This is a genomic window from Chryseobacterium sp. (genome assembly GCF_029240215.1).
Lineage (GTDB): Bacteria > Bacteroidota > Bacteroidia > Flavobacteriales > Weeksellaceae > Chryseobacterium.
Genome location: NZ_JARBTK010000002.1, coordinates 401,696 through 517,038 on the forward strand (window position 1 = coordinate 401,696; position 115,343 = coordinate 517,038).

General features: G+C 34.8%; 103 protein-coding genes (2 of these 103 running past the window's edge). 40 read left to right on the plus strand and 63 right to left on the minus strand.

What is annotated here, in order from left to right; all coding sequences use genetic code 11:
• From K0R77_RS05910 to K0R77_RS05935, 6 genes are all read right to left on the minus strand, one after another.
• Positions 1–1,241 carry the 5' portion of a DUF6080 domain-containing protein gene (locus tag K0R77_RS05910; protein ID WP_300349788.1) on the minus strand. The gene continues 34 nt to the left of window position 1, outside the view, so the window shows 1,241 of its 1,275 coding nt (coding positions 1–1,241); it begins with the start codon at positions 1,239–1,241; its stop codon lies beyond the left edge, outside the window.
• A gap of 76 nt (positions 1,242–1,317) precedes the next feature.
• Complete coding sequence (locus tag K0R77_RS05915; protein ID WP_300349791.1) at positions 1,318–2,247, minus strand: choice-of-anchor J domain-containing protein; 930 nt, start codon at positions 2,245–2,247, stop codon at positions 1,318–1,320.
• A 63-nt stretch (positions 2,248–2,310) separates the two neighbouring features.
• On the minus strand, positions 2,311–3,852 hold the full coding sequence (locus K0R77_RS05920) for a protein adenylyltransferase SelO family protein (RefSeq protein WP_300349794.1): 1,542 nt from the start codon (positions 3,850–3,852) through the stop codon (positions 2,311–2,313).
• Between the two features lie 75 nt (positions 3,853–3,927).
• On the minus strand, positions 3,928–6,309 hold the full coding sequence (locus tag K0R77_RS05925) for a transglycosylase domain-containing protein (protein ID WP_300349797.1): 2,382 nt from the start codon (positions 6,307–6,309) through the stop codon (positions 3,928–3,930).
• A gap of 6 nt (positions 6,310–6,315) precedes the next feature.
• Positions 6,316–6,777, minus strand: coding sequence for a gliding motility lipoprotein GldH (locus tag K0R77_RS05930; protein WP_300349799.1), 462 nt, complete (start codon positions 6,775–6,777; stop codon positions 6,316–6,318).
• On the minus strand, positions 6,770–8,227 hold the full coding sequence (locus tag K0R77_RS05935) for a regulatory iron-sulfur-containing complex subunit RicT (RefSeq protein WP_300349802.1): 1,458 nt from the start codon (positions 8,225–8,227) through the stop codon (positions 6,770–6,772). The genes K0R77_RS05930 and K0R77_RS05935 overlap by 8 nt, the downstream gene beginning before the upstream one ends.
• A 279-nt stretch (positions 8,228–8,506) precedes the next feature.
• Between K0R77_RS05935 and K0R77_RS05940 the strand changes: the two genes are divergently transcribed.
• The 5 genes from K0R77_RS05940 to K0R77_RS05960 all read left to right on the plus strand — a co-directional run bounded on the left by K0R77_RS05940 (position 8,507) and on the right by K0R77_RS05960 (position 14,449).
• Positions 8,507–9,745, plus strand: a complete 1,239-nt coding sequence (locus tag K0R77_RS05940; protein WP_300349804.1) for an OmpP1/FadL family transporter — start codon at positions 8,507–8,509, stop codon at positions 9,743–9,745.
• A 10-nt stretch (positions 9,746–9,755) separates the two neighbouring features.
• The gene (locus K0R77_RS05945; RefSeq protein WP_300349806.1) at positions 9,756–11,288 is read left to right on the plus strand and encodes a G-D-S-L family lipolytic protein; all 1,533 of its coding nucleotides are present in this window, start codon (positions 9,756–9,758) and stop codon (positions 11,286–11,288) included.
• 85 nt (positions 11,289–11,373) lie between these two features.
• Positions 11,374–12,312: a ribose-phosphate pyrophosphokinase gene (locus K0R77_RS05950; protein WP_300349808.1), complete on the plus strand. Its 939-nt coding sequence runs from the start codon at positions 11,374–11,376 to the stop codon at positions 12,310–12,312.
• A gap of 55 nt (positions 12,313–12,367) precedes the next feature.
• Positions 12,368–13,015, plus strand: a complete 648-nt coding sequence (locus K0R77_RS05955) for a 50S ribosomal protein L25/general stress protein Ctc (protein ID WP_300349810.1) — start codon at positions 12,368–12,370, stop codon at positions 13,013–13,015.
• Positions 13,016–13,228: 213 nt separating this feature from the next.
• Entirely contained in the window at positions 13,229–14,449 is a 1,221-nt protein-coding gene (locus K0R77_RS05960) for an aminotransferase class V-fold PLP-dependent enzyme (RefSeq protein WP_300349812.1), read from the plus strand.
• Between the two features lie 216 nt (positions 14,450–14,665).
• Here the strand turns inward: K0R77_RS05960 and hemE are convergent, their stop codons facing one another.
• From hemE to hemA, 6 genes are all read right to left on the minus strand, one after another.
• Entirely contained in the window at positions 14,666–15,697 is a 1,032-nt protein-coding gene (gene hemE / locus K0R77_RS05965) for a uroporphyrinogen decarboxylase (RefSeq protein WP_300349815.1), read from the minus strand.
• Between the two features lie 7 nt (positions 15,698–15,704).
• Positions 15,705–16,376, minus strand: coding sequence for a uroporphyrinogen-III synthase (locus tag K0R77_RS05970; protein WP_300349818.1), 672 nt, complete (start codon positions 16,374–16,376; stop codon positions 15,705–15,707).
• A 116-nt stretch (positions 16,377–16,492) separates the two neighbouring features.
• Positions 16,493–17,155: a peptidoglycan recognition family protein gene (locus K0R77_RS05975; protein ID WP_300349821.1), complete on the minus strand. Its 663-nt coding sequence runs from the start codon at positions 17,153–17,155 to the stop codon at positions 16,493–16,495.
• 6 nt (positions 17,156–17,161) lie between these two features.
• The gene (locus tag K0R77_RS05980) at positions 17,162–17,743 is read right to left on the minus strand and encodes a DUF1287 domain-containing protein (protein ID WP_300349824.1); all 582 of its coding nucleotides are present in this window, start codon (positions 17,741–17,743) and stop codon (positions 17,162–17,164) included.
• Between the two features lie 195 nt (positions 17,744–17,938).
• The gene (gene hemC, locus K0R77_RS05985) at positions 17,939–18,847 is read right to left on the minus strand and encodes a hydroxymethylbilane synthase (RefSeq protein WP_300349827.1); all 909 of its coding nucleotides are present in this window, start codon (positions 18,845–18,847) and stop codon (positions 17,939–17,941) included.
• Entirely contained in the window at positions 18,834–20,108 is a 1,275-nt protein-coding gene (gene hemA / locus K0R77_RS05990; protein ID WP_300349830.1) for a glutamyl-tRNA reductase, read from the minus strand. The genes hemC and hemA overlap by 14 nt, the downstream gene beginning before the upstream one ends.
• Before the next feature lie 227 nt (positions 20,109–20,335).
• Here hemA and K0R77_RS05995 point away from each other — a divergent pair, with 227 nt between their 5' ends.
• The 6 genes from K0R77_RS05995 (at position 20,336) to K0R77_RS06020 (ending at position 26,684) form a co-directional block, all read left to right on the plus strand.
• Positions 20,336–21,361 (plus strand): rod shape-determining protein, encoded by a 1,026-nt coding sequence (locus tag K0R77_RS05995; RefSeq protein WP_050378070.1) that lies wholly within the window; start codon positions 20,336–20,338, stop codon positions 21,359–21,361.
• 27 nt (positions 21,362–21,388) lie between these two features.
• Positions 21,389–22,243 carry a rod shape-determining protein MreC gene (gene mreC / locus K0R77_RS06000; protein ID WP_300349835.1) on the plus strand — a complete coding sequence of 285 codons (855 nt, stop codon included), beginning with the start codon at positions 21,389–21,391 and terminating at the stop codon, positions 22,241–22,243.
• Positions 22,236–22,742 (plus strand): rod shape-determining protein MreD, encoded by a 507-nt coding sequence (locus K0R77_RS06005; RefSeq protein ID WP_263003126.1) that lies wholly within the window; start codon positions 22,236–22,238, stop codon positions 22,740–22,742. The genes mreC and K0R77_RS06005 overlap by 8 nt, the downstream gene beginning before the upstream one ends.
• Entirely contained in the window at positions 22,739–24,766 is a 2,028-nt protein-coding gene (locus K0R77_RS06010; RefSeq protein ID WP_300349840.1) for a penicillin-binding protein 2, read from the plus strand. Before K0R77_RS06005 ends, K0R77_RS06010 begins: the two co-directional genes overlap by 4 nt.
• Entirely contained in the window at positions 24,763–25,992 is a 1,230-nt protein-coding gene (rodA, locus tag K0R77_RS06015) for a rod shape-determining protein RodA (RefSeq protein WP_300349843.1), read from the plus strand. The genes K0R77_RS06010 and rodA overlap by 4 nt, the downstream gene beginning before the upstream one ends.
• A gap of 110 nt (positions 25,993–26,102) precedes the next feature.
• Positions 26,103–26,684: a pentapeptide repeat-containing protein gene (locus tag K0R77_RS06020; protein ID WP_300349846.1), complete on the plus strand. Its 582-nt coding sequence runs from the start codon at positions 26,103–26,105 to the stop codon at positions 26,682–26,684.
• 193 nt (positions 26,685–26,877) lie between these two features.
• Here the strand turns inward: K0R77_RS06020 and K0R77_RS06025 are convergent, their stop codons facing one another.
• Positions 26,878–27,567 (minus strand): NlpC/P60 family protein, encoded by a 690-nt coding sequence (locus K0R77_RS06025; RefSeq protein WP_300349848.1) that lies wholly within the window; start codon positions 27,565–27,567, stop codon positions 26,878–26,880.
• A 340-nt stretch (positions 27,568–27,907) separates the two neighbouring features.
• Positions 27,908–30,103 carry a glutamine synthetase III gene (locus K0R77_RS06030; RefSeq protein ID WP_300349851.1) on the minus strand — a complete coding sequence of 732 codons (2,196 nt, stop codon included), beginning with the start codon at positions 30,101–30,103 and terminating at the stop codon, positions 27,908–27,910.
• 560 nt (positions 30,104–30,663) lie between these two features.
• On the opposite strand from K0R77_RS06030, the gene K0R77_RS06035 reads away from it, so the two are divergent.
• On the plus strand, positions 30,664–32,352 hold the full coding sequence (locus K0R77_RS06035; RefSeq protein ID WP_300349854.1) for a hypothetical protein: 1,689 nt from the start codon (positions 30,664–30,666) through the stop codon (positions 32,350–32,352).
• A 194-nt stretch (positions 32,353–32,546) separates the two neighbouring features.
• Positions 32,547–33,023 (plus strand): DinB family protein, encoded by a 477-nt coding sequence (locus K0R77_RS06040; protein WP_300349857.1) that lies wholly within the window; start codon positions 32,547–32,549, stop codon positions 33,021–33,023.
• 14 nt (positions 33,024–33,037) lie between these two features.
• On the opposite strand, the gene K0R77_RS06045 is transcribed toward K0R77_RS06040, so the two are convergent.
• On the minus strand, positions 33,038–33,682 hold the full coding sequence (locus K0R77_RS06045) for a GldM family protein (RefSeq protein ID WP_300349860.1): 645 nt from the start codon (positions 33,680–33,682) through the stop codon (positions 33,038–33,040).
• 105 nt (positions 33,683–33,787) lie between these two features.
• On the opposite strand from K0R77_RS06045, the gene K0R77_RS06050 reads away from it, so the two are divergent.
• Entirely contained in the window at positions 33,788–35,629 is a 1,842-nt protein-coding gene (locus tag K0R77_RS06050; RefSeq protein ID WP_300349863.1) for a M1 family metallopeptidase, read from the plus strand.
• A gap of 165 nt (positions 35,630–35,794) precedes the next feature.
• Positions 35,795–36,214, plus strand: coding sequence for a hypothetical protein (locus K0R77_RS06055; protein WP_300349865.1), 420 nt, complete (start codon positions 35,795–35,797; stop codon positions 36,212–36,214).
• Between the two features lie 54 nt (positions 36,215–36,268).
• On the opposite strand, the gene K0R77_RS06060 is transcribed toward K0R77_RS06055, so the two are convergent.
• Positions 36,269–37,102, minus strand: a complete 834-nt coding sequence (locus tag K0R77_RS06060) for a M23 family metallopeptidase (RefSeq protein WP_300349867.1) — start codon at positions 37,100–37,102, stop codon at positions 36,269–36,271.
• 109 nt (positions 37,103–37,211) lie between these two features.
• Between K0R77_RS06060 and K0R77_RS06065 the strand changes: the two genes are divergently transcribed.
• A complete protein-coding gene (locus tag K0R77_RS06065) occupies positions 37,212–37,970 on the plus strand; it encodes a type III pantothenate kinase (protein WP_300349870.1) in 759 nt (252 codons plus the stop codon).
• A 36-nt stretch (positions 37,971–38,006) separates the two neighbouring features.
• Here K0R77_RS06065 and K0R77_RS06070 read toward each other — a convergent pair whose 3' ends face one another.
• From K0R77_RS06070 to K0R77_RS06135, 14 genes are all read right to left on the minus strand, one after another.
• Positions 38,007–38,186 (minus strand): hypothetical protein, encoded by a 180-nt coding sequence (locus K0R77_RS06070; RefSeq protein ID WP_300349872.1) that lies wholly within the window; start codon positions 38,184–38,186, stop codon positions 38,007–38,009.
• A gap of 156 nt (positions 38,187–38,342) precedes the next feature.
• Positions 38,343–38,774 (minus strand): nucleoside deaminase, encoded by a 432-nt coding sequence (locus K0R77_RS06075; RefSeq protein WP_300349874.1) that lies wholly within the window; start codon positions 38,772–38,774, stop codon positions 38,343–38,345.
• A complete protein-coding gene (locus K0R77_RS06080) occupies positions 38,774–39,403 on the minus strand; it encodes a hypothetical protein (RefSeq protein ID WP_300349877.1) in 630 nt (209 codons plus the stop codon). The genes K0R77_RS06075 and K0R77_RS06080 overlap by 1 nt, the downstream gene beginning before the upstream one ends.
• A gap of 48 nt (positions 39,404–39,451) precedes the next feature.
• Positions 39,452–40,372: a WYL domain-containing protein gene (locus tag K0R77_RS06085; protein WP_300349879.1), complete on the minus strand. Its 921-nt coding sequence runs from the start codon at positions 40,370–40,372 to the stop codon at positions 39,452–39,454.
• Between the two features lie 849 nt (positions 40,373–41,221).
• Entirely contained in the window at positions 41,222–41,788 is a 567-nt protein-coding gene (locus tag K0R77_RS06090; protein ID WP_300349881.1) for a transposase, read from the minus strand.
• Positions 41,789–42,338: 550 nt separating this feature from the next.
• On the minus strand, positions 42,339–42,719 hold the full coding sequence (locus tag K0R77_RS06095) for a hypothetical protein (RefSeq protein ID WP_300349884.1): 381 nt from the start codon (positions 42,717–42,719) through the stop codon (positions 42,339–42,341).
• Positions 42,720–42,726: 7 nt separating this feature from the next.
• Positions 42,727–45,021 carry a hypothetical protein gene (locus K0R77_RS06100; RefSeq protein WP_300349886.1) on the minus strand — a complete coding sequence of 765 codons (2,295 nt, stop codon included), beginning with the start codon at positions 45,019–45,021 and terminating at the stop codon, positions 42,727–42,729.
• Positions 45,005–45,376 carry a hypothetical protein gene (locus tag K0R77_RS06105; RefSeq protein ID WP_300349888.1) on the minus strand — a complete coding sequence of 124 codons (372 nt, stop codon included), beginning with the start codon at positions 45,374–45,376 and terminating at the stop codon, positions 45,005–45,007. Before K0R77_RS06105 ends, K0R77_RS06100 begins: the two co-directional genes overlap by 17 nt.
• 23 nt (positions 45,377–45,399) lie before the next feature.
• Entirely contained in the window at positions 45,400–49,515 is a 4,116-nt protein-coding gene (locus K0R77_RS06110) for a hypothetical protein (protein ID WP_300349890.1), read from the minus strand.
• Between the two features lie 219 nt (positions 49,516–49,734).
• The gene (locus tag K0R77_RS06115; RefSeq protein ID WP_300349892.1) at positions 49,735–52,824 is read right to left on the minus strand and encodes a hypothetical protein; all 3,090 of its coding nucleotides are present in this window, start codon (positions 52,822–52,824) and stop codon (positions 49,735–49,737) included.
• A 299-nt stretch (positions 52,825–53,123) separates the two neighbouring features.
• Complete coding sequence (locus tag K0R77_RS06120; protein WP_300349894.1) at positions 53,124–53,381, minus strand: hypothetical protein; 258 nt, start codon at positions 53,379–53,381, stop codon at positions 53,124–53,126.
• A 171-nt stretch (positions 53,382–53,552) separates the two neighbouring features.
• Positions 53,553–54,590 carry a patatin-like phospholipase family protein gene (locus tag K0R77_RS06125; protein WP_300349897.1) on the minus strand — a complete coding sequence of 346 codons (1,038 nt, stop codon included), beginning with the start codon at positions 54,588–54,590 and terminating at the stop codon, positions 53,553–53,555.
• An 85-nt stretch (positions 54,591–54,675) separates the two neighbouring features.
• A complete protein-coding gene (locus tag K0R77_RS06130) occupies positions 54,676–55,176 on the minus strand; it encodes a M15 family metallopeptidase (RefSeq protein ID WP_300349900.1) in 501 nt (166 codons plus the stop codon).
• A 333-nt stretch (positions 55,177–55,509) separates the two neighbouring features.
• Positions 55,510–58,263, minus strand: a complete 2,754-nt coding sequence (locus tag K0R77_RS06135) for a fibronectin type III domain-containing protein (RefSeq protein WP_300349902.1) — start codon at positions 58,261–58,263, stop codon at positions 55,510–55,512.
• Positions 58,264–58,631: 368 nt separating this feature from the next.
• Here K0R77_RS06135 and K0R77_RS06140 point away from each other — a divergent pair, with 368 nt between their 5' ends.
• A complete protein-coding gene (locus K0R77_RS06140; RefSeq protein WP_300349904.1) occupies positions 58,632–59,936 on the plus strand; it encodes a Y-family DNA polymerase in 1,305 nt (434 codons plus the stop codon).
• 4 nt (positions 59,937–59,940) lie between these two features.
• Here the strand turns inward: K0R77_RS06140 and K0R77_RS06145 are convergent, their stop codons facing one another.
• From K0R77_RS06145 to K0R77_RS06165, 5 genes are all read right to left on the minus strand, one after another.
• Positions 59,941–60,591: a YdeI family protein gene (locus K0R77_RS06145; RefSeq protein WP_300349908.1), complete on the minus strand. Its 651-nt coding sequence runs from the start codon at positions 60,589–60,591 to the stop codon at positions 59,941–59,943.
• Positions 60,566–61,699, minus strand: coding sequence for a serine hydrolase (locus tag K0R77_RS06150; protein ID WP_300349910.1), 1,134 nt, complete (start codon positions 61,697–61,699; stop codon positions 60,566–60,568). Before K0R77_RS06150 ends, K0R77_RS06145 begins: the two co-directional genes overlap by 26 nt.
• Before the next feature lie 219 nt (positions 61,700–61,918).
• Positions 61,919–63,049 carry a serine hydrolase gene (locus tag K0R77_RS06155; RefSeq protein ID WP_300349912.1) on the minus strand — a complete coding sequence of 377 codons (1,131 nt, stop codon included), beginning with the start codon at positions 63,047–63,049 and terminating at the stop codon, positions 61,919–61,921.
• 97 nt (positions 63,050–63,146) lie between these two features.
• Positions 63,147–64,688, minus strand: coding sequence for a glycine--tRNA ligase (locus K0R77_RS06160; protein WP_300349914.1), 1,542 nt, complete (start codon positions 64,686–64,688; stop codon positions 63,147–63,149).
• On the minus strand, positions 64,655–64,969 hold the full coding sequence (locus K0R77_RS06165) for a hypothetical protein (RefSeq protein WP_300349917.1): 315 nt from the start codon (positions 64,967–64,969) through the stop codon (positions 64,655–64,657). Before K0R77_RS06165 ends, K0R77_RS06160 begins: the two co-directional genes overlap by 34 nt.
• A 55-nt stretch (positions 64,970–65,024) precedes the next feature.
• Between K0R77_RS06165 and K0R77_RS06170 the strand changes: the two genes are divergently transcribed.
• From K0R77_RS06170 to K0R77_RS06180, 3 genes are all read left to right on the plus strand, one after another.
• Positions 65,025–65,219, plus strand: a complete 195-nt coding sequence (locus tag K0R77_RS06170; protein WP_300349919.1) for a DUF4177 domain-containing protein — start codon at positions 65,025–65,027, stop codon at positions 65,217–65,219.
• 43 nt (positions 65,220–65,262) lie between these two features.
• The gene (locus tag K0R77_RS06175) at positions 65,263–65,958 is read left to right on the plus strand and encodes a pseudouridine synthase (RefSeq protein ID WP_300349922.1); all 696 of its coding nucleotides are present in this window, start codon (positions 65,263–65,265) and stop codon (positions 65,956–65,958) included.
• 255 nt (positions 65,959–66,213) lie between these two features.
• The gene (locus tag K0R77_RS06180; protein ID WP_300349925.1) at positions 66,214–67,254 is read left to right on the plus strand and encodes a quinone-dependent dihydroorotate dehydrogenase; all 1,041 of its coding nucleotides are present in this window, start codon (positions 66,214–66,216) and stop codon (positions 67,252–67,254) included.
• 82 nt (positions 67,255–67,336) lie between these two features.
• Here the strand turns inward: K0R77_RS06180 and K0R77_RS06185 are convergent, their stop codons facing one another.
• Positions 67,337–68,581: a DUF445 domain-containing protein gene (locus K0R77_RS06185; RefSeq protein WP_300349928.1), complete on the minus strand. Its 1,245-nt coding sequence runs from the start codon at positions 68,579–68,581 to the stop codon at positions 67,337–67,339.
• Between the two features lie 143 nt (positions 68,582–68,724).
• Between K0R77_RS06185 and msrB the strand changes: the two genes are divergently transcribed.
• The 3 genes from msrB to K0R77_RS06200 all read left to right on the plus strand — a co-directional run bounded on the left by msrB (position 68,725) and on the right by K0R77_RS06200 (position 70,488).
• Positions 68,725–69,210 (plus strand): peptide-methionine (R)-S-oxide reductase MsrB, encoded by a 486-nt coding sequence (gene msrB, locus K0R77_RS06190; protein ID WP_300350443.1) that lies wholly within the window; start codon positions 68,725–68,727, stop codon positions 69,208–69,210.
• Positions 69,211–69,336: 126 nt separating this feature from the next.
• The gene (locus K0R77_RS06195; RefSeq protein WP_300349930.1) at positions 69,337–70,092 is read left to right on the plus strand and encodes a murein L,D-transpeptidase catalytic domain family protein; all 756 of its coding nucleotides are present in this window, start codon (positions 69,337–69,339) and stop codon (positions 70,090–70,092) included.
• Positions 70,093–70,110: 18 nt separating this feature from the next.
• Entirely contained in the window at positions 70,111–70,488 is a 378-nt protein-coding gene (locus K0R77_RS06200; protein WP_300349933.1) for a hypothetical protein, read from the plus strand.
• A gap of 77 nt (positions 70,489–70,565) precedes the next feature.
• Here K0R77_RS06200 and fabF read toward each other — a convergent pair whose 3' ends face one another.
• The 10 genes from fabF to K0R77_RS06250 all read right to left on the minus strand — a co-directional run bounded on the left by fabF (position 70,566) and on the right by K0R77_RS06250 (position 80,863).
• Positions 70,566–71,807, minus strand: a complete 1,242-nt coding sequence (gene fabF / locus K0R77_RS06205; protein WP_300349936.1) for a beta-ketoacyl-ACP synthase II — start codon at positions 71,805–71,807, stop codon at positions 70,566–70,568.
• A gap of 66 nt (positions 71,808–71,873) precedes the next feature.
• A complete protein-coding gene (locus tag K0R77_RS06210) occupies positions 71,874–72,299 on the minus strand; it encodes a PaaI family thioesterase (protein ID WP_300349938.1) in 426 nt (141 codons plus the stop codon).
• 8 nt (positions 72,300–72,307) lie between these two features.
• Positions 72,308–72,910, minus strand: a complete 603-nt coding sequence (locus K0R77_RS06215; RefSeq protein WP_300349940.1) for a TetR/AcrR family transcriptional regulator — start codon at positions 72,908–72,910, stop codon at positions 72,308–72,310.
• Positions 72,911–73,148: 238 nt separating this feature from the next.
• Positions 73,149–73,565 carry an OsmC family protein gene (locus tag K0R77_RS06220; RefSeq protein WP_047443176.1) on the minus strand — a complete coding sequence of 139 codons (417 nt, stop codon included), beginning with the start codon at positions 73,563–73,565 and terminating at the stop codon, positions 73,149–73,151.
• 91 nt (positions 73,566–73,656) lie between these two features.
• Positions 73,657–74,529: an AraC family transcriptional regulator gene (locus K0R77_RS06225; protein WP_300349946.1), complete on the minus strand. Its 873-nt coding sequence runs from the start codon at positions 74,527–74,529 to the stop codon at positions 73,657–73,659.
• 129 nt (positions 74,530–74,658) lie between these two features.
• Positions 74,659–77,343: a TonB-dependent receptor gene (locus K0R77_RS06230; RefSeq protein ID WP_300349949.1), complete on the minus strand. Its 2,685-nt coding sequence runs from the start codon at positions 77,341–77,343 to the stop codon at positions 74,659–74,661.
• A gap of 65 nt (positions 77,344–77,408) precedes the next feature.
• Positions 77,409–77,780 carry a hypothetical protein gene (locus K0R77_RS06235; RefSeq protein ID WP_300349952.1) on the minus strand — a complete coding sequence of 124 codons (372 nt, stop codon included), beginning with the start codon at positions 77,778–77,780 and terminating at the stop codon, positions 77,409–77,411.
• Positions 77,781–77,801: 21 nt separating this feature from the next.
• Entirely contained in the window at positions 77,802–78,455 is a 654-nt protein-coding gene (locus K0R77_RS06240) for a hypothetical protein (RefSeq protein WP_300349955.1), read from the minus strand.
• An 88-nt stretch (positions 78,456–78,543) separates the two neighbouring features.
• Positions 78,544–79,230 (minus strand): response regulator transcription factor, encoded by a 687-nt coding sequence (locus tag K0R77_RS06245; RefSeq protein WP_047443171.1) that lies wholly within the window; start codon positions 79,228–79,230, stop codon positions 78,544–78,546.
• Between the two features lie 85 nt (positions 79,231–79,315).
• Positions 79,316–80,863: a HAMP domain-containing sensor histidine kinase gene (locus K0R77_RS06250; protein ID WP_300349961.1), complete on the minus strand. Its 1,548-nt coding sequence runs from the start codon at positions 80,861–80,863 to the stop codon at positions 79,316–79,318.
• A 190-nt stretch (positions 80,864–81,053) separates the two neighbouring features.
• Between K0R77_RS06250 and K0R77_RS06255 the strand changes: the two genes are divergently transcribed.
• Complete coding sequence (locus tag K0R77_RS06255; protein ID WP_300349964.1) at positions 81,054–81,542, plus strand: SRPBCC domain-containing protein; 489 nt, start codon at positions 81,054–81,056, stop codon at positions 81,540–81,542.
• A gap of 37 nt (positions 81,543–81,579) precedes the next feature.
• Here K0R77_RS06255 and K0R77_RS06260 read toward each other — a convergent pair whose 3' ends face one another.
• From K0R77_RS06260 to K0R77_RS06275, 4 genes are all read right to left on the minus strand, one after another.
• Positions 81,580–81,921 carry a hypothetical protein gene (locus tag K0R77_RS06260; protein ID WP_300349967.1) on the minus strand — a complete coding sequence of 114 codons (342 nt, stop codon included), beginning with the start codon at positions 81,919–81,921 and terminating at the stop codon, positions 81,580–81,582.
• A gap of 54 nt (positions 81,922–81,975) precedes the next feature.
• The gene (locus K0R77_RS06265) at positions 81,976–84,021 is read right to left on the minus strand and encodes a S9 family peptidase (protein ID WP_300349970.1); all 2,046 of its coding nucleotides are present in this window, start codon (positions 84,019–84,021) and stop codon (positions 81,976–81,978) included.
• Between the two features lie 154 nt (positions 84,022–84,175).
• Positions 84,176–84,916, minus strand: coding sequence for a uroporphyrinogen-III synthase (locus tag K0R77_RS06270; protein WP_300350446.1), 741 nt, complete (start codon positions 84,914–84,916; stop codon positions 84,176–84,178).
• A gap of 11 nt (positions 84,917–84,927) precedes the next feature.
• On the minus strand, positions 84,928–85,596 hold the full coding sequence (locus K0R77_RS06275) for a DUF4271 domain-containing protein (protein WP_300349973.1): 669 nt from the start codon (positions 85,594–85,596) through the stop codon (positions 84,928–84,930).
• A 76-nt stretch (positions 85,597–85,672) separates the two neighbouring features.
• Between K0R77_RS06275 and K0R77_RS06280 the strand changes: the two genes are divergently transcribed.
• The 4 genes from K0R77_RS06280 to K0R77_RS06295 are packed head-to-tail and all read left to right on the plus strand — an operon-like array spanning position 85,673 to position 89,013.
• Positions 85,673–86,389: a polyprenol monophosphomannose synthase gene (locus K0R77_RS06280; RefSeq protein ID WP_300349976.1), complete on the plus strand. Its 717-nt coding sequence runs from the start codon at positions 85,673–85,675 to the stop codon at positions 86,387–86,389.
• Positions 86,386–86,754 (plus strand): DUF4296 domain-containing protein, encoded by a 369-nt coding sequence (locus K0R77_RS06285; protein WP_300349979.1) that lies wholly within the window; start codon positions 86,386–86,388, stop codon positions 86,752–86,754. Before K0R77_RS06280 ends, K0R77_RS06285 begins: the two co-directional genes overlap by 4 nt.
• Positions 86,755–86,757: 3 nt before the next feature.
• A complete protein-coding gene (gene tgt / locus K0R77_RS06290; protein WP_300349981.1) occupies positions 86,758–87,891 on the plus strand; it encodes a tRNA guanosine(34) transglycosylase Tgt in 1,134 nt (377 codons plus the stop codon).
• Between the two features lie 9 nt (positions 87,892–87,900).
• Positions 87,901–89,013 carry an LptF/LptG family permease gene (locus K0R77_RS06295; RefSeq protein ID WP_300349982.1) on the plus strand — a complete coding sequence of 371 codons (1,113 nt, stop codon included), beginning with the start codon at positions 87,901–87,903 and terminating at the stop codon, positions 89,011–89,013.
• On the opposite strand, the gene K0R77_RS06300 is transcribed toward K0R77_RS06295, so the two are convergent.
• Positions 89,007–89,720 (minus strand): biotin--[acetyl-CoA-carboxylase] ligase, encoded by a 714-nt coding sequence (locus tag K0R77_RS06300; protein WP_300349983.1) that lies wholly within the window; start codon positions 89,718–89,720, stop codon positions 89,007–89,009. The genes K0R77_RS06295 and K0R77_RS06300 overlap by 7 nt on opposite strands.
• 87 nt (positions 89,721–89,807) lie before the next feature.
• Between K0R77_RS06300 and rsfS the strand changes: the two genes are divergently transcribed.
• The 6 genes from rsfS (at position 89,808) to K0R77_RS06330 (ending at position 96,144) form a co-directional block, all read left to right on the plus strand.
• Positions 89,808–90,176 (plus strand): ribosome silencing factor, encoded by a 369-nt coding sequence (gene rsfS, locus K0R77_RS06305; protein ID WP_129535260.1) that lies wholly within the window; start codon positions 89,808–89,810, stop codon positions 90,174–90,176.
• Between the two features lie 16 nt (positions 90,177–90,192).
• Entirely contained in the window at positions 90,193–92,175 is a 1,983-nt protein-coding gene (gene ftsH, locus K0R77_RS06310; protein ID WP_300349988.1) for an ATP-dependent zinc metalloprotease FtsH, read from the plus strand.
• 133 nt (positions 92,176–92,308) lie between these two features.
• Entirely contained in the window at positions 92,309–92,890 is a 582-nt protein-coding gene (locus K0R77_RS06315; protein WP_300349989.1) for an LUD domain-containing protein, read from the plus strand.
• A 23-nt stretch (positions 92,891–92,913) separates the two neighbouring features.
• Entirely contained in the window at positions 92,914–93,786 is an 873-nt protein-coding gene (locus tag K0R77_RS06320) for a phosphatidate cytidylyltransferase (RefSeq protein WP_300349991.1), read from the plus strand.
• Positions 93,787–93,862: 76 nt separating this feature from the next.
• Positions 93,863–94,516, plus strand: coding sequence for a phosphatidylserine decarboxylase family protein (locus tag K0R77_RS06325; RefSeq protein WP_300349994.1), 654 nt, complete (start codon positions 93,863–93,865; stop codon positions 94,514–94,516).
• A 302-nt stretch (positions 94,517–94,818) separates the two neighbouring features.
• Positions 94,819–96,144, plus strand: coding sequence for a peptide-N-glycosidase F-related protein (locus tag K0R77_RS06330; protein ID WP_300349997.1), 1,326 nt, complete (start codon positions 94,819–94,821; stop codon positions 96,142–96,144).
• 245 nt (positions 96,145–96,389) lie between these two features.
• Here K0R77_RS06330 and K0R77_RS06335 read toward each other — a convergent pair whose 3' ends face one another.
• From K0R77_RS06335 to K0R77_RS06350, 4 genes are all read right to left on the minus strand, one after another.
• Positions 96,390–96,740, minus strand: coding sequence for a DUF1801 domain-containing protein (locus K0R77_RS06335; protein WP_300349999.1), 351 nt, complete (start codon positions 96,738–96,740; stop codon positions 96,390–96,392).
• A gap of 27 nt (positions 96,741–96,767) precedes the next feature.
• Positions 96,768–98,606, minus strand: coding sequence for an ABC transporter ATP-binding protein (locus K0R77_RS06340; RefSeq protein WP_300350002.1), 1,839 nt, complete (start codon positions 98,604–98,606; stop codon positions 96,768–96,770).
• Positions 98,607–98,656: 50 nt separating this feature from the next.
• Complete coding sequence (locus K0R77_RS06345; protein ID WP_300350004.1) at positions 98,657–99,583, minus strand: M28 family peptidase; 927 nt, start codon at positions 99,581–99,583, stop codon at positions 98,657–98,659.
• Between the two features lie 181 nt (positions 99,584–99,764).
• On the minus strand, positions 99,765–100,154 hold the full coding sequence (locus K0R77_RS06350) for a DUF4293 domain-containing protein (RefSeq protein WP_300350007.1): 390 nt from the start codon (positions 100,152–100,154) through the stop codon (positions 99,765–99,767).
• A gap of 145 nt (positions 100,155–100,299) precedes the next feature.
• On the opposite strand from K0R77_RS06350, the gene rho reads away from it, so the two are divergent.
• Both rho and K0R77_RS06360 read left to right on the plus strand, forming a co-directional pair.
• Positions 100,300–102,180: a transcription termination factor Rho gene (gene rho, locus K0R77_RS06355; protein ID WP_300350009.1), complete on the plus strand. Its 1,881-nt coding sequence runs from the start codon at positions 100,300–100,302 to the stop codon at positions 102,178–102,180.
• A gap of 176 nt (positions 102,181–102,356) precedes the next feature.
• Complete coding sequence (locus K0R77_RS06360; protein ID WP_300350012.1) at positions 102,357–102,953, plus strand: superoxide dismutase; 597 nt, start codon at positions 102,357–102,359, stop codon at positions 102,951–102,953.
• A gap of 54 nt (positions 102,954–103,007) precedes the next feature.
• Here K0R77_RS06360 and K0R77_RS06365 read toward each other — a convergent pair whose 3' ends face one another.
• Positions 103,008–103,427 carry a DUF6146 family protein gene (locus tag K0R77_RS06365; protein WP_300350015.1) on the minus strand — a complete coding sequence of 140 codons (420 nt, stop codon included), beginning with the start codon at positions 103,425–103,427 and terminating at the stop codon, positions 103,008–103,010.
• Between the two features lie 50 nt (positions 103,428–103,477).
• The gene (locus K0R77_RS06370; protein ID WP_300350018.1) at positions 103,478–104,677 is read right to left on the minus strand and encodes an endonuclease; all 1,200 of its coding nucleotides are present in this window, start codon (positions 104,675–104,677) and stop codon (positions 103,478–103,480) included.
• A 240-nt stretch (positions 104,678–104,917) separates the two neighbouring features.
• On the opposite strand from K0R77_RS06370, the gene K0R77_RS06375 reads away from it, so the two are divergent.
• Positions 104,918–107,662 (plus strand): carboxypeptidase-like regulatory domain-containing protein, encoded by a 2,745-nt coding sequence (locus tag K0R77_RS06375; protein WP_300350020.1) that lies wholly within the window; start codon positions 104,918–104,920, stop codon positions 107,660–107,662.
• Between the two features lie 10 nt (positions 107,663–107,672).
• The gene (locus K0R77_RS06380) at positions 107,673–109,736 is read left to right on the plus strand and encodes a DUF5689 domain-containing protein (protein ID WP_300350022.1); all 2,064 of its coding nucleotides are present in this window, start codon (positions 107,673–107,675) and stop codon (positions 109,734–109,736) included.
• Between the two features lie 164 nt (positions 109,737–109,900).
• On the opposite strand, the gene K0R77_RS06385 is transcribed toward K0R77_RS06380, so the two are convergent.
• The 5 genes from K0R77_RS06385 to K0R77_RS06405 all read right to left on the minus strand — a co-directional run bounded on the left by K0R77_RS06385 (position 109,901) and on the right by K0R77_RS06405 (position 113,591).
• Entirely contained in the window at positions 109,901–110,371 is a 471-nt protein-coding gene (locus K0R77_RS06385; RefSeq protein ID WP_300350025.1) for a DUF6702 family protein, read from the minus strand.
• 57 nt (positions 110,372–110,428) lie between these two features.
• Complete coding sequence (locus K0R77_RS06390) at positions 110,429–111,181, minus strand: TIGR00730 family Rossman fold protein (RefSeq protein ID WP_300350028.1); 753 nt, start codon at positions 111,179–111,181, stop codon at positions 110,429–110,431.
• Between the two features lie 6 nt (positions 111,182–111,187).
• Positions 111,188–111,901 (minus strand): nucleotidyltransferase family protein, encoded by a 714-nt coding sequence (locus K0R77_RS06395; RefSeq protein WP_300350031.1) that lies wholly within the window; start codon positions 111,899–111,901, stop codon positions 111,188–111,190.
• An 82-nt stretch (positions 111,902–111,983) separates the two neighbouring features.
• Entirely contained in the window at positions 111,984–112,394 is a 411-nt protein-coding gene (locus K0R77_RS06400) for an RNase adapter RapZ (RefSeq protein ID WP_300350033.1), read from the minus strand.
• A gap of 177 nt (positions 112,395–112,571) precedes the next feature.
• Positions 112,572–113,591, minus strand: a complete 1,020-nt coding sequence (locus K0R77_RS06405) for a phosphotransferase (protein WP_300350036.1) — start codon at positions 113,589–113,591, stop codon at positions 112,572–112,574.
• Between the two features lie 50 nt (positions 113,592–113,641).
• Between K0R77_RS06405 and xrtF the strand changes: the two genes are divergently transcribed.
• A complete protein-coding gene (xrtF, locus tag K0R77_RS06410) occupies positions 113,642–114,172 on the plus strand; it encodes an exosortase family protein XrtF (protein WP_300350038.1) in 531 nt (176 codons plus the stop codon).
• Complete coding sequence (locus tag K0R77_RS06415) at positions 114,159–114,596, plus strand: exosortase F system-associated protein (RefSeq protein ID WP_300350041.1); 438 nt, start codon at positions 114,159–114,161, stop codon at positions 114,594–114,596. The genes xrtF and K0R77_RS06415 overlap by 14 nt, the downstream gene beginning before the upstream one ends.
• Positions 114,597–114,935: 339 nt before the next feature.
• On the opposite strand, the gene K0R77_RS06420 is transcribed toward K0R77_RS06415, so the two are convergent.
• A protein-coding gene (locus tag K0R77_RS06420) for a cation diffusion facilitator family transporter (RefSeq protein WP_300350044.1) crosses the window boundary here: on the minus strand, positions 114,936–115,343 show its final stretch. The gene runs 603 nt beyond the window's last position; the window shows 408 of its 1,011 coding nt (coding positions 604–1,011); the start codon falls outside the window, past its right edge — the gene reads right to left on this strand; the stop codon is at positions 114,936–114,938.

Consider the following 115,343-nt stretch of genomic DNA (forward strand, 5'->3'; position numbering starts at 1 on the left):
TCAATCATTCTATGATAATTGTTGAGCAGTAAATAAACTATCAGAATGCCTGTTGTTGTCGTAAGAAAAGAAAGGGTTTTCGGCGAATTGCTGTATGCGAAAAATAACCAACCCAAAAGTAAAGGATAGATGAAAACGTAGTGTCCACCGTAGATATATGAGGTATGCAATCCAAATCTGAAGATGCAGTGAATTGTAATGTCTACTAAAAATGAAAGCATAAGAATCTGAACCAGTTTGTTTTTGAAATTTTTAAAATAACTCCACAAAACAACTCCTAAAATCAGTCCTATGAAAACGTATGCGAATACGGTAGAGTAGGTCTCCATGAAGATGGCTTCATAGTAAAAACCTTTCATATTGTGTTTTTCACGGATAAAAAAACTTGGAAAAAGTATATTTCCACCAAAAAAGTAGGAGTAAACCATATCCCAAATTGGAGTTGATTTCACGTTTGAAAACTTTTCGTATTGTTCGCCGGATTTTGAAAGAATGTTTTGGTATTTAAAATCAATTCTATTTAAATATAAGAGAACAAAAACTCCGATAGAAATGATCACTCTGATAGCTGCATTTCCAAATTTTTTCCAGCTTTTAAATAATCCTTTTTCGAAAGCAACCGGAATGAAAATTTTTACAATATTTGTCACGGTCAATCCACCAATGGTAACGCCAGCAAGAACCAATGCAGAACCTGCGATTTTCCCATCTTTTTGAAATTTTATTGCTGTGTAATAATTAAATAAAATTAAAAGAAATAAAGTGTAGGTATATGTTTCAGGAGTAAAGGAAAGTAAAATATTCGTTGAAAATAAACTGAAAAAGAAAACAATGAGGAGACTTAAGATTAAAGGAAGTCTGATGATGTTTTTCAAATATTTATACACCTGAACCAGACTTAAACTAATGATGAAATTGCTCAACCAAGCTAAAATCAATCTAAAATTGACATTCATTTTTCCGTCTGTAAAAAGTAAAATAGAATCCCGCATCCAGTTGAAAAAGTAATAGGAGAGTGGATGTCTTTCAAAGCTTCCCCCTGTCATCACGATTGCTTTGTTATCGAAACTGAAATATGCATCCCACGGAATTCTGCTGTCGAAAATGATCCTGTAATTGAGCGCAATATAAGATCCTAAAATTCCGTAAACTGTAAGGAAAAAGATGAAAATTCCTAACTCTGCAAAAGATGAAGGAAAAACAATCTTGAAAAAATGAATAAATTTTGATTTTATAGACACCGATTTAAATTTCTGCAAAAATAATAAAAAACTCACCGGTGAGGGTGAGTTTTTATATATTGATAAAATAATTGAATTAATCTTTAATTACTTTTTCAGTTTTAGTGCTTCCGTCAGCAAATTCAACTTTTAACAAATAAGTTCCTTTTGTAAAAGAATTGATATTTACTTTCTCAGAATTTGATTGTAACAATACTTTTCCAGAAAGATCAAATACTGTAGAAGATTTTATCTTTTTGTCAGTTTTGATGTTAATTTCTCCTTTTGTTGGGTTAGGATAGATACTTGTTTGAGATTTTGAAACTTCGTCTGTAGATAGAACAGTTCCGGTTGTTGTGATTTTTACATCATCAACCATAAACATATAGGTATCTTCTGATACACATTGGATACCTACACGTATAGGTTGTCCATTATAAGTTGAAGCTAAAGTATAACTTACTTGAACCCAATTTGGATAAGGTGCCGTTAATGAAGCAGTTCCCGAAATTATTGTGAAGTTAGCTGAAGTTGTTGGTGTTCCTGTGCCAGTGTATATTCCAACTTTGTATTTTTCTAAACCATATGAACTTGATAAAGACTTAACCCAAAATGTTAATACATTATTAGTGGACCCTAAAGTTACAACAGGAGAAACCAACCAATCATTGTTTGCTGTAGCACCTCCAGGTAATGTAGATGGAACACCCGCCCAACAAGCTGCATATTTCTGTCCACTGTGAGGATCAAAATTTCGAAGATCTGGAGCTACTGTATTATTTGTTACCATCGCTGTTGTAGGATTGAAGATTTGGAAAGCCATTGGGGCTCCAGCATTATCCCAGTCCGGATTGTCTGAACCGCCTGTATAAGTATTCAAAGCATCTAAATCCAGTGTTTGCCAATTTCCGAAACCTGTAATCACGAAATCTGTATATGAGTCAAAATTTTCGTCTAATAAAGTTGTCTGTGAGTGAGCAAAAGATCCTGCAAACAATAAACTCAAAGAAAGTAGTATTTTTTTCATAAAAATTTTTTTATAAAATTAGTAAAAAAAAGATAAATCCATTAATTTTAATTGTTAAATTTTCTAAGAACTACAAGAAAGCATAGAACACCCACTAATATCATCATAATTTGAGGGTCTTTTCACCGAAAATTCCGGAAAAAATTCTTCATAAGGATTTTCTAAAGCTTTAGTTAATTTTTCAAACATTTCGGTTTTTCCTTCGTTGATTTCTTCAATGCATTCAAAAAGAAGATAGTTTCTCAAAAGAAATTTCGGGTTTGTTTTTTTCATTGAATCTAAAGACTCGGTTCTGGAAATTTCGTTTTTCTCTAATCGAACTTTATATATTTGAAGAAAATTTTCTAGTTTTTTTAATTTAACCTCATCTAAAATCGTGTACGAAATTTTCTGAAAATCTGTCTTAAGATCAGTAATGGAATCTGTTTTTTCCAATAAATTAAAAAACAATGTATAATCAAGTTGAAGTTCCTGCATCAGACCCTGCCAATTGGTGAAAAATTCTTCATCAGTTTCTAATAACTGATCGAAACCAAATTTTTTGCAAAGCATCTTATCATGTGCTTCCCAAAAATAAGTTCCATAAGAATTTAAAGTCTCTTCCAAAAAGTTTTCCTCCTTAATTAAAGAAAATAGTGCATTGGCAAGTTGCCACAAATTCCATTGAGAAATTTGACCTTGTTTACCAAAAGCATACCTTCTTCCGGGAAGATCAGTAGTGTTTGGAGTGAAATTTAAATCATATTCATCCATCATTGAAAAAGGACCATAATCAATTGTCAATCCCAAAATCGACATATTATCAGTGTTCATGACGCCATGTACAAAACCAACTCTGAACCATTCGACCATTAAATCTGCTGTTTTTGTGCAAACTGATTGGAAAAAGTCTTTATATTTTTGTTCTCCTTCTGAAGTAATTTCAGGAAAATAGTTTTCAATAGTAAAATCTGTAAGCTTTTGTAAAGTGTCAATTTCTTTTTGCGCAGACATCAGTTCAAAATGCCCAAAGCGTAAAAAGCTTTCTGCGGTTCTTACTACAACGGCTCCATTTTCTTCCTGCGGATTTCCGCTATACATCATATCACGAACTACATTTTCTCCCGTAAAGCTTAAACTTAAACCTCGAGTTGTTGGAACTCCCAGATGATACATCGCTTCACTCATCAGATATTCTCTGACAGATGATCTTAGAACAGCTCGTCCATCTGCATGTCTGGAATATGGGGTCGAACCTGCGCCTTTCCATTGAAGTTCTGTTTTCTGTCCTTTTTTATTTTCTATTTCTCCGGCAAGAATGGCCCTTCCGTCACCTAGTTGTCCTGCCCAGTTTCCAAACTGATGACCCGCATAAGCAGTTGCGTACGTTTTGATGTTTTCCGGTAAATTGTTTCCGACAAGAAAATCAAGATCATGATCATCAAGTTTTCCAAGTCCTATTTCTTCGGAAAGTTTTTCATTAAAAACAATCAATTTTGGTTCATCAAACCCTACTGGATCAACGGTTGAAAACAATACTTTCGGGGTGTTTCTCTGAATGGGATTTTTAGAAAAATCTCCGGGAAAAGTTTCGATGAAAGGTTGTTTGATATTCTTAAGATTCATACATCAAATATATTAAAACAGAGACAAAAAAAGACCTTCCAATGATTGAAAGGTCTTATGGTAATTATTAAAAATTTATTTATTAAAATCTATATCTTCTCCGGTATTCAGATTTTCGTTGACGTTTTCATCTTTTTTACCTGAATTATTTTTCGGTGTAGGATCTGCAGAGCGTGGATTTTTGATTTCATCAATAGTCTGTAATCCCCCATCATCACCATAACCACTACTAAGACCTTGAAGATTGGTACAGCCGTCTTTCCAGTCACCAGGTTTTATAAACTTGTCTTCCATAGAAATGTTAAGCGTTTTGTCTGCCCAGACTTTTTTCATGTAAATAGCCCAAATCGGCAATGCCATTTTTGCACCTTGTCCTTCTCCGGTTCCGTAGAAGTGGGTAGCTCTGTCTTCCCATCCTACCCATGTTCCTGTTGCCAATTTTGGAGTAATCCCCATAAACCAACCGTCTGAGTTATTCTGCGTTGTGCCGGTTTTACCTGCAATTTCTACATCTTTAGATATTCCTTTTCTTCCAAGCTCTCCGGAAGCTGTACCGAATTGTGCAACACCTTTCATCAGTTCGATCATCGTGTAGGCATAATTAGGATTCATTACTTCTTTTGGTTCTGCATTTACTTCTTTTATTACCCGTCCGTTGGCGTCTTCAATTCTCCAAATCATTTCAGGCTTGTTGTAATTTCCATAATTGGCAAATGTACTATACGCTCCTACCATTTCATAAATAGTAATGTCTGATGAACCCAATGCCATTGGTAAACTGGTAGAAATTTCTTCAGTTACTCCCAGGTCTCTTGCAGTTTGTATTACGCTTTGCGTTCCTGTCATTTCAGCAAGTCTCAATGCTACAGGGTTTTGAGAGTGAGCTAAAGCATCTTTTAATGTAAGCATTCCGCCTCTTCCCGGAACGTGATAAGTTCCTTTGTTGAAGCTGGCGTTTGATATTGTAGAACATGGCGTTAAACCTAATTTCATAATAGCCGTAGCATATACAAATGGTTTAAACGTAGATCCTACCTGTCTTTTTCCTTGTTTGATGTGATCATACTGGAAATGCTGCCAGTCGATTCCACCAACCCAGGCTTTGATTTCTCCGGTTCCGGGAACGACAGACATCAATCCTGCCTGTGCGATCTGTTTGTGGTATCTGATAGAATCCCAAGGTGACATTTCTACTTCTTCTTCTCCTGCCCAAGTAAAACGTGAAGTTTTGATAGGTTTACGGAATTCCATCATAATTGAGTCTTCAGGTACGCCCGCTGCACTAAGTTGCTTATAACGTCCTGTTCTTTTTACCGCCTGCATCATTACATTGTTGACCTGTTGATCATTTAAGTAATAAAAAGGTCTGGCTTTTCTGCCTCTCTGCTCTGCATCAAATCTTTTCTGAAGATCCGTTAAGTGTTCTTTAATGGCTTCTTCAGCATATTTCTGCATTTTAGAATCAAGGGTCACATAGATTTTTAAACCATCTTTATAAAGGTTGAGTTCTTTACCTTTTTCTTTCTCATAATCCTCAAGATACTTGTCTATCTCTTTCTTTAAATAAAACTTATAGTAAGCAGAATGATTGTCATTAATGTTTTTAATGGGATGATAATCCAGAGCAATTGGCGTAGATACGGCTTTTTCAAATGTTGCCTCATCAATATATCCTGTTTTTAACATTTGGTCTAAAACTACGTCTCTTCTGGTTTTTGCCCTTTCAATATTCCTCATCGGATTATTTTTCACAGGGTTTTCCAGCATTGCTACAAACATTGCTGCTTCTGGTAACGTAAGCTCTTTTGTGGTTTTGTTAAAATAAATTTTCGCTGCCATTTCAATACCATTGGCATTGTATAGGAAGTCGAATTTATTGAAATACTGAGTGATAATTTCCTCTTTGGTATATCTTTTCTCAAGACTTACGGCAACGACCCATTCTTTAAGCTTCTGTATAACGGCTTTAATCTTATTGTCAGATCTCTTACCGGTAAATAACAGCTTTGCTAACTGTTGTGTGATCGTAGATCCCCCACCTCGTCCTCCTCCATAGACAACTGCTCTCGCAACAGACTGTAAATCAATACCGGAGTGTTCTTTAAAACGCTCATCTTCTTTGGCCTGTAAAGCATAAATAATGTAAGGTGGAAGATCCTGATAAGCAATTGGCTGTGTTTTTTCTTTTTCAAATTTACCTAAAAGGACACCATCAGAAGAGATAATTTCTGATGCTACATAAATATCAGGATTTTCAAGTTCTTTTACATCGGGCATATCACCAAGAAAACCTTGTGATACCGCAAAGAAAAGTCCTGAAATCCCTAAAACCACTGCAATAAAGCCAATCCAAATAAATTTGACCCATCTTTTCCAAGCAGTATTTTTGCCGTTCTTTTTAGGAGGAAGCGGAAAAGTTTTTCCCTTGTTTCCTGTATTTTGTCTGTTGTCTTCCATGTGTAATTACGGTTTAGCCGTTTCTACTTTTATACCCAAATCTTCAATTCCCGGAAGGTTGTCATTTCTCATTGCCTGCTGCACGCCAATTTCATAGATTCCTTTTTCCGGAAATGTATAATTTGTTTTGTATTGAAATAAAGTTTCTTTCGTTTCTCCAAATCCTGTTCCCAGCCATTTGCCGTTTGGTTTTGCCAAAATATAATTTAAGGTATCAACCTGAGCGATTTTGCTTTTTGGGTTTTTAAAATTAACAATAAATCTAATATTGCTGTAAGGATATTCATTATTATTCCTTACAACAAATATAATATTTTTAGGATTTTGCGGATCCGTAATTTCAAGTTTAAATTTTTGTTCGGCTTTCTTACTCCATTTATTATCAATAGGATTCATGATGACATTTTCATTTGAAGTGCCGCATCCTATTAAAAAAATAAGCATTAATATCCCTAAAACTCTATGCATTGTTATCTTTTTTGGGCGGAAATTTCTTTTTAAACTTCTTTTTTGGAGGTTGTGGTTTCTGCTCAGCATTTACATTGGCCTCAGCTTTTTCTAACTGAACCTTTGGCTGCTGTGGCTGTTGTTGCTTCGGCGGCCTTTGATTTGGGTTCTGGTTCGGATTAGGTTTTGCGTTGGGATTTGTATTTCTGGGTCTTTCAGAATTTACCGGTCTTTCAGTTGCAGGTCTTTCAGTTTTTTTGGGTCTGTCATTTCTGTCAGTCCTTTCCGGACGGTCTTTTCTTGGTCCCTGATTGTTATTCGGTCTGTTTTGATTGGGGTTTTGACCCTGATTTTGATTTCTGTTTTTGTTGAAACCTCCTCTGTTTTTCTTCTCGAATCTGTCTACACTGTTTTCTTGGATAAGATCTACGCTTGGCAAAGCAATATCCGGTACTTTCAGATCTTCAAGCGGAAGTATTCTTTCGCCTTTTTTGTTTTGAGCAATCAGTTTTTTAACTAAATCAATATCGAAATCATACCAAGCCATTGAACTGTCAACATAGGCAAACCACATTTTCTTTTTGAAAACATCAATTTTAATACAGAAAGCTCTTCCTTTTTCAGTATCCAACATCGTTGAAGAGGATGGGAAATGGCTTAAAGCATCCAGATAACTGTCTAATTCATAATTTAAACAACATTTCAGCTTTCCGCATTGTCCTGCCAATTTCTGAGGATTGATGCTTAATTGCTGATATCTTGCTACATTAGTGTTTACTGATCTGAAATCTGTCAACCAGGTTGAACAACATAATTCTCTTCCACATGAACCTATTCCACCGATTTTTGCGGCTTCCTGTCTGAAACCGATCTGTTTCATATCGATTTTGGTTCTGAACGTTCCTGCAAATTCTTTAATCAACATTCTAAAATCGACACGGTTATCTGCCGTGTAATAGAAAGTGACTTTTGATCCGTCGCCTTGATATTCCACATCAGTGATCTTCATTTCAAGACCTAATCTGTGAGATATTTTTCGGGCGTCAACCTTTACGGTTTCTTCTTTTTTTCTTGATTCCTGCCAGACTTCGATGTCTTTTTGGTTAGCCAGCCTGTATATTTTAAGTGGGTCTTCAGGTGAAAATCTTTTCTTTTTCATCTGAATTTTTACCAATTCTCCTGAGAGACTTACCACACCTACATCGTGTCCGGGGCTAGATTCTACTGTTACTACGCTACCTATATGTAAAGGAATATTGTTTACATTTTTATAAAACGATTTTCTGTCATTTTTAAACCTAACTTCCACAAAATCACATCGGTTAGATGCAGGGTTTTGTACGTTAGATAACCAATCGAAAACACTTAATTTATAACTATTACCACAGGTATTTACACTTTCACAGCCATTCGCGGATTTCGTTCCGCAAGAATGTGCAGAATCGCCGGATGTTTTGCATCCACAACTCATATATTATAATTTATTTAATCTTGCAAATTTATTGATTTTTATCTTTACACAATTCCAAAAATACTAAATCTTTATTTTGTTAAATGTTTAATCTTAAACGAAGACTTATCAAAAAGATTATTTATTCTCTAAAGTGTTTAAGGATAGCTCTTTAATGATTGAAATATTCAAAGTGTTATTTTAAACATAATTTTCTTTTGTGGTTATGTTTAAAATATTAAGATTTATTAACAGACGTAATCAAAATAATTTTATATTTGGATTATATAATAAATGTCTATGAAAAAAATATTAGTATCAACTGCTTTGTTGGCTGGGGTTCTATCTTATGCAGGAGGCTTCAGAGTTTCTTTGCAGGGGGTAAAGCAATTGGCGATGGCACATACCAGTGCTCATGCTGAAGATGCGAGTGTTGCATTCTTTAACCCTGCAGGTATGTCATTCATTCCTTCTAAACTAAGTATTGTTGCGGGAGGCTTTGGAGCGAGTAATAAAGTTACTTTTCAAAATTTAAATACTTTGCAGAGTACAGAGACCGATAACCCTATGGGTACACCAATTTATGCTGCGATTGCGTACAAGCCAATCGACAAATTATCTATTGGTTTTAGTTTTACAACGCCTTTCGGAAGTACAATTCAATATCCTTACGATTGGGAAGGTAAAGAAATGGTTCAGAAACTTGAATTGAAAAGTTTTTACTTCCAGCCGATGGTTTCTGTAAAAATGGCTGACTGGCTATCTTTCGGGGCGAGTTATATTTACGCTAAAGGACAGGTAAACTGGGATAAAGCAGTTACTCAGTTTGGTGGAATGGTTAATATTAATGATGAGAAAGCAAGCGGTCATGGCTACGGTTTTGGTTTTTATTTCAGACCAGATCCGAAGTTTGATATGAGTATTGCTTACCGTTCACCTGTTGATATGAAAGCTAAAAAAGGAACTGCTACATTTACTGTTCCTGCACAAAATACCGTTAACGGATTATTAGGATTAAACAGTGCCGGACAAGATGGTTTTACCGCAACTTTACCACTGGTTGAAGAATATACTATTGGTATGACGTACAAGGTTACTCCAAAATGGTTGATTTCAGCAGATTTTAATTATCATGGTTGGGAAAGATACAGCAGGCTGACTTTAGATTTTGCCAATGCACCGATCGGAAATCAGGCAGATCCTACAATTCTAGTTGCTCCTAAAAACTTTAGAAATTCTAAAACATTCAGGTTAGGAACTCAGTATATGTTTAATGAGATGGTTTTTGGTCGTTTGGGAGCTTACTATGACGAATCTCCTTACACGGATGAAAATTTCATTCCTGAGACACCTTCTTTTGATTCTTTTGTAGTTACCGGAGGTTTAGGATTTAAATTTAAGCAATTCGGAGTTGACGTTGCCGGTGGATATGTAATGCCACAGAGCAGAGACGTGAATAACAGTTACCTTGGCTTCTACGGTCAGGCAAAAGCAAAAGCATTTTATGTTGGTCTAGGTTTGTCCTATAACCCTTTTTAATTGAAAGAATATGAAAAAAATAATAATATCTACACTTGCTGTTTCTGCATTGTTTTTTACAACAAGCTGCGAAACGGATTTTGATACAGACGTAAAAGACATTGCCGTAACCAAAGGTGAAGCAGATTTTTCTAACTATGTGGCTTTAGGAAACTCGTTGACTTCAGGCTATAGAGACAATGCATTATATATTGATGGGCAAAATGAATCTTATCCGAATATTATTGCGGGACAAATGAGATTAGCTGGTGGAGGAAACTTCGTACAGCCGATGATGGCAGATAACAAAGGGGGATTACTACTTGGAACAACTCCTATTCAAGCTACAAAACTTTATATTCAGTCTTTTGTAAATGGTTCACCAAATATTACCAATGTTGCAGGAGCACCAACCACTAATATTACTAATAAAATAACAGGAGCGTTGAATAACTTCGGTGTTCCCGGAGCAAAATCATTTCATTTGATAGCACCGGGTTATGGCAATATAGCAGGAGTTTTAACAGGAACCGCAAATCCTTATTATGTAAGATTTTCTACAAGTACAACTTCAAGTGTTGTTGATGATGCGGTATTAAAAAAACCTACATTCTTTTCTTATTGGATTGGAAATAATGATGTTTTAAGCTATGCTACAAGCGGTGGAGTAGGTGTGAACCAAACGGGAAACACAAATCCTGCTACTTATGGTTCTAACGATATTTCTGATCCGAATGTTGTTGCTGCAGCAATAAAAGCAGGACTTGATAAATTAAAAGCAGGAGGAACTACAAAAGGAGTTATTGCCAATATTCCTTATGTTACTTCTATCCCTTATTTTACTACAGTACCTTATAATCCGCTTACGCCTGCTGCTTTAGGCTCGAATATTACAACTTTAAACGCAAGTTTATATGGACCTCTTAAACAAGCTTTAACAGCTTTTGGAGCAGGAACTAGAATTAATTTGCTTTCGGCTACTACTTCAAACCCTGTTTTGATTAAAGATACTTCTCTTCCTGATCTTAGTGCACAATTAACTGCTGCATTAACGCCGTCTTTAGGACTTGCTACAGCAACTGCTTTCGGACAGATCTATGGTCAGGCAAGACAGACAACATCCGAAGATTATATCATTCTTACTACAAGAGGGGTTATCGGAACTACAGCTTCTGGAGCTCCGGCTTCAATTAATGTTTACGGAGTTTCATATCCTTTACAAAATCAGCATGTACTTACCAAGGCAGAGGCAGCAGCTGTAAAAACAGCAGTTGATGCTTATAATGCATCCATTAAAACATTAGCAGATACTTACGGACTGGCTTTTGTTGATACAAATAAAAAAATGGTTGAGCTAAACGGTCAGTCAGGAATCTCATTTGACGGAGTAAAATATACAGCTAAATTTGTAACGGGCGGAACATTCTCATTAGACGGGGTTCACCTTACAGGTAGAGGTTATGCAATTGTTGCCAACGAATTTATTAAGGCAATCAATATGAAGTATAAATCAACATTACCACAGGTAGATCCTAATAAATATTCAGGAGTTACATTCCCTTAATTAATAGGAAAAATAAAAAAAGGAAACCACAAGACTTATTCTTGTGGTTTTTTTTTAAATTTGCAAAATCTTTTAAAAAGTAAAAATGGCCGATCAACAAAGTTATCTGTTTTGTACAAGGACTAGTAAGGACTTGGCAGAAAAAATTGCCCAATATTATGGGAAAGCATTAGGGAAAATCAACTTTCAGGAGTTTAGCGATGGGGAATTTGAGCCTGTTTTGGACGAGTCTGTAAGAGGAGGAAGAGTTTTCCTGATAGGATCTACATTTCCGCCGGCAGACAATCTTTTAGAGCTTCTTCTAATGATTGACGCAGCAAAAAGAGCTTCTGCGAAAAGTATTACTGTAGTGCTTCCGTATTTCGGGCTTGCAAGACAAGACAGAAAAGACAAGCCAAGAGCACCTATCGGAGCTAAATTGGTGGCAAATCTTTTAACTGCTGCCGGAGCAACAAGAATCATGACGATGGATCTGCACGCAGATCAGATTCAGGGATTCTTTGAAATTCCTGTAGATCATCTGTATGCATCTACAATATTTGTAGATTATATCAGAAATATGAATCTGGATAATCTTACCATTGCTTCTCCTGATATGGGAGGTGCAAAAAGAGCGAAAAACTACGCAGGTCACATTGGCGCTGACGTTGTGATTGCTTATAAAGAAAGGAAAAAGGCAAACGTTGTAGAAGAAATGTTCCTTATCGGTGATGTAGAAGGTAAAAACGTGATCCTGATTGATGATATGATCGATACAGCAGGTACACTTTGCAAAGCTGCTGATATCCTGATGGAAAAAGGAGCGTTGTCTGTAAGAGCAATGGCAACTCACGGAGTGCTTTCAGGAAAGGCTTATGAGAATATTGAGAACTCACAATTGCTGGAAGTTATTGTAACTGACTCAATTCCTGTGAAAACTAATTTGTCATCTAAAATAAAAGTGCTATCTTGCGCCCCATTATTTGCTGATGTTATGAAGATGGTGCACGAGCATCAATCAATTAGCAGTAAGTTTATTATTTAATTGATAATGAGCTGATTGCAAATTAAAATCAAAACAATTTTTTAAATTTTTATAAATGAAATCTATTACAATTCAAGGTACAAAAAGAGAAAGCGTGGGCAAAAAGTCTACAAAAGCTTTACGTGATGCTGAATTAGTTCCTTGTGTTGTTTACGGAGGTGGCGAGCCATTGAACTTCTCTGCTTTAGAGAAAGCGTTCAAAGGGTTGGTGTATACTCCTGAAGCACACACGGTATCTATTGAAGTTGACGGACAGGTAATTCCTGCGGTTCTTCAGGATATTCAGTTCCACCCGATTACAGACAAAATTCTTCACGCAGACTTCTACCAGTTATCAGAAGATAAGCCGGTTATTATGGAAGTTCCGGTAAGAGTTACAGGTCGTTCAAAAGGTGTTGTAGCTGGTGGTGTTTTACGTCAGTCTTTCAGAAAATTGAAAGTGAAAGCTATCCCTGCAAACTTGCCGGATGAGATCGTTGTTGATGTTACTCCATTGAAGATTGGTAACAAGCTTTATGTAGGTGGTATCAAAACTGAAGGATTCTCTTTCGTACATCCGGACAATGCAGTTGTTGTAGCTGTTAAGATGTCTAGAAATGCGATGAAAGGTGGTGCAGCAGCAATGGATGATGACGATGAAGAAGAAGTTGTAACTGAAGGTGAAGGAGCAACTCCTGCAACTGAAGAAGCAGCAGCTGAATAAGAAATTTCTTAATCACAATACAAAAAAACCTGTCAATTTATTTTGGCAGGTTTTTTTATTCGTGAATTTTAATTCAAACAGTCAAATATTTGGAAAGTGTAATCTCACTAAATATCAAACCAATTCCTGACAACAATCAATCATTAACCAAATTAAAAAGTCGTAAATTTGAGGTGTTCTAAATTAAGAACTTTAATAATAAAAATATAATAAATGTTTGACATTCAGGAAATAAGAAGTCAGTTTTCTATATTAAATCAGGAAGTGAACGGGAAGCCATTGGTTTACCTGGATAATGCAGCAACATCTCAAAAGCCAAATTCTGTTTTAGAAGTCTGGAATCAATATTACACAGAAATTAATGCCAATGTTCACAGAGGAATTCATACTTTGAGTCAGCTGGCAACCGAAGAAATGGAGCTTTCAAGGAGAAAAATCCAAAAATTCATCAATGCTGAAAATGATTTTGAAGTTATTTTCACAAAAGGAACTACAGAAGGAATCAACCTAATCTCTTATATTTTAACTCAAAAGCTTAAAAAAGACGATGAAATTATCATTTCTTACCTTGAGCATCACTCGAATATCGTTCCGTGGCAATTGCTTTGTGAAAGAACAGGAGCTAAACTTCGTGTTATCCCAATCGATCACAACGGAATTCTTCAGCTTGATTATCTGGATCAGTTTTTAAGCGAAAAAACAAAGGTCGTTTCTGTGAATCAGGTTTCTAATGCTTTGGGAATTGTCAACCCGATCGAAGAAATTATTGCAAAAACGAGAGCAAATTCAGATGCTTATATTATTATTGATGGTGCTCAATCTGCGCCACATTTTAAGATTGATGTTCAGGCTTTAGACTGTGATTTCTTTGTTTTCTCAGGGCACAAAATGTATGCTCCCATGGGAACCGGTATTTTGTACGGGAAACAGGCAATTTTGGAAGATTTGCCACCATTTCATGGAGGCGGAGAAATGATTGCGGTTTGTTCATTTGACAGAACTACTTACGCAGGTTTGCCATTTAAATACGAGGCAGGAACACCAAATGTAGGTGGAAATATTGCTCTTGGAGCCGCAGTTGATTTTATTAATAAAGTGGGTCACGAAAATATTCAACAGCACGAAAATGCTTTATTGGAATATGCTCAGAGACATCTTTTGGAAATAGATAGTTTAAAAGTATATGGCGAGAAAGCCAACAGGACGGGAGTTGTTTCTTTCAATCTTGAAGGTGTCGGAATTTCTTCTGATGTCGGAATGATCCTTGATAAAATGGGGGTTGCCGTAAGAACCGGACATCACTGTACACAACCGATTATGGATTTCTTTGATATTGCAGGAACGGTAAGAGCCAGTTTTGCAGTTTACAACACTTTTCAGGAGATTGATTTGTTGGTTGAAGGTGTGAAAAAGGCGCAGAGAATGTTAGCTTAATTTATAGAATTATTTTTAAACATAAAAAAATCCCTTTTAGCAAAACTGAAAGGGATTTTTTATTTATTAAACTTATAAAATTAAAGAAATTTCACATAAAGTTTGTCATTCCGGAGGAATCTCGGCAACAAATTTCACATAATATTTAATTCTAAATCTAGATTCTACGGAATGACAGAGATGCCGTGAAATCTATTATAGTTTATTACAATAAATTTAATTATTCGGCTTCCAATCTACCACCGCTCTGATAAATGCTTCCGCATTTTCCAAAGGAATATTCGGTAAAATTCCGTGACCTAGATTCGCAATATATCTGTCTTTTCCAAAACGGTTGATCATTTCATTGACCATCTTTTTTATAGTTTCCGGAGTCGAATGTAATCTCGCAGGATCAAAATTTCCTTGCAAAGTCATTGTATGATTCGTCAACGTTCTTGCCAATTCCGGCTTGATTGTCCAGTCAACGCCTAATGCAGAAACCGGCGACATCGTCATATCTTCCAACGCAAACCAACATCCTTTTCCGAAAACCACAACGTGCGTCAACGGACTTAAAGCTTCGACAATTTGGCTGATATATTGCCAAGAAAATTCCTGATAATCTTGTGGAGAAAGCATTCCGCCCCAAGAATCAAAAACCTGAACTGCAGAAACACCTTTCTCAACTTTTCTTTTCAGATAAGCAATCGTTGTATCTGTAATTTTCTGAAGCAACAAATGTGCGGCTTCCGGCTGTTGGAAACAGAAAGATTTAGCAATATCAAACGCTTTGCTGCCTTTTCCTTCTACACAGTAGCAAAGAAGCGTCCAAGGTGAACCTGCAAAACCGATTAACGGAATTTCGTTGTCCAATTTAATTAAAGTAAGTTCGATGGCATCAAAAACGTAGCCTAAAGTATCATTCACATCAGGAACGATCACATTCTGCACGTCTTCCATTGTTCTGATCGGATTATCTAGCCATGGACCGATGTTTTCTTTCATTTTAAAGTCAATTCCCATCGCCTGAGGAACCACCAAAATATCAGAAAACAAAATCGCAGCATCCAAAGGATATCTTCTGATGGGCTGAACGGTAATTTCAGAAGCCAGTTCCGGAGTCTGACATCTTGTGAAAAAGTCGTATTTGTCACGCAACGCAATGAATTCCGGCAAGTATCTTCCTGCCTGTCTCATCATCCAAACCGGCGGTCTTTCTACGGTTTCGCCACGAAGTGCTTTTAAATATAGGTCGTTTTTAATCATAATAATTTTATATTTTTCTTCTGATCAAATCGAATACAGATGCTAAAGTGTTGTCTTCAGACGTAAATATCGGGTTTGAACTGAATTTTCTCAGCTCTTTAGAAGTGGTTTCTCCGATTGAAAAGAGAACCGTGTTTTCTAAAGAATTATTTTTCGCAAAACTACGAACTCCACTTGGGCTAAAAAAAACTATTGCATGATATTTTTCAGGTATCGCAGGATTCAGCTCATCTGTTTTATAAATAGAGATTTTTTTATAGCTGATATTTTGAAGCGGAAGTTTTTGGTCTAAAACATCAATCGCCAGATTTCCGCAAAAATGAATGAATTTTTCGTGCTGACAGTGATCAATGATAAATTTTGAAAGCGTATCAGCATTTTTTAAAACTTTAAAAGTCCCGAAACCGTTTTTCCGAAGTTCTCTTTTAGTTTTTTCGCCGACGCAGTAGATTTTATTGTAATTTTTTGCAGCAAAATCTTCGTTTGGTTTAAACTGATTTTCAAAAAAAGATTTTACGCCATTTGAACTTGTGAAAATCAGCGAGTAATTTTTTAAATCAAATGGTTCTATGTGTAAATTTTCTATTTTAATGACCTCAACACATTCAGCCGAAATATCATTTCCCAATTCTTTGGAAAGTATTTCTGAATCGATGTTTTTGGTGAATAAAATTTTCATTTTATAATGTTGAGAATTTTAACGCAAAGGACGCAGAGATTTTTTTTAACAATTAACTGTTTTTAAGTTCGCAAAGGCGTTTCACTTAGCGAAGTCCACAAAGTTTTAAAAAGAGATTAATTACTTGGTTTTTCTTTTAATTTTAAATCACCGACCTGAAGTCTTACTTTGCTCATGAAGTCTTTTCCGGGATCTTCTTTTCCGGTGAAATATTTTGGGTCAGATTCTTTCCAGAGTTTAGAATTTCTGAAAACTCCGTACTCTGAATGACCGATGAGATATTCTATTTTATATTTTTGAGTTAAATATCTCACTAACTGTGCGTTTGCGGCAACTTGCTTTTCTGTGAGCGGTTGGTTTTTGCTTCCTATATTTTCAATTCCGATGGCACAATAATTGAGTCCGATTGTGTGTCTTGCAAATAGAGTCGGTTCCATCAATTGATAAATTGTTCCGTCCCGGTCAACGATGTATTGTGAAGAAACATTCAGTGTGCTTTGTTTTTTTAAAGTATTTCTTGCACTTTCTAAATAAGTTTTATTGAAGTATTTAAAATTGCTTTCCACAGTTCCTCCTGCTGTATAATGCAGAACAATCATTTTCGGAACAATTGTAGGTGTTTTTTGAGTCAAGCCGTGATGGTCTTTCAGATATTCTAAACTGAGACGAATTCTTTCTTCGGAATAATTGATCGGTTTATTAATTACCTTAAAATCAATTTTCTGCGCAGGAGAAAAATTTAAAATCAATAAAAATAAAATGCAGATAAGATTCTTCATGAGTAATTATTTCGGATATTGATAGTGTCCGGTAATCGTAAATTTAAACAAGCAATCTTCAATAACTTGTCCGCCTCCAATATTATGAACGATTAAATATCGTTTTCCATCCGCCGATTTTTTATTCACTACAATTCCGATGTGTGTCAAATTTCCGGGAAGTAGCCAAGTCACAATATCTCCGGGAACATAAAGTGAAGGGTTGTTTTCAATAGATTTTGACTTTCCAAATTTGGCAAAGAAAACCATCAGGTTTGGAACTCTTCTGTGATCAATATTCGTGTCTGGTTTTTTCAGACCAAACTTTTTAGGATATTTAGAAAAATTCTTCTTCATATCTTCATGCACTTCTTTCTGTAGATCAATTCCGAGTTTTCTGTAAGCTCTGATGATAACATCCGTACAAACTCCTTTATCCGCAGCAACATCACCATTTGGATATTTGATTGAGTAATAAGCGGGATCATAAGTCACCTTATCTTTGGTTAAACTCAATGCAGCATCAGAAAGCTTTTGAGCAACCTGATTTTGTGCATTTGCCGTAAAAACAAAAAACAGGAATAAGATTATAGAAAAGTACTTTCTCATCGGTTTGAAGATTTTGAATTGAAAACAGTTTTGTAAAGTTCAAAAATTTAATTTAAACATTAAGAATCTTTATACATAAAGAAATGTTAAGATTCAGATAAATCTGAATTCAGCGGTGTGCTAAATAAATTTCTTTAGAAATTCACTTAAATTATCTTTAAAACTTATAATCTTAATGGTAAAAATATTTAAAATTTACAGCTGACTTTTAATTTCAGCCATCAATTCTCTTCCACCATTTTCTAATACAATGTTTGCAAATTTCTCTCCGAAATTTTCTTCTTCATTATATTCAAAACTTTCGTCGATACCGATATAGTTTTTCCCGTCAAGCGAACAAAGCGCTCCTTTGAAACGGATCTGGTTTTCGATTTTTTCCGCAAATGCGCCAATCGGAGCCGTACAACCTCCTTCCAATGTGCTCAGGAAATTTCTTTCCATTTCTACGCAGATTTGGGTTTGCTTATGGTTGATTGATTTTAAAATTTCGTTGATTTCCGGTTTTTCAGAATGTCCGGCAATGGCGATTACACCTTGCGAAGCAGCAGGAATCATGACGGGAAGCATCTCGTAATTGATGTCCATATTCATCCTTTTAATTCCGGCCAAAGATAAAATGGTTGCATCGAAGTCTTGTTCTTCCAGTTTTTTTAATCTCGTCTGAATATTTCCACGGATGTCAAAAAATTCTGTATTCGGATAATGTTTTAACCAAAAAGCTCGTCTTCTCAAACTGCTGGTTGCCAATTTTAGTTCATGAAATTCTTTATCCTTCGCAGATTCTCTTCTGATCAGAACGTCTTGCGGGAAATCTCTTTCAAGATGAGCGATCAGTTCGATGTTCTGAGGAAGTTGAGTTGGTACGTCTTTCAAAGAGTGTACGGCAATATCAATTTCGTCATTTAATAAAGCGATATCCAGATCTCGCGTAAAAACACCCGTAATTCCTAAAGAATAAAGTGGTTGATTGAGATTTTTGTCTCCCGAAGAAACAATTGGTGTAATCTCTGTGAGATAATTATTGTTTTGTAAATGCCTTGCTACTTCTCTGGCTTGCCAAAGTGCGAGTGCCGAGTTTCTTGTTCCTATTCTAATGCTTTTCATTGAATTCGTTATTGGGTTGTTCAACTAATATTTCGTGCATTAATTTACTAATTTCTTCGGCTTTTAGAGGATTATCGATGATATATTTTGCAAAACGGTTGGTGATTTTCTGAATCATTTTCTCAGAAAGCTCCATGTCTGTGATGTTTATGTATTTATTTTTTCTATAAAAATTGTGCATTTCATTGCGTTCCATATTCTTTAGAACTGCTTTGAAGTGATGAATATTCGGTGCCAGTTTTCTCTTTTTTTCCCACTCAAGGAAGTCTTTGGTCATTTCCTTGATGATTTTTTCAGCTTTCGGGATTTCTTTTTCTCTCTGCTGAATGGTTTCCTGGATTTGTTTAGAAAGTTCATCAACATCGATCAGATGTACGTGACCGAGTTCAGAAACATTTTTGTCAACATTATGCGGAATCGAAAGATCAATCACCAGAGTTTCTCTTCCGTTCTGAAAATGTGATTGGTCTACAATCGGTTTTTTTGCTCCGGTCGCTACAATAAGAATGTCAGTTTTTTCCAGTTCTTTTTCAAAATCGGAATACTCGATGTGTGGAATTTTATATTTCTCAGAAATTTTCTCTGCGGTTTCCTGAGTTCGGTTGGCAATTTTTATTTGAGGCTGATAAATGTGTTTTACTAAATTTTCAACAGTGTTCTGTCCGATTTCCCCGACTCCCAAAAGTAAAATGTTTTTCTCGGTAAGTCTTTTCTGATTGTTGAGAATATAATGAACTGCCGCATAAGAAACTGAAGCCGCTCCGTTGGAAATTCCGGTTTCGTTTTTTATTCTTTTCGAAATCTGAATTGCAGAATTTATAGAGCGTTCCAGATAAGGATTGGAGTTTTGTCTCTCTTTTTTGAATCTTGCGTATGCTTTTTTAATCTGCCCGATAATTTCAAAATCACCGATGATCTGACTTTCCAGACCTGCAGCTACCCGGAATAAATGTTGAAGCGCTTCTTCTTTTGTTAGAATATTGGCAAACGGCAAAAAATCTGACAGGTTTACACCGATTGTTTTGCAGTACTCTTCTGCCACCAAAAGGTAATTGCTGGAAGTAGTATAAATTTCAGTTCTGTTACAGGTAGAAACTACAAAAGCATCTCCCAAATCTTCATTGTGAATTCGGGTGACAAAATTTTTGATATTTTCATCAAAGAATGCAAATTTCCCCCTCGTTTCTACATCAGCCTTCTCAAAGCTTACAGAAAGTACAGCGAAATTTGACGTCTGATGTATGTTGGAATACTGTATCATAAGCAATCGCAAAAATACGATATTTTTAATTAAGCATCCTCAGATAATGTATATGATAATTATCGTAAAAAGCTATGAATTAATGCCTGGAAATTGTGAATATTTCACAATCAAAAAGTTAAACGTATTTTTAAAATTTAATAAAATTTTAACCAAATTATATTTACTATGGTATTCATTAGTAGTCTTAAATTTATATCTTTGTAAACTTAAATCAAGGAGAAATTATGAGTTTATTCGATATGTTTACGCAAGAGATTGCGATAGACCTTGGAACCGCCAACACGCTTATTATCCATAATAATAAAATTGTTATAGACCAGCCTTCAATTGTTGCAATTGAGCGTTCTACGGGTAGGCCGATTGCTGTGGGAGAACAGGCAAAACATATGCAGGGTAAAACCCATGAAGACATAAAAACCATCCGCCCGCTGAAAGACGGAGTTATCGCAGACTTCCATGCTTCAGAGCACATGATCAAAGAATTTATCAAGAAAATTCCCGGGATCAAAGGCAGATTTATTCAGCCTGCTTTAAGAATTGTAATCTGTATTCCTTCCGGAATCACTGAAGTTGAAAAAAGAGCGGTAAGAGATTCTGCTCAGAAAGTAAATGCAAAAGAAGTACGATTGATTTATGAGCCAATGGCTGCTGCAATAGGAGTAGGTATTGATGTGCAAAAACCTGAAGGTAACATGATCATCGACATAGGTGGTGGTACTACGGAAATTGCTGTTGTTGCTTTAGGGGGTATTGTTTGTGACAAGTCTGTGAAAATTGCAGGTGATGTATTTACAAACGATATCGCATATTTCTTAAGAACACACCATAATCTTTACATTGGTGAAAGAACTGCTGAAAGAGTGAAAATTGAAGTTGGTTCTGCAGTTGAAGATCTTGATGTTGATATTGATGATATTCCGGTACAAGGTAGAGATCTTATTACGGGTAAGCCAAAAGAAATTATGGTTGGCTACAAAGAAATTGCTCGTGCTCTTGATAAATCGATCATCAGAATTGAAGATTCTGTAATGGAAACTCTTTCTCTTACACCTCCGGAATTGGCTGCCGATATTTACAAAACCGGCATTTATCTTGCTGGTGGTGGTGCTTTGTTAAGAGGTCTTGCAGACAGACTGCATAAGAAAACAGGTCTTCCTGTATTTGTGGCAGAAGATCCTTTGAGAGCTGTTGTAAGAGGAACGGGTATCGCACTTAAGAATATGGATAAATTCAATTTCTTAATTAAATAATTTTTAACTTTTTACGACTTTATCTGAATGGGATTTTTGCTGAGATTATTTTCTAAGAATGCGCTTTTTGTATTCTTTATTTTCCTGCAAATTATTGCTCTTGTTCTGATATTCTCTAAAAACGCAATGCAACAATCTTGGCTTGCGGGGCAAACTGCTGCATTTAATTCTTGGGTTTCCGGACATATTGATGAAGGGGTTACTTATTTTAAACTTAAACAAGTTAATGAAGACCTTGTTGCCCAAAACAAAGCTTTAATGCTCGAGCTATACGGTAAGCAAGGAGCTAAAAACCCTATATTCAGAAAAGTGCACGATACTTTGGGAGGCGGACAAATCTATACGTTCGTAGACGGTGAAATTGTTTTCAACAGCATCAACCGAAGAAATAATTACTTCACAATCAACCGTGGAAAACGAGACGGAGTTTTTCCTCAGATGGGCGTTATGGCTCCGAAAGGAATTGCCGGAATCGTGATCAATTCTACAGACAGTTATGCATTGGTACAATCTGTTCTGAGTGTCAATAAAATCAGAATCAATGCTGCTCTGAAAAAATCAGGCTATTTTGGTACTTTAACCTGGAGAGGTGACAACTCACGGGTGATGCACTTGGCAGATGTTCCTAAATATGTTTCTTTGAAAATTGGCGATACCATTATAACCGACGGAAAATCAGCTATTTTCCCAAAAGGTGTTATGATTGGAACGGTTGCAGGATATTCGGTTGATAGTCAAACGGGTTTCTGGGATATTTCTGTAGAACTAAGTGAAAAAATGGGTGCTTTAAATAAAGTTTTTGTTGTTAAAAACCTGAAGAAAGCTGAGGTTCAGAAAATAAGCGATACGATGCAAGCTGTAATAAAAAAAGAAAATGATTAGCAGGACGTTATTTACAGATCTTTTGATCATGATTTTTCTGGTTGCATTACAGATTTTTGTTTTGAACAGAATTACACTGTTCGGAAAATATACCCCAGTCTTGTACCCGGTTTTTGTGATGTTTTATCCTTTTTTTAGAAATAAATTTCAATTTCTGGCTTTAAGTTTTTTAATAGGTTTGTCTATCGATGCTTTCCTTTATTCGTGGGGAATCAATGCTTTGGCAACAACTGTAATTGCCTATTTTAGAACTTTAATATTCAGAACTTCTACAGATACTTCTACAGATTTCTTTTCATTTCAGTCACTGCAGTGGACTCAGTTTTTGCTGTTCCTATTCTCAAGCATATTTTTACATCAGCTTTTGGTACAGTATATCGAGTTTTTCAAATTCAGCAGAATTTTTGAAATCTTGCTTAATGTGTTGGTAACTAGTGTAATTTCTTTTATATTTATCATTGTTTACGCATTAATATTTAAAATCAAACAGAAAGTTTGAACACACGCCATATAAAAATTTTATCTGTACTTATTATTCTTGCTATCATTTTCGTGGCAAGACTTTCTTATTTACAGTTGTTTACAGACCGATATGCATTAAATGCAGCCAATACTTCTATTAAAACGGAATATGTAATTCCTCAACGTGGAGTTATTTTTGACCGTAATGGCAAAATCATGGTAGGAAACCAGCCTGCTTATGAAATTTCTTTCACACAGGCATTGATGAAACCTGATTTTGATACGTTGGGTTTCTGTAATTTAATGAAAATCGAAAAGAGAGATTTTATCAAAAGAATCAATCTTATAAAAAAAGAAAAATATTATTCTAAGCTGACTCCGATGACTTTCATCAAGGATCTGAGCAGGGAAGAAATTGCAAGAGTTCAGGAAATTATATTTAAATATCCTGCATTCAGTATTGTTCAGCGTCCTCAAAGACAGTACGAAGTTTCCACTTCTGGGAATCTTTTGGGTTACACAAGTGAAGTCAACGACAGGGAAATTAAAAAAGATTCTACCTATTATCTTCCGGGTGACCTCATCGGAAAAGCGGGAATTGAAAAATCGTACGAAAAAGAGCTTCGTGGTGTTAAAGGAATTAAATATATTCAGAAAGATATTAAGCTTCGGAATGTTGGCCCATACAAAAATGGAACATTAGACCGTGATGTTATCACAGGAAAAGATATTACTTTAACCATTGATTACGACCTTCAACGAATTGCTGAGGAAATGCTTGTCAACAAACATGGAGCTATTGTTGCCATCGATCCTAATAACGGGGAGGTTTTGGTAGCAGCTACCGGACCGGATATTGATCCCAATCTTTTCACAGGACCCAATAAATCTAAAAATTTATACGCACTTTCAAAAGATACGATTTACGAAAACAAACCTACGTTTGACCGATCTTTACAGGCGGGTTATCCACCGGGTTCTACATTCAAGTTGTTAACAGCTTTGGCGGCAATGCAAATGGGTGTGATGGACGAAAACACCATTTTCCCATGTGGCGGTGGTTTTTATTACAAAGGAAAAAGAATTAAGGGTCATGGTGGAGCAGATCCATTGATTCCGTCTATTCAGGTTTCAAGTAACTGTTTTTTCACTTATGCATTTATTGCGATCATTAAAAAATATCCCGGAAATCCATCAAAAGGCGTTGATGAATGGAAAAAGATCATGAGCAGTTTTGGAGTTGGAGAATTCTTAAATAATGATTTTGCTGTTGGTGCAAAAGGGAGAATTCCTTCCGGTGATTTTTACGAAAAAAGATTTAAAGCAATCATTAAAGCAAACGGTTCTAAGAAAGACAATTATAAAAACTGGGACGAAATGTCAACCGGGGCTATCTATAACGGAATGGGACAGGGTGACGTTTTAGTAACGCCGATACAGTTGGCAAATTATGTAAGCGCAATTGCCAATAGAGGATGGTATTATACTCCTCATATCGTAAAGTCAATTGACGGAAGACCAAATCCTGATCCGAGATTTAAGGTTAAACATCAAACTTTGGTTGATGCAAAACATTTTGGACCAGTTCTAAAAGGAATGGAAGCTGTAGTTTTGAGAGGAACAGCAAGAGGTCTGATGTCTAAAGATTTCACTCAATTGGCAAAAACAGGAACAGCACAGGTTCCGCAGGGAAAAGATAACTCTATTTTTGTTTTAATTGCTCCTGCCGATAAACCCAAAATCGTTGTCGTTGCTGTAATGGAACATGCAGGATTTGGTGCGACTTGGGCAGGTCCGGCTTGTACGGTGATTGCTGAGAAATATATTACCGGAGACCTTAAAAGAGAACATCTTTACAAAAAGATGATCACCTCGAGCTTTATGCCCGAATATAAGAGACAATGGATTGCCGATCTCAAAAGAAAAGGACTTTATAAAGAGCCAAAACCAGATTCTATCAAACTTAAAAGAATACAAGACAGCTTAAATCTTATTAAAAAGGCAAAAGAAAAATTAGAAGCTAAGAAGAAAGTTGAACCTAAAAAACCTGTGAAACAATGAAGTGGACAGAAGGAATAGACAAATTGGGTCTTGGACTGTATTTTTTGCTCTGCATTTTTGCGATTGCCAACATTTACAGTGTTGATGAAGGATTAGGTAAGAAACAATTGATATTTTTCGGTATTTCTTTATTTGTTGGATTGATTATATTTTTCAGCCGAAGTAAGTTTTTCGAAAATATGTCTGCTATCATTTATATTGGTGGTGTTCTTTTATTAATCGGACTTTTTCCTTTTGGAAAAGAAATTTTAGGTCAAAAAAACTGGTACAAATTCGGGAGTTTTACCATGCAGCCTGTAGAATTTGCAAAAATTGGTGTGGCATTAATGCTTGCCAATTACGTTTCCGGTCCAGAATATAATTTAAAAAACAGAAAATCACTTTTAACAACTCTTGCGATTGTAGGAATTCCTGCTGTGGTAGTTTTGGCAATTCCCGATGTTGGGTCTTTATTGGTTTTTACTGCGTTTTTTATTGCGCTATATCGCGAAGGTTTAAGCGGATTGCTATTTGGTATTGGATTTCTATTTGCTTCCGTATTTTTAGTTTCGTTGGCTGTTAATCCTATTTATGTAGTCATTGCAATCGTTTTGATCGCTGGAGCTCTTATATTTTTGAATTACTATAAAATGAGCTGGGATATTATTACGATTTCTAGTATTGCGGGCTCTATTATACTTTTGTGCGGATTGGCATTTGCAACTCCTTACGTTTTAGAAAAAATGCCAAAACACCAGAGAGAAAGAATAGAGGTCTTATACAAAGGCGAGAAAGCTTTCAGGGATACTTCGGGTTATAATTTATTATATTCAAAAACAGCCATCGGTTCCGGTGGAATGTGGGGGAAAGGTTATCGTCAAGGTTCCGTTACTCAAGGAAAATTTGTACCTGAACAGGAAACTGATTATATTTTTTGTACAGTAGGTGAAGAATGGGGCTTTGTTGGAAGTGCTGTTTTGGTATTGTGTTACATGATTTTCATTGGAAGAATCTATTATCTTGCCGAACAGCAGAAATCAACGTTTAACAGGGTTTTCGGATATTCTTTTGCTTCGATCTTGTTGATGCACTTTTCCATCAATTTAGGAATGGTTATGGGCTTGTTTCCCACGGTTGGAATTCCTTTGCCATACTTCAGTTACGGAGGAAGCTCATTGCTTGCCTTTTCTATGATGACTTTTATTTTCTTTAAACTCAATTACGCAGACAAAAACAGTTTAGTGTAGAGGAAGTTTATAATCATGCTTCAAATTTCCCAAAAATGAGTCTGAGCAATCTGCTAAATCAGCAAGATAAAATTTCTAATATCTTTCCTTAAATAAAATCGTAAAAGTTGATGAATGAAGCTTACGTCTTAGATCAAAATTACAATCAATTAAATTTTGCTGAATCACCTTTAGAAATGGGCGAATACGAAAACTGCACATTTCAAAACTGTAATTTTGAATATACTGATCTTTCTCAGTTTAAATTTACCGATTGCGAATTCAGCGACTGTAATTTAAGTATGACCAAACTAATAGGAACTGCTTTTCGCGATGTTATTTTTAAAGACTGCAAAATGTTCGGGATGCATTTCGACGATTGCAACGAGTTTGGAATGTCTTTCAGATTTGAAGGATGCGCTTTGAATAATTCTGTTTTTTATAAAACGACCATCAAAAGAACATTATTTAAAAACTGTAAACTGATTGAAGTCGATTTTGATGAATGTGATTTGACCAATTCTGTATTTTCACACTGCGATTTCAGCGGAGCTATATTCGAAAGAACAAACCTAGAAAAGGCAGATCTAAGAACATCATTCAATTATATTATCAATCCTGAATCTAACAGGCTAAAGAAGACCAAATTTTCACTTTCAGAAATTCATGGGCTCTTACGTCGCTTTGATATAGAAATTGATAAGAATAGCTGATTTTAATAAAGTTTTGGAAAATTATTTTTTAAAAGTTTAAATGTAAAGTTTGTCATTCCGCAGGAACTTACTTTTTATAATATTTGTTGAATGACAAAGACGATGTGTAATTTTTATAATTGAATTTGAATTAAACCAAAAATAAAAGCCATCAAATTTTGATGGCTTCATTTATATAAATCAATTATTTAAACTAAAAATTAGTAGAGGCTAAGTTGTTGTAGCTTTCTCCGTTCTCATTGATCACTCTTTTTGCAAACCTGTACTTTGGTCCCCAATAAGAATCATTCAGAGACGAGATCATTACTCCTTTTGAAGTGGCTGCGTGAATGAATTTTACTTCTCCTTCCTCAGTTACATCTTCTACAATTCCTACGTGGGAAATTCTTCTGCCGTGCGAAAAGAAAATCAAGTCACCTTTCTGAAGATTTTCTTTTTCAATAGTTTCTCCTTCCTGAGACTGAGATGCTGCAACTCTTGGTAAAGTAAGTCCTGCTGCGGCTCCGAAAACTGATAATACAAATGCTGAACAGTCGATTCCGTTTCTTGTTGTTCCTCCGTATCTGTAAGGAGTTCCTAAGTAAGTCTGAGCTTCTGTTAAGATATTATCAATGGTCTTATTGTGTTTGATCGCTTTTGCGATTTCAGAATTTTTTAAAGAATTTTTTGCGTTTGCGATGGCCACTGCTTTTTCAGAGATAAAAGAGTTGATTAGCAACTTTTTATCATTCTCCATCTTAGTATCTATTGCAGCTAGTTTGGCATCTGTTTTGTATTCTTTAGTGTAAGTTGCCGGTTTTGAAACTACGTAATTAGTAACGCATGATTGTAGTGATATTGTTGAAACAAAAGCAACTAAATAAAACAAAACTCTTTTCTTCATATTTTTTAATTTCCGGTTAAAAAAGAAATATTTATTTCTCTAAAGCCTTACAAAAGTAGATATTCCAGCCAAGACAGCCTCGATATGATTATTGTCATGTTCTTGTTTTAACAGATTTTAACATCTTGCTTAAGTATGTTAAAGAAAAACCTGCTGCTATGCGCCTGTTTTGGTGAATGTGCGGTTTTTTTTATTAAGATTTTTTAACATAATATATTCTCATTCCTTTATTAATCGAAGCTGTTCAAAATTGAGCTTGTAAAAATTAGCTGTTAAAAATGCATAAAAAAAGTTCCCTGAAAAACAGGGAACCATTCACTAATATGGAACTTTACAGATGTTATCTTGTAAATAACATTTCTCTATATTTCGTCATTGGCCAAAGCTCATCATCAACCATCATTTCAAGATCATCAGATGCCTCTCTGATTGGATCAAATAATGGAATTACGCTTGTGCAGTATACTTCTGCCTGCTTTTGGCTGTCAGACGTTGCTTTTGCAGCTTCTCGTGCTTTCATAAGATCTTCAACACCCAATTTAATTTTAGAAATGTTTCCGGAAATCTGAGTAATTAAACTCATCTGCTCTTTTGCAAGAGTTTTGAATTCTTTATCATCAAAAATTTCTTTAAGACCTCTTACGTTTTCAATCAGTCTGTTTTGGTAGTTTAGAGCAGAAGGAATAATGTGGTTTCTTGCAATATCACTCAATACTCTTGCTTCAATATCAATTACTGTTGAATATTTCTCTAATTTGATTTCGTTTCTTGCTTCAACTTCTCTGTGAGTGAAAATTCCCATCTCTTCATAAAGATTGACAAATTTCTCATCCATTTCCTGCTTAAGAGCTTCAGGAGTTGTTTTCAGGTTATTTAAACCTCTTTTTTCAGCTTCTACAGCCCAGTCATCAGAATATCCGTCACCTTCAAACATGATGTTTTTACATTGCTTGATGTATTCTCTCAATACGTTAAAGATTGCTTCGTCTTTCTTAAGACCTGTTTCAATTAAAGCATCAACTTCTTTTTTGAAGTCGCCTAATTGTTTTGCAGCAATTGTGTTCATTACAGTCATAGATTCTGCACAGTTTGCAGAAGATCCAACCGCTCTGATCTCAAATTTATTTCCTGTAAATGCAAACGGAGAAGTTCTGTTTCTGTCAGTGTTATCCAACAAAATTTCAGGAATTTTTCCAACAACATTTAGTTTTAGGTCTGTCTTTTCGTCCGGTGAAAGTTTTCCTTCCGTTACTTTTTCAAGCTCTTCCAAAACTCTGAACAATTGGCTTCCGATAAATACAGAAATAATTGCAGGTGGAGCTTCGTTGGCGCCCAATCTATGGTCGTTGCTTGCAGATGCGATACTTGCTCTTAAAAGGTCAGCATATTCATGAACCGCTTTGATTGTATTAACAAAGAAAGTTAAGAACTGTAAGTTTTTCTTAGGGTTTTTTCCTGGGCTTAAAAGATTTTCACCAGTGTCAGTCGCTAAAGACCAGTTGTTGTGCTTTCCGCTTCCGTTTACTCCTGCGAATGGTTTTTCGTGGAATAAAATGTGAAAATGGTGTCTGTGAGCAATTCTTGCCATAACATCCATCAACAATGAGTTGTGGTCAACGGCAACGTTTACTTCTTCAAACATCGGCGCAAGCTCAAACTGGTTTGGAGCTACCTCGTTGTGTCTTGTTGTTACAGGAATTCCCAATCTCATGCATTCAACTTCCAACTCTTTCATGAAATTCATTACTCTTGTAGGAATTGAACCGAAATAATGGTCGTCTAATTGTTGTCCTTTTGCAGGAGAATGTCCTAGTAAAGTTTTACCTGTTAAAACTAAATCTGGACGAGACTGATACAATGCTGAATCAACCAGAAAATATTCTTGCTCCCAACCTAAAGTAGGAGTTACTTTCGTTACATTTTTGTCGAAATACTGCATTACATTGGTTGCAGCTTCGTCTACAGCGTGCAAAGCTCTCAACAAAGGTGCTTTGTAATCTAAAGTTTCACCTGTGTAAGAGATGAAGATTGAAGGAATACATAAAGTAGTTCCCATGATAAATGCAGGAGAAGTAGGATCCCAAGCTGTATAACCTCTCGCTTCAAACGTGTTTCTGATTCCACCGTTCGGGAAAGAAGATGCATCCGGCTCTTGCTGGATCAGTAAGTTTCCGCTGAACCTTTCGATTGCTCTACCACCTTCGATAGGAGTAAAGAATGAATCGTGCTTTTCTGCAGTGCTTCCAGTCAATGGCTGAAACCAGTGCGTGTAGTGCGTAACGCCTTTGCTCATTGCCCAATCTTTCATCGCTACGGCTACCTGATCTGCAATCAGTCTTTGAATTTTACTTCCTTTTTTGATAGCATCCATAATAGATTGGAATGCTTCTTTTGTAAGGTATTCTCTCATTGTGTTCTCAGAGAATACGTTTTCACAAAATAATTCTGATAATTTAGCAGGAATTTCTACTGAATTATCTTTTCTAAAGTCCTTGAATGGTAAAGTTTCTAAAGCTTTAAATCTTAAAGTTGACATATAGTGTTGAATTTTTATGGGGCAAATTTACGAAAAAAATGAATTAAAAATATTTTTACCCTAAAATTTTAAGGGGTAATTTTAATTTTAAATAAATTTTAAACGATAGTTTGAGTTTTGAAAGGGGTGAAAAGCGTTTAATATCTAAAATTGAAGATTTAAAACTGTTGAGAATGCTTTGATCTATTAAGTCATTAAATATATGATACAATTTACAAATTTATCTATATACTTCTATATTATATTTATTTTCTTCTGTTATTCTGAATGAAGCCATATCGAGTAAAATAAAAAATATCCTATACCATCCAGTTTGTCATCCCGCAGGGATCTAGGCAAAGTTTTTTAGAATAGTATGGAAAGATTCGGGGTTTAGATCCCTACGGGATGACAAAGTTTATGGTGATTTCATCGTGTGAAATAATAGATTCTTTCTTCGTCAGAACGACAATAAAATTTAATTTAAGCGCAATCAAAAAACTATAATGTTAAACCGTTTGTTAAAAGATACTTAAAATAAGTTGAAAGGAGATTTTGTATATTTGCGTGAAATTTATTTTATGACAAATTCTAGAGCGAGAGAAACCACCGAGGCAATTGAAAGACTTTATATCTCTATGAGACACCTGTTTTACAGAGGATTTTTCAAGCCGGGAGGAGTTTCTGGAGAGAGCATCAGAAGCTTGTTGAAAATCATTAACCCGGAAATTTACGGTACCATGAATGTTCCAAGCAAATTGGAATTGAATGGTTTGATGTATGTTTTAGACAGACTTCCTGAAGGCATTGAGGAATGTGCTTTTATTCATTTGACTTCAGATGAGGGTTTTGATAAAGGAAGTTTCGAACCTATTGTTCCCAAAAAGAGAAGAAGAAACTGTTACAGAATCGACGAACATCAGATGAATATTGAAGTTCTTTTGGGACGTTCGGAAATCTATGATATTCTTACCCACTTAACCTTCTTATTTATAGAAGCAGATAAAATCAGAAATCTGGCTTTCATCCAAGATGAAAACTGGAAGCCGACACGCGCTTTCAAAATCATTGAAGAAGTGGTGAAAGGTGAAAAGAAATTCAGCAGAAAAGAAAAAGAAGTTGCATTGATTCATTTGTCTTCTTTAATAGGAAGAACTTTTGATGAAACTTTAAATGCTTACAATTCTTTCGGAGACGATGATAACCCGGATCGTCTATTCAAAATCATTTATAATCTCGGAAAAGCAAGTCTTGAAGATGCTAAACAAAGCAGAGAAAGAGAAATACATTTCAGTGCTATATTAAAGGAAAGAGTAGGGCATCATTATTTTGGTGAAAAATGGGCCAACAAGGTGAAAGAAGTTTTATTTGCAAACGATCTTCACATGCGTCCTCTTCACATTATTTCTGCCAATATGCATTCGGTGAAAAATATGTTGTATGCCAATGATGCACTGAAGAAAAAGCAAACGAAAGATGTAGATTATAAACTTTACCAGGAGATTTCAAATAAAAAAGATCTTCGTGATAAAGTTTTAAAATACGCTTTGGAAGAAGGTTTAATTTATATTGACGACAAAAGCGGAAGCAATATCGACGTTCAGATCATTGATTTAAGCAAAATTGACCTTAAAAATACACCATTTAGTGCAGCGAAGTTCAAAGGAGATGATGTAGTTCTGGTTTTTGATTATGCATTTGGTGAACAGGCTTTTGAAGTGATGGACGAATTATTGAGACCATTTGAGCAAAGAGGTGAAGTCTACATGATGAAGGTTAAATCTGTTTCCATAATGGGGAAAGCAGGTATTTTGAATGGTGGAAAAGGCGATATCATGATCCCGACTTCTCATATTTTTGAAGGAACTGCAGATAATTATCCTTTCGAAAATGCTTTAAAACTGGAGGATTTTAATGATGATGAATTACGAGCTTTTGAAGGAACAATGATTACCGTTTTGGGAACTTCACTTCAGAACAGGGATATTCTTTCTTATTTCATGAACACTTCTTGGAAAGCAATCGGGCTTGAAATGGAAGGAGCGCATTACCAAAAAGCAATTCAGGTGGCATCAAAAATCAGGCATCATATTGCACCGGATCTTTTTGTTTGTTATGCTTACTACGCTTCAGATAATCCTTTGGAAACAGGAAGTACGCTTTCTTCAGGAGGTTTGGGATTGACAGGAGTGAAGCCGACTTATCTGATTACTTTGAAAATTTTAGAAAAAATTTTTGACAGTGCTGCAAAAGTTGCTGAGAAAAAATAATCTTTAACTAGCTATAATTTATAAGCCTCAAGTGTTTTTGCATTTGAGGTTTTTTTATTTCTTAAACACGAATACCACTAATTTTATTTGTATTTAAATTGTGAAAACATTTGTGCGATTAGTGGTTTAAAATAAAATCTGCATCACCAGCAAAGGCGAAAATTATTATATTTAAATGATTAAAACTAAAAGAAATGAGTTCAGTATCACAATTAGCAAAAAGATTCAGAGAGGTTTTGCTTGACGGACTTTGGATCGCTAATACCAATTTTAAAGATCAGCTTAAAGACGTAACGTGGGAACAGGCAACAACAAAAATTGCTGATTTAAATACCATCGCAATGCTCACCTTTCATATTGATTATTACATCGCAGGAATTCTCAATGTTTTTGAAGGAGGTGATTTGGAAATTAAAGATAAATTCAGTTTTGATCTTCCGCCGATTGAATCTCAGAAGCAATGGGAAGAATTATTAAATAAACTTTGCAACGATTCTGATAAGTTCGCAAACTTATTAGAACAATTACCAGATTCTAAAATGGATGAAGTCTTTGTTGATGAAAAATACGGAACTTACCAAAGAAATATTGACGGAATGATAGAACATGCTTATTATCATTTGGGACAGATTACTTTGATTAAAAAATTGATTTTATTTGAACACAAATAGCACAAAATATATTTCTACTCAATGCAAACTATTAATTCCGCTACTTTTTTTAGGTCAACACTTTGTAATTCTGGGTTATAATTTAACTCGTCAATAATCATAATATCACCAGATTTCATATTGTAAATCTTTTCCTTAATTGATTTATTAAATTCATTTCCATAATTAACCATTGGTTCTTCATCATTAATTTTATAACGGAATTTCCCGACCTTTCCTAATTTCATAACAAATTGAGGAATGAAATATTCTATTTTAGAAGTGGAAAGTTCTTCTTTGGATAAAGTAATTTTTCCTGTTTTGTTGTTGATACTTGCGAAAGGTTTCCCAATATTTAAAATTCGAAAATCTCTTTTTTCAACTGTTTCCTTACCTTTAACAAAACTAATAATTTTGATTTGCAATGTATTGCCTGTAACAGGAATAATGGAATATTGATTTTCTTCCTCTTTATAAACGCCGGATCCACTTACCTTAATGCTATCCGATTTGGGAACATAAATTCTCAGATGATTTTTTATGCCTCTGTATACAATATTAAGCTCTTCATTTTCTACGATGGATTTATTGCTTGAATCATCTAATGACGAAATATGTTTTTTTGGTGTGCAACAAGCGCAGACGAAGAAAATAAGGATATAATGAATGAATTTTTTCAAAAGAATAATATATTGTTTTCACTCAAAGATATAAATTACCACAACCAAATCCCATTTCACCCTCTTTCAAAATTTACTTACCTTTAAAAAAAAATAAAATTTTCAATGAAAAAATCGTTTGCAATACTCTTTGCTTTGATCCTTTCACAATTTCATGCGCAGCAAAATGCTTATTATCAGCAGGCTGCCCAATATAAAATGGATATTGACGTCAATGCGGAAAAATTTACCTACGAAGGAAATCAAACCTTAAATTATTCCAACAACTCACCGGACGAACTCAATGTTGTATATTTTCATTTATACTGGAATGCCTTTAAACCTAACTCAATGATGGATCAGAGAGTTGCCGGACAAGGGAAAAATGGTGATTCAAGATTGCAGAAAGACGGAATTTCAAGATTGGCATCGATTCCGAAAGATGAAGAAGGTGCCCAAAATATTCACTGGATCAAACAAAATGGTAAAAAACTAAAGTTTGAAATTCAGGAAACGGTGATGAAGGTTTATTTAAATGAATCAATTAAGCCCAATTCAAAAACTACATTCACCATGGAGTGGGATGCCGTAATACCCCAGCAGATCAGACGTAGCGGAAGAAATAACAAAGAAGGTGTCGATATGACGATGACGCAATGGTATCCTAAAATTGCAGAATATGATTATGATGGTTGGGCAACTTTCGATTACGTGGGAAGAGAATTTCATGCGCCGTTTGCAGATTTTGACGTGACGATTAACATCAACAAAGATTATGTAATAGGAGCGGGCGGAACGCTTTTGAATCCTACAGAAGTCAAAGGTTATGATGCATCTGCAACTATTAAAGCCAATAAAAATAAAGTTACATGGCGATGGGCTGCCAAAAATATGCTTGATTTTGCGTGGGTGGCAGACAGAGATTACTCGGTAGAAAGTTTTGATGTTCCTCAAGGTCCGAAAGTGTTTTTCGTGTATCAGAAAAACGATAAAACTAAATTTTGGGGCGAAGCGCAACCTTACGTTACAAAGTATTTCCAGATTATGAATTCACGTTTCGGAAAATATGCATATCCTTCTTACGCCTTCATTCAAGGTGGTGACGGAGGAATGGAATACGGAATGTGTACGATGATTTTGGGTGAATCAAAAAACCTTGAAGATTTAATGGGACTGATGGTTCACGAAGGTTCTCACTCTTGGTATCAGCAAATGCTGGCAACTAACGAACCTCTTAGACCGTGGATGGATGAAGGTTTTACAAGCTATGCCGAAAGCATCGTGATGCATCAACTGTTTCCGCCAACCGATGAAAGACCAAATCCTTTTGTGGATAAAATAAATGCTTACAGAGGAATTGTACAAAAAGGAATCGAAGAGCCTGCAATCTGGCTCGGCGATCATCATGACAACGGAACGGCATACAGTTTTGCAAGTTATGTGAAAGGAGAGTTGTATTTAGTACAGTTGGGTTACATCGTTGGTGAGCAGAATTTAGAAAAAATAATGACCCAATATTTCAAAGAATGGAACATGAAACATCCTACCGACAGAGATTTCCTTCATATCGCACAGAAAGTTTCGGGGATGGATCTGAAGTGGTTTCATCACTATTGGATCAACACTACAAAAACCATTGATTACGGAATTAAAGATGTACAATACGGTGCAAAATCGACAACGATTACTTTGTTGAATAATGGTCAGGTTCCGATGCCTATTGATTTCAGTGTGATGACGACAGATAAGAAAATCATTACCTATCAAATCCCGATGAATATGACCCACACCTGGAAACAGGAAGACGGTTACGGTGATTTTACCACAGAAAAATATTGGCCTTGGACACAGAAAGAATATACATTGACGATTCCTTACACAAAATCTCAATTGTCATTGTTAGGAATAGATTTTAGCCAAAGAATGGCGGATGTAAATCCTGAGAACAATTTTGTTGAAGTGAAATAATTAGTTTAAATAAAAAAATCCCTTAAGAGTTTTTCTTTGGGGATTTTTGGCTTAGTGAAATTTAAATATCGTTCATTATAATCATATCTCTTTTAAATCTTCTGCGATGTCAGGTTTTAGAAGATTATGTATATTTGAACGTAACGACTGTACAAGATTAGAATAATGACATATAAATACTCCATATGTTTTCCTAATAAAGAGAAAATTGAATATAAAGACGAAGTAATATCTGCAAATGATGTACTTATTATCGCAAGAAATCATCCTTGGAGGGAACATTTAGTATTTACGGAAAACTCAGATATCAGTTCTATCTATTACAATCCATCATTGGATTTTACCTGTATAGAGAATGGAAAAAGTTTTGGTTTGACTGCTGATTTTAACAAGAATAAAGAGGTTGAATTTTCATTATGGTATAAAAGACCAAAAAAAATAAAAATTTTATTCGGTCTTTTAGGTGAAATTGAAAAAAAGATTGTAGATAACAAATGGGAATTTGATCTTGAAAGTTCCTTAAACTATCTTAGATATTTTGTTTCGGGAAATTATTTAATTCTTGAGGAATTATTTAAAAAGTAATAATATGCGCAACCTTATATTATTAATAGTCTTTATAGGTTTGTGAATAAAAATCTAATACGCCCTCGAATAAGATTTTTTCTCTTCCAAAAACTCTACTTTTTTTCCGTCTCCGGTTCTGAAAAGAGTTTTTACCGTAATTCTGTTTTTATCGGCAGTCGCACTCGGCAGATAGGTGACAAAATGCAGATGAGGTCCGTTGCTCCAGCCTGTGTTTCCGCTTAATGCAATGAGCTGACCTTTGGTGACGGTATCACCTACGGTTACTTTTGCGCCGTTCTGCTGCAAATGAAAATACTGCGCAATTGTACCGTCAGAATGCAATATAGAAATGTAGTTTCCAAAAGGAGCGCAGCTCACGGTAGGGCAATTTTTATTATTGCTTTGAAGAACGTCAATCACCAAGCCTTCTCTTGCAGCCAAGATTTCTGTTCCTTCAGGCATTGTAAAATCTAAAGAATTTTCGTTCTGGTGAGAAAACGTTCCGTTATAGCCCTGGTACATCAGAAAAGATTTCCCTTTCTGATATGGCAAGTCGTACTGGTAAGTAGTGTCGTATTTTTTTATGATAATATCACCGATGTCTATCAAATATCCCGGCATTTTTTTGATGCCCCATCTCTTTTTCTTATCATTTACCACAAAATAGGTAACCTTATTCCTTTTTGATTTTGCAGGCAGCACCTGGGTTGTTTTAAAGAGTTCAGGCTTCTTCATGTTCTCAAGTTCGGGCTGGCTTGCAAAGACGATCGATGTGGGATAGATTTCAAGATTGTCTACATAATAAGCAATGGTATCCTGCTTTTGCTCATAATACATTTTCACGTTTTTCTGAGCAAATACGATGGTAAGCTGAGTGATGAAAAGTAGAATTAAAATTTTTTTCATAGGTGTTTTAAGCTTAATAAAATGTTTTTGCAATGATAAACCATTTTTGCAAATATTAAAAGGCTCTTGTTTATGAAAATTGTTAAATTTACCCCCGAAAAGCTATTCAATGAATTCTATCGTAATCAATGTTGGAAACAGCAATATCAGATTTGGTCTTTTTGATGATGACAACTGTGATATCTCATGGGTAATCAATACTAAACCTTACAGAACTGCAGACGAGCTGCATGGTCAGATGCTGATCTTGTATCAAACCTATAAAGTTGATCCTAAAAAGATTACAAAAATCATCATAGGTTCTGTAGTCCCTCAACTGACAAGGGAAATCACTTCTGCCATAAGAAAAATTCATGGGATCGTTCCTGTAATGGTAGACCGCAACACGCCTTCGGAAGTACAGGCAAAATCTAAACAGATGGGAACAGATATTTACGCCAACCTTGTTGCAGCACATAATCTATATCCCGGAAAAAAGAAAATTGTACTTGATTTCGGGACGGCACTCACGGCAAGCTGTGTCGCCGAAAACGGTGAAACATTAGGTGTAATCATCGCTCCCGGAATCGTGACTTCTTTAAATTCTCTGATCAGTCAGACCGCTCAACTTCCAGAAATTGAACTGGTAAAACCAAAAACGGTATTAGGATTAGATACCATTACCTGTATGCAAAGCGGAATGGTTTATGGTTTTCTTGGTATGGTAGAAGGATTTATCGACCGTATCAATGATGAGGTGAATGATGATTGTTTTGTCATTGCAACCGGTGGGGTTTCTCATGTGTACAAACCGCTGACGGATAAAATACACATTGCAGACAGACTACATACTTTGAAAGGTTTGTATTTTCTAGGGAAAGATATATAAAAAGAAAACAGCCTTGAGAGGCTGTTTTTTTGTTTTTTAAAGACCACCGCAAGCATCACATTCTACTAACGGATAAACCCATGTGCCATTTTCATCCTGGAAAGGCATATTTCTGCATCCTATTTTTCTTACTCCGTTTTGATCGATGTAGAAACATTGATCAGGACGAATTCCCCCGTTAATTTTTGCGGTTTCTTTTCTTGTTAATTTTCTCATAGATGTACATATTTTGTTGTAATCAAATATATAAAATAATTCAACATGAAATGAATAAATAATAAATATTAACATTTAAGATTGAAAAAAAACAGGCGTATAGTATATTTTAATAGTGTATTTAGGACTTTGTAATGAAGCATATTTTAAAAAAAATTATCTTTTAGATTTAAAAAAAGCTTTCACAATCGAAGAACATTCATTTTCCATAATTCCGGTGACAATCTCTGTCTTTGGATGGAGTGTTAGATTTTTATTGATAAATCCTCGTTGCTCGTCTCTTGCGCCAATCACTACTTTTGAAATCTGCGACCACGAAAGCGCCCCGGAACACATCACGCATGGTTCTAAAGTCACATATAAAGTACAGTTGATCAAATATTTTCCACCCAGAAAATTAGCGGCAGAAGTGATTGCCTGCATTTCGGCGTGAGCGGTTACGTCGTTTAAAGTTTCGGTAAGATTATGTGATCTCGCAATCACCCGGTTGTTCGAAACCACAACACATCCGATGGGAACCTCATCTTTTTCAAATGCAGCTTCAGCTTCGTTAAGAGCCATTTTCATAAAATATTCGTCGGTAAACATTATTCAATATTCAAAGTTAAAGGAAGTCTGAAGCGGTATCTTACCGGATCACCATTGATGACAGCCGGAGAAAATTTTCCTGAAAGAGAATATAAAGCAATCTCTGCCTGTCGGTTGAAAGTAAAATTATCACCTTCAGCTTTTACATTGCTGATTTTACCGTTTTTTTCTACAACAAATGCCACATTGGTTTTTACAGGATTTATTTCGGAGTATACCGCCTCACTATAAAAGAGATTGGCAACTTCCTGCCTCAAAGCATTGATGCCTCCGGGATAATCTGCAGTTTTATCTGTAAAAGGAAAAATTTCGCTTTGATCTGAAGCTGGATTTAGTTTTTTTTCTAAATTTAAATTAGACAAATCTTCAGTATTTTTCACTTTCAGCAAAGCTCCAACCAGTGCGGTGTTTTCAATACTGTCCATTTTTTTCATGAAGAATAAGAAATCATTTTTGATGGAAGCTTTGATAATGTTGTTTGACTCTGCATCAAATTTCTTCTTAAATTCAGTATTCAGCATACTTCTGTGCTGGTTGTAATAGTTTTTTACCTGCCTGAATTCTTCCGTCTGCTGTGGGAAGCAAAAAGTAGAAATGAATAAGAAAATATAGAGAAACAACGATTTCAAATCATGATATTTATGTAAATGTAATCAAAAAATGAATATACAAGTTCACTATTCTTCTGAATAATTACCCAAAGAGGCTTGTAAATGAGTACGAATCTCATCAACTAAAGTTTTAGGTTCTAAAACCGTTACCTCTTTTCCATACGAAAGAATTTCCTGCATAAAGTCATAAGTAGAGTGGAGGAAGAATTCAAAATAGATCTCTTCCCGAGTTTCTCTGGTTTCTTTCTGTGATTGGTGTAATGGAAAACTTCTGATATATTCTCCCTGATGTCGGCTGCATTTCAATACTATTTTTTGGGGATTTTGTTCGGTCAGATTCATTACACCAAAAGCATTTTTAAAATGTTCTCTGAAGTTGAATTTGTATTTTTCTCTGAATTTGTTTTTGGTAACATCAAGATAATTGATCCTGTCTAAACCAAATGATTTTAAAGCTTTGTCTTTGGTGTCAATTGCAATAAGATACCATCGGTCTTTAGATTCTTTCAAAGCCAAAGGATGAACTTGTCGTGATGTCATCAGTTTGTTTTTGTAATTGTAATGCTCAAAAGCCACAACTCTTTTATTACGGATGGCAAAGAAGAGATCATAAAAATGCTCTACACCGGTAGGTTTTCTGCTTTCAAAAAAGATAAAATCTGCAAAATCGGGATGCACGTTTAATGCATTGCTCACTTGAAAAGATTCCAGCAGTTTTTGGTTGTATTCATCAACTTCCATCATGGGACGGCTTTCAATATAGTAACGGTTGTCACCTTTCTTTTTGTTGTGAATAGAAAGATTAAAAAGATCTGAAATCTCACGGATATCCCTCTGCAAAGTTCGGATAGAGTAGCTCTTGATTCCCGCATCCTGAAATTCGAAAGAGCTGAGAAGATAGTCCTCCATCTGTGAATAGGTAGCAGGAGCGCTTTCTAATTTCTTGATGATTAGGGCATATCTTGTTAGGTAAAAATCTTTTTTCATTGGTGTTTTTTAGATTTTATTATGAGCTTTTATTGCTTTGTTTTGTATTACAAATATATTCGGTTAATGCGACAAAAGGTGTCGTGTTTTATTTTTGTTGATAAGTTTTTTGCAATTTATCTTAAAAAAATAGACATTTATACTACCACAAACGGAGTCTTAAAACTCCATCAATTCAAGTAGCGGAGTGTATTGATAACTTTTCTAAACTTAAAGCAATCTATTTATCTACATTCATTTACCCATTCTCGAACCACCTGTAGCCACTTACAAAAATACCTTTATCAGGTTGTAGAAGTATATGGAGGTGCTTTATAACTACCTCTAACTATTATTATAACTGTTTACATCCACTTATGGAAGGGCCTTTAACCGGTTATATAAGTGTCTGAAGACACTTCGTAACTACCTGCAAGTACTATAATATGTGCCTGTGGCCACTTTATTAAGGGCTTGTAGATACTTCACCAGCGGTCTCTAGCCGCTTTGGAAGGGGGCTATACCCCCCCCCTTGCCTAGCCCCCTGTTAGAATCTTTGTATAGCTGGATTTGTAATTGCGACTCATCAATGTATGTTTTTATAAAAGATAAAATTATACAATCTGAGAGAATGAAGTTTTAAAAGAAAAAGCCACACGATGCAATCGTGCGGCAGCGTGGGGTGTTGATATTGCTTCTAATGATCTTCTTTCCTGATATAATTTATGCCCATTCTCTGCTGCTTTATCTATATCTTTTAAGTGTAATCTAAACTCAACAATATGTCCGCTTGTTTTAAATGCAATATGAATACTAATAAAAATAATCCCCCTCGCTGCCGCACGAATCCTTTCGTGTGGTTCAATCGTCTTACAAATCAAACATCCTAAAAACTACAATATCTTCCAAAAGCCCTTTCTCATCAGAATAATCTACTGCGCTGCTGTATCTATAATCTTCCGCACGGAAAACCAAACCTGACTCAACTGGATTTTGATGTACATAATTAATTTTTTGATTGATTACATGATTGCTCCACAACTCAATAGGTTTATTATCATGTCTCCAAAATTGATATTGATTTACATTAGAAGTTTTTGCACCTTCCTTAAGAAATAAGTCTAATAAAAATTCTTTTCTGCTTTCTTTGGGGTTTTCTTTAATAGCTTTTACAACGGCTTTGCTTGTAAATCTTTTCAAATCACCAATCAAAAGTTCAGGTTTCTGCCCGTTTATACTTCTGAAAACTAAATGTACATGGCTTGACATTATGCACCATGCATGTATTTCTAGGCCTTTGTTCTTTTGGCAGAATCTTAAGCTTTCTAAGAGAATTTCTTTATATTCATTTCGGATAAATACATATAGCCAACCTACTACAGCAAAACTTATGAAATATAATCCTTCGGGATTATGGAATTTGTAATTTCTACTCATCAATGTATGTTTTAATTAAAGATAGAAATTTTTTGAGAAAGTTGTGAAAATAAAAGCCACACGAAAGGATTCGTGCGGCAGCGAGGGTTATACCCCCCCCCCCTTGCCTAATCCCCTGTTAGAATCTTTGTGTAGTTGGTATAAAGATAAAATTAATCTGAGAGAATTAAATTTTAAAAGAAAAAGCTATACGATGGAATCGTGCGGTAGTGCGGAGTATTTCTTTACCGAAGCCTATTAAAACTAAAAAAAATGCCCTTATTGACGGTTTTGCTTTTACAAAGAATTTCCTTTTCCTACAGATCAAAAATCTCCTTCTAATAATGCTGAAAAATGCTTTTTAAATAAAATTGCTGCTGGATAGATAAGAGATTTTATAGTTCCTTTATATCATTCATTAATCTGTTTTTCATTATCATCCAACATACCAAAGGGAATTTCAAACTCTTTTTTTCTGCTAAATCAATAATACATCTTTTAAGATTAACTGGCAATCACCACATCCAGTACAATACAAAAAAACGCCTCCATTGCTGAAGGCGTTACATTATTATTCTTTTATATTATTAGGATCTTCTCCCGTTATTGCACAGACTTTTTCTAAAAGATGTTTTGCTATAAAACCTCCTATTGTTTTATTGCCATCTCTATCAAATTCATTAAAATATACCGTAGTTGCCCCATAGTTTAACGTCTCTCTCTCTACAAAACCGTTATCATAGAATTCTATAACCCAGCCCATCTGTTCTCCATCTATATATTCTGTCTCCCCAGCTGCCTGTCCGTTTTCATAATATCCATGAATTTCAAACCCTGTAAAGGGCTTTCCTTGGTAGGTCATATCTTCACCTATATAAGTACCTACTCTAACTGATTGTAAATCTTCTGTATCTACTCTTATTTTATCGGGCATTCTATTATTTGTACTCATAATTTCATTATTTAAATTTTGTAACTTTTTCCAAAAATACTACATCTTTTAAAATTAACTGGCAATCGCCACACCGAATCATGTATTCTTGTCTTACAATGTTCTTGTTATATCCAATAAAACCTTTCAATACTTCATCGTTTATTTTCACTCCTTTGCTCTCCAATGTCCAGAGCAAATCGTTCAGTGCCAATACTTCGGCATGAGTTCCTGGTAAGCCTCCTGTTCTTTCCCAATTATAAGATGCAGGATGCTTAATACCTTTGGATACTTCATCAAAATGGGTTCTAAGCAATTGTTCTATATGCGGATGCATATCATATTCCAAATAGCGTTGTTGTTTATAAAATTTATAAATTTCTTTGATGTCAGACAAATCGCATTTTCCCCTACCAATCCCTTTTAATTTTAACAATTTTTCTAATTGACTTTTCGGGAAATTAGTTTTTACTTTAATAATCTCTCCCAGTTTTCTATCCTCATGAATCACCCCTGCTACCAATTGTCGATCTCTTAACCAATTTTTATCAATAAATTTTTTTCCTTTTTTGGTTCTCAGTATTTTTTTGCCTTCGCTAAAACCAGAAGAATGTTCTGCATCCAAAAGAAGCGCCACTTCTTTGTCTACTTTATGAGTAAGCATTTTGGCTTGTCTCCTAATATGTATTGGTATTTCGGAAGGTTTCGGAGTTCTTGCATCATAATAATTAAATCCTTTTTCATACGAAGGAGGCAGATTACCATCTATAGTTTTGGTATGCAAAACCTTTTGTTCTTCTAGTTTTTTTGCGATTTTCTGTTTTTTCGCTTCTGCTCTTTCTTTTGGCGTAGGTTTCTTTTTAGGTTCAACAACAACTTCTTCTATTGCTTTTTCTCTTATTGGCTCTTCCGGTAGTTCTTTCGGTTTGTGGATGTCGTCTAGTTTACTTTCCAGATTTGGGTTTCTTTTAAGAGCATCATCTACCCAATGTTCCATTTTTGGAAGTATTTTTCCTACATCTGCTATAGATTTTATCACTTCTACAATAGAGAAAATAATGTCTATTCCGATAATAAAATCTTCTCCTGCATTGTGCGAAATTACATATCCGTTTTGGTTTTCAGAATATCTTTCTTCAAAATAATTTCCAATAGCTTCACCTATTGATTTTTTTAGAAAATCGGGATTTTTTATATAATTTTCTATAAATTCTTCTACTCCTTCTTTTACTTTAAGGTAAGTTATTTTGTCTTCCGCATCCAATTCATCCAACTGAAAATAGAACCTAAAAGCTAATAAAATAATGTCTAAAAATCCTGCAACAAATTCTACAATACCATCCCAAAGACCACATAAGAAAGCAAAATGATAAGGAGAACTCAGATACAAAGAATCTAAGTACTTCTCTACTAAAAAAAGATCATTTTTTAAATTGTTAATAAATAATTTTACTGTATTTATAAAAGTCTGATTGACCAAAAGTAAATATTCCACTGCAAGAAGGAAATTTTCAATTTCCTTTAATAAACTAATAGACTCTATTAGTTTATTTTTTATAAAAATAATGACTTCTTTTGGTTTTTCTAATAGATAATCCGAAGATTGCAGAGTAGGATCCCAACTGTGTTGATCAAATTTTAATTGCCTAAAAGCAATAGATATTCCAGAAAGAATCTCATCTGTAACGTCAGTTTTCGTATGCTTTTTGCTTCCTATATCAAATATTTTTAATGGTCTGTAGATTATCTCTAATTTGAAAGCCTCTACAAGCTTTTCTGAAGTAAATTTGAGATTGTTTACATTTTTTTGCTGTGCTATGATGATGGAACTCCACTCTTCTAAAATATTAGATGTTGAATTTTTTTTGATAATAGTAAAATATTCATTTAGCATTGCCTGACTCATCTTGATAAGGCAAACTGAGTTTAAATCTACATTAAATCCATTTATATTATTTTGTTCTTCTATGTAAATTATAAAGTCGGTCTCTTCATCATACTTTCCTTTGGAAGAATCTATAGTTTCATCATATTTTGTATAATTATCAATAAGCTCATTTCCTTTTGTAGAATTTTCTATTCTATATTTCCATAAAGGATTTGTATTTATGTTATAAACGAAGTCACTTATTGTCTTTTTATAAAACAAACTTTTCTCTCCTAAAGGCGATTGTAAAGCATATTGATTTGATCTTGCTTCAAAAGATTGCTTCGCTATTCCTTGCAACGGATTTTTATTCCCTTCAAAATCTTTGCTTACTTCTTCAAAAGAAAGTATTTTGTATCCGGATAAATCTCCGAATTCATCATCGAAATTTTCCATTTTCTTCGTTTTTAGTTATTAAACACTCCAGCTCATACAAAGGAAAAAGTTCTTTCGTTGTCATATTCTCACTAAACTTTTTAGTCTGAGATTCATCCAATACTAAAAGGTCCAAATGATAATTTGGTTCTACCAAAACATGAGCATTTTTAAGTTTGCATTTTGCCTGTACCAAAACGTCCCAATCTTTTCCTTCCAACTCATTCCAGCGTTCCAAAGGAAGCCTTCCTCTGCTACCGAAAAGGATGATCTTTTCTACAGCAGTGATCTCTCTAATCTTGTCTTTAAGACGCGTGAGTATATAAGGCAGCACTTTATCGTGCTGCCAAATAGACTCAGGTTTTATCCTGCTCATTATTAAAAATTAAAAGTGATTAATTATACTAAGAATTTACTCAAAGATATTTTATCCAGATATTCAGCTTGAGGAATAACTTGCCCATCTTTATCTAAAATTCTTTCTTCACCGTATTTATTATATTCTGGTGAATGTATTTTCAGGGTAGAATTATCTAAATCAACAGAGAATTTTAGCATATCGTGTCCATCGTCACCACCTGGTTTTGTGAAAGAGAAATTTTTAATTTTGGTCACATTAAGCTTAAATGTAATTCCTTTTTCTAATGGATAGGTTTCTAATCCTTCAATCTGAGAAAGTTCGTCAGACAATGCTTTGTAAATTGGTGCTAAAGAATCGGTTGGAAGCCAAGTAGCATCTCTGTCAATGGTGATTTCATTTCCTAAACAATAATATTTTCTCGGAAAAAAATCTAATTCATCTGCCTCTTGAATAGATTGAACGGTATTATCCATTTCGTCAAAACTGATCTCAATCCATTTATCTCCAGACTGCCCAATCTGATTGTTGTTCAATTCAAAATTGCTTCCGCACATTTCACCTAATTGATCATCGAATTTTACTCCCGGTTCGCAGTTGCAAGGCAATGCTTTTTCTACTTTTAGACCAATAGAATCTGCCTGAAGAATCGTAAGCGAAGTAGGGATTTTCTCTCTCCACGGTTCACCTTGTTTTTTACCTAAAGCAGAACGCATTTCGTCTACGATTGATAAGAATAAAGCATCATCAATTACAGGAACTTCGCCGCCGTTCCAGATTTGTCCTGTTGCAAGGAAATGTCTTACGGCTTCTTCAAATCCCGGTCTTACGGTAACGATAACTCTCGCCATACCAGACTGCATAAATGCCCTAAAAGTAGGATCATTATCATCAAACTGATACATATCTGACCATCTTTTTCTATCGCCCCAATAATAAGGATAGAAATAATAGCTCATAATATCCCATTCAAAAGCCTGTTCCATAAATTTTACAAATGCGGCATATTGATCTAATTTTGCATCAACTAAAACATCAGTATTGATAAAGGTTTCTTCTGCTGCTCCATCATTGGTATAGTATCTCTTTTTACCGAAAGTAAGTTCTACGTTAGGATTTTGTTCCAACATGTAAGAAATACAGTTCTTTCTTAAAATTGTATTTTCAATTTTTCTGTAGAACCCAGGGTTTGAACCTTTGATCTGTACGCCTAATGCTTTTGCTTCAGCTAATGCTTGGTTGTATTTTTCTAATTCTACTTCGTAAGCTTCGATGATTTTATTGAATAGTTTCTGTAAACCTAAATCATTAATTTCACACTCTACACTTATATTTATGTTTCCTGCGTGAAACCCTACTGAACTATAAGAAACGGCTATTTTACCACTATATTTATCAAGGGTGTTGATATCTTTTGTAAATAAACTTCTAAAATTACTAACACTAGCATAAACCATTTCATGTCTTACATTTCCAACAGTCACATAGGAGCCAAGACCAGGATCTTGTGTACCTGTAACAATAGCAGCTACAATTTTTGCATTTTGTGTTGTGCTATAACCATCAGGAATTTCCAGTTCAAAGTTACCATGCGCTGTTTCGTCAAATTCTGAATCGCCTTTATAATCCTCTGTGGTTGTAAAACTAAACGGATGAGAGATATGAATTTTTTTAGAAATGTAATCTGCTTCCACATTATATTTACTTAGCCAGTATAATAAAGTAGTAGTATTATTTAGTGCAGTAAAGTCTTTCATCTGATGAATTGTTGAGTCTCTTGGGTCAACAGGTTTTACCAATTGTTGAGAGTTATCAATCATTTTTACTCCTAAAGTATGAAGCTTAGCAGGTTCTGGAATCATAAATTCAAACATCATACGTTTCCCGTAATTGTAGATTTGGTTTTTCACTACTTTATCTACCCATCTGTAAACGCCTACCACATGATTGCTTCCCTTGGTATTGTCGAACCCATGTTTGTTGTTTTCTTCGTATTCTTCTAATACTTTGTCGATACGTTCTTCTTTTACTTTAGTAACAATTCTGTCTAGCGCTCTTGCTGTAATGTCTTTAGCTTCTGTAACCGCTTGTCTATTGCTTTCTTCTTTGGAATTGTGTGTGGCATAGCTTGCATTGGCTGTGATTCCAAATTTGTTATCCCCCATTCCCCAATTTGCATAAGCTCCGGCTTGTGCAGCAAAATCTTTTGACTCTTGCAATATTTTAGAAATCTCACTCTGCATTTCATGTCTTTCGGTGGAAGTGGTGTCAGTAAGTTTTTCTTTTTCAGATTCTGAAGATTTTGTAGTTTGTGATTCGCTTCTTTTTAATCTTCTGGTAGAACGCTCTTTGTATTCACGAGCCATGATGTTTTCGATGTGAGCAACATCACCTTCTACATAGCAATATGTACTTTGTTCTACTTTTAAATAATCTGCAACTCCGATGTTTTTCATTCCAAATCCTGAAGGGATGAAAGAAGATGAATCAGTAGGGTTATATGTTGGCGTTTCTGGTGTTTCCGGATTTTCAGGTGTTTCTGGTTTTGGTGGATCAACAGGTACACATCCTGCATCACCTCTGAAATGATATTGTTTAGTCATTCTGTCCAGATCATTCGTGTCTTGAACTAATGTAACATTTAGATTATAAGTATTACCATCACTTAGTTTTACTTGTCCCTGTAAAATGAATCCTCCCATTCCTGAGGTTTGAGAAACTAAAATTCTAGGCAAGTTAAATAATAAACAAGATCCTCCACCCATAGGAGAAACACTTGTTGAAGAGAAATCTACACCATTCAATACTATTTTATAATTCGCAGAAACAACTTCCAGATTACTGCTTAAAGCCAAAAGTAAGCTCCACTCAGTTGAACTGCGTGCATAGGTCTTTATGCTGAAGGGGATGTAGCCGGAAGTAGAAGTATTATTACTCACAGGAACGATAACTCCTCCAACATTTGTAGAAACCTGTTGATTAAGTACTGTGTTGTTTAAAACGGTTTGCTGCAAAGATTGATTACTTTGAGTAATATTCTGAGTAAGCTCATCAAATGAAGAAATATCTGATAATGCTTCTGTAAGGCTAGATGCACCCATTACTCTAAGCAATGCGCTTTGATCTTTCACTTCCAGAGTTCTGCCCATAGCAGTAATGTCAATTTCCGGTGTTTCAAATTTGAAATCAAATTCAGGAATTTCTGTTTCCGGAGTTGTGATCTGCATGATTTCATCTTTGATGCGATGAAGCTCCATATCGAGTTCGCTATTTGCATAGAACTTTTCGGGGTCGGCTACGCTGAGCTGAGTAAGATAATTGATCCTGTTTTCTAAAATCTGCTTTTTTCTTTCTGCTTCTGCAGAATCTTTTTGAGCCGTCTTGAGAAGTGGTTTTACAGTTTGCTGATATTCATTGTAAGCTTCTTTGTGAGCTGCATCATGCTGTTTTTTGTAAGTTTTTTCTAATTTTGAAAGAGAATCCATTAAGCTCTCATTTTCTTTTAGATTAATAGTTGCCTCGGCAAATTTCATCGCTTTATCATTGTACATGGTTCTCTGTACCGTTGAAGAACCTGTAGTATTGAAATCGGATTGAGAAACTTTAAATAATTCTTTAGGCAGAACTACTTTTGCTCTTTTCATATCCTCAAAAGATTCTTCAGATTTATCATAAGCAGCAATAATATGCTCTAAATGAAGATATTGCATAATAAGCTCCTTTGCGTAGAAATCTTTTTGGGTTACAACCTGATAAACTAAATTATCCCAATTTCTGACACGTTGTGATAGAGTAAGTTGAACAGGAGGAAGTCCGTTATATACATCAATTTTCTTATCAAATTCCTCTTTTGTAGCAGTTGATTTGTTTCTTGCAACCCATACTGCAAGATCATAAAAGTCACTTCCATAAGCACTTTTAAGATCAGTTTCTTTATAAATAAAGGTCGGCTGTTGTTGACTTACCTCTCTGCAGATAGTCTGTAATGTTTTACCTAATTCGACGCCTTCATCAAATAAACTTTCATCTGCAATGGCTTTTTCTCTGAAGATAAATCTTCGTTCTAAATTTTTCGGATCTGATAATTCAGGGTTTCTCATTGCCGCAAATCTGAATAGTGTTTGCGAAGAGTTGTTTGTGTTTAAATTTGTTGACATTTTAAAATTGTTTTGGTTTTTAAGATTAAAATTTTTGGAAAATTCTTTTAAGAGAATATTTCCGGTAGGCTTATTTTTTTAAGTGGTTTCAGCCTACAGAAATAACCACTCTGATTTTTTTAAATCAGCGACATTCACATCGTGATGACAAGTTTGTATATGAAAATATTAAAGTCGGAATGCGACAAAAACTTGACGTAAAATACTTGAGAATCAATTTTAATTTAAAAAAGAAGCTCTTCTGTAAGAACCTTTTTTGATAAATCTTTTTTCTACAGTAATATAATACTCGGTAGTTTCTCCGGAGAGTATTCTGTCTATTGAATTATCTTCTCTTCTTACATCAATATCGAAAGGAGCGAGATTGGTTACGGTTAGTTGTCTTTCCGGAATAAGAATGCTATCAAAATCAATATGTTCTCTATGATATTCTTCTGTAATGATGACTGTGGTAAATTTACGTTCAGCAAGTATAGGATAATCAGGATTTGTATGCTCTGCCGTTAGTTGATTCAAACTTTCTTCAACAAATGAATGTGTCGAATAATTTTGAGACTGTACCCAAGATTGAGTGGCTGCAGTATTTGCAATATGATTCCAATTGTTGATATCGGATTGAGAGAAATCACCTTCGCTCCACATTTTATACCAGTCAGAAGTCCAATTATCATCAATCCCTTTTCTTAGTTTAAGCATTGGTACGCCTTCGCCATCTATGCCCGTCTGATTAGCAAAAGCCAATTGATATGAACTGTCTCCCGTAGAAGCGGTTGTTCCATCCCAAGGTGCATAGGTCATCACACCGGCATAGTTACCCGAACCTTTAATTGATGAAGCATTGGCAAAATCGAATCTAACTCTATTACCACTTGTATTTGGTTTAACATCATCAGGATTTCTAGTTCCGTCAGGAGATGTTACAAAATTGTTTGTTATGGTAACGGCATTTCCATTCGACAATGTTAATGTTTGTCCTCCTAATCCTTCTAATCCTGTTGATAAAGTCTGGTTTGGGAAATTTGCAGATACCCACTCCTGTGTTGCATAACCGTTTAATGAAGTATTTGTTAAATACCCTACTGTAGCATGGTTACCCCAATTATAAGCTTGATTCCATTGACTTGCTGCTCCGAAGTTAGAAGATAATATATTACCATCGGCTTGAATTAGTACACTTTCGTCTTGATATGACGTACCTCCATTTCCGGAAAATTGAAACGCATAACCTAGACTATTTGAGCTATCACCTCTCTTATTACCTACTTTCCAAATAGTATCGTAAAAACTATAAGTATGGCCTGATGCAATGGCATTAATTGATGAACTGTTTCTATGAACAACAATATGATTATTTTCACCTCCTAAAAATGTTACATTAGAAGTATGAGCAAAAGTTTTATCTGCAATTATAGTTTGATCTGTATTTACAGTAACATAGTTTGAAGCATCCGTACCTGTAATCAATTTATTCCAACCTCCCCAATTTCCATTACCAAGACCTCTAGTATAAATTTCACCATAAGTATTAAAACCTAATTGTACTCCATAATTTGGGTGTGTACTAATTGATAAAACAGCATTGGCATTATCTACTGCATTTGGAAATATGTTTGTTGAAGTTGGTGCGACTACAGTATTAAAATTAAACTTCTGATTTTCAATAAGATTGTTAAGGTCGACAGTTCCTGTGTAATCTGATAATAAGGATTTGTGAGTATGTGCTGTTAATGCAAAATCGCTTATTGCTTTATGTCCTCCCCCCGCTAAAAGAACAGAATTATTATCAGCACCTTCTTTATGATAGCCTTCTACAGAATATATTGAACCATTTACTGTTAAACCGTGCCCAATTACAGGAGTTCCACCAATTGATACACCACCATTATTATTTCTATTTAAAATCAACGGATGATAACCAACGCCAGCTTCTTTAGATTGAATGTATGAAGTACCATCATCTGTAACAGCAAATTCTAAAGATTTAGCATCAGATGTTCTACCTACTTGAAATTGAGCATTGTGTTGAGCTACTCCTATATATTCGTTAGTACCTAAATCTTTATTAATTACTTTTCTAGCAGTTATTTCTTGTGTTTTGTGGGTATTTACAACTCTTGAATCTCCACTAAAATCAACACTATTTATCGTTCCCTGTAAGGTTAATGGTGTAGTATCTCCACCCCAGACAACAGACCAATTTTCATTAAAAAAAGTACCATCACCACCATAACCTTGAACATCAGTAATTGCAAGTCTTGGATAGCCTACAGTAATTATAGGTTGTATATAAAATAAGCCTGTGTTTGGATCTTTAAAAAATTCAATTCTATCTATATGGCCAGATTCTCCAACTCTCCATATTATTCTTGGCTCGTAAACATTGTTTTGATAGATGTAAATATTTACTTGAAATTCGTAATAATAATAAGGATAATTATATAACTTAACTGTAAAAGTTATCATATTACCTGCTATTGCTCCTATTTTGATAAGAGGGTTACTCACATAACCGCCTGTTGCATCGTTAAGTACAGATAAGCCTAAATTGTTGTGTATTATCGAGCCTTGAGCATGTAGTTTTTGAGCATAGAAAATACTTTTATTATTTAAGTGTATATCCTGCATTGCTCCTACATAAGGAACTTTACCATTAATATCACCTGTAGTAGCAAAATCTGTTATTGCTTTATGGCTTCCGCCCCCTAGTAAAACATAATCATTGTTAGAACCTGACTTTCTAAATTCTAAGGCATTGACAGGGATTGTAGTTGAATTAGGGCTATTTACAAAATAAAAGCCTAGATCAGAATTTACATATTTAAGTTGTCCTAAATCAACTCTTGGTCTATAAAACGATATTGCAGGATAATTACCATCATTTGAAGTCACGAATAAAGAATTATTTGTACTGTCATTTCCTGATGAAGTTATAAATTCTTTCCTTCCAGTAATATATTGAGCCGTGTTAGTAGTCATCAAATACTCATCAGAATTTAGCTGAATGTATTCCGAACCGCTCCATCTGAACTGTGTATTATTATTGGTGACTAAATAGATCTTTCCTTTTTCTCCGGGATTAGGTAGATTTTCAAATGTGTCAAACTCCAAAACATCATCTACATAACTCGGAAGCTGTGATGAAGGTACTTTTCCATCTACCAAATCAGCTTTTTTGTTTAGAGAAGATTCTGTACTCTCCGGAAATTCTCGGTTGTTGTGCCAATAATTTTCCATATAATTCCAAAACCCTTCGGATATTGGAACTTCTGCTGTATTAAAATCAGAATCAAATTCTTCGTTTTCTTCCATATTTTATTGTTTTTTGTTAAGATTTTTAGTATTAAAATTTGAAGCTTCTTTTTATTAGAATCACTTCAGTTTCAGCCTTATTTTTTAAGGTGGTTTCCGGCAAAAGATATCCACCTCAATTTTTAATATTCGAAATCATTTTTTGTATCTTTAATTGTTGGTTTTTGAACATATTTCTGGCTGTTCAACATTTTGTGAATGGTGAATTCAAAGGCTTTTGTTATAATTTAAATGATTGCTTTTTGTGTTTTATTTATATTACCAAAAGTAATGGTGAGAGACGACAAAACTTGACGTGTTTAAAGTCTTTTATTTGAAAAAATTTCTTCTTCAAGAATGTCATTTTCAAAATCTTCTCTGAAGAAATTTTCAATTTCGTTAAGATAATTATCGTAGTCAATTTCTGTATTTTCGATATCGTTCCAGCTAATAGTGTAAAGGTTTTCGTCGAAAATAATATCAGTGTTGTATTCGGGCATTTCCATATTTGTTGAATGTTTTTTGTTGACTTCTGAACATATTTTTTGCTGTTCAGTATGGGTAAATATTGAATTCAAAGGATTTTAAAAATTTAAAGATCGTTTCTGTGTTTATTGCTATTCCAAATGTAGAATAGGGAAGCGACAAAACTTGACGTGTTAAAGTAAACTTTAAATAAATTTAAAAAAACCAGCTTTGCCAAATTATAAGCTTAATAGCTTATTTTAGTCAGTTATAATCAAAATAGCTTATATTTTATTTTTTATTAATTTCTGAACAATTTGGTTTAGGGTTTCCCTGTGATCATCAATATAACTCAATCCAGCCTGAATCAGATTTTCAATATTATTTCTTGATACATTATCCATTGCGGGAGAAGCATTTTTTAATGAAGGATTCAAACGATAATAATTTTTCTGATTTCTTAAACCTAAAGTCTGAAACATCTGGCAAAGCTGATAATCTACCGTTTCTGCATTAGCAGACATTAAAATATCAATTATAGGAGTTACCCAGCCGATTTTTCCAGCTTTCTGCATTTTCTTAAATGAATAACTTTTTGATTCTATACCGGTTCCGATGGAAACAATAATCATATCATTTACACTCGGATGATTGGCTTTCTGATGGTTTTTTAAAACCTCTGCAAAAGGAATTTTTCTTGCTTCGGCATACGCACAAAGTCCGGGATTATTGGCAAACATTCCACCATCTATAAGACTGAAAATCTGTCCGTACATCGATTTGATCTGCACCGGACTGAAATATGTCGGCGCTGCTGAAGTTGCCCTGCAAACATCTTTTACATAAAAATTATCGGTGCTTAAACTGGCTTTCCACGAATTGAAAAGTTTGGCTCTTCTGTTTTCAATATCGTAGCTTGTTATTAAACATGGTTTTATTAATTCTTTTAATTCAAGTTTTCCAAAAAAGTCATTCAGGTTTTTCTCAAGAGCTTCCTGAGAAATTTTTTCATTCAATAATCCGAAAGGATTGACAAGTCTCTCCCAAAAAGAAACCTGGAATATGTCACCACCTTTTTCAGCATACAGTTCCAATCCTTTTTGGATCGAATATTTTGCTTTTCGGTGTTCATCAGGACAAAGTATAATAGAAGCAATTAATGCTCCCGTGCTGCTTCCGGCAACCAGATCAAAATAATCTCCAAGTTTAGCACTTGGGTTATCATGAATCTGAAGTTGCTCTTCTATGTAGCGTAAAATAATGCAGGTAATAATACCTCTTATTCCGCCTCCGTCTAAAGAAAGTAGGGTTGTCTTTTTCATTTTCTCTACCGTTTTTTTGTAAACTAAAGGTAGGAGCCGGAAGCGACAGAACTTGACGTATTATAATTGGTTTATCATAATATTTCTATAAAACAACATACCCATCCTTATCTCGTTCCATCTTCAAAAGTGTTCTCCAATTCGTTTTTATCAATCCTTTTTTAGTTAAAATATTCTTTTTTTCAAAGTGGGGAAGATCTTTGAAAGTTTTCCAGTTTCCACCCCAGTTCCACCCGTGTTTTGCGAAAATTTTCACACATTCGTACCAATCAGCAACTTTATCGTTGTCCCAATCTTTTACAGTATCCCAACTTGCTGTTTTTCCGTCAATCATCATACAAATGTCAACGGCAAGACCGTAATTGTGGATGCTTTGTCCGGCTTTGGCATTGGTGACTTTTTTTTCGCTTGTAATTCTTCCGATAGCATATAGTTTTTCCTGCTCTTCAAAACTTCGCAATCCTTGTGTAATTCTCACTTTAGCTTTTCCCGTAAGTGCCTCATCACATTCTTTGATGATTTGTTTCACTTCATCTTGTACAGAAGGGTGCAGTTTTTCAATTCTTTGTAATGTTATTTTATCCATAATCATAAAAATCTTATTTGTTTCAAAAAGCAAATGTACATGCGAGATACGACAAAACTTGACGTGTTTTAAAATGTTTAATATTTTGAAAATGAGATATTTAAATATATTCTAAAATTTTAATTAAACATACTATCTATACTGAAGTTTCAGTTTTTGTATTTAAAAGATTATTAATCATGTACAATAGAAAGAATTTTATGCTTGCAGAGGTTTAAATTTTAATGAATATAATGAAAGAAGTCTTTATGATTTTTAATTTTCATTTTAAAAACAAAAAATCCAATTTGCAGAATTCACAAATTGGATTTTTAAACTGAAATTATAAGAGTTTTATTCTACAATAAGTTTTAGAGTAAATAATTTTCTGGTATGTACTTTTACAAAATATACGCCTTTTGGTAAGTTCTCATTCACTAAAGAGAATTTCTGGTCATTCACATTTTTAGTTTCATACAAAAGTTGTCCTGCAGCTGATAAAAGCTGAATTTTTTCTATAGGGTAGTCACTTTTAATAAAGGTAGGCTGCCCTGGTTTTGCAGGATTCGGATAAAGAATAACGTTTTTCTCGGTTGCACTATGAGCTTCGTTCGTGCCTAAAGTGGCACTTACAACTTCAAAAGAAACTCTGTTTGACACTTCTGTGTAAGAATCGTTGGTAAACATGACCATATAATAGTTTCCGGTTGTAGTAGGTACACCATTTACATTTCCTGTAATTGTTTTTGTACCCTGAGTTACCCCGTCAAAATAAGTGTAAGAAATGAACTGATCATTTGGGGTTTGTATGCTCTGCGGATAAATTCCGAGCCAGTCTTTGATGATTCCCGGAGAATCAGTCCATGATGCGGTGATATTTTCTCCCAATGTATAAACCGGTTTGTTGATCCAAAGATCAGTAACAATATCCCCAACTTTAAAGAATACTTTTTCGCCGATTTGTGTATAGCCATCTTCTAAAAGATAGGTTGCGTAGTAATATCCTTTTGGCAAACCTGTGAAATTCTTTGTTCCTGCAGCAGTTGTTACATAGCTCCATGCTGAAGAAGGATTTGCTGATCCGGGAACCTGTCCCATTTTATAAATTCCGATCCAGTCATTGGTCAGGTTGGGTCCGTTTGTGTAATTAATCACCACTGTTCCTCCAACAGGATATGAATTTGCTGTTGTCTGTAAAACTACTTTTGGTCCTACGTAGAAATTTTTTCTTCCTGTAATTTCTGTATATCCGTTATTGGCGAAAAAACCTGCGAAATATTGACCTTTAGTCGTCAATCCTGTATTGAAGTTTGCGGTTCCGGAAGTCTGTCCGTTTGTATATTTGTAGCTCTGCGAAGTTACAGCAGAAGGGTTTTGTCCTTTTTTGTAAATTCCAACCCAGTCTTGCTGATTTCCAGGTCCATCTGTATAAGTTGCCAGAATAGCTTCATTCTGAAGATATTCTGTTTTGTCTAAAACTAATGAAGGATTCGAAACTACACTTCCTGTTACTTCAAATTGCTTTACATCGCTCCAGTCGCTCCACTCAAGGTTCCTGTCTCTGTATCGTACTTTTACATAATATACTCCGTTGGTGATAGAATTGGCAGCAATTGTTACTTTAGTGATGTCAACTCCGGCATTTAGGTTTTTGGTAACATCAGGATTTCCCGTACCTTCTTTCCCAAACCAGTTTTCAAAGTCTCTGTAAAATTCTTTATCAATCACAGAAAAGTCTGCCGTTTTACTGATAAGGAATTGTGTTGTGTTTAAAAGTTCTGAAGTTGCTGTTGAGAAGTTGCTTCCGTTTAATGTTAATGGTAAAGTAACGGGAGCTGTAAATACGTTGGTAATACTAGGTTTTGTAGGTTTAGCTAAATTTTTATATCGGTGAAAGCTGTCTACAACAACACTGTTTTTTTGGTTATAAATACTTCCGATTGAGTAGCTTTCAACATCTACTTTACCGTTCAGTACATCCACTTCAATGATTTGGTACGTCCAGTCGGTAAGAGTTTTTTGTACATCATCAAAATCCTGCTCATTAGACATTCCCCAATATTGATCCCACGCTGTTCCACCAGAAATGATCTGATAGTTTGGTGAGTTTTTCAATTGTCCTCTGTGATACAAGTGGTGATGAGCACCAATATGCATTAGATATTTGTCTGATGCAGTAAGTATCGGTACGGCTGTATTTCGTACCCACGTGGAAATATCGCCTACATATTGCTCTGCCTGATAAGGTCTGTGACTTAAAGAGATAATCCAATCCACTGTATTATCAGTAGAAGCTGCGGTAAGAACCTGCTGAAGCCATGTCTGTTGTGCAGCTCCTGTGTGTTCCGAGCTTAAACTTACAAACAGAACATTACCGGCTTGTTGTGCATAATAATTTTCGTTTCCTGAACTTATATTTTTATAGCTCAGTTCGTCAATAAAGAAATGTGCATAGTAAGAGCTCATTCCTAAGCTTCCGTAAGTTTCATGATTTCCTACCGTGGTCTGAATAGGAAGGTAGGGCGAGAGTTTCTGATTTTTCTTAAAATGAACATTCTCATAATGATCAAGTGTACCTACATCTACCTGATCTCCTACCATAAAAGTGAGAGCAACATTGTCAGAAGGATCAGCCGTTAAACCAAATCTTTCCTTAATTTTTTTATAAGCATGAAGATTAAGAGAATCATATCTCGGCTCATTTTTAAGCTGATTGTCTCCCATGATCAGAAATCTTATTTTTCCGTTAGCGGTTACAGGCTGTCCCGGAAGGGGAAGTGTGCGAAAATTGTATACGGAGGATTCGGTAGTTCCGGTTTTAACTTTGTAGTAATATTTTGTATTAGGCTGAAGATTGGTAATCTTTGCAGTGTGATAATAATAATTGTTGTTGTAACCCGTATCAGAAAAAATGTTGGTGGTTCCGGTGACAGTTACGCCAAGATTGGTTGGTGATGTTCCATAATAGACGGTAGTCTCGTTATTGGAAGATGTTTTCCAGTTAACGATCATGGAATTTGGAGTCGGATTTTGCAGATAAGGAACTACGGTTTGTCCTAAGCATAGTTGTGCGACAAGGCAACACAGCAGGAGTAAATAATGTTTCATAAATTAGAATTAGCAGATTAGATTTTGATGTACCAAAACTAGATTCTACATATTACAGAGCTGTTACTGAACTGTTAAATTATGCTTAATAATTTGCATTGTTTTTTGATATTTTTAATGTAAATATGGTTTTCGAAAATCGCTACAAATTCCATTATGAGTAAGATTTTAACAGTTGTTTTTTAATTTTTCATGAGATCTTTATCCATAATTGTAAAAATTGCCTGCTGTTTAAAAAACCACGTATAGATCTATGATGCGACAAAACTTGACGTATTTGAAAATATTTAAAACATTGTTAATGAGTCAATTAAATATAATGTTAAAGTTTGAATTAAACATAATATTCTGTCTTAAAAGCTTTAGTTTTGTATCTTAAAACGTCTCGTTTCTCAGTCATGTATGCTTTAGTAGATTGCAATAATTTTTTTGTTTCCTGTGAAAGAACTTTGGATTCTTCATTAGAAAACAAGCCCGTTGTCGTACTTTCCAACAACGATGGATGTGTTGTGTCCCGAAGCAAAGAGGCAAAAGATCTTGGGATTACTATGGCAGCTCCCGCATTTAAATATAAAGAGCTTTTTAAACAACATGATGTGAAAAGTTTTTCTGCAAAATTTGAACTGTATAATTTTAAAAGTCAGCAAGTCATCGAGATAGCCAGTTCTTACGTTTTAGAATTTGAAACATACAGCATCGATGAATTATTTTTAAATCTCACAGGCTTTAAATATGTCAATATTCATGACTACTGTCTTAAGATTCGGAAGCGAATTCAAGATGAAGCGAATATTCCTGTGAGTATCGGTATTGCACCGACAAAAACTTTGTGTAAAGTTGCTAACAGAATCGTTAAAGAATTTCCTGAAGAGTTTCATGAAGGCATTTATATTTTAAATACTCCCGGAAAAATTGAAAAAGCTTTAAAATGGCTCAATATCGGCGATGTTTGGGGGATAGGAAGAAGACTTGCCGCAAAAATGAATGATGCCGGAGTTTATAAAGCCTGGGATTTGCTTCAGAAACCTGAAATGTGGGTTCGCAAGATCATGGGAATTCATGGCGTGAGAATGATTAATGAATTGAAAGGAATCCGCCAGTTGGAGCTGGATTCACCTTCTCCGAAAAAATCGATTGCCGTTACGCGAAGTTTCATGGAAATGTTAACCCAAAAAGACGATGTTCGTGAACGTGTTGAGACTTTTGGAATGTATTGCTCCGAAAGACTGAGAAAGCAAAATACCTGTTGCAAAATGGTGACGGTTTTTGTTCAGACCAACCGTTTCAGAAAAGATTTACCGGAATACAGAAATGCGAAAACCCAAATTTTGCCTAACCCAACCAATTCTTCGATTATTATCGGAAGAGTTGTCAATGAATTGTTTGAAGCTGTTTTTGAAGAAGGATTTCACTATAAAAAAGCAGGAGTGATCGTTAACGATTTTGTTCCTGAAGATCAACGGCTAATTAATTTGTTTGAAGAAGACACCCAAAATCAGCATTTACCTGTAATGAAAGCAATGGATGCGATGAATAAAAAGTACGGGAAAGATAAAGTACGTTTGGGGAGCATGAGCGGAAAAAATACATGGGGACGTGCTCAGATATCTCCGGAATATGAAGCTTTTTTAAAGAATAACACACTTCCTGAAGCTAATTTTAGATTCCACTAAGATTTTAGTTTAAATGTTTCTTCTCATACTTCCAGTTTCTTCCTTTGCCTTCTGCAATCCATTCTAAAGCCTGTTCCATCCTTTTGTTTCGGGTAGTTTCGGTTTTTGCATCAATGATCCACATGACATATTCTTTTCTAAAAGAAGGAGAGGCTTTTTCGAAAACTTCAGATGCTTTTTTGTTTTCATTTAAGGCAATTTTAAAATATTCCGGAACCTCAATTTCTGTTTTTGTAGGAGGTGCTTTTTTCATTGTAACGCCCATATCTGTCAGTTCCATTGCTTCTTTGATCAGTTTTTTCAGCTGAGGTTTTGAGGGCAGATCTTCAATTTTTGTAATTTTTCCTAAACTGAACATATTGCTTTTCTCCGCATCAGTTTCAATTTCCTTAATGGTTTTCATTTCCTGATGAAGCCAGAAACCCATGCTGCAATATTGTTTAAACGAAACAACAGAACAAAGGATTTTCCCTTTGTACATAAACGTCGGGAACTTCCATTTGATGGCTTCTTCTGTTTCAGGACAGAATTCATGCACGGTTTTGCGAAGGTAATTTAAGATAGGCTGAGCAAAATCCGGAGATTTCTCAATATATTCATCAACTTTTGTGTTATAGTTTTCCATTTTCTTAAGAGAATAATTGTATGGTTTCATTGACAAGAAATTTTACCTGATCCGGTCTTCCGCGATCTGTTTTAGGTAAATTATTATAACTTCCGGTTCTTACGATCACCACTTTGTGCTCCGGAACCATGATAATATATTGTCCTTGTAAACCTAAGAAATAATAATGCTTTATTGGATTGTCATTATTAATCCAAAACCCCATTCCGTAGATGTCATCAGACTTTTCGGTTGGAGTTCTCATTTTTTCAATGAAATCTAAATTCAAAATCTGCTGATCTCCCACTTTTCCATCATCTAAAAATAATTGTCCCAATTTAGCAAAATCTCTTGAGTTGGAGTGGATGCAGCAGTAGGTTTTTTCCATTCCGCTTTCGTCTACGCTCCAATCAGCGTTTTGTTCCATTCCCAAAGGAATCCAGAATTTTTCAGATAAATAGCTTGATAAAGTTTGATTGAGAGATTTCTTTAAAGAAAACCCCAATAATTGCGTCGAGCCGCTCTGGTATTCAAATCTTTCTCCAGGCTGTTCTTTGAATCTTCTTGAAAATGCAGCTTTCATGAGACTTTTCCCGTAATACGCTCTCGCATTCGGAAGAAAAGGATTTTTATAATTTTCATCCCAGTCTAGACCGGATTCCATTTGAGCTAAATTTTTCAAGGTTAAATCTTTGCCGAAAGGTTTAGTTTTAAATTCATCAAAGAGATCACAGAATTTTTCATCAATACTTTTTATTTTTCCTTCTTCAATGGCTTTTCCAAAAAGCATCACGGTGACCGCTTTTGCCATAGAAAAAGAGTTGGTCTTTGAAAGTGGAGTGTAGCCATTAAAATATTGCTCGTGAAGAAGTTTTCCATTTTTTATGACTAAAAATGAGGCAGTGTTGGAATGCAGCAAATCATCAGATATTTCTTTAGACAATTCCTTCTTATTAAAATCAGGATGCTCTTCCCAAAGTTTTGGCGAAGTCGTATGAATGATATTGCTCCGGAAAAATTTTCCGTCATCAATATTAGCACTCATTTTACCTCTGAGATAGGTTTTTGAAATTCCGCTGAACAGATAAGCGTACCCGAAAATATAGATCAGAGCGGTGAAAGCAGCAATAAAAGCAATGAAATAAAATAAAATTGTCATAGTAAACGATCTGTAACAAATTTAGAATAATTTTGAAGAGAAAGTAATAAATATACTTCGAAATGAATTATTTTCATGGTAAGTGACACTCCGAATGCATACTGTTTTGCAAACGGAACTTTTTAATTGGTTAAATAACGACAACCATTTAGAATCTATGATTCCCACGAACTAGAACGTAAAATAACACAACAAAAATAGAAAAATACCTGAATTAGACTATATCATCTTGCTAAGCTCGTCAACCAGAAATTTTACCTGAAGAGGTCTTAGTTTTTTATCAACTTCGAGTCGGTTGTAAAAACCTGTTTTCACGATTACCATTTTCTTTTCCGGTACCATAATAACAAACTGACCTAAAAACCCATAGAAAAATCTATGTTTAATCTCGTTTTCGTCATCTGACCATATTGTAAAACAGAATGCATCGTTAGCTTTTGTAGGAGTAAGCAGTTTTTTGCAGTATTCTTTACTGATAAGTTGTTTTCCTTCCCAATTGCCATTTTGCATGAGAAGCTGCCCGATTTTCGCAAAATCTCTAGGACTCGCATGAATGCAACAGAAGGTCTTTTCCATTCCTTTTTTATCGGTACTCCATTTAGCAGGAAATTCCATATCAAGAGGCTTCCAAAGCTTTTCTGAAAGATAAGCTGAGAGCTGTTTACCAATTGCTTTTCTCAAAGCGAGACCTAAAAGCTGTGGAGCAACACTTTGGTATTCATATGTTTCTCCGGGCATTTTTTTTACATCTACATTGAAAGCTTGGTCTGCCAGATCGTCAATAAAATATTGTTTAGAATTGGGTGCAAAAGGATGACGATATTCTTCTTCCCAATCCAATCCTGCCTGCATTGTCATAAGATGGCGAACTGTCAGAAATTTTCCATAACGACTGTTTTTATATTGCGGAAATATAGAAGAGATCAGTTGATCTTCAGATTGCAGGTAGCCATCATCAATAGCGCAACCGACCAAAATTGAAAGAATTCCTTTAGCCATCGAAAAAGAATTCATTAATGAAGATGAGTCATGATCTTTCCAATATTGCTCATGTACAAGTTTGCTGTCATGTACTATGATCAGTGATGAAGCACGTGTTTTTTTTAGATTTTTTAAAACGCTTTCCGAAAGTATTCCGGTATTGTATTTTTCATCTTTTTCCCACGGTTTCGGATGCAGATTAGGAACGGGATGAGAAGGGAATTTTTCCTCATCATCAATAGAAGGAGTTACAGGACCTTTTTTTAAATTAATTCCTATTGCCTTAAAAATATATCCATATCCAGAAAGATAAATTACGGCAGCTATTGCTGAGGTTCCTGCGACAACTGTAGATAATATTTTTTTCATGACTAATGGAATATTGAGCCTCTTACTTTTTACAATTCAACAAAAATAAAAAATCCCGAACTTAAAATGTCGGGATTTAGATATTTAATTAAAAATTTTATATTTTAGAAAGTAAATTTCTGAAGTTTGTTTTCTCATCAATAATTCGTCTCAGTTCAGAAACCGGAACTCTTTCCTGCTGCATCGTGTCTCTGTCTCTGATCGTAACGGTGTGATCTGTAAGAGAATCGTGATCTACTGTGATACAATATGGTGTTCCGATTGCGTCCTGTCTTCTGTAACGTTTTCCGATGGCATCTTTTTCTTCGTAGAATAAATTGAAATCATATTTCAGATCGTTGAAGATATTTTCTGCATATTCTGCTAAACCGTCTCTCTTCATTAAAGGAAGAATAGCAGCTTTAATTGGTGCTAAAGCCGGTGGTAAAGATAAAACAGTTCTTTCCGAACCGTCTTCCAGAACTTCATCTCTTAAACAATGAGAGAAAATTGAAAGGAATAATCTGTCTAAACCTACAGAAGTTTCTACAACATACGGAACATAATTTTCGTTTCTTTCAGGATCGAAAAACTGTAATTTTCTACCAGAATGTTTCTCATGCGCTTTCAAATCGAAATCTGTTCTCGAGTGAATACCTTCCAATTCTTTAAATCCGAACGGAAAATTAAACTCAATATCAGCTGCAGCATTTGCATAATGCGCCAATTTCTCATGATCATGGAATCTGTAATTTTCGTTTCCTAAACCAAGAGCCAAATGCCAGTTCAGACGTTTTTGCTTCCACTGTTCGTAGAATTCAAGTTCTGTTCCCGGAGCAACGAAGAATTGCATTTCCATTTGTTCGAATTCACGCATTCTGAAAATGAACTGTCTTGCAACGATCTCATTTCTAAATGCTTTTCCGATTTGGGCAATACCAAAAGGAAGTCTGTGACGAGAAGTTTTCTGTACATTCAGAAAATTGACAAAAATTCCCTGAGCTGTTTCTGGTCTTAAATAAAGATCCATCGCAGAATCTGCAGAAGCACCCAGCTTAGTTCCGAACATTAAGTTGAATTGTCTTACTTCCGTCCAGTTTCTTGAGCCTGTATCGGGATCAGCAATTTCCAGCTCTTCAATTAAAGATTTTACGTCTGCCAAATCTTCATTTTCTAAAGATTTTGCCAATCTTGAAAGAATTTCTGTTCTTTTTGCTCTGTATTCTAATATTTTAGGATTTGTCGCTTCAAACTGAGCTTTATCGAAAGATTCTCCGAATCTTTTTGCTGCTTTTTCAATTTCTTTATTTTCTTTATCCTCAATTTTTGCACAATAGTCTTCCACCAAAACATCTGCTCTGAAACGTTTTTTAGAATCTTTATTGTCAATCAAAGGATCATTAAAAGCATCAACGTGGCCCGAAGCTTTCCAAGTTGTAGGGTGCATCAGAATTGCTGAATCAATACCCACAATATTTTCGTTAAGCTGTACCATTGCTTTCCACCAATATTGTTTAATATTATTTTTCAGTTCTGCACCGTTCTGTCCATAATCATAAACAGCGGATAAACCGTCATAGATCTCACTCGAAGGGAAAATAAAACCATATTCTTTAGCGTGAGAAATCACTTTCTTGAAAACATCTTCTTGCTTTGCCATAATTTTTTTACGTCTGATGTGCAAAAATAGTGAAAATGTAGGAAGATGGAAGTTTTTAACAATGAAATTATTGGGAGCCGGGAACCTGCTTTCCGCTGTATCTTTTTCGCTATCGCTTTTTTCAAGCCCATTAAGAAAAAGGATGTCGCTGCAATCAGGGCTATTGAAGAAAGTCCGCCTAAAAACCATTGGTAAACCAGGTTTTGCATTTTGAATTTCAATAAGATGAAATTCCCCCCAAAAAGATAATTTTTTAAGGAGAGATGATATTTATTTTTCATTTTTATGAGTAGTTTTAACGTTCAATATTAATTGTCATTAAACTTAAAATTTAATATGAAAAAAAAATTTGAATACAAAACTGTTGTGATAAAGCCTAAAGTTAGCTTTTGGACTGTAGAATACGATCCAGTTGAAATGGACAAAACATTAAATCAGTATGGTATGGATGGCTGGGAATTGGTGGGTGTCGAAAGTAGAGAACATATGGGAACGTATTTGTTTCATTATACATTTAAACGTGAACTTTAATCACAATCTTTTCTGGTGAACAGGGTTTTCCTACTTTTGCCAAATGTTAGAAATTCTTTATCGTGACGAGCATCTTATTGCCATCAATAAACCAAGCGGATTATTGGTTCATAAATCTTTTTATTCCGGAGAGGCGGATACTTACGCTATTCAGGAGTTGAGAAAGCAGATTGGACAAAAAGTTTTTCCGGTACATCGCTTAGACCGTAAAACTTCGGGTGTTCTGCTGTTCACTTTAGATAAAGAAACTTTGAAAATCATGAGCGCTCAGTTTGCATCACGAAAAGTCAAAAAGAAATACATTGCGATTCTTCGAGGATGGACGAAAGAAGAGGAAACAATTGATTATGATTTGATTAACGAAGACGAAATAAAACAGAATGCAATCACTTATTATCATCGTTTGCAGATTTCGGAAATAGATTTGCCTTTTTTAAAGCATCAAACTTCGAGATATTGTCTGGTAGAAGCGATTCCTGAAACGGGACGATTTCATCAGTTAAGAAAACATTTTAAACATATTTTGCATCCGATTTTAGGCTGTCGTAAACACGGTTGCAATAAACAGAACAAGTTATGGCTTCAGACATTTGGTATCACAAAAATGACGCTTCACGCTCATCAGTTAATTTTTAATCATCCCATTTCTAATGAAAGAATTACGGTAAATGCCACTATCGATGATGAGTTCAAAAGAGTAGGAGCTATTTTAAGTTTTGATTTAAGTTTGTATTCTTAGCTATTTTTTACCATAATGTTTGTCATCCTGAAAGGATCTATGCGTAGTATTAGAGATTTTATGGAAAGATCCGAGTTTAGGTTCCCCCGGAAATCGAAGATTCGATGAAGTCAATGGCAAACTCTGTGTCTATTCGTGCAAAACATCCGTATAATCTTTAAGGTCAAAACCGACAATAATCTTCATTTAAATAAATTATCACATATCAAGAATTCATTAATTTTAAATTGAGTATTTTTGTAAAACTTTTTTTCAATGTACAAATCGCTGATTCGCCCGATTCTTTTTAAGTTTGATCCTGAAGAAGTACATCATTTTACTTTTTCAATGCTTAAAAATTTTAGATTTCTTACCAAATTATTCTTACCAAAACCAATTGTTGACAAGCGTCTTGAAAGAGAAGTTTTCGGATTAAAATTTAAAAATCCGGTTGGTTTAGCAGCAGGTTTCGATAAAAATGCAGTGTTATTCAACGAATTAGGCGATTTAGGATTTGGGTTTGTAGAAATTGGTACGGTTACTCCAAAAGCACAAGCTGGAAATCCTAAGAAAAGACTTTTCCGTTTAATCGAAGATGGCGGAATCATCAACAGAATGGGTTTCAACAACGACGGTTTGGAAGCTGCGATTGAAAAGCTGAAAGATAACAAAGGCAAAATCATCATCGGTGGAAACATCGGAAAAAATACCAATACAACTCCGGAAAATTATACTCAGGATTATCTGGATTGTTTCGAAGGACTCCATCCTTATGTAGATTATTTTGTGTTAAATGTGAGTTGTCCAAACGTTGGAAGCCACGCAAAATTAGAAGATGTAGAATATCTGAGAGAATTGATCACTGAAGTGAAGAAAATCAATCAGACCAAACCAACACAAAAACCAATTTTACTAAAGATTGCTCCGGATTTGAACAATCAGCAACTAGATGAAATCATTGAACTGATTGCAGATACAAAAATCGACGGAATAGTCGTTTCAAATACATCAGTTAATAGAGAAGGCTTAAAAACATCTCCTGAAGTTTTAGAAGAAATTGGAAACGGTGGTTTAAGCGGAAAACCAATTCGTGAACGAAGCACAAAAATGATCAAATATCTTTCTGATAAAAGCAACAGAGCTTTCCCAATCATCGGAGTTGGCGGAATTCATTCTGCAAAAGATGCAATCGAAAAACTTAATGCAGGTGCGAGTTTGGTTCAACTGTATACTGGATTTATTTATGAAGGGCCACAGCTGATCAACGATATTAATCAGGAACTTCTCACAAGAGCAAGTAGATTGCCAAGAAAATAATTTTTAATTTGAATATTTATAAACCCTTTCAGCGTTTAAAACGCTGAAAGGGTTGAAAGAAAGTTTAGATTCGGTATGCATTTTAGAGGAAAAAATGCGAAATTGTATAAATAATCAATCCCACCAAACCACCAACCAAAGTTCCGTTCACACGGATGAATTGCAGGTCTTTACCCACCTCTAATTCAAGCTTTTCGCTTAATTCTTTACCTTGCCAGTTTCCGACGGTCGAGCTGATGAGGTTTCCGGCTTGATGTGTGTTTTTGAGGATATATTTATAAGCAGTAACTCTTACCCAATTGTCAATTTTATTCTGAAGTTTTTCGTCGGTTTTTAAATTTTCAGAAAACTCATTCAGATTTTTAGAAATGTATTTTTTTAATGAAGATTCATTTTCCTGTAGCTCTTCGCCGAGTGTTTTTTTAATGGAAAGCCAGATGTCATTTGAATATTCATCTAATTTATCATTTTTCAGAAAGTCGTTTTTAATAGACTTGAATTCATCATTCCATTTCGGATCTTCTTTTAAGTCATTAGAAAATTCGTAAATCTTTTTTGTGATTAAAGCTCTGATTTCGTGATTGGTATCTTCCTCTACTTCACGGAAGAAATCTGAAAGCCCGCTTGCTATTTTCTCAGCAATTTTATTGTCAATAAACGAAGGGATAAAAGAATAACTTCCTTTTTTCACCCTTTCCTGAATCATGCTATCATTTTCGATGAGATATTCTTTGATCTGTTTTGAGAGATTGGTTACAATTTTCTGATGATCATTTTTGTCTAAAAGATAGATAATTCCGTTTCCAAGAATCTGGTTAAGTTGTATGGTATCAGTCATTTCACTCACCTTTTTGCTGATAAAATGGCTGACTTCAGAATCATCAAGCTTGTTAAGAATGTCTAAAACTATATCAGAAAGATTTTTAATTAAAACGTCCTGATTTCTTTCTTTTGAAAGCCATTCCCCAACGAAATTTGAGATTTTTATTTTCTGAATATAAGGACGGATTGTTTCAGGTGAAAGAAAATTTGAAACTACAAAACTTCCCAAATTGTCACCTAATTTCTGTTTGCTGTTCTCAATCAGATTCGTATGCGGAATCGGAAGTCCAAGAGGATGCCGGAAAAGAGCTGTTACGGCAAACCAATCTGCCAAAGCTCCGACCATTGCTGCTTCAGAGAAAGCACGCACATAACCTATCCAATGAGAATTATGGTTTTTCTGAAGAAGCGTTGTTACAACAAAAATGACTGCCATCAAAACGAAAAGTCCGGTGGCAAATGCTTTGTATTTATTGAGCTGTTTTCTTTTTAGTTCATCATTCATATTCTCAAATTTAGTAAATTTGGTCATGGAAACTGAAATAAAGATTGACTAAATAAAAATTCGGATTAAAATTTGCATTTCTATTCTAAAATCAAACGATCATGAAATTTTTGGTTTCAATATTTTTATTAACCTTTCTGCAGATGTGTTCGCAGACTCAAAAATCCGTCAAAATTACTCCTATGGAAAATACAGAAGCAAAAAACAATCCATATTATTCAAGAACAGACCGTACGAAACTGAATGTTTCAAATGCTGAATGGAAAAGGATTCTTCCGCCGGATCTTTATGCAATCGCAAGAGAAGCCGCCACAGAAAGACCTTTTACCGGAAAGTATAATGAGTTTGACGAATTGGGAGAATATTATTGTGCAGTTTGTGGCAATCACTTATTCAGATCAGACTCTAAATTTTCATCAACTTGCGGATGGCCAAGTTTCTTTGAGGCTGATAAACAAGGTACTGCTTACAACAGAGATTCTTCTCACGGAATGGAAAGAATTGAAGTAGTCTGCAAACGTTGTGATTCTCATTTAGGGCATGTTTTCAATGACGGTCCTGCTCCGACCGGAACACGTTATTGTATGAATTCTGTAAGTTTAGAATTTGTTCCTGATTCACAAAAATAAAAGCTTATTATCAGATAATCATTAAGTTAAACTTTCTTAAATTCAGTTAAACTTTCCGTGATTTCACGGATTGACAGTTATGTTTTTATAATTTTGTACCCGCAAATTTAATTTAACATAATATTAATGAAAGGATTTTATAGCTTATTAGGTATTGTGTATTTAATCTCAACCTCATTTTATCTTTCACCTGACAAGACTGATAATAAAGAGATTAAAAACACAAAAAAAATAGAAACATTAGTTGAAACAAAATCAGAAAAAAATACAAATAGCCTGAGTTCTTCCGAAGAACTTTATCAATCAATATCATTCGAAAATACCAACAAACTTCAATTTGATGTATTTGCAAAAGCTTTATTAGGATTTGAAAATCTCAAAAAAGCAGGAAAATTAGGACAAGAAGCGCATTTATTAACGATCTGCGATTTCTCTTTATCTTCCAATACAAAAAGACTTTGGGTGATTGATACTCAGGAAAAGAAAGTTTTATTCAATTCACTTGTTGCCCACGGAAAAAATACAGGCGAAGAATTTGCCACCAACTTTTCAAATACAGAAAGTTCGCTTCAAAGCAGCATGGGATTTTATATTACTGAGTCAACGTATAATGGTGATAACGGATATTCTTTAAAACTTTTAGGAATGGACAAAGGTTTTAATGATGCTGCTTATAAAAGAGCAGTTGTGATGCATGGAGCAGATTATGTGAGTGAAGAATTTGCAACGGTACACAAAAGAATCGGAAGAAGCTGGGGTTGTCCTGCAATTCCCAGAGCTTTGACGGAGCCAATTATCAACACCATAAAAGGAAAGAATTGTCTTTTCATTTATTATCCGGACCAGAATTATCTTTCTTCTTCGGAATGGTTAAAAGCATAATTGATATTAAAAAAGTAAATGAAGAATTCTGATTTTATAGTAGCTGTGCGATTAAAAAGTAATCCTGACGGAAGCAGTACCTTTGAAAAGGGTAAGTTGCCTACTTTAAAATCAATCAATACTTCATCTTTTTGGATAAGTAAACATACAGAAGATTGGGAAGAAGATGTTCATCCAGCTCCAAGAAAACAATATGTGGTGACTTTAAAAGGAAATGTTAGATTTAAAGTCAGTGATGGTTCTACATTTCTTATTAAACCCGGAATCATTCTTTTAGCGGAAGATACTGAAGGAGTAGGGCACAGTTGGGAAATGGAAGATGATCAGGGATGGGAAAGATTATACATTCCTATGGATGAGAATTCTAAAGATATATTTGTTTCAGATGAGATTTAATTGAATAATCTTATTAAACAACATAAAAAGCAGTCTAATATTAGACTGCTTTTTATGTTGTTTTCTCTGGCAGGAATTTATTTAAACTTTTTGAAAACCAAAGTCGCATTATGCCCTCCAAAACCGAAAGCATTGCTCAAAGCAAAATTGATATTCTTTTCTTTAGCTTCATTAAAAACAATATTAATGTCTCTCGGAATTCTCTCATCCACATGATGATTATTAATCGTTGGAGGAATGATTCCTGTCTGAATCGCTTTTATTGAAATAATCGCTTCTGCTGCTCCCGCTGCTCCCAATAAATGTCCAGTCATTGATTTGGTAGCACTGATGTCAAGATTGGTATTTCCTTTAAAGATTTTGTTGATGGCATTCAACTCAATCAAATCTCCAAGTGGAGTAGAGGTTGCATGAGGATTGATATAATTGATATCTTCTGCATTTGCTCCTGCTTCTTCCAAAGCAAGTTGCATCGCTTTTATAGCTCCTGCTCCGTCGGGATGAGGTGCTGTCATGTGATATGCATCGGCTGTCATTGCTGCTCCAACCAATTCTGCATATATTTTTGCGCCACGGGCTTTTGCATGTTCATATTCTTCAAGAACCAAAGATCCTGCACCTTCTCCCATTACAAAACCGTCTCTGTCTGCATCGTATGGACGACTTGCTGTTGCAAAGTCATCATTTCTTGTAGACATTGCTTTCATTACAGAAAATCCGCCAACCGAAGCCGGTGTAATGGCTGCTTCAGAACCACCGCTGATAATTACTTTGGCTTTACCAAGACGGATATAATTGAAAGCATCCATGATTGCCGTGTTTCCTGTGGCACATGCAGAAACGGTTGTATAGTTGATTCCCTGAAGACCAAACTTCATAGAGATCATTCCTGATGCCATGTTTGCAATAAATTTAGGAACGAAAAAAGGATTGAAACGAGGATTGCCTTCACCTTTTGCAAATTCCATTACTTCATGCTCAAAAGTCCACATTCCACCTTGTCCGGTTCCCCAGATAACGCCTGTGTCAAACGGATCCATTTTGTCAAACTCCAATCCGGAGTCCTGAATTGCTTCTGCAGATGAGTATAATGCGTATTGAGTGAAAAGGTCACTTCTTTTTATTTCGTTGTGGGTAAGATGAACTTTCGGATCAAAGTTTTTCACTTCACAGGCAAAATGAACCTTAAATTTTTCAGTATCAAAATGCGTGATCAGATCAGCTCCGCTTTTTCCGTTGATGCTGTTTTGCCAAAAATCTTCGACATTGTTTCCCAAAGGTGTAACTGCACCCATTCCCGTGATGACAACTCTTTTCATATATAGATTTTATTCTTTATTAAAGTTTAACATAATCATGCCAAAAGTAAATGGTGATTTTTATGTTTAATTATTGATTTTAAATAAATTAGAAGATCCTCTAGCAATCAGACGACTTTTATCTGCATTCCAGATTTCACATTGTGCATTTACAAATTGCTTTCCTCTTTTAAGCACTTTCGTTTCAGCAATAATGTCATCGTTTTCTTTTGCGGTTGAGAAATAATCGATCGCATTATTAATCGTTGTGATGAATGATCTTTCGTTTAAAGAAAACATCGTAGCGCCAATAATATCATCCACAATCGCTGCGGTTACACCTCCGTGAAGATTTCCCATAGGATTAAGCCATTCTGCTCTTACTTTATACTGAAATTCTATCTGTCCTTCTTCAGCCGAGATCACAATCGGATTGAGCCAGCGCATAAAAGGAGAGGGAGATTCTGTAAATTCTTTCCCGATGAACGATTGTAATTTTGCAAGTTTATCCATGGTAATATTTATGATGGAATTTTTATTTCACGATCGATGATTGATAAAACTCTGTCTAAAGCCAGATTGAGATATTTTTCATCGTCTGTAGTTTTTGAAAGCAAAATGCCGCCTTCAATCAGCATGATGAAGAGCGATGCATATTCTTCCGCATTAATTTTTTTATTAAATTCGCCACTTTCCTGACCTTTTGCAATGATTTTTGATACCGTTTTCTTCCAGTTTTCGAAAGAAATAGCCACCTGTTTTTTGAGATCCGGAAAAGTATCGTCAGATTCTGTGGCTGCATTCATGATTGGGCAGCCTCCATTTGCAAAAACGAAATGCCAGTTTTTTCTGTAAAAAGCAACAAATGCATAAAGTTTGTCCAATAAAGTTGGAAATTCATCGCCGAAAGATCTCAACAAATTTTTTCCAAGCAGACCGGAATTGAATTTATAAACTTCAATGGCTAATTCATCTCTGTTCTCGAAATTACCGTAAATGCTTCCTTTCGTCAAACCTGTAGCCTCAGAAATGTCAGATAATGATGTCCTCGTGTAACCTTTGCTGTTGAACAAGGCTGCTGTTTTTTCGATAATGAACTGTTTTGTCTTTTCTGCTTTAGACATTTTACGATAAATGTTCTGCAAATATAATAAAAATATACCAATCGGTATATTTTATTTTAAAATAAAGTCTGAGTTTAAAATTATTCTCAGACTTTATTATTTTATAACTTATACATTCAATCTGTCATTCCGTAGTAATCTATGCAAAGATTTTAAATTCAATCTCTAAAAAATTAGTTTGGATTCCTCCGGAATGAGAAAGTTGGGTTTACTTTTTGGTAAATGTTTCTTACGAATTTTAAGCTAAAGTAGCATTTAAAGTAATCTCAAAATTGAAGGCCGCACTTACCGGACAACCTTCTTCAGCAATTTTCGCATACTTTTGAAAATCTTCTTCTGAAATTCCCGGAACTTTTGCTGTTAAAGTCAATTCAGATTTTGTAATTTTTCCGATGCTTGGGTCTAAAGTGATTACTGATTTTGTGGTCAGTTCTTCTGGAGTAAAACCAGCCTGAGAAAGTTCTGCGCTCAGTTTCATGGTAAAACAACCTGCATGAGCTGCTGCCAATAATTCTTCAGGATTTGTTCCTACACCATCCTCAAAACGACTGCTGAAAGAATATTGAGTTTGATTTAAAGTTGTGCTTTGAGTTGTCAAATGACCTTTTCCTTCTTTTACGGTACCGTTCCAAACGGCTGTTGCGTTACGTTTCATAATGTTTGAATTTTTTAATGTTAAATATTAATTGCTTTTTGATGATACAAAGATATGGAGTGTAAGTTCTTAAATAAATAGATTAAAAGCATTAAATGTTGTACTTTTTTCCCGATGAATAATTTTTCTTAAAATTAATCGGTGTGCTCCCAACTTTCTGTGTGAAAAGTCTGTTGAAATACGCAGGATCTTCGTAACCCAAATCATAACCAATCTCTTTCACTGTTTTTTCGGTATAAAAAAGAAGTCTTTTTGCTTCTAGCAGAATCCTATTGATGATGTATTGGTTGGGTGATTCCAGATTTAGATTTTTAAACTTATGTGTTAATGTTTTGGGGGCAATATGAAGCATTTCTGCATAGTCAGAGACATGATGCTTTTCTCTGTAATGAATTTCCAGATAACGACTAAAATCCCTGAAAATATCTACTTCATGATGGTTTATCATCAGATTTTTTGTTTGTATATTCTGAGCTTTCCATTTTCTGGTGGCACGAATGATTATTTGTTTCAGATAGGTTCTGATCATTTCTTCAGAAGAAGAATCTTTAGACTGCAGCTCATCTTTAATATTGTCAAATAAGCTCTTGATGATCTTGTTTTCCGAATCATTAAGCTCAACTTTTGGATTTTCAAATACGTTGTGAAAAAGCAATCCATCGCAGGCAACTTCTTTATCATGGATTTGAATACAATAAAAATCTCTGTTGTAGTAAAGAAGAGATGCCTTATTTGTACTTCCTTTTTTGATATCAAGAAGTTGATAAGTAATAAAAAAAAGACTTGGAGATTCCGTTTTGTAATGATTAAAATCTACGGTCAGTTCATATCCGGCAGGCAAGTACAATACTTTAATGTATGGTTGTGATTTTATACGTTCCACACTTTCAAAATTGTTTTGTGAGAAATGTCCGAAACCAAATTTTTTATAATCGTCTTCAAAAAATAAGTTCTGCAAACTCATGCATTTTCTTTAATTGAAAGATACAAAAAAAGCATGATGCAATAAGATTAAATTATTGACATCATGCCTCGAATTTTATTTTTGAAATGAATTAATTTTAAAAAAAATCGATATTCTATAGCTTTCAAACTAGAAAGTTACATCCAGTCCTACATAGAAATTGGCTTTCATGATTGGGGCATACACCATTCCTCCGTCAAAATAATTTCCAAAAGGATTTTTGAAATCTACAATCGCATTTTTCTGAGTGTAAGAAGTCAGGTTTTCACCACCAAAATAAGCTCTGATTTTCTGGTTGAAATTTCTTGAAATCTGTGCATTCAAAACCGCATAAGATTCTGAATATGTGGGAATCTGAAACTCTTCAGGATTGCTTGAAGTGTTTGGAAGTCTCTGCTTTCCGACAACATTTAAGGTAGTGTCAAAACTCCAGAAAGCTCCTTTTGTACTTTTGTTTGTAGAATAAGCTAAGTTGACAAAACCTCTGTGCTTCGCCATAAACGGAACTTCTCTTCTTTCGCCCAGATAATCAGCCTGTACATCGTAATATTTGTAAGCCAATCTTACATCAAAGTTTTTGAAAGGAGTAAAATCCCATTGTGTCTGAAAACTGTTTGCAAAAGATTTCCCTTCTAAATTATAAAAAGTCAATTGTTGAGGTGATCTGTCAAGATCTACCAAAACCTGATCCTGAAAATCTGTTCTGAAAAAATCTGCCATTAAACTCGATTTTCTTCCGAATAATTTGAATTCCTGTTGCAAACTTGCACCGTAATTCCATGCTATTTCCGGTTTCAAACCATAAATATCTCCTCCGTTCTGAAGAATCTGAATGTTTCTGTTGGATGCAAAATACTGTTGGTTTTCAGCAAAAACGGAAGCGGTTCTGAAACCTCTTCCAGCCGATAATCTCAAAATCGTTTGCGGAGTAAAATCATATTTAAAATTCAATCTCGGTGTAAATTGGGTTCCAGCCAAATTATGGAAATCGGCTCTTGCACCTGCAACCAAAGTGTATTTCAAACCTGTCAGAGTATATTCTGCAAAAATTCCGGGAACGATTTCGTTTCTTTTAAAGTTATCCAATAAATAATTTTCATCATAAACATCGTACAAAAAGCTCGCTCCGGTTTTATATTTATGATTGGTATTTCCGATGATGCTTTCAAATATTAAATTTGAATAATATGTGTGTTGCTTTCCGGAATAATTTCTCAAACCGAAAAAGCTGTCTTGCTGATGATAGACATATTGATTCATCCAACCCAAACTCTGATAAGGTTTTCCTTTGAAAACGTAACCAGTTTTGTTCCAGATCTGAAATCTTGAAATGTCAATTCCAACACCATAATCTGTCTGATCTTCCTGATCTATTTGTTTATTGAAAGAAGTTTGTCCTGCAGTTCTTTCATCTTTTACGAAATTAATTCCAAAGTGCGAACCGAAACCTGATTTTTCTAAGTCGTTAAAATTCAACAAATAAGCTGCGTTGATTTGAGAACCTTTTGGTCTGTCGAGAAAACCGTCATCATTCATATCTGTATTTCCGAAAGTACCGTTTCCATGAAGTAAAAATGTTTGCGTCCAATGATCATTGATTGGGGCAACGTGTGTAATATTTGCTTCGGCTCTTCCGTTGAAATCTGAAAATAAATTTAAAGAAGTTTTAGGTTTATCAGAACTTTTTATCAATTCTGTATTGATTTGTCCTGTTATACTTTCGTAGCCGTTTGTAACTGTACTTCCGCCTTTTGTCAATTGAATGCTTTCAATCCAACGTCCCGGAATAAGATTTAAACCATATGCAGAAGCGATTCCTCTGATCTCAGGTAAAAGTTCTTTGGTTAAACTCGTGTATTTTTGGTCTAAACCCAACATTTTCAATTGCTTTGTTCCCGTGACAGCATTGCTGAATGATACATCAACAGTTGCGTTGGTTTCAAAACTTTCAGATAAATTGCAACATGCTGCTTTTAATAATTCTTTTGAATCGATATTAAAAACCAAACCGGCATCTTTTTTACTGATTGAAGTTGCCGCTTTTGAAGCAGTTACTTTTACTTCTTCAATATTCTTTTCGTTATCGCTTTCTTTTTTGGTTTCTTCAATATGATTTTGATGATCAGCTTCTTTACTATTTTCATCAGAATGCACTTCTGATCCTTTTTGTCCTAAAGGAATTTCTCTATCATAAAGACAACAACCAGGGAGTTTTTTATAGACAGAATCGGAAGTTTTGTACTTTTCGTTATCATGACCTACATCAGCAATTTTTTTCAGAATTTTATCTGCTGAGGTTTTTGAATTGTCAAAATTTAAAGAAACGATCTGAGTTTCAGAATTCCAGTTTGCCGAATTGGCTCCTGCATCTTTTGCTGCTTTTTCTATTCTGGCTTTGCAAGATTCACAGTTTCCTTTCACAAAAAATTCATTTTCTGCTTTAAAATGATCGTGATTTTCTGTTGCAGAAACAATTGTCTCAGCATCTCTTTCATAATGACAACAGCTTAGAAGTTTTTCGTACGTTTCGTCAGAAGTTTTAAACTTTTCATTGTCATGACCGGCATCTGCTACTTTTTTCAGAATATCATCTGTAGAAATATTTCCCGTAGTTTCTAATGTGAGTGTTTGATTGTCGATCGAATATCTTGCTGCAGAAGCTCCTGCTTTTAATGCTGTGGTTTCTATTCTTTCTTTGCACATCTCACAGTTTCCTTTCACTTGAAACTGGCTTTTATTTAAAGTTTGAGCAAAGATAAATTGTGTAAATAAGAGGAATAGGCCAAGAAATATCCTGGTAGTATATGATTTCATTGTTTAAAATTTAGATTAATTAAAAAACGTTTCATTAAAATTTTAATGAATAATTCGATTGATGATTAACCTAGTTTTGGCGGCTGCCAAATGTCCTTTAAACTGTCTGAAATATAAGGATCAGAATATTGAAACTCTAATTTTTTATTCGTTTTAAACGGATAATGATTGAAAAATACTGTCTTAGCTGCAAGATTTTCAACGAAATTATTACAAGCCGCACAGAACGAACAACAATCGTCGTTGCAAGATGATTTGTCGTTCTTTTTATTATTTTTTGAAGTGTTGTGATCGTGTTTGTTTTTTTCGCAGCAACCTGAAGTTTTAGAATCTGTTTTGCAGCAATTTTCCTGTGAAGCCTGAGCATAAAAATTATCTTTAGGAATCAAGAAAACTCCTAAACAAAAGATAATTAATAAAACCTGAATGTACTTCACGATGCAAATTTAAGAAAAAAATTAAAGTGCCTCACCTACTTTTTTAGCACAATCATGCCAAGGTTCGCCGTGAGCAGGATTTAATTTTGGTTTGGGACCTGTATTATTTGCAGCAACTTGAGGAGCAGGAGTAGGTTGAGAAACTGCTTGTGGCTGAATATTTTGTGCTGTCGGTTGAGGCGCAGGCTTACTATTTAAAGGCTGACCAACCGGAATATCACATCTATGACCGGGTTCTCCATGAGGAGGATTCATTCCCGGAGCAGTTTTTACCTGTTTACCGTTTTGATCAATCATTATTTTTCCGGGGCTTACTGCATTAGGATCAATCTGAACAGAATTGTTTCCGTTCACGGTTATATTTTGTGCTGAAGGATTTGCTGTTTGTGCTGGTGTTCCGCCTCCGTTTAAGGGTTGCCCGACAGGAATATCACATCTGTGCCCAGGTTGTCCGTGAGGAGGGTTCATTCCCGGAGCAGTTGCAACGGCAGGAGAATTAGGAGCTGCAGTTGGAATTCCGGCCTGATTTAATAATGAAGGTTGTGGAGTATTATTGACCACTGGAGAGGATTGCTGTACTCCGGCTTCGTCTTTTATGTAAGTAGGTTTTTCGTCTTTTTTGCAAGAAATTATCAATACTCCTGCAGTAAGAATTCCTAAAAATATATTTTTCATAATAAACTTATACTAAAAAACAAAATTAGCAAAACATTTCCAAAATGCTTTGCTAATTTATATATTATATTAAGATTTTAATGTTCGGTTAGTTCTTAACCAAAAGTCTGAAACCTTCTCCGTGAACATTGATAATTTCCAAACCGTCATCATCTTTTAATAATTTTCTCAGTTTGGCAATGTAAACATCCATACTTCTTGCGGTAAAGTAATTCTCTTTTTTCCAGATTTTTCTTAAAGCCAGATCTCTCGGCATAAAGTCGTTTCTGTGAAGACAAAGTAATTTTAGAAGTTCATTTTCTTTTGGAGAAAGCTTATACTCATTGTCACCAACTCTCAACTGTCTCAACATAGAATCAAAGAAAATATTGCTGATCTTGAATTGTTCCTGTTCTTCGTTTTCCAAAGTAGAACTTCTCTGAAGAATCGCTTTGATTTTATATAAAAGTAATTCAGTATCAAATGGTTTTGTGATGTAATCGTCTGCTCCTAACTGATAACCTTTCAATATATCTTCTCTCATATTTCTTGCGGTAAGGAATATGATTGGTGTGTTTTTATCTATTTTTTTTACGTCTTCAGCTAAAGAGAATCCGTCTTTTTTTGGCATCATTACGTCAAAAATACAGATGTCAAATTCGTTTTCTGTAAATTCTTTCAAACCCTGTTCTCCGTCTACTGCCAAAGTCACTTCAAAATTGTTGATAGAAAGGTAATCTTTCAATACCGCTCCGAAACTTTGATCGTCTTCTACTAATAATATTCTGTTGCTCATAGTTTTAAATAATTAATAGTTAATAATTATAAAGGATTTTATCTGCCCTTTTTTGATAATATTTTGTTTTGTTGTTTTAATTAAATCAGACCATCGGAAGTTTGATGATAAATGTACTTCCTCTGTCTTTTTCTGAATCTACAATTACCTGACCTTTATGAAGCTCAATGATTTTCTTCACATAAGAAAGTCCGAGTCCCTGACCTTTTACGTTGTGGATGTTTCCTGTTTCTTCCCTGAAGAATTTTTCAAATATTTTGGTTTTGTTTTCTGTTTCCATTCCCATTCCTTTGTCGGAAATTTCAATCACGTACCAATTGCCTTCATTTCTCGTTTTTACGCTGATTTCCGGTGCTTCGGGAGAGTATTTGTTGGCATTGTCCAAAAGATTCACCAGCATATTCGAAATGTGAAATTCATCAATTTTAAAATTAAATTTTTCAGCATTAAATTCCTGCCTCAAAGTTCCGTTTCTTTGCGTAACGATCAACCCGAATGATTCTGTTGTCTTTTTGATCAGTTCTCGTACGTTTGTTTCTTTTAGGAATAATTTTACTTCATTTCTTTCGAGTTTAGACATATTGAGAACGTTTTCGACCTGCTTTTTCATCCTTAAATTTTCCTGTTTGATGAGGCTGGAATAGTATCTTACCTTTTCAGGATTTGTGGCAATTTTATCATTTGCCAAAGAATCTGTTGCAACGGAAATCGTAGCCAACGGTGTTTTAAACTCATGCGACATATTATTGATAAAATCAGTTTTGATCTCTGCAATTTTTTTCTGCTTCATCATATAATTAATGGAAATAATATAAATTCCCAGAATCGTCAACAGAGAAAGGAAAGTTCCCAAAAGCATTGGCCAGTTATTCATCGCTAAGGAGTATTCTTTTTTCGGAAAAACTAAAGACAAAGTATATAATGTACGGTCTTTTGTGTCTGTAAATAACGGATATGAATAGGTGTTACCCTCTTTTTTATCTTTAAAAACCTTATTGGCAACATTGGTAAGTTTGTTGTTTTTATCTGTTACTCCATATCCGAAATTCGCTGAAATTCCCTTCATACTCAATTCTTTGGTGAGAATGGAATCTAAAACTTTGGCATCAACGCGTTTTGTGATCGGGAGGGTATTGCCTGTAACTTTTACAAATTCTTTCATTCCCCAATCGCCGCTTTGTATATCCTGATTGATTTCTGAGGTCAATTGTTCTCTGTGTGTAGTGTCTTTTTTAATTTTATAAGCTGCTTCATCAGTATATAACGTGGTTAAACTCAAAGAATCTCCTCGAGGTGATAAAGGAAGCTGCTTTTGTTCTATAAGGTTTTTAGAATAAACGATTGATCTTTGCGTTCCTGAGTCTATAGTCTGCTGAATGGTTGTGAGTGAAGGTTGTTTGCTGTTCGCAATAATGTTGTCTCTGAAATTGTCATAATTTTCATTGAGATATTTATCAACCTCCAATTCAGAAACTGTTTTTGAGGTATTTTCGAGAGCTGTATATACTTTATTGGAAAACTCTTGTTCCAAAGCTCCGTAATATCCTTTAAGCCAATAAAACTGCAGTGTTACAAAGACAATTAGGGAAATTGTCATGAAAACTGAGATTATCGGGATGAACTTGTTATTCATTATAATAATTTGTAATTACAAATGTTAAAATTAATTATTTTATGACCATATAAACAAAAAATGCGCCAAAAAATTGTGTTGTATTTCTTAAAAAGAAGTTTTTTAACATTTTTTTATAAATATTTGATTTCTTGTCCTAAGAAAAGTGTTGTTTCAGTCTAAAATTTTTAATTTTAAATAAAAATAAGTTATGAGTTCAGAAATTGTTTTTAATAAAGATTTTGATGCAAAAAGCATGTATGTCATGAAAGTGTATGACGCTGAAGTTTCCACGGTGTGGGATTATTTCACCAAAGCCGAATTACTTGACCAATGGTGGGCTCCAAAACCATGGAAATGTGAAACTGATCGTCTCAACTTTGAAGAAGGCGGAACATGGCTGTATTCTATGAACGGTCCGGAAGGAGAGAAGATGTATGCTCTTGTAAAGTATGGTGAAATTAACGAGCATAGAAGTTTTGACGGAATTGATGCATTCTGTGACGAAAACGGTGAAATTAATGAAAACTTTCCGCAGACTAAATGGTTACTGGGTTTCACCGGAGTAGAGGAAGGAGCAAAACTATCTGTGAATATGCATTTTGAATCTGAAGAAGATATGAAAAAGCAGTTGGAAATGGGTTTTGAAGAAGGTTTTAAGATGGGCTTGAATCAGCTTGAAGAACTTTTAAAGAAATAATTGAAAAAGGAAAGCATAAACGCTTTCCTTTTTATTTTTAAATCAATTCCTCTTCCTGAAAATAGTGAATGATCGCTTTTTTCATTAGAAGCTGCTGTTCATTTGGTTTCAGCTCCGGAAGTTTTTCCACTTCCTCAAAATGCGGATATCCGTCTTTATCGTAATGGGTGAATTTAAAATATCCGAAAGGCTCCAGCAATCTGCAAACTGCAATGTGAAGAATATTCAGCTTGTCGTCTTTCGTATATTTTTGTTGTCCGCTTCCCAATTCCTGAACACCGATTAAAAATAAAATGGTGTCAATCTGCGGATGCTTTTCTGTATCGAAATTAATTTGAAAAAATTCTTCAACCTTTGCCCATAATTCTGATTCTGTCATATTTAAGAATTTGTTTTTATTTTGATCAAATCAAGAAAATTTACTTGATTTTAATTATATTTTATTTTCAAGCTTTAGCAAAAATGCATACTCCAGTGCATCTTCTTTTAATGATTCAAATCTTCCGCTTGCGCCGCCGTGACCTGAATTCATGTCGGTTTTAAATAATAAAAGATTATTGTCAGTTTTCAATTCACGTAATTTTGCAACCCATTTTGCTGGTTCCCAATACTGTACCTGCGAATCGTGAAAACCAGTTGTAATTAACATATTCGGATAATCTTTCGCTTCTACATTATCGTATGGCGAATAATCTTTCATGTAATGATAATATTCTTCATCGTTCGGATTTCCCCATTCATCATATTCTCCGGTTGTCAAAGGAATGGTTTCATCCAGCATGGTCGTTACAACATCTACAAAAGGTACTTGCGCAACAATTCCGTTGAATAGTTGAGGTTCGTAATTGACTACAGCTCCCACCAACAAACCTCCGGCACTTCCGCCCATTGCGTACAAATGTTTGGATGAGGTATAATTTTCTTTAATTAAATATTTTCCGGCATCTATAAAATCAAAAAAAGTATTCTTTTTAAACAACATTTTTCCGTCTTCATACCATTCTCTTCCCAGATATTCTCCACCGCGAATGTGTGCAATTGCATAGATAAAACCTCGATCCAAAATCGAAAGTCTCACATTAGAAAAACTCGCATCAACCGTATGTCCGTAACTCCCATATCCGTATAAAAGAACGGGCGTTTCCGCTGTTTTTTTGGTGTCTTTATGATAAACCAAAGAAATAGGAATTTTCACTTCTCCATCTCTAGAGTTTGCCCAGATTCTTTCAGAAATATAATTTTCGGGTAAAAATTTTCCTCCCAAAACTTCCTGCTGTTTCAGAAGTTTGGTGGTTTTGTCTTTCATATTATATTCAAAAGTAGAACTCGGAACCGTGAGCGAAGTATAACCATAACGCAAAATTTCGGTATTAAATTCTAAATTTAAACCAATGTAAGCCGTATAAGTTGGGTCTGAAAAGGGTAAATCATAGGTTTCTCCGTTTTTCTCGTTAATGATTTTTATCTGTAAAAGCCCTTCTTCTCTTTCTTCCAAAACAAGATAATCTCTGAAAATCTCAAAACCTTCCAATAAAACTTCGGCACGATGTGGGATAACATCTACCCAGTTTTCCATTCCGCAATTTTCGATTTTTGTTTTTACAATTTTGAAATTTGTAGCGTCGTCTGCATTGGTGATAATGTAAAATTCATCTTTATAATGCTCAACAGAATATTCTAAATCATCGATTCTTGGCTGAATCACTTTCCATTCTGCAAAAACATTGTCAGCAGGGATAAAATGATGCTCATCAGAAATCGTACTAGAGCTTGCGAGGAAAATATATTCTAAGGATTTGGTTTTAAAAACCGTAACATCAAAAGTTTCATCTTCTTCATGAAAAATTAAAACGTCTTCCGCCGGATTTGTTCCTAATTTATGTCTGTACACTTTATAGGCACGAAGGCTTTCATCTTTTCTGATGTAAAAAACGTGCTCATTGTCGTTTGCCCAGACTGCTTTTCCAGTTGTATTTTCTATTTTATCTGAAAGAATTTCGCCTGTTTTTAAATTTTTAAAATTTAAGCTGTAGATCCTTCTTCCTACATTGTCTTCCGAGAAAGAAGCTAATTCATTACTCGGACTTACTGCAACATTGGCAACTTCAAAAAACTCCTGACCTTCTGCCAAAATGTTTACATCCAAAATGATTTCTTCAGGATTTTCCATGGTCTGAAATCTTCTGCAGAAAATAGGATATTCTTTTCCTTCTTCATAACGCACGATGTACCAATATTCATTAAAGAAATAGGGTAGAGACTCGTCATCTTTTTTATAACGGGCTTTCATTTCCTCGTAAAGGTCTTCCTGAAAAGCTTCCGTTTCCTTCATCATCGTTTCTTCATAAGCATTTTCTTCTTCGAGATATTTGATGACTTCGGGGTTTTCCCGATCATTCATCCAGAAATAATGGTCAATTCTTTTATCACCGTGAATTTCGAGTATGTTTTCTATTTTTTTTGCTTGTGGAGCTTTCATCAGAAATTTTTAATTTTAATCGAATAAAATTCAGTGCAGAAAGTACGCTTTTAAATGATATTTATTCAATATTAATTTTTGTTCAAATTTAATTAAAAAAAAGCCATCTTTCCTTTTAACGAAAAGACGGCTGTATGGTTTAAAGTTTAAAAAACTATTTGTGTAAACTTTTAATGTATTTTTCAAGAGCCATTGTCATTGATGGATTTTCCTTTGTTGGAGCCATTAAATCTACCTTTAAACCTGCTTCTTCCGCTGCTGCTGAAGTGGTAGGGCCAAAAACTCCGATCTTTGTGTCTTCCTGCTTGAAATCCGGGAAATTTTGCTGTAAAGATTTGATCCCTTGCGGACTGAAGAAAATCAACATATCGTAGTCATTAATGTTGATGTCTGTCAAATCGCTGCAAACCGTTCTGTACATAATTGCTCTCGTCCACTGAATATTTGCTGAATCTAAAGTTTTCGGAATATCCGGACTTAGCACGTCAGATGAAGGCAGTAAATATTTTTCAGAAGGGAATTTTTTAAACAAAGGCAAAAGATCTGCAAAATTTTTCTCTCCAAAGCTGATCTTTCTTTTCCTGTAAACGATATGCTTTTGAAGATAATTTGCGATTGCCTCAGACTGACAGATGTATCTCATCGTATCAGGAACAGAAAATCTTAGTTCTTCTGCCAATCTGAAATAATGATCTACTGCATTTTTACTGGTAAAAATAATACCGGTATACTGCGTTAAATCTATTTTCTGAGTCCTGAGTTCTTTGTTGTCAACTCCTGCGACGTGGATAAAAGGACGGAAATCAATCTTTATTTTTTCCTTCTTTGCAATTTCCAGATATGGAGAAGACTCACTAGGCGCTGGTTGAGAAACCAATATAGACTTTATTCTCATCATGTACTCTATTAAATAAATAATAACTTCCATAGCATCAATAAAGGTGCTATTTGAAGCGTGCAAATATACAAAAATTTATAATACCATTTTTGGGGTAAGATGTTGTTCCTGTGAAATAAATAGAAAAAAACTTTGAAAATAAAAACAAACAGGAAAAAATAAAAATAGTATAAAAACGCTTTATTTCTGTCAACAGGGAAGTAATAGTGGGTTACACACAGGATTATCACTAAAATAGAAAGAATGAAGTTGAATTTTGTAGAGGTAAAATAAAAAATACTCCATTTTTTTCCGTCTCCTATACTTTGGTAAAATAAAAAACCTAAAGCAGTTCTTACAAAATAAAATAATGAAACTGCGCTAAGGCAATATCCAAATTTATTCATCTGATACCCGAAAAGCTGCAATTTCGCTGCATATTCCGGGACTACAGGAACATATTGCGAGATTAAAACTGCCAAACTTAACGTGATTACACAGGAAGTGATAATCCAGCTTGGTAAATTATTGCTGGAGTCAAAATATTTCTGCAGAAGAAAATCTTTGAGGTTGGCTTCTCTTTCGATAACATTCATCATGAAGATATAAAGGAAAAGACATCCTATTAATATAAAAACTACCCAATCATTATTTTCGGGTATTCTTATCTGGTTTGTAAAATTATGTGATATGGGCAACGGGAAATTTTTTGCAAAATTATAGATTATTTTGTATAAAATAAAAAGCTTAAATAACTTATCTTTGCAAATTGAAATGAAAAAACTCGTCATCATTCCAACTTACAACGAAAAGGAGAATATCGAAAAGATAATTTCTGCTGTTTTTGCATTGGAACAAGAGTTTCATGTTTTGGTTGTAGATGATTCTTCGCCCGATAAAACGGCAGATATCGTCAAAGAATTACAGAAAAAGCATCCTCATACATTACATTTATCAATCAGACACATTAAAGACGGATTAGGAAAAGCCTATATCCATGGTTTCAAATGGGCTTTGCAAAACAATTACGATTACATTTTTGAGATGGATGCAGATTTTTCTCACAATCCCAATGATTTACCAAAGCTTTTTGAAGCTTGCTTAAATGCCGATATGGCAGTTGGCTCACGATATTCTAAAGGGGTGAATGTTGTCAATTGGCCAATGGGAAGGGTTTTGCTGTCTTATTTTGCCTCAAAATATGTGAGATTCATTTTAGGACTTTCAATTCACGATACTACAGCAGGTTTTGTCTGTTTTTCGAGAAAAGTTTTAGATGAAATCGGTTTAGATAATGTAAAATTAAAAGGATATGGTTTTCAGATTGAAATGAAATTCAGGACCTTTAAAAAAGGCTTTAAAATTGTAGAAGTTCCTATTATTTTCACCAACAGAGAACTAGGTGAAAGTAAGATGAACGGTGGCATCATTCATGAAGCTGTTTTTGGTGTTTTAAATTTAAAATGGAAATCAATCATCAATAAATTATGAGAAGACTGATTTGTTTTTTTATGTTCTTGTTTTTGGTTTCTTGTAGTGAATACATTGATAAGCCAAAAAATCTTCTTAATACAGATAAGATGGCTGAGATTATGGCAGATTTGGCAATTAACGATCAGGTCACAAATACCTATCAAGGAAAAAATTTAGAAAGCGGAACAAGATATATCCTTAAAAATCATCATGTAAAGGCTGACGATTTTGTCGAAAGCTATAAATATTATGTAGCAACAGGAAAAATGAATAAAATTGTGGATAATGCACAAGTCATTCTTTTAGAGAAAGACCCGAAAGCAAAAGGTTTTGTGGAGAAAAAATCTAAACCCGACACAAATCTTCCCAAATTAGTAAGATAAAATATGCAGCAATTTTTTAAGATAGAAAAAACTTCGCAAGGAAAGGCAAGAGCAGGAGAATTGGTTACTGATCATGGTGTGGTACAAACTCCGATTTTCATGCCGGTAGGAACTGTTGCTAGTGTGAAAACCGTACATCAGAGAGAGCTAAGAGATGATATTAAAGCCCAAATTATTTTGGGAAATACTTATCATTTATACCTTCGTCCGGGAATGGAAGTCATGCAGGAAGCAGGAGGTTTGCATAAATTTATGAATTGGGAGCTTCCGATTCTTACTGATTCCGGTGGATTTCAGGTTTTTTCGCTTTCAGGAACAAGAAAGATGTCTGAAGAAGGAGTGAAATTCAAATCTCATATTGATGGAAGTGTTCATTTATTCACTCCGGAAAAATCTATGGAAATCCAAAGGCAGATCGGAGCAGATATTTTCATGGCTTTTGATGAATGTGTTGCTTATCCGAGCGAATACAATCAGGTAAAAGCTTCAATGGAAATGACGCATAGATGGTTAAAAAGATGCATCGACTGGAATGAAAAAAATCCTGAATTATACGGTCACAAGCAGAGGTTTTTCCCGATTGTTCAGGGTTCTACCTATTCAGATTTAAGAAAAATTTCAGCTGAAGTTATTTCGGAAGCTGGTGCAGAAGGAAATGCAATCGGCGGACTTTCTGTGGGCGAACCGGAAGAAGAATTATACAGAATTACCGATGAGGTAACCGATATTTTACCAAAAGATAAACCAAGATATTTGATGGGAGTAGGAACTCCTTGGAATATTTTAGAATCAATCGGACTTGGTATTGACATGATGGATTGTGTGATGCCTACAAGAAATGCCAGAAACGCAATGCTTTTCACCTGGCAAGGTGTAATGAATCTGAAAAATGAAAAATGGAAGAAAGATTTTTCGCCTTTGGATGAGTTTGGGACAAGTTTTGTAGATCAGGAATATTCTAAAGCATACGTTCGTCATTTATTTGTTTCAAAAGAATATCTGGCAAAGCAGATTGCTTCTATTCATAATCTTGCTTTTTATTTAGATTTGGTAAAAGTGGCAAGAGAGCATATTGTAACAGGAGATTTCTATGAATGGAAAAATTCGGTAGTTCCTGTTTTAAGACAAAGACTTTAAAATTATTTGATGTTTAAGATCGTAGACAGATATATCGTAAGAAAATACCTTGGAACTTTCAGTTTCATGTTGATCTTGCTGTCTATAGTAGTTTTGGTGATCGATGTTCAGCAGAAAATTCCAAGAATTGAAAAAGCAACCGAGATTGATGCAAAGCTTGATTTGACGTATTTTCTTATTCATTTTTATCCTTTCTGGATTATTAATCTGATTGTAACTTTCCTTGCGATTCTCGTTTTTATCTCGGTGATTTATTTTACATCGAGAATGGCAAATAATACAGAGATTGTGGCAATTATCAGTAGTGGGGCGAGTTTTCACAGATTTGCAAAGCCGTATCTGTTAACTTCGCTTTTCATTGCATTGCTTTCGCTTACCGTAAATCACTTCGTTTTGCCTTGGGCAAATATCAAGAAAAATGCACTTGAAGCGTATACTTACAACCAGACCAACAAGGATAAAATTTTAGGAACAGCTCCCGTTTCAGCACAATTAAGCAAAACTGAATATATTTTTGTCAACTCATGGAATAAGCGAGAAAACAGAGGTTATGGGTTTGTTTACCAGAAATTTGATAAGAACAGAAAGATGATCTACGAGCTAAAGGCAAATGATGCATTCTGGGATCTTGCTAAAAAACAGTTTGTACTTAATAGTTATCTCGAAAAAACCATCAATAAAAACGATTCTGAAAAATTAGGGCAGGGTTTTGAAATCAGAAAAAGCTACGGCCAAGCTCCTGAAGAGTTGTTTCCTAATGAGCTCTTGGGACAGAATAAAAGTACCCCAGAACTTATAAAGTTTATCAACAGAGAAAGAGAAAAGGGAAACAGTAACTTAAATACTCACCTGAATGAGCTGTATCAGAGAACTTCGATGCCTGTTTCCATTGTTTTACTTACCTTTTTGGCGCTTTCACTTTCTTCGCAAAAGAAAAGAGGCGGACTTGGAATCAATTTAGCGATAGGTATTTCCTTGGCTTTTGTTTTTGTATTCTCTTTTGAGGCTTTAAAAGTGGTTTCTGAGAATAAAGTTTTGTCTCCTGCATTGGCGATGTGGATGCCGAATATCATCTTTTTTCCGTTGACTTTGGTGCTGTATGTAAGAAGAGCCAATCAGTAAAGAAGCTTTATTTCTTTGTGATAAAAAGGCTTGATTTCGTCTTCCAATTCAATCCAGATTTTACCCTTTTCGTCCACTTTTCGGATGATGCCATTTTGTCTGTTTCCTTCAAGTTCAAAAACTGATATTTCATCTTTCCGGAATAGATTTAAATTAAATTCTTTTAAAACATCATCTTCAGAGGGTATGCTTTTAAATTTTTCGACTAAAAATTCATGCAGTTCCTTTGCTGAATTGTGCAGTTCATGTTTTTCTCCGGTCTGTGTGAAAATGGAACCTGCATTAGAAATTTCATCAAATTTTTCCTGAAGAATATTGATTCCCGCACCGATAATAAAATAATTTTCACCATTAAATTTTTTCTTTTCGATTAAAATTCCCACTATTTTTTTGTTGATAAGAATAATGTCGTTTGGCCATTTGATTTTGACTGTTTTTCCAGTCAATTTGGCAAGGTATTGCTTGATTGCTATGGCGGTATAATAATTGAATAAGAAATCAGTGAGTTTTATATTTTGCGTTTTTACAGCTAAAGTGTAAGCGAGATTCTGTTCAGGTCTGGAAGCCCAGCGATTTCCATACTGTCCTCTTCCTTTTGTTTGATTAAAAGTATAAAGACCAATAAAATCTGAATGTGGGTAAAGTAAAACCTGAGATATTTCGTCATTAGTAGAAGAACACTCTTTTTGATAAAACAGTTGGCTCATTTAAGAAAACTTTAAGAACATTAAAGCCCTAAAAGTAAGGCTAAAGTAAAAGAAAAACAATAAATTTGCAGATTATAGTATATTTTAATGAACAAAACAGTAGAAAAGCAAGCGCTAATAGATAAAATTGTAGAAGCTATCCAGGATGTAAAGGGGGAAGATATTATGATTTTCGACCTTTCAAAAATTGAAAACTCGGTAGCAGAAACATTTATAATATGTAGTGGAAACTCAAATACACAGGTTTCAGCATTAGCAGGAAGTGTAGAAAAAAAAGTAAGAAACGATCTTCAGGACAGACCTTGGCATGTTGAGGGTACAGAAAACTCAATGTGGGTGCTGGTAGATTATGTAACGGTTGTCGTGCATATCTTCCAGAAAGAAACCCGTCAGTATTACGATATTGAAGAACTTTGGGGCGATGCGAAGATCACCAAAATAGAAAGTGAAGTATAAATTTTAAAAGTATTAAATGAATAATAAAGGATTTAACTGGTTTTTTCCAATCGCAATAATTGCCCTTTTGTTATTTTTTGCCTCAAACTTTTTGAGCGACAACAATGCAAAAACTATTGACGAAGATGCTTTCTTCAGAGAAATGCAGGCGGGAAAAGTTCAGAATGTGTTGATTGATAAACAGGCTCAGAAAGCGGAAGTATTTTTGACACAAGCTGCTAAAACAGCAACGGTAAAGAAAGAAGATAAAACAAATCCTTTTTCAAATTTAGGAATGTCTTCAAAAGCTGATTATAGCCTGAAATATGGAGATTTACAGCTTTTTTTAGAGAAATTTGAAACAATCAAAAAAGATAATCCGGCAATAAAGACATCCAAAGATTATGCAGACGGCAAAAGCCCGTTTACTGAAATTTTATTTTCAGCATTGATTTGGATCGCAATTTTAGGTTTATTCTACTTCATCCTATTCAGAAAAATGGGAGGCGGTGGAGGTCCTGGAGGACAGATTTTCTCAATAGGTAAATCTAAAGCCAAATTATTTGACGAAAAAGAAAAAATCCAGACTACATTTAAAGACGTTGCAGGATTGGAGGGAGCAAAAGAAGAGGTACAGGAAGTTGTAGATTTTTTGAAAAATTCCGAAAAATACACAAAATTAGGAGGTAAAATTCCGAAAGGTGTACTTTTGGTAGGTCCTCCGGGAACAGGTAAAACCTTATTGGCGAAAGCTGTGGCGGGTGAAGCTAAAGTTCCTTTCTTCTCATTGTCAGGTTCAGATTTTGTTGAAATGTTTGTCGGTGTGGGAGCTTCAAGAGTAAGAGATTTGTTTGCTCAGGCAAAAGCTAAATCTCCTGCAATCATCTTTATTGATGAGATTGATGCGATCGGGCGTGCAAGAGGAAAAAACAATTTCTCCGGCGGAAATGACGAAAGAGAAAACACACTAAACCAATTGCTTACAGAAATGGACGGTTTCGGAACCGACGTTAACGTAATTGTAATGGCTGCAACCAACAGAGCTGATATTTTGGATAAGGCATTGATGAGAGCAGGTCGTTTTGACCGTTCAGTTTATGTTGATCTTCCTGAATTACATGAAAGAAGAGAGATTTTTGATGTTCACTTAAAGAAAATCAAGCTTGATAATACGGTTGACAGAGATTTCTTGGCAAAACAGACTCCTGGTTTCAGTGGTGCAGACATTGCTAACGTTTGTAACGAAGCAGCTTTAATTGCAGCCAGAAACAGCCACGAATCTGTTACGAAGCAGGATTTCTTAGATGCTGTAGACAGAATTATCGGTGGTCTTGAGAAGAAAAATATGGCAATCAAGCCATCAGAGAAGAAAAGAGTAGCTTTCCATGAAGCGGGTCATGCAACGATCTCTTGGTTGGTAGAGCACGCTTCACCACTATTGAAAGTGACAATCGTTCCGAGAGGACGTTCATTAGGTGCAGCTTGGTATCTTCCTGAAGAAAGACAGCTAACGACTACTGAACAAATGCTAGACGAAATGTGTGCAACTTTAGGAGGTAGAGCAGCAGAACAGGTAATTTTTAACAATATTTCTACAGGAGCGCTTTCAGATTTGGAAACTGTTACCAAAAGAGCTCAGGCAATGGTTACAATCTACGGATTGAGTCCTAACATCGGTAATATTTCTTATTATGACAGTTCAGGTCAGTCAGAATATAGTTTTGGTAAACCTTATTCTGAGGCTACAGCTTCAAAAATTGATACGGAAATCAAAACAATTATTGAGCATCAGTATGAAAGAGCAGTAAGGATCTTAAGTGAAAACAAGGATAAACTGAATGCTTTGGCAAATAAGCTTTTAGAAAAAGAAGTAATTTTCCGTGAGGATCTTGAGGATATATTTGGTAAAAGAGCATGGGATCCTGAATTGACGGAGAGACCTGTTACGAATACTATTCCTTTACACGAGAAAGTAGAAGAAAGTGAAATTCAGGCGCCGGAAACTCCTGCGCAGCTTTAAAATATTTAAATTCAATTGAATACAACCCGGTGATTGTAAAATTGCCGGGTTTTTTCATTTTAAAGCGATATTATTAGAAGCAATTCTAATTAATTTTCTATTTTTGTATTAAGTTGACTAAAAAAACATTAAGTTGAGTTTATTTAAGAGAATTGTAAGCAAACTAACCAATCAGCCCGAGGAAGACGACAAACAAAGTCTGGAAAAGCTGGGAGATTCGCTGAAAAATGCTGATCTTGATTATAAGTTTGCCCAATTATTTACACATTCCGGCGGTTTTTTTAATTATTGCGCTGATGAATCGGAAGCTTTACAGACATTAAATCAGATCCTCAAAATTGAAGGGGTAAATTCTGTGTTTTGTTGCGATAAAGATCTGCATAATTTTTTGAATGTTGTAAAGATTTCTCACACACCACAACTTGAAGCAGGTAATGATGCCGCATTTATCACCTGTGAATACCTTATTGCATACGACGGCAGAATCATGCTTTCGCATAATAATATTTTGCATTATCATTCTTCCAGATTGCCTTCGAAAATTATCATCATGGCAAATGTTTCTCAGATCGTCAATAATCTTAATGATGCGATGGGGAAAATAAAACGTACGGGAAATATAAAAAATCTTACCTCAATCAGCGGAAATCATTCTAAACTAGATACTGCGGCTAATAACAATACCAAGCTGTTTCTATTGTTGTTAGAAGACTAGCATTATATTCTAAATTTTAAATTTTGGACAAAAATCTTATTCAGAGAACCATTTCGGGGATTGTTTATATTGCAGTCATTATTCTCTGTACCACACCCTTTGGAGCTCAGCTTCTGGATCATATTTCTCCCGGGCTTGTAAAGCAGCAATATCTTTATTACGGATTGATCACTTTTCTTTTATTAGTAGGAACGTGGGAATGTATCAAGATCATGAAATTTGGTGATGGCTACGAAAAATGGATTGTCCTGCCAATCGTGCTGTTGATCTTTTATATGTTTTCAAAAAGATTTTTTCATCACGATTTTTATTTCAATTTCAGACTTTCGGAAATTCTTGCGCTTGCACTGATCGTTATTGCGGTTGTCACTTTGTTTAAATTTACAAGCGAGCTGTATTTTGATAGCGGAAAGCTTATTTTCACTGTTATATATGTTGCACTGCCATTCTCTTTTGCATTGGGGCTGCCAAAATATTCATCTTATGATAGTGGTTTTTCATTAGAAGTTATTTTTCTTTTCATTCTGATCTGGAGCAGTGATACTTTTGCTTATCTGGTCGGAAAGTTTTTCGGAAAACATAAAATGGCTCCCAAAATTTCGCCTAAGAAAACCTGGGAAGGTTATGCAGGCGGGGTAGTTCTTACTTTGGTTCTCTCATATTTTGTTGAAATATATCAGCCACAGCTTCGCGGAAACTGGATGATTGTTGGTTTTCTGATTGCTGCATTTGCTCCTTTGGGAGATTTGGTGGAAAGTCAACTGAAAAGAACTTTTGCCGTAAAAGACAGTGGGAATATCATTCCGGGGCACGGTGGTGTATTAGATAGGCTTGATAGTTTTTTAATTTGCGTTCCTGTCGTATATTTGTACTTTATTTTAGAAAAATTTATTTAAACTCATGAAGCCGCATGATTTTTAACTTTAAAATAATGCGATTGCTGATGACAAATAAAAAAATTAATATCCTCATATGAAATTACATAAGGAATCGAAAGGAACGATCATCGTAGCAAGTCTACTTTTTGCTGTGGTAGCAGCTTTATCTATTTATTTTCTCGAAATGTGGTCGTTATTGATCATTATCCCGTTATTGATTATTTACAGTTTGGTTTTTTGGTTTTTCAGAGTTCCGAATCGTGATATTTTAGATCATACAGAGAATGTAATTGCACCTGTAGACGGAAAAGTGGTCATGATAAAAGAGGTTGAAGAAACAGAATTTCTTAAAGAGAAGGCAATTCAGGTTTCTATCTTTATGTCTCCTCTGAATGTACACATATGCAGATTTCCGGTATCAGGAAATGTAATTTATAAAAAATATCACCCCGGAAAATATTTGGTAGCTTGGCACGAGAAATCGTCTACCGAAAATGAAAGAACGACTGTTGCTGTTGAAAGTTTAACCAACCATAAAGTAGTTTTCAGGCAGATTGCAGGTTATGTTGCAAGAAGGATTGTTTTCTATTGTAATGAAGGCGATACTGCAAAAGCCGGACATGAATTTGGTTTTATTAAATTCGGTTCCAGAATGGATATTTTTCTGCCTCTTGATACAGAAATTACCTGTAAGATCGGAGATAAAACAAAAGGTGGAATTGATGTGATTGCCAGAATGAAAGATTAATGTTTAGAAATTAAATAATAAAATCAGGAAACCGTTTCGAAAGAAGCGGTTTTTTTAATAGGAAATACGCAGTATTGAAGCCAATGTTTTTTAAAGGAATAGTTACAATTTTTTATAATGATCGATACAATTTGTGGAGAATGAGATATACTAATAAATTGAATAGTCTGATGTTTTGTTGTTGAATTTTAAAAAATATTGAATTTTTGTTAAAAATAACATACTCATTTAATACTTTATTATTGGTGTTCTTCATTTTAAAGTTTATTTTTGAAGATAAAATTATTAATATTTAAAATTCAATGAAAAAAACTCTACTTTCTTTACTTTTGTTTATAGGATTTTGCATCAATGCGCAAACTAATATCAATGTGTTTTCCCAGATCGTTTTTTATGACGGTTATGCAGGAAATGTATCCAATCCGGTTCCCGCAAACACAATCCGACTTGCCAATTACAGATATGCAAAAAAACTGACTGATGCCGAGCTGAATTCTTTCCAGAATAAAATTCAGATGAATGTAACCATTGGTGCGCTGTGTGATAATTATGACCGGATTGGTGGAGTACACATTGCCTTAGTTCCAAAAAACCAGATTTCTTATACGCTGAGTGATCCTTTGGTAAAAAGAATTGAAATTGGGAGATACATTACACCGTTTATGAACAAAAATGTTTTTCCGACTGAGGTTCCTTATACGTATGAAGTAGATAATCTTTACGCGGTTTTCAGCAACACAACACTTAGAAATACATATGATATTTGGGTGGAACTGGATGTTTTTGGAGTTCCTTATGCAGCTAATACACAAGTCGCAGGTTGCTCGGGAAGAAATGATGTTTTTGCCGGAACGCTTGATTTTGTTACTTATAATGATCCTGCGGTGACCAATACTTTCAATAATTTATTACCATTGCTAGATTCAAATGAATTGAACAATTACAACAATACAGATCAGGCAGGACAGACTGTAAGACTGGTTAATTTTAATTTAAACCAAAGTACAACGAATGCTAAGTTTGTTATCGTTACAACGCCACACGGAGCAAATACCAATGGTGAAGAATACGTAAGAAGACAAAATTTAGTTTCTTTGGATAATGCTCAGGTTTTAACCTTTACACCGGGAGGAAAATCATGCGAACCATACAGGCAGTATAATACTCAGGCAAATGGTATCTATGGCTACAACCCACAAAGTGCTGCATGGTGGACATCATGGAATAATTGGTGTCCTGGAGATTCTGTTCCGATCAGAAGCTTTACTGCAACATCGCTTACAGCAGGAAGTCATACCTTAAAATATGAAGTTCCGACAGCTGTTTTTTATAATCAGGACGGGCGTATTGTGCTTTCAATTTATATGCAAAGTAACAATCAACTTTTGGCGGTAAATGATATTTCAACGGTTGATGTATCTGTTTATCCGAATCCTACATCGGATTTTGTAAACATCCGATCAGATAAAAAGGTAAAAAATATAATCGTTTATTCTCTTGAAGGGAGAAAACTGAATGAAGTGAGAGATTCAAAAGTAGATCTTACCTCTTATCCTGCAGGATCTTATCTGTTGGATATCACCCTTGAAGGCGGAACCCAGTTTAAGCATAAAGTTATCAGGAAATAATTTTCTGACTATGAATAAAAAAAAGAGAAACCCATTAAAGTTTCTCTTTTTTCGTTTAAAATTTGATCCTATGATGCTTTAGAAAAAGTATTTGTTAGGATACAGAAATATTATTTCTGTTGAAATTTTAAGATTTTAATTTCTTTTAAAAGATTTTCGTTCTCCTTTTCTAACTTTTCAAGATACTTTTTTTGAGCTTCTAAAAAGAAATCTGGAATTAGAATAAGTGATATTGCTTCATGAAACTAAAATGCAATATGCATTTTAACCTCATTTATTAACCTCAAAATAAATTCAACAGGCAAATCCTCATCCGTATCAATTAAAAGGATTTTAAACTTCTTTCTACCCTCAGAAAGCAATTCCGGATACTCTAATCGATCACCGTGATAGAAGCTGATGTAATGCTTCTTATGCTTTTTACTGTAATAAAAATAGCACAGCATTTTCTTTCTGAATTTGAAAAACGGAAGTCCGAAGCTTAATGTTTCGGTGATGTTTTCTGTATCAGATTCTAAGATTTTCTTTCTTAAAAACAAAAGAGCACTTCGTTCAGGCTCGTCAATTCTGAAGAAGTACTCTTGTATAGGATTCATTTTAAATAAATTTAAAAAGATTTAATTTTAATCAAAATTTTGCAGCTCAACGAGTTTGTGATAGGTTCCTCGTTTTAAAATAAGATCGTGGTGAGTTCCCTGTTCTACGATGTCACCCTTTTCCATTACAACGATCCAGTCGGCTTTTTGAATGGTTGAAAGTCGGTGTGCAATAACAAGAGAAGTTCTGTTTTCCATCATTTTTTCAAGGGCATCCTGCACAAATTTTTCAGATTCTGTATCTAAAGCGGAGGTTGCTTCATCCAAAATCATAATCGGTGGGTTTTTAAGTACCGCTCTTGCGATAGAAACTCTTTGCTTTTGTCCTCCGGAAAGCTTTCCACCATCGTCTCCGATATTGGTATCGTAGCCATTCGGAAGTTGAGTGATAAATAAATCTGCATTGGCAATTTTAGCAGCAGCAATGACTTCTTCTCTTGATGCTTCAGGTTTACCCATCAAAATATTGTTGTAAACCGTATCATTAAAAAGAACAGATTCCTGAGTGACCATTCCTAGCAGTTTTCTGTATTCTGTCAGTTTTAAATGTTTGATGTTGGTTTTGTCAATTAAAATTTCACCTTCGGAAACATCGTAAAATCTTGCTAAAAGGTTGGCAATGGTTGTTTTACCACTTCCACTTTGCCCGACCAAGGCAACAGTTTTGCCTTTAGGTATTATTAAATTGAAGTTTTTAAGGATTAAATTTGACTTATCATAATAGAAACCAATGTCTTTAAACTCAATATGCGCATCAAGATTGGAGATAGAAACCGGTTCAGCAACTTCTTCAATTTTCACATCAGCTTCCAGGATTTCCAAAACTCTGATTAAAGAAGCTTCACCCTTCTGAATATTTGATATAGAGGTCGACAAGCTTTTCATTGGAGGCAAAATCTGGAAAAACATCCCTAAAAACACAAGAAAATCTTCAGGAGAAATGCTCTGTTCTACGATGATCTGTTTCCCGCCGTACCAAGCAATAATTAAAAATGTAATTGACCCTAAAAATTCGCTCATCGGCGATGCCAGTTCTTTTTTTCTTCCCAAGCTTATAGAGCTGTTGATCCACTTTTGCATAGAACCCATAAAACGGTTGTTCATTATTTTTTCGGCACTGAAGATTTTAATAACCTTTGAAGATTTTAAGGTTTCATCTACAATTGAAAAGATAGTTCCCATCTCGTTCTGGGCTTCATGAGAATCTTTTTTAAGGCTTTTACCGATTAAAGCGATCAGTGTTCCCATAACAGGCAAAACTAAAAGAGAGAAAAGCGTCATTTCGGGGCTTAAGAAAAATAAAGTCACCAAAGTGCTGATTAACATAAACGGAGAGTTAATAAGATCGACCAAGCTTCCTAAAATATTCCCTTCTACTTCACCTACATCATTTGACATACGAGACATCATATCGCCTTTTCTGCTTTCCGTAAAGAATGAAACAGGAAGAGACAAAATCTTGCGATACATTGCACCACGAAGATCTTTCGTTACACCAACGCGATAATTAATCAATAAGTACGATCCTAAATATCTGAAAATATTTCTCAGTAAAAACATGAATGCTGTAATCACACAGAGCCATGCCAATACATTTAAACTCCCATATTCTGTAACAAGGTTTTGTACAGTATAATTTAAATATTCTTTCAGATAAGACAATGCATCTACAATATCACCGGAATAAACAGGCGCCGAATCATATTTTTCAGGTTTGATGGTACCGAAAAGCATTCCCAACACAGGCAGAATGGCTCCTAAAGAGGCAATCTGAAAAAAAGAATACAAAAGATTGAAAAATAAACTTCCGTAAATATATTTCTGATGAGGTCTGGCGAATTTCAGTATTTTTTTATATTCGTTCATTCAATAAAATTGGATAGCAAAATTAATTAAAATATAATGATAAGACGTTTTTAATTGAATTTTACTTTATCATTATACTTCGGATCGAAGTTTTTTGGGTTTAATTTTTCGAGAGTCTTTCCAAAATTGTTGATGAGTTGGCTAAGATTTTCAAAATCAACGATGTTGATGTCGTCATTTACCTGATGATAATGTTTGATTTTACTCATATCTGCAGTTGAAATAGAATGGGCAATGATTTTTTTCTTCACAAAACTTACATTATCAGATCTGTAGAATAATTGTTCAGACGCATAAGGATCCGGGTGGATTTTTAAACCGTTTACTGTATTTTTGTTAAACAATTCGTCAAGGTCAGAAAATTCGTCTCCCGTAATAAAGACTGCATTTTTTCCAAATTCAGATTCGGTTGCTACCATTTCAAAATTGAAAAGTGCAGAAAGATGGTTATAAATTTTATCTAAATTTTTATCTTCAGCGATCGCTGTTGATCCCAGCATGCCTTTTTCTTCACCGTTGAATGCCATGAAAACCATTGAGAATTCTGGTTTTTTATCTCTGAAATAATCTGCAATTCCCACTAAAGTCGTAATTCCGCTGGCATCATCATCTGCACCATTGTAAATAGTATCTTCACCTCCCTTTTTGCTCACCCCGATATGATCAAAGTGCCCGGAAAAGCCTAACGTTTTTTCAGATTTTCCCTTTTTGATTCCGCAGACATTGTATGCTGTCTTCCCCTTATAATTGAAAGGAACGAGATAAGAATTACCAGTACAGTATTCTAAATTATTTTCTTTAAAAAGTTCAGCAATATAATTAGCTGCCTTGTCATTTTCAGGAGTTCCGATTTCACGGCCTTTCATTTCGTCAGAAGCAAGGGTTGAGATGACCGTTTTTATTCTTTCTGTAGAAACTTCCTGTGCGAAGATGGCTGTAGAAAAAAGAGATAGAAAAAGGTAGGTTAGTTTTTTCATAGGGTAAATATTTATTCTTAGGTGAATATGTCGCAATTTTATTTGAAATGTTGCATAGAATTTTTAGAAAAAATTATGAATGTAAAATCTCAAAAGAATAATGAGTGTATTTTGACCAATTTAAAATAAAAAAAACAGCTCCAAAAGAAGCTGTTCTTACTCAAAAAAAATCATTGTCAGGTTATCGCAGTCTGTCTACAGATTTTACGAGCCTCTCATCTTTCTTGATGAAAATATTTGCCAAAAACAAACAAATTACCGCAATCAATGGGAAAACCGGCTCAATACCCTTCTCAGGAAAATCTATTCCTCCGGATAAGTTTTGCATCCAGTACACCAATATACCAATCAACAAAGCGTTTATAATGATGCTGATATTATTCAGCATGATCTGTCTTTTTCTATTTTTAAAGCTAAACAAACTGAATGCGCCTATCAAAACCAAAACAATTGATGAGATGCTTATAATCGGTGTTTTTCCGAAAACTTCTACATCCTGCCCCGTAATATATAGGAAAGCTGCTGCTAAAACTGACAGCAAAATCCAAATAGTCTGTATTCTTTGTAACATAGAATCTTAAATTCAGCAGCAAAAATAACATAAATTTTGCACAATTCAAAAATAAGTGTAGATTTGCAATATACAATGTACTTGAAAACAAAAGTCACCGGACTTACTTTTCTTACTCACAACTAATTACATTTTTACTTTAAATATGTTTAACATAGAAACGTTAAGGTCAAAATCCGTAACGGAATTGGCTAAAATCCTAAAAGATTTGGGCGTTAAGGTTGCAAGAAACAGCACAGATAATGATAAAATCTTCGCCGTTCTTGATTTTCAGGCTTCTAACCCTAAAGTAGCAAAAGATTACTTCAATACTACAGAAAGCAATACAGAAACTGAAGAAAAACCTGCCCCAGCAGAAAAAGTGGTGAAAGCTGCTCCGAAAAAACCAGCAGCCAAAAAGCCGGTAAGGTCAAAAGTTGCTACAGAAACACCTAAAGAAGCAGAACCTGAAAAGACAGAGGAAGCAACCGAAGAAAAAGAAGTTATTGCAGAAGCTATCGTAAAAGAGCCTGCAAAAGGTGCGGTGGAAGAAAGGCCTGCAAACAATGCTTCAAAACAGAAAAGAAAAAGGGTAGCTCCTGCAAATTTATCTGAAAGCCAAACTCAGGAAAAAGAGGAAGCTCCTGTAAACACAGATTCTCAAGCTGCTGTACCTTCTGCACAAGCCAGAGAAGAAAGACCTAAAAGACCGCAACAGCAACAGCAAGGTCAGTCTCAAAATCAGAAAGGTCAAAATTATCCACAACAAAGTAGTGGAAATCCTCAAAACAGAAATCAGAACAATAACCAAAATCAGAATTCTAACCAAAACAATCCTAATCAAAATAACCCTAATCAGAATCAGAATTCTAATCAAAATCAGAACAGAAATTCTGAAAGAGAAGAAACTGAACCTAAAAAAGAGTTCAATTTTGACGGAATGGTGAGTATTGAAGGAGTTTTGGAAATTCTCCCTGATAACTACGGATTTTTACGTTCTTCAGATTTCAGTTATATATCTTCTCCCGATGACGTGTATGTTTCTACTGCACAGATCAGAAATTTTGGATTAAAAACAGGAGATACCGTAAGAGGTATTGTACGTTTACCAAAAGAAGGCGAGAAATATTTTTCTTTATTAAAACCAACAGAAGTTAACGGACGCGATCTTGCATTTATCAAAGACCGTGTTGCTTTCGAATATTTAACTCCGCTTTTCCCGGAAGAGAAATTTAATCTTTCAGGTGATAACTCTACGATGTCTACGAGAATTGTAGATCTTTTTGCGCCTATCGGAAAAGGACAGAGAGCAATGATTGTTGCTCAGCCGAAAACCGGTAAAACCATGTTGCTGAAAGATATTGCCAACTCTATTGCAGCCAATCACCCTGAAGTTTATATGATGGTGCTTTTGATCGACGAACGTCCTGAAGAAGTTACCGACATGGAAAGGAGTGTAAATGCAGAAGTTATTGCTTCTACATTTGACGAAGCTGCTGATAAGCACGTGAAAGTGGCCAACCTTGTTTTAGCGAAAGCTCAAAGAATGGTTGAATGTGGTCACGATGTGGTTATTTTATTAGATTCGATTACAAGATTGGCAAGAGCTTACAATACTGTAACTCCGGCATCTGGGAAAGTACTTTCGGGTGGTGTAGATGCGAACGCTTTACATAAACCAAAAAGATTTTTTGGTGCAGCGAGAAAAATTGAAAACGGAGGTTCGTTGACGATTATCGCAACTGCATTGATCGATACGGGTTCTAAAATGGACGAGGTGATTTTTGAAGAATTCAAAGGTACCGGAAACATGGAACTTCAATTAGACAGAAAAATTGCCAACAGAAGAATTTATCCTGCAATCGATTTGGTTTCTTCAAGTACAAGAAGGGATGATTTATTGCTTGATGAAGTAACTTCACAGAGAATGTGGATTTTCAGAAAGTATCTTTCGGAAATGAATCCTATCGAAGCGATGGAATTTGTCAACAAAAATATCAGAGGAACTCTGAACAACGAAGAATTTTTAATGTCTATGAATAGATAGACATAAGTTAATATTGTTTATAAGAGCACAGATTCCGGTCTGTGCTTTTTGTTTTAATTCAATTTAAAATTTCTAGTTAAACTATCAATGTTAAAGATTTATTAAAATAATCTGCAATTTTTGATATTGGCTTAAATATTGGCTAAATTTACATATTAACATTAAAAATTAAACTTATGTCATTTGAATTACCAAAATTAGGATACTCGTACGACGCTTTAGAGCCAACAATCGATGCGAAAACTATGGAAATCCACCATACAAAGCATCACCAAGCATATATTGACAACTTAAATAAAGCAATTGAAGGAACTGAATTAGAAGGAAAATCAATCGAAGAGGTTTGCAAAACGGGTACTGAGAAACCTGCAGTAAGAAATAATGGTGGAGGCCACTTTAACCACTCTCTATTCTGGGAAATTTTAACTCCGGGAGGAAGTTCTACTCCGGTTGGAAATGTAAGCAATGCAATTGAAAACTATGGAGGTTTTGATAAATTCAAAACTGATTTTGCTGAAGCTGCTAAAACTAGATTCGGGTCTGGATGGGCTTGGCTAATTAAAAACGAAGACGGTTCTGTTTCTGTGTCTTCTACTCCGAACCAAGACAATCCTTTAATGCCTGTTGCGGATGTGAAAGGAACCCCGGTTTTAGGTTTAGATGTTTGGGAACATGCTTATTATTTAAACTATCAAAACAGAAGACCTGATTACGTAACTGCATTCTTTAATGTAGTAAATTGGGATAAAGTTGAAGAATTATTTAATAAATAATCATCCTAATTAAGATAAAAAAAGGTTCAGAATTTTCTGAACCTTTTTTGTTTTCTATCTGAAACTATCCGAAGCACTCAATCCATTCATTTTAAGCTTGTATTTCCAGTTGACATAAGCAAAAACCTGATACAATTTATATTCAAACTTAATTCCGTATTTTTCTCTGGGATCATAATCAATAGAAGATTCTATCACGTTCCTGTGTCTGCCTGAAGTGTAATACGAATTCCATTCTGTAACGAGCAAGGTATTCCTGCTTTTTAAAAAGCTTTCAGAGTATTGACTGATCGGTTTTGCTATGGCATTCAGGAAATAATCATACTGCGTGTCAATGACGGTAAGTTCCCATTCGCCATCGTCATTTTTCTCCGGTTTCATAGCAGGCTCTTCTTTTTCATTTTTAGGTGAAGATTGCGCAGTAAAATTTAACGGAATAATTGTAAAGATTATAATTAAGATTAAATTTTTCATAATCATGAAGTTACACAAAAAAAGCACTCGATTAAGAATGCTTTTAGATTTTATTTTTTGATGTATTCTTTTTGAATTACTGATACTGCAGGAAAGTGATCACTATATCCGCCTGTGAATCTGTCTCCGTCCCAAGATCGGAAAGGGTAGCCTTTCCACTGGCCATCTTTGTTAACCAGATAAGAAGGAGCATAAATTTCCGCTTTGAATAAACTGTAAGTAGGGGTTAACTTTTCGGTCGAATACAAATTTTTGGAAATAATAATCTGGTCAAATAAATTCGGAGCATCTCTGTATGCTAAAGAAGCTACACCTGCTTTGTATAATTTATACATTAGATTATAATAAGGTGATTTGTCTGATAACTCACTCGGATCGCCAACTGCTCCTAAATGTTTTTTTAAACTCGGGCTTACAGGGTCATCATTATAATCTCCCATTGATATTAATTTAATACCTGGGTTTTCTAAAGAAATTTTATCCATTTCATTTTTCAGAACAGCCGCAGCAGCGTTTCTTTTGGGTTGAGAAACTGCCTCACCACCACTTCTTGAAGGCCAGTGATTCATAAATACTGCAAATTTTTCTCCGTCCAATAATCCTATTACCACCAAAACATCTCTTGTGTACTGTCTCTTTCCATCTTCATTATAGATTTTAATTTCTTTCGTGTAAGAATTTTGAACTATAAATCTGTTTTTCTGATAAATGATGGCAATATCAATTCCTCTTGCATCATATGAATTGTAATGCACGATTCCGTAGTTGCTTTTTGCTAAAACAGGTTGCTTTATCAGGTCTTCAATCACTTGTCTGTTCTCAACTTCTATAAGACCGCAAATTGCCGGGTTGTCATTTGTATATTGTCTTCCCAATTCAGAAATTACTTTAGCTTCATTTGCTAATTTCTGATTGTAATATTTTGTACCCCATCTTTTAGGACTGTTTGCCGTAAAATCCTCAGCTAATATCTGTCTTCTGATAACCTTTTTTCCTACTAAAAGTTCATTGTTCCATTCGCCTCGGTAATCTTCTGTTGTCTCTAAAAATTTAAGAGAATCTAAAGGAACACTTCGATGAAATTTAGGATTCGAAAAAGGCAGAGTTCCATCAATATAATCTGCTGAGACAATTGTATCCCAAAGGTTTTCTACATTTAAAAAAGTCACGGCAGCTCTTTTTACCTGTTTTTGTTGTGAAAAAGAAAAGCCAAAACAAAATACGGTAAAAATGATTAAATATTTTTTCATCTTATTATTATATTCGAAAAATTAAGGAGGTAAAATTACTAATTTTATATAATATTCAACGTTAAATTATTTTAACAAAGTAACTTTTCGGTATTAACGATAAACAGTAGTTTTTTTTAAGATAATTAATGTTCGTTAAGAAAAATTAATAGAAGAAAGGTGTAAATATGTTTTAGTTTATGAAAATAATACTAAATTTGTTGCCCCTTAAATAAAGAAGGTACTAAAAATAAGGTTATTATGATTAAAAAACTATCCCTAATCTCTTTGTTTACATTACTTCCTGCATCATATTATTATGCACAAACTACTGCATATGCGTATGTTAAGACTCAGGACGGTAAGCCGGTTGAGAGAGCAGAAGTAGATCTTGACAATTCTGTTGATGATGTAACTGCAGATAAAATAGGTTACTTCCAGTTTGTGGATTTAAAGCCTGGACATTATCTTATCACCATCACAAAACCAAATTTTGAGTCTAAAATTTTGGAATTTGATATTTCTGCTGATGAGAAAAAAAAGGACTTAGGTGTAATTGTTCTTAACAACAGCCAGGCAACAGATGCAGGCGTTGTTGTAATTGATGATTCTGCGAATGATACTGAAGACGGAGGATCTGCAATGCAACCTACGGTTGGGCTTTTGAGTTCGGGAAGAGATGCCTTTCAGAACGTATCCGCTTTTGAATTGGGTGCATATTGGTTCAGACCGAGAGGGGTTGATAATAGATTTGAAGACGTTATGTTCAATGGTATTTCAATGTCTAAAAATGATGATGGAAGAATTGATTTCAGTAATTGGGGCGGGCTTAACGATGTTACAAGGTATCCTCACGAAAATGTAGACAACATTACACCATCAGAATATACTTTCGGTAATTTGGGAGGTGTTGTATATTACAATACAAGAGCTTCTAATTATAGAAAACAGACCTCTTTAGCGTATTCATTTACCAACAGAAGTTACCTTCACAGAGCAATGGCAACTTATTCTTCAGGATTAAGCAAAAGTGGTTGGGCATTTACATTCTCAGGAAGCAGAAGATGGGGAGATAATGCAGTAATTGATGGGGTTTATCAGGACGCTTACGCTTATTTTGCTTCGATAGAAAAGAAATTTAGTGAAAGACATTCAATTAACTTTACTGGTTTCGGATCACCAACATACAGAGCATCAAACTCTCCAAATACACAGGAGGTTTATGATATTATGGGTAAAAACTATAACTCATACTGGGGAATGCAAGATGGTGAAGAGAGAAACTCAAGAATCAGAAAGGTTTTTGAACCGATGTTTATGCTGACCGATTATTTGAAGATAGGAAAAAGCTCAAACTGGATCAACACGGTTTCTTACCAAATAGGTAGCGATGCACGAAGCAGACTAGACTGGTTCCATGCTTCAGATCCTAACCCGACCTATTACAGAAAATTACCAAGCTACGGACTTTTAACTGCTGACGAATTCAAAGCACAATCTCAAATAGATTGGAACAGTCTTTATCAAGCTAATTATCTTAATAAACGTAATGCAGATGGAACTGATAGAGGCGCAGTTTATACGGTTGTAGAAGATGTGAATAGAGATAAAACTTTTAATTTTGCTTCACACTTTGATACAAGATTAAATGACAAATGGAAATTGAATATTAATTTAAATTATCAGAATTTAAAATCAGATAACTTTAGGAGGATTAAAGATTTATTAGGTGCTAATTTCGCATATAATCTGAATGCCTTTAATAATGATGTAAGATATAATACTGATGACAGTAATGTTCAGGTGGGTGTAGGAGACAGAACGCAATATTCTTATGAATTATTGAGAAGCCAATATTCATTAAATGTTTCATCAGAAGTTGATTTTAATAAATTCAATGTTGTAGCATCAATTTTTAGTTCATATTCAGAATCTCAGAGAGAAGGGGATTACAGAAACGGAATTAACAGATTTAAAGATAATTCTAAAGGAAAAAGCAGTATCTATGATGCTGTAGATGCAGGAATCAAAGGGAAAATAACTTATAAAGTTAACGGGAAGAATTTTATTGTTTATAACGGTGCATTTTTCAGTTTAGCTCCTACTCTTAATGAAATATTCATCAACCCAAGAGCTGTTGATTATTTTACACCGGGTGTTAAGAACCAAATCATCAATTCAAATGATTTGAGTTATATCATGAGAGGACAGATCCTGAAACTTAGATTAACAGGATATTACACTTCAATAAGTAATGCAACTGAAATCTCAAGATATTATGCAGATGCTACGGATGCTGTAGGAACATCTTTCAATACCCTTGTAAATGAAGCGATAAGCGGAGTTAATAAAAGATATTTAGGAGCAGAATTAGGGTTTGATGTGAAAATTACACCTACATTAAATGCAATCGGGGTTGCAAGTGTCGGAGAGTATAAATACACAAGCAATGCTAATGTTTCTACTTTTGATGATCTTAACGGATTCAGAGGAGAAGAATTCTGGAAAGGAAAAGCAAATATTAAAGATTATAAAGTGGCAGGGACTCCACAGAAAGCATTTTCTTTGGGTCTTAAATACAATTCTCCAAAATATTGGTGGGTTGGAGCGTCCGCAAATTATTTGATGGATCAGTATCTTGATTTTTCTGCATTGAATAAGACTCCTTATATGTATACAAATCCTGATACGAACGACACTTACGAAGGAGCAACCCCGGAACTTATACAACAGCTTACTGCTCAGAAAAAATTTGATAATCAGTTTATGCTGAATGCCAATGCCGGTAAATCTTTCCTTATCGGAAAATATAGAATGGGAATAAGTCTTTCTGTAAATAATATCTTAAACAACAGAAATTATGTAACAGGAGGATTTGAGCAGGGTAGAAATGTTGCTTTCCCGGCTGCATTAACTGATGCAAGCAGAGAATATCCAGCTTTTGCACCAAAATTATGGTACGACAGAGGTACTACATTCTTCACAAATGTTTATTTAAGATTCTAAAACAACTACTATGAAAAAATATAATTCAATACTAAAGTATATTTTCGTGGTGATCGCATCACTATTTATTACAGGATGTGTACACGATGATAAGTATGATGAGCCTAATCTTGATGGTTATCAATGTGCAGATCTTACCGCAACGATGACATTGACTGAATTGAGAGCCAAGTATGTAGGTGCAGTCTATGCTTTTCCTGATGATTCTAAAGATGTTGTTGAAGGATATGTTTCTTCTACTGACGAAACAGGAAATATTTACAAAACAATTTATATCCAGGATAAAGCTGAAAACCCAACACAAGGATTTGTAATCAGTGTTGATATGGTAAGTACTTATACAAGATATCCGCAAGGTTCTAAAATTTATATCAAATTGGCTGGTTTGGCTTTGGGAACTTATGGAGGGGTAGTGCAGTTAGGAGTAAAAGATCCTGCAGGAAGCGCAACTTCAGTATTAAGAGTACCTGAAAAGTTAGTGCCTTCAAAAATTTTCAGATCATGCTCTGTTAGAGAGACAATCGTTCCTAAACTGATGACTTCTGCTCAGATGATCACAGCCAACGATAAATATATCGGATGTCTGATCCAGATGGATAATGCAGAATTTGACAATAGAATATTGTGTACAAACTTTGCTCCAAATGGAGTTACTGTAGACAGAATTATCAGAGATAACAGTACAACGACTACAAGAGTAGTGAGAAACAGTGGTTATGCATCGTTTGCAAATCAGATTTTACCTTCAGGTAACGGAAAATTTGTAGGTATTTACAGCAAATTCAACAGCACATATCAGATGTATATCAACAAGGTTACAGATCTTGATATGAATAAATTCCCTCGTCTTGATGGTATTGCTTCTAATCCTTGCCAGTATAGTGATGCAGGTTTGACGTCTAAAACAGTTGCTGAAGTGAAGCAATTGGCTACAAGTTCACTTACGTTAATCAACGGTGACTTTGTTTTAAAAGCTAAGGTTACAGCAAATGACAGATCAGGAAACCTTTTCAAATATGTTTATGTAGAAGATGCTACAGGAGGAATCAGAATTAATATTGATAAAGCCGATTTATACAATGATTCAAGATTTGCAGTAGGTAAAGAAGTTTATATTAAACTTAAAAACTTATATGTAGGTGCTGTTTCCGGTGAAATTCAAGTGGGATCTCCTTTCAATGGAGCGGTAGGTAGAATTGCTGAAACTGATATTTATAAATATTTCTTTGATTCAAATAAACCATCAACTGCAGTAGTTCCAACTGAAAAAACAATTACTCAGTTGACAGCAGGTGATGTTGGGAAATGGGTTAAATTTAAAAATCTTCAATTCATTGCCGGAGATTTAGAGAAAGTATATGCTTCAGGAGCGGTAACCAACAGAACTTTGGAAGATTGCTCAGGAAATAAAATTATTTTAAGAACAAGTAATTTCGCAGATTTTGCAGGAACTACAATTGAAGCAGGAAAGGGTGATGTTTATGGAGTTCTCAGTGTTTTCAATGGTGTTTACCAATTATGGATTACAGATATTTTAGGAGCTGATTTAGATAATACTAGATGTGATGGTACTATATATACACCACTTCCCGTACTTTACGGAGATGGTTTTGCGGCAGGAGGATTGAATGCAGATTGGACTACAGTAAGCGTTACAGGAACCCAAGCATGGACGACTTCAAATACTGGAAACGGTACAAATTACTATGCCGTAATGAATGGTTTCGCAGGAGTAAGCAATGCTAATGAAGACTGGATGATTTCAAAATCAGTTAGTTTGGTAGGAAAGACCAAAGCTGCTGTTAATTTCATTTCTGATGTTCGATATTCAGGAAATGCTTTACAAGTTTACGCTACAGAAAACTATACAGGTAACCCTGCAACAACAACATGGGTTCTGTTACCAGCAGCATTGGATACCAATACCGCAGCATTTGGAGACTGGGTAAGCTCAGGAAATGTAGATTTAAGTGCTTTCTTAGGTAAAAATGTAAGAATAGGATTTAAGTATACTTCTACAACTTCAGCTTCTGCAACATGGGAGATAGATGATTTTAAAATTAAAGGATTGTAATCCTACTTTAATTAACAATACAAAGGCGGACTATATAGTTCGCCTTTTTTAGGCCATACATCTAACTAAACAAAAGTAATGATTTCAGGAATTCAAAATAACTTGAATAGAAGCAAAAACCACCGCAGAAAGCAGTGGCTATTATTTTAAACTAAAAATTCTTATTAAAACGAAACCTCGTTCACTTCCTTTCCACGTTGGAAATTCATTGTTTTCTGGTTTCCTTTGTAGGCAATATTTACCAGGTTTATTTGTTTAGGAAAAGCACTTAAAAGAATAGTATTTTTAATTTTTAAACTGCTTATATCCGAAACACCACCTGTTTCAAAATACACCCATACTGTTTCTCCGCTTACCTGGCTTCCTGTGAAGGTGAGGGTTTTAGGAGAATTGTTTACATAAACATCAAAATTGTTGTTTACATATTTCTTCACTTCAGCTTCAAAACCTGCCGTACTGCGGTTGATTTTGATGGCATCTGAAATGTGACTTGTATTCATTTTTGTTGTGAATTTCAGCGTTTTGCTTCCGTCAATATAATCGACTTTCGTCATTGATGAGAAGAAATCAACTGTCATGAAACTCATGAGAGCAAATAATGATAAAATACCCGATATGTATAAAAATTTTTTCATCTTAGTTTAAATTATTAATCATCTTAGTAAATATATATGGCTCAAATATAATGCCAATCAAAAGTTAACATTTACTGCATATTTCTCATAAAAAGACTTTATATGTTCCACAGCTTCATCAGCGGTATCTACCACACGATAAAGTTCAAGATCATCGGTAGCAATCATTCCTTCTTTTAGCAGGGTATCTTTAAACCACTCTAAGAGTCCACCCCAAAATTCGGATCCCACCAGAACAATCGGAAATTTTCCTATTTTTTTTGTTTGAATTAGGGTAATCGCTTCAGTAAGTTCATCCAAGGTTCCAAATCCTCCCGGCATCACGATAAAACCTTGAGAATACTTTACAAACATTACTTTTCTCACAAAAAAATAATCGAAGTTCATCGAATAGAGTCTGTTGATATAAGGATTGAAGTGCTGTTCAAAAGGCAGGTCAATATTTAATCCGATAGATTTTCCTTCCGAATTGAAAGCTCCCTTGTTACCCGCTTCCATGATTCCAGGTCCGCCTCCTGTTATGACACCGAATCCCACTTTTGTAATTTTCTCAGCAATTTCCACTGCCATTTCGTAATATTTGCTTTCAGGTTTTAACCTCGCAGATCCGAAAATAGAAACACATGGGCCAATTTTAGCCATTTTTTCATAGCCCTCCACAAATTCAGCCATGATTTTAAAAACCATCCAGCTGTCTTTGGTAACGATCTCATCCCATGTTTTCTGTCTGAAACTATTGTGTAATATTGATTCGTTGATATCTAATTCAGGATTCTGTAAACTTTCATCCCTGCTTCCTTCAATTCCCATTGTTTTTTATTTAAAATATTTTTCGGCTTCTATTACAGACGCCGGTCTTCCTACATCGATCAGGATGCTGTCATGCAGAAATCCGTGAATTTTTTCGGTCTGCATCAGATCCAGATACTCTTCCATCACAGAAAATTTACCCGTACGTTTTATTTTATCAAATATAACAGGATTTATGCAGTGTACACCACTGAACGCATAAGGTTTGAATCCCTTGTTAAACTCAGCAAGCCGCTGCTCTCCGGTCTGTACATTCAGCCATCCTCTTAAAACCATATCGTCATTGAAAAGTAACTTTCGCGAACTTTCTCTGTCTGATACTGCTAAAGTAGCAAAATCTTTGATCTTCTTATGGTATTCTACAAAATTATTAATGTTGATGTCGGTAAGAATATCGGCATTCATGATCAGGAAATCTTCACCGTGATCAAGGAATTTTTTAGCAAAAATCAAACCACCTCCTGTTTCCAAGAGTTCCTCAGATTCATCTGAAACTTCTATTTTGCAATTGAAGTTGTCGTTCTTTTTAAGAAAATCAATGATCTGATCACCAAAGTGATGCACATTGACCACAAAATCCGTAATCCCGAAACCTTTGAGATACGTAATGTTTCTTTCCAAAAGAGGTATGCCGTTTACTTTAGCTAAAGCTTTCGGATGATGATCAGTAAAGGGTTTTAAACGGGTGCCTTTTCCAGCTGCAAAAATTAATGCCTTCATAATTATGGTTAATGAGTAATTGGTAATGAGTAATTTTGAATACGTAATAATAATAGCGAAGCTAAATATTACAAATTATTTATTACCTATTGTTAAGTTGGTGCTGCTCGTCATGGTGAAGACTTATTTCTACTTTTTCGCCGTATTTTTCTTCGATAAAATGAGCGATTTTTATTGCAGAATAAACCGACCTGTGCTGTCCTCCTGTACATCCGAAGTTGATCTGAAGATTTTCAAAACCTCTCCCCAAATAGTTGTCGATGTTGATGGAAATCATGCTTTTTACCAATTCCAGGAATTTGGGCATATCGGTTTTTGTTTCAAGATATTCCTGAACGCCGATGTCATTTCCGGTTTGTATTTTATATTCTTCAACTCTTCCCGGATTTAAAATCCCTCTGCAGTCGAAAGTAAAACCCCCTCCGTTTCCGGAATCATCTTTGGGTATTCCTCCTTTTTTGTATGAAAAACTGTGGATGTCTATATGTAACATATTTTATTTTTTTTATAATTCATGATTAATTATAAATTCTTTTCGACGATTTTTATTTTTTCAAATCGTATTTGTCATTGACTTCGTCTAATCTTCGATTTCCGTAGGAATCTAGATTGTTGAAAGGAATAATTGAAGTTTAGATTCCTACGGAATGACAAAGTGGACGTTTTAATCTTAATGTTTTAATATTTCTTCAATTTTAATTCTTGTTTTCTCAGAACCCAGTTTTTCAATCACTTTTTTTAGTTCAGGATAATTTTTCATCCCTTCCCAATTGTTTGAAAACTCTGTAATATTTTCTATTCCCTTCCCAATGCTTGTAATGAAGTGTTGCTTTCTCTGAATAAGTCCTCGAAAACCGTAAGCGCCCAAAACCTGCAGGAATCTCATCAACTGAAGTGGCTTTACTGAATTTTCCAATTGTACCTGAGTTTCTTTATTTTTAAATTGTTGAATGTAAAATTCTAGCATTCTGTTTTTAAAATCTTCAGGAAAATTTGCTTTAGCCTGAAACAAAAAAGAGATCACATCATACATCAAAGGTCCTTTCATTGCCGACTGATAATCGATAAACGAAACTTCATTCTGATCATTCACCATGATATTTCTTGCCTGAAAATCACGGATCATCAGACCTTTCGGCTCAAGATTTTCGATGAGGTTGACGATTTTTTTAAATTCTTTTAAAAGAGTAGGCTTGTGATATTCGAGTTCCAAAACATCTGCAATGAAATTTTTGAAGTAATACAAATCATGCATTACCGGGAGTTCATCATACCTTTCGTATTCAAAAGTTTTGGTAAAATCAATCTGATCCTGTGTTTTGATCTGTAGCTGAAAAAGTTTTTCTAAAGTCTGCCTTACCAAAGTTTCTACATTTTCGGATATACTTTGTTTGGAAATAATTTCCGAAAGAGTCTGGCTTCCCAGATATTCCTGAATGTATAGTTTTCTGTCGTCGGTAATTTTAAAAATTCTTGGGGTATTGAGATGTAAGCCTGAAAAAACTTCTGAAAAATAAAGAAAGCTTTCATTCTCAGGAATGTTTTCGTTGTGGGTTATAATGTACGTATCATTTTGATTTTGAGCCAAAAAATTGACTCGTGCAGAACCGCTTTGAGCTAAAGTGACAAATTGGGTTGATTTTTCGCCAAAATGGTTTTCAAAAAATCTTTTTGCGTTTTCAGAAGTCATAATATGGTAACAAATATACTAAATTACGTTCGATTTTTTATCTTTGCATCATGCTAAAGGACTTTAAGCCTGTTTTGGGAATTCTGCTGCGTTTCATCATCATTTATCTGGTGTTGCTCTTCGGTTATCAGTTTTATCTCAACAGTTTTAAAGCTCAGGGACTCGATCCTTATTCACGTCTTATAGCAGATCACGTGATGTTTATTCAAAATCTGATTAATTATCCGACACAATTGTATGATGACATCCCAAATGAGCAGGTTTATTTCTATGTGAAAAAAGAGTATGTTACAAGGATGGTTGAAGGATGTAATGCGGTTTCCGTCATAATTCTTTTTGTTTCTTTCGTTTTTGCTTTTTATAAAGGAACTAAAACTTTCATTTTTGTTGGTGCTGGTCTGGTTGCTCTTTATATTATGAATGTTTTGAGAATAGTTGGACTGAACGTTGTTACAAGAGATTACCAACAATACAGCAAGATGGCGCATGATTATCTTTTTCCTGCGGTGATCTATGGAAGTGTAGTGATTTTATGGCTGGTCTGGATTAAATTTTTTGCCTTAAAAAATGAAAATTCTTAGTTGGTTTCTGGTTTTAGCCGGAGTTTGCGGACTCGTGGGCGTGAGAATGATAGAAGATGATATTTTCTATGATCCTTTTCTGAATTACTTTCATGAAGCCAATAAAAATATATCTTTTCCTGAATTTGAATGGGGGAAATTGATTTTCGGCCATCTTTTCAGATTTTTTTTAAATCTTTTTTTCTCCTGCCTGATCATTCATTTCTTATTTAAAAATAAAGAATGGACGGTACAGGGAGCAGTTTTGATCACAATTATTTTTGTAATAACCTTTCCGATTTATCTTTACTGTATCTACAACAGGTTTGAGATAGGATATCTTTTTTCTTTCTATATGAGGAGGTTTGTTATCCAACCTTTGATTTTGCTGCTGATTGTTCCTTTGTTTTATTACAGGAAACAAATTTTACTGAAAAACTCTTGATTTATATTTAATGCATCTTGTATTAAAAGTAAATATAACTTCCTAATGCTCCATAGAAGCAAAATGTTTGTAGATGAATTGAACTAATTTAATTTGAGCTCCGTAGGAGCGAAATGTTTATTTAACATACATTCAACCCATTTTTATCTCTTGATGAATCAGTTAAATTTTTTTGACAAAATATAATTAAACTTAACAGGCTTTATTGGCGGTATTTTGTCAATAGCCCGGATCGCAGCGGTTACCCCGCAACAAGCTTTGGCAAATTCAGCCGGCTCAGAATAAGCGGCCGTGTTAGGAGTATGAGCGAAGAGCCGGAAATAGCTTCTAAAAAAATTATCATATATTTTCAGACAAATTAGCCGTATGCTTTTCAACTCTGGTCACATTTTCGGCGGTCCATTTTACTTTTTGTACAAAAGGTTGTTCACGAACTGGACAATCCAAGATCTGGCAAATAGGGCAGGAGACGGGCCTGCAATCATCCATATGAAAATTAAACTCCACAGTTCGTTTGGTATTCTTGGCTAAAAGAAGAATCACTTTTTCCATTTCGTTATGGGCATCACGAAGACTGTAATACCAAGGAAGTGTAATGTGGGCATCAATGTGCAGGGATGCACCGAATTGCTGGATTTTCATGTTGTGAATGTCGATCCATTCTGTATGTCTGTTTTTTTCTAAAAGGTCGATAATGCTGTTGAGGAGCTCGGGATTCTGTTCATCCATAATTCCGCTCAGCGATTT

What these genes read in the sequence shown, in the direction of transcription:
- K0R77_RS06125 (WP_300349897.1), bottom strand. Translation starts at nt 54,590, where the DNA reads ATGAAAAAGACAACCCTACTTTCTTTAGACGGAGGCGGAATAAGAGGT.
- K0R77_RS06400 (WP_300350033.1), bottom strand. Translation starts at nt 112,394, where the DNA reads ATGTTACATATAGACATCCACAGTTTTTCATACAAAAAAGGAGGAATA.
- K0R77_RS06390 (WP_300350028.1), bottom strand. Translation starts at nt 111,181, where the DNA reads ATGGGAATTGAAGGAAGCAGGGATGAAAGTTTACAGAATCCTGAATTA.
- K0R77_RS06165 (WP_300349917.1), bottom strand. Translation starts at nt 64,969, where the DNA reads ATGAAAAATAAATATCATCTCTCCTTAAAAAATTATCTTTTTGGGGGG.
- K0R77_RS06335 (WP_300349999.1), bottom strand. Translation starts at nt 96,740, where the DNA reads ATGAATCCTATACAAGAGTACTTCTTCAGAATTGACGAGCCTGAACGA.
- K0R77_RS06160 (WP_300349914.1), bottom strand. Translation starts at nt 64,688, where the DNA reads ATGGCAAAGCAAGAAGATGTTTTCAAGAAAGTGATTTCTCACGCTAAA.
- msrB (WP_300350443.1), top strand. Translation starts at nt 68,725, where the DNA reads ATGTGTTCGCAGACTCAAAAATCCGTCAAAATTACTCCTATGGAAAAT.
- K0R77_RS06210 (WP_300349938.1), bottom strand. Translation starts at nt 72,299, where the DNA reads ATGGATAAACTTGCAAAATTACAATCGTTCATCGGGAAAGAATTTACA.
- K0R77_RS05975 (WP_300349821.1), bottom strand. Translation starts at nt 17,155, where the DNA reads ATGAAGAATCTTATCTGCATTTTATTTTTATTGATTTTAAATTTTTCT.
- K0R77_RS06380 (WP_300350022.1), top strand. Translation starts at nt 107,673, where the DNA reads ATGAAAAAATATAATTCAATACTAAAGTATATTTTCGTGGTGATCGCA.
- K0R77_RS06395 (WP_300350031.1), bottom strand. Translation starts at nt 111,901, where the DNA reads ATGAAGGCATTAATTTTTGCAGCTGGAAAAGGCACCCGTTTAAAACCC.
- K0R77_RS06405 (WP_300350036.1), bottom strand. Translation starts at nt 113,591, where the DNA reads ATGACTTCTGAAAACGCAAAAAGATTTTTTGAAAACCATTTTGGCGAA.
- K0R77_RS06265 (WP_300349970.1), bottom strand. Translation starts at nt 84,021, where the DNA reads ATGAAAGCTCCACAAGCAAAAAAAATAGAAAACATACTCGAAATTCAC.
- rodA (WP_300349843.1), top strand. Translation starts at nt 24,763, where the DNA reads ATGAAGTGGACAGAAGGAATAGACAAATTGGGTCTTGGACTGTATTTT.
- K0R77_RS06330 (WP_300349997.1), top strand. Translation starts at nt 94,819, where the DNA reads ATGAAAAAAACTCTACTTTCTTTACTTTTGTTTATAGGATTTTGCATC.
- K0R77_RS06040 (WP_300349857.1), top strand. Translation starts at nt 32,547, where the DNA reads ATGAGTTCAGTATCACAATTAGCAAAAAGATTCAGAGAGGTTTTGCTT.
- K0R77_RS06085 (WP_300349879.1), bottom strand. Translation starts at nt 40,372, where the DNA reads ATGAAAAAAGATTTTTACCTAACAAGATATGCCCTAATCATCAAGAAA.
- K0R77_RS06215 (WP_300349940.1), bottom strand. Translation starts at nt 72,910, where the DNA reads ATGTCTAAAGCAGAAAAGACAAAACAGTTCATTATCGAAAAAACAGCA.
- K0R77_RS05915 (WP_300349791.1), bottom strand. Translation starts at nt 2,247, where the DNA reads ATGAAAAAAATACTACTTTCTTTGAGTTTATTGTTTGCAGGATCTTTT.
- K0R77_RS06105 (WP_300349888.1), bottom strand. Translation starts at nt 45,376, where the DNA reads ATGAGCAGGATAAAACCTGAGTCTATTTGGCAGCACGATAAAGTGCTG.
- K0R77_RS05930 (WP_300349799.1), bottom strand. Translation starts at nt 6,777, where the DNA reads ATGCATAGAGTTTTAGGGATATTAATGCTTATTTTTTTAATAGGATGC.
- fabF (WP_300349936.1), bottom strand. Translation starts at nt 71,807, where the DNA reads ATGAAAAGAGTTGTCATCACGGGAATGGGTGCAGTTACACCTTTGGGA.
- K0R77_RS06340 (WP_300350002.1), bottom strand. Translation starts at nt 98,606, where the DNA reads ATGAACGAATATAAAAAAATACTGAAATTCGCCAGACCTCATCAGAAA.
- K0R77_RS05920 (WP_300349794.1), bottom strand. Translation starts at nt 3,852, where the DNA reads ATGAATCTTAAGAATATCAAACAACCTTTCATCGAAACTTTTCCCGGA.
- K0R77_RS06145 (WP_300349908.1), bottom strand. Translation starts at nt 60,591, where the DNA reads ATGAAACCATACAATTATTCTCTTAAGAAAATGGAAAACTATAACACA.
- K0R77_RS06030 (WP_300349851.1), bottom strand. Translation starts at nt 30,103, where the DNA reads ATGTCAACTTTAAGATTTAAAGCTTTAGAAACTTTACCATTCAAGGAC.
- K0R77_RS06245 (WP_047443171.1), bottom strand. Translation starts at nt 79,230, where the DNA reads ATGAGCAACAGAATATTATTAGTAGAAGACGATCAAAGTTTCGGAGCG.
- K0R77_RS06240 (WP_300349955.1), bottom strand. Translation starts at nt 78,455, where the DNA reads ATGAAAAATATATTTTTAGGAATTCTTACTGCAGGAGTATTGATAATT.
- mreC (WP_300349835.1), top strand. Translation starts at nt 21,389, where the DNA reads ATGGGATTTTTGCTGAGATTATTTTCTAAGAATGCGCTTTTTGTATTC.
- K0R77_RS05970 (WP_300349818.1), bottom strand. Translation starts at nt 16,376, where the DNA reads ATGAAAATTTTATTCACCAAAAACATCGATTCAGAAATACTTTCCAAA.
- K0R77_RS06075 (WP_300349874.1), bottom strand. Translation starts at nt 38,774, where the DNA reads ATGTTTACCGACGAATATTTTATGAAAATGGCTCTTAACGAAGCTGAA.
- K0R77_RS06060 (WP_300349867.1), bottom strand. Translation starts at nt 37,102, where the DNA reads ATGAAAAAAATTTTAATTCTACTTTTCATCACTCAGCTTACCATCGTA.
- K0R77_RS06005 (WP_263003126.1), top strand. Translation starts at nt 22,236, where the DNA reads ATGATTAGCAGGACGTTATTTACAGATCTTTTGATCATGATTTTTCTG.
- K0R77_RS05960 (WP_300349812.1), top strand. Translation starts at nt 13,229, where the DNA reads ATGTTTGACATTCAGGAAATAAGAAGTCAGTTTTCTATATTAAATCAG.
- K0R77_RS06135 (WP_300349902.1), bottom strand. Translation starts at nt 58,263, where the DNA reads ATGAAACATTATTTACTCCTGCTGTGTTGCCTTGTCGCACAACTATGC.
- K0R77_RS06170 (WP_300349919.1), top strand. Translation starts at nt 65,025, where the DNA reads ATGAAAAAAAAATTTGAATACAAAACTGTTGTGATAAAGCCTAAAGTT.
- xrtF (WP_300350038.1), top strand. Translation starts at nt 113,642, where the DNA reads ATGCTAAAGGACTTTAAGCCTGTTTTGGGAATTCTGCTGCGTTTCATC.
- K0R77_RS06230 (WP_300349949.1), bottom strand. Translation starts at nt 77,343, where the DNA reads ATGAAATCATATACTACCAGGATATTTCTTGGCCTATTCCTCTTATTT.
- K0R77_RS06100 (WP_300349886.1), bottom strand. Translation starts at nt 45,021, where the DNA reads ATGGAAAATTTCGATGATGAATTCGGAGATTTATCCGGATACAAAATA.
- K0R77_RS05995 (WP_050378070.1), top strand. Translation starts at nt 20,336, where the DNA reads ATGAGTTTATTCGATATGTTTACGCAAGAGATTGCGATAGACCTTGGA.
- tgt (WP_300349981.1), top strand. Translation starts at nt 86,758, where the DNA reads ATGCAGCAATTTTTTAAGATAGAAAAAACTTCGCAAGGAAAGGCAAGA.
- K0R77_RS06185 (WP_300349928.1), bottom strand. Translation starts at nt 68,581, where the DNA reads ATGAATGATGAACTAAAAAGAAAACAGCTCAATAAATACAAAGCATTT.
- ftsH (WP_300349988.1), top strand. Translation starts at nt 90,193, where the DNA reads ATGAATAATAAAGGATTTAACTGGTTTTTTCCAATCGCAATAATTGCC.
- hemE (WP_300349815.1), bottom strand. Translation starts at nt 15,697, where the DNA reads ATGATTAAAAACGACCTATATTTAAAAGCACTTCGTGGCGAAACCGTA.
- rho (WP_300350009.1), top strand. Translation starts at nt 100,300, where the DNA reads ATGTTTAACATAGAAACGTTAAGGTCAAAATCCGTAACGGAATTGGCT.
- K0R77_RS06020 (WP_300349846.1), top strand. Translation starts at nt 26,103, where the DNA reads ATGAATGAAGCTTACGTCTTAGATCAAAATTACAATCAATTAAATTTT.
- K0R77_RS06225 (WP_300349946.1), bottom strand. Translation starts at nt 74,529, where the DNA reads ATGAGTTTGCAGAACTTATTTTTTGAAGACGATTATAAAAAATTTGGT.
- K0R77_RS06195 (WP_300349930.1), top strand. Translation starts at nt 69,337, where the DNA reads ATGAAAGGATTTTATAGCTTATTAGGTATTGTGTATTTAATCTCAACC.
- K0R77_RS06050 (WP_300349863.1), top strand. Translation starts at nt 33,788, where the DNA reads ATGAAAAAATCGTTTGCAATACTCTTTGCTTTGATCCTTTCACAATTT.
- K0R77_RS06300 (WP_300349983.1), bottom strand. Translation starts at nt 89,720, where the DNA reads ATGAGCCAACTGTTTTATCAAAAAGAGTGTTCTTCTACTAATGACGAA.
- K0R77_RS06035 (WP_300349854.1), top strand. Translation starts at nt 30,664, where the DNA reads ATGACAAATTCTAGAGCGAGAGAAACCACCGAGGCAATTGAAAGACTT.
- K0R77_RS06255 (WP_300349964.1), top strand. Translation starts at nt 81,054, where the DNA reads ATGAGTTCAGAAATTGTTTTTAATAAAGATTTTGATGCAAAAAGCATG.
- K0R77_RS06375 (WP_300350020.1), top strand. Translation starts at nt 104,918, where the DNA reads ATGATTAAAAAACTATCCCTAATCTCTTTGTTTACATTACTTCCTGCA.
- K0R77_RS06370 (WP_300350018.1), bottom strand. Translation starts at nt 104,677, where the DNA reads ATGAAAAAATATTTAATCATTTTTACCGTATTTTGTTTTGGCTTTTCT.
- rsfS (WP_129535260.1), top strand. Translation starts at nt 89,808, where the DNA reads ATGAACAAAACAGTAGAAAAGCAAGCGCTAATAGATAAAATTGTAGAA.
- K0R77_RS06130 (WP_300349900.1), bottom strand. Translation starts at nt 55,176, where the DNA reads ATGGATAAAATAACATTACAAAGAATTGAAAAACTGCACCCTTCTGTA.
- K0R77_RS06175 (WP_300349922.1), top strand. Translation starts at nt 65,263, where the DNA reads ATGTTAGAAATTCTTTATCGTGACGAGCATCTTATTGCCATCAATAAA.
- K0R77_RS06270 (WP_300350446.1), bottom strand. Translation starts at nt 84,916, where the DNA reads ATGAGAATAAAGTCTATATTGGTTTCTCAACCAGCGCCTAGTGAGTCT.
- K0R77_RS06220 (WP_047443176.1), bottom strand. Translation starts at nt 73,565, where the DNA reads ATGAAACGTAACGCAACAGCCGTTTGGAACGGTACCGTAAAAGAAGGA.
- K0R77_RS06325 (WP_300349994.1), top strand. Translation starts at nt 93,863, where the DNA reads ATGAAATTACATAAGGAATCGAAAGGAACGATCATCGTAGCAAGTCTA.
- K0R77_RS06415 (WP_300350041.1), top strand. Translation starts at nt 114,159, where the DNA reads ATGAAAATTCTTAGTTGGTTTCTGGTTTTAGCCGGAGTTTGCGGACTC.
- K0R77_RS06360 (WP_300350012.1), top strand. Translation starts at nt 102,357, where the DNA reads ATGTCATTTGAATTACCAAAATTAGGATACTCGTACGACGCTTTAGAG.
- K0R77_RS05940 (WP_300349804.1), top strand. Translation starts at nt 8,507, where the DNA reads ATGAAAAAAATATTAGTATCAACTGCTTTGTTGGCTGGGGTTCTATCT.
- K0R77_RS06280 (WP_300349976.1), top strand. Translation starts at nt 85,673, where the DNA reads ATGAAAAAACTCGTCATCATTCCAACTTACAACGAAAAGGAGAATATC.
- K0R77_RS06285 (WP_300349979.1), top strand. Translation starts at nt 86,386, where the DNA reads ATGAGAAGACTGATTTGTTTTTTTATGTTCTTGTTTTTGGTTTCTTGT.
- K0R77_RS05945 (WP_300349806.1), top strand. Translation starts at nt 9,756, where the DNA reads ATGAAAAAAATAATAATATCTACACTTGCTGTTTCTGCATTGTTTTTT.
- K0R77_RS06065 (WP_300349870.1), top strand. Translation starts at nt 37,212, where the DNA reads ATGAATTCTATCGTAATCAATGTTGGAAACAGCAATATCAGATTTGGT.
- K0R77_RS06090 (WP_300349881.1), bottom strand. Translation starts at nt 41,788, where the DNA reads ATGAGTAGAAATTACAAATTCCATAATCCCGAAGGATTATATTTCATA.
- K0R77_RS06350 (WP_300350007.1), bottom strand. Translation starts at nt 100,154, where the DNA reads ATGTTACAAAGAATACAGACTATTTGGATTTTGCTGTCAGTTTTAGCA.
- K0R77_RS06055 (WP_300349865.1), top strand. Translation starts at nt 35,795, where the DNA reads ATGACATATAAATACTCCATATGTTTTCCTAATAAAGAGAAAATTGAA.
- K0R77_RS06345 (WP_300350004.1), bottom strand. Translation starts at nt 99,583, where the DNA reads ATGAAAAAACTAACCTACCTTTTTCTATCTCTTTTTTCTACAGCCATC.
- K0R77_RS05925 (WP_300349797.1), bottom strand. Translation starts at nt 6,309, where the DNA reads ATGGAAGACAACAGACAAAATACAGGAAACAAGGGAAAAACTTTTCCG.
- K0R77_RS06155 (WP_300349912.1), bottom strand. Translation starts at nt 63,049, where the DNA reads ATGAAAAAAATATTATCTACAGTTGTCGCAGGAACCTCAGCAATAGCT.
- K0R77_RS06260 (WP_300349967.1), bottom strand. Translation starts at nt 81,921, where the DNA reads ATGACAGAATCAGAATTATGGGCAAAGGTTGAAGAATTTTTTCAAATT.
- K0R77_RS06295 (WP_300349982.1), top strand. Translation starts at nt 87,901, where the DNA reads ATGTTTAAGATCGTAGACAGATATATCGTAAGAAAATACCTTGGAACT.
- K0R77_RS06200 (WP_300349933.1), top strand. Translation starts at nt 70,111, where the DNA reads ATGAAGAATTCTGATTTTATAGTAGCTGTGCGATTAAAAAGTAATCCT.
- K0R77_RS06180 (WP_300349925.1), top strand. Translation starts at nt 66,214, where the DNA reads ATGTACAAATCGCTGATTCGCCCGATTCTTTTTAAGTTTGATCCTGAA.
- hemC (WP_300349827.1), bottom strand. Translation starts at nt 18,847, where the DNA reads ATGAAAAGCATTAGAATAGGAACAAGAAACTCGGCACTCGCACTTTGG.
- K0R77_RS06095 (WP_300349884.1), bottom strand. Translation starts at nt 42,719, where the DNA reads ATGAGTACAAATAATAGAATGCCCGATAAAATAAGAGTAGATACAGAA.
- K0R77_RS05955 (WP_300349810.1), top strand. Translation starts at nt 12,368, where the DNA reads ATGAAATCTATTACAATTCAAGGTACAAAAAGAGAAAGCGTGGGCAAA.
- K0R77_RS06070 (WP_300349872.1), bottom strand. Translation starts at nt 38,186, where the DNA reads ATGAGAAAATTAACAAGAAAAGAAACCGCAAAAATTAACGGGGGAATT.
- K0R77_RS05935 (WP_300349802.1), bottom strand. Translation starts at nt 8,227, where the DNA reads ATGAGTTGTGGATGCAAAACATCCGGCGATTCTGCACATTCTTGCGGA.
- K0R77_RS06110 (WP_300349890.1), bottom strand. Translation starts at nt 49,515, where the DNA reads ATGTCAACAAATTTAAACACAAACAACTCTTCGCAAACACTATTCAGA.
- hemA (WP_300349830.1), bottom strand. Translation starts at nt 20,108, where the DNA reads ATGATACAGTATTCCAACATACATCAGACGTCAAATTTCGCTGTACTT.
- K0R77_RS06025 (WP_300349848.1), bottom strand. Translation starts at nt 27,567, where the DNA reads ATGAAGAAAAGAGTTTTGTTTTATTTAGTTGCTTTTGTTTCAACAATA.
- K0R77_RS06385 (WP_300350025.1), bottom strand. Translation starts at nt 110,371, where the DNA reads ATGAAAAAATTTTTATACATATCGGGTATTTTATCATTATTTGCTCTC.
- K0R77_RS06115 (WP_300349892.1), bottom strand. Translation starts at nt 52,824, where the DNA reads ATGGAAGAAAACGAAGAATTTGATTCTGATTTTAATACAGCAGAAGTT.
- K0R77_RS05980 (WP_300349824.1), bottom strand. Translation starts at nt 17,743, where the DNA reads ATGAGAAAGTACTTTTCTATAATCTTATTCCTGTTTTTTGTTTTTACG.
- K0R77_RS06150 (WP_300349910.1), bottom strand. Translation starts at nt 61,699, where the DNA reads ATGACAATTTTATTTTATTTCATTGCTTTTATTGCTGCTTTCACCGCT.
- K0R77_RS06365 (WP_300350015.1), bottom strand. Translation starts at nt 103,427, where the DNA reads ATGAAAAATTTAATCTTAATTATAATCTTTACAATTATTCCGTTAAAT.
- K0R77_RS06250 (WP_300349961.1), bottom strand. Translation starts at nt 80,863, where the DNA reads ATGAATAACAAGTTCATCCCGATAATCTCAGTTTTCATGACAATTTCC.
- K0R77_RS05950 (WP_300349808.1), top strand. Translation starts at nt 11,374, where the DNA reads ATGGCCGATCAACAAAGTTATCTGTTTTGTACAAGGACTAGTAAGGAC.